At 45.8% G+C, this 112,730-nt stretch carries 101 protein-coding genes, 3 pseudogenes and 1 riboswitch; of the genes and pseudogenes, 58 read left to right on the top strand and 46 right to left on the bottom strand.

The window, feature by feature from the left end; all coding sequences use genetic code 11:
- Positions 1 to 36: 36 nt before the first annotated feature.
- Positions 37 to 513, bottom strand: a pseudogene (locus tag T525_RS14725) (transposase); the annotation flags it as partial.
- Positions 514 to 933: 420 nt separating this feature from the next.
- Here T525_RS14725 and T525_RS0107800 point away from each other — a divergent pair.
- The 3 genes and pseudogenes from T525_RS0107800 to T525_RS16805 form a co-directional block, all read left to right on the top strand.
- On the top strand, positions 934 to 1,719 hold the full coding sequence (locus T525_RS0107800; protein ID WP_198022654.1) for a viroplasmin family protein: 786 nt from the start codon (positions 934 to 936) through the stop codon (positions 1,717 to 1,719).
- Positions 1,720 to 1,884: 165 nt separating this feature from the next.
- The gene (locus T525_RS0107795) at positions 1,885 to 2,178 is read left to right on the top strand and encodes a type II toxin-antitoxin system RelB/DinJ family antitoxin (RefSeq protein ID WP_027406748.1); all 294 of its coding nucleotides are present in this window, start codon (positions 1,885 to 1,887) and stop codon (positions 2,176 to 2,178) included.
- A 253-nt stretch (positions 2,179 to 2,431) separates the two neighbouring features.
- Positions 2,432 to 2,563 (top strand): annotated as a pseudogene (locus T525_RS16805) (PH domain-containing protein); the annotation flags it as partial.
- Here T525_RS16805 and T525_RS14720 read toward each other — a convergent pair.
- Together T525_RS14720 and T525_RS0107785 are read right to left on the bottom strand one after the other, a co-directional pair.
- Complete coding sequence (locus T525_RS14720; RefSeq protein WP_051533491.1) at positions 2,519 to 2,782, bottom strand: DUF4405 domain-containing protein; 264 nt, start codon at positions 2,780 to 2,782, stop codon at positions 2,519 to 2,521. The pseudogene T525_RS16805 and the gene T525_RS14720 sit on opposite strands and share 45 nt — an antisense overlap.
- Positions 2,783 to 2,993: 211 nt before the next feature.
- Complete coding sequence (locus T525_RS0107785) at positions 2,994 to 3,251, bottom strand: hypothetical protein (protein ID WP_027406747.1); 258 nt, start codon at positions 3,249 to 3,251, stop codon at positions 2,994 to 2,996.
- A gap of 237 nt (positions 3,252 to 3,488) precedes the next feature.
- On the opposite strand from T525_RS0107785, the gene T525_RS0107780 reads away from it, so the two are divergent.
- The 11 genes from T525_RS0107780 to T525_RS14710 all read left to right on the top strand — a co-directional run bounded on the left by T525_RS0107780 (position 3,489) and on the right by T525_RS14710 (position 15,571).
- Positions 3,489 to 3,866, top strand: a complete 378-nt coding sequence (locus T525_RS0107780; RefSeq protein ID WP_027406746.1) for a hypothetical protein — start codon at positions 3,489 to 3,491, stop codon at positions 3,864 to 3,866.
- Positions 3,867 to 4,031: 165 nt separating this feature from the next.
- Complete coding sequence (locus T525_RS0107775) at positions 4,032 to 5,360, top strand: ATP-binding protein (protein ID WP_027406745.1); 1,329 nt, start codon at positions 4,032 to 4,034, stop codon at positions 5,358 to 5,360.
- An 80-nt stretch (positions 5,361 to 5,440) separates the two neighbouring features.
- A complete protein-coding gene (locus T525_RS15650) occupies positions 5,441 to 5,905 on the top strand; it encodes a hypothetical protein (protein WP_051533490.1) in 465 nt (154 codons plus the stop codon).
- Positions 5,906 to 6,233: 328 nt separating this feature from the next.
- Positions 6,234 to 7,847, top strand: a complete 1,614-nt coding sequence (locus T525_RS0107765) for a peptide chain release factor 3 (protein WP_027406744.1) — start codon at positions 6,234 to 6,236, stop codon at positions 7,845 to 7,847.
- Positions 7,848 to 8,023: 176 nt separating this feature from the next.
- A complete protein-coding gene (locus tag T525_RS0107760; RefSeq protein WP_027406743.1) occupies positions 8,024 to 9,358 on the top strand; it encodes a PIN domain-containing protein in 1,335 nt (444 codons plus the stop codon).
- Positions 9,359 to 9,500: 142 nt separating this feature from the next.
- Positions 9,501 to 10,370 (top strand): NAD(P)-dependent oxidoreductase, encoded by an 870-nt coding sequence (locus T525_RS0107755; RefSeq protein ID WP_027406742.1) that lies wholly within the window; start codon positions 9,501 to 9,503, stop codon positions 10,368 to 10,370.
- 23 nt (positions 10,371 to 10,393) lie between these two features.
- Positions 10,394 to 12,268: an EAL domain-containing protein gene (locus tag T525_RS0107750; protein WP_027406741.1), complete on the top strand. Its 1,875-nt coding sequence runs from the start codon at positions 10,394 to 10,396 to the stop codon at positions 12,266 to 12,268.
- A 164-nt stretch (positions 12,269 to 12,432) separates the two neighbouring features.
- Positions 12,433 to 12,708 (top strand): HU family DNA-binding protein, encoded by a 276-nt coding sequence (locus T525_RS0107745; RefSeq protein ID WP_027396493.1) that lies wholly within the window; start codon positions 12,433 to 12,435, stop codon positions 12,706 to 12,708.
- A 153-nt stretch (positions 12,709 to 12,861) separates the two neighbouring features.
- Positions 12,862 to 14,112: a response regulator gene (locus T525_RS0107740; RefSeq protein ID WP_027406740.1), complete on the top strand. Its 1,251-nt coding sequence runs from the start codon at positions 12,862 to 12,864 to the stop codon at positions 14,110 to 14,112.
- A 14-nt stretch (positions 14,113 to 14,126) separates the two neighbouring features.
- Complete coding sequence (locus tag T525_RS0107735; protein ID WP_027406739.1) at positions 14,127 to 14,942, top strand: hypothetical protein; 816 nt, start codon at positions 14,127 to 14,129, stop codon at positions 14,940 to 14,942.
- Positions 14,943 to 15,094: 152 nt separating this feature from the next.
- Positions 15,095 to 15,571, top strand: coding sequence for a hypothetical protein (locus T525_RS14710; RefSeq protein ID WP_084276981.1), 477 nt, complete (start codon positions 15,095 to 15,097; stop codon positions 15,569 to 15,571).
- A gap of 63 nt (positions 15,572 to 15,634) precedes the next feature.
- Here the strand turns inward: T525_RS14710 and T525_RS14705 are convergent, their stop codons facing one another.
- The 6 genes and pseudogenes from T525_RS14705 to ybaK form a co-directional block, all read right to left on the bottom strand.
- Positions 15,635 to 17,116 carry an FAD-dependent oxidoreductase gene (locus T525_RS14705; protein ID WP_051533489.1) on the bottom strand — a complete coding sequence of 494 codons (1,482 nt, stop codon included), beginning with the start codon at positions 17,114 to 17,116 and terminating at the stop codon, positions 15,635 to 15,637.
- A gap of 156 nt (positions 17,117 to 17,272) precedes the next feature.
- Positions 17,273 to 17,704 (bottom strand): annotated as a pseudogene (locus T525_RS14700) (flavodoxin).
- Positions 17,705 to 17,732: 28 nt separating this feature from the next.
- Positions 17,733 to 18,323 carry a DUF3793 family protein gene (locus T525_RS0107715; RefSeq protein WP_027406738.1) on the bottom strand — a complete coding sequence of 197 codons (591 nt, stop codon included), beginning with the start codon at positions 18,321 to 18,323 and terminating at the stop codon, positions 17,733 to 17,735.
- Positions 18,324 to 18,542: 219 nt separating this feature from the next.
- The gene (locus tag T525_RS0107710) at positions 18,543 to 18,737 is read right to left on the bottom strand and encodes a (2Fe-2S)-binding protein (RefSeq protein ID WP_027406737.1); all 195 of its coding nucleotides are present in this window, start codon (positions 18,735 to 18,737) and stop codon (positions 18,543 to 18,545) included.
- A 31-nt stretch (positions 18,738 to 18,768) separates the two neighbouring features.
- Positions 18,769 to 19,326 carry a M48 family metallopeptidase gene (locus T525_RS14695; protein ID WP_072031641.1) on the bottom strand — a complete coding sequence of 186 codons (558 nt, stop codon included), beginning with the start codon at positions 19,324 to 19,326 and terminating at the stop codon, positions 18,769 to 18,771.
- A gap of 34 nt (positions 19,327 to 19,360) precedes the next feature.
- Positions 19,361 to 19,837: a Cys-tRNA(Pro) deacylase gene (ybaK, locus tag T525_RS0107700; RefSeq protein WP_037325455.1), complete on the bottom strand. Its 477-nt coding sequence runs from the start codon at positions 19,835 to 19,837 to the stop codon at positions 19,361 to 19,363.
- Between the two features lie 140 nt (positions 19,838 to 19,977).
- Here ybaK and T525_RS0107695 point away from each other — a divergent pair, with 140 nt between their 5' ends.
- On the top strand, positions 19,978 to 20,259 hold the full coding sequence (locus T525_RS0107695) for a hypothetical protein (protein WP_027406735.1): 282 nt from the start codon (positions 19,978 to 19,980) through the stop codon (positions 20,257 to 20,259).
- Between the two features lie 87 nt (positions 20,260 to 20,346).
- Here the strand turns inward: T525_RS0107695 and T525_RS0107690 are convergent, their stop codons facing one another.
- The 4 genes from T525_RS0107690 to T525_RS0107675 all read right to left on the bottom strand — a co-directional run bounded on the left by T525_RS0107690 (position 20,347) and on the right by T525_RS0107675 (position 22,364).
- The gene (locus T525_RS0107690) at positions 20,347 to 20,730 is read right to left on the bottom strand and encodes a VOC family protein (protein ID WP_027406734.1); all 384 of its coding nucleotides are present in this window, start codon (positions 20,728 to 20,730) and stop codon (positions 20,347 to 20,349) included.
- Between the two features lie 23 nt (positions 20,731 to 20,753).
- On the bottom strand, positions 20,754 to 21,188 hold the full coding sequence (locus T525_RS0107685; protein WP_027406733.1) for a MarR family winged helix-turn-helix transcriptional regulator: 435 nt from the start codon (positions 21,186 to 21,188) through the stop codon (positions 20,754 to 20,756).
- A gap of 40 nt (positions 21,189 to 21,228) precedes the next feature.
- A complete protein-coding gene (locus T525_RS14690; RefSeq protein ID WP_037325452.1) occupies positions 21,229 to 21,645 on the bottom strand; it encodes a ferritin family protein in 417 nt (138 codons plus the stop codon).
- A gap of 533 nt (positions 21,646 to 22,178) precedes the next feature.
- Positions 22,179 to 22,364: a hypothetical protein gene (locus T525_RS0107675; RefSeq protein WP_027406732.1), complete on the bottom strand. Its 186-nt coding sequence runs from the start codon at positions 22,362 to 22,364 to the stop codon at positions 22,179 to 22,181.
- A gap of 100 nt (positions 22,365 to 22,464) precedes the next feature.
- On the opposite strand from T525_RS0107675, the gene T525_RS0107670 reads away from it, so the two are divergent.
- The 7 genes from T525_RS0107670 to T525_RS0107640 all read left to right on the top strand — a co-directional run bounded on the left by T525_RS0107670 (position 22,465) and on the right by T525_RS0107640 (position 31,542).
- Positions 22,465 to 23,628: an efflux RND transporter periplasmic adaptor subunit gene (locus tag T525_RS0107670; RefSeq protein WP_027406731.1), complete on the top strand. Its 1,164-nt coding sequence runs from the start codon at positions 22,465 to 22,467 to the stop codon at positions 23,626 to 23,628.
- 2 nt (positions 23,629 to 23,630) lie between these two features.
- Positions 23,631 to 24,590: an NHLP bacteriocin system secretion protein gene (locus T525_RS0107665; RefSeq protein WP_027406730.1), complete on the top strand. Its 960-nt coding sequence runs from the start codon at positions 23,631 to 23,633 to the stop codon at positions 24,588 to 24,590.
- A gap of 5 nt (positions 24,591 to 24,595) precedes the next feature.
- A complete protein-coding gene (locus T525_RS0107660; protein ID WP_051533487.1) occupies positions 24,596 to 26,845 on the top strand; it encodes an NHLP family bacteriocin export ABC transporter peptidase/permease/ATPase subunit in 2,250 nt (749 codons plus the stop codon).
- A gap of 23 nt (positions 26,846 to 26,868) precedes the next feature.
- On the top strand, positions 26,869 to 29,574 hold the full coding sequence (locus T525_RS14685) for an NHLP bacteriocin export ABC transporter permease/ATPase subunit (protein ID WP_084276973.1): 2,706 nt from the start codon (positions 26,869 to 26,871) through the stop codon (positions 29,572 to 29,574).
- 12 nt (positions 29,575 to 29,586) lie between these two features.
- A complete protein-coding gene (locus tag T525_RS14680) occupies positions 29,587 to 30,132 on the top strand; it encodes an RNA polymerase sigma factor (protein WP_037325451.1) in 546 nt (181 codons plus the stop codon).
- 154 nt (positions 30,133 to 30,286) lie between these two features.
- Positions 30,287 to 30,658 (top strand): hypothetical protein, encoded by a 372-nt coding sequence (locus tag T525_RS14675; RefSeq protein ID WP_051533485.1) that lies wholly within the window; start codon positions 30,287 to 30,289, stop codon positions 30,656 to 30,658.
- Positions 30,659 to 30,819: 161 nt separating this feature from the next.
- On the top strand, positions 30,820 to 31,542 hold the full coding sequence (locus tag T525_RS0107640) for a DUF169 domain-containing protein (protein ID WP_027406728.1): 723 nt from the start codon (positions 30,820 to 30,822) through the stop codon (positions 31,540 to 31,542).
- A 70-nt stretch (positions 31,543 to 31,612) separates the two neighbouring features.
- Here T525_RS0107640 and hcp read toward each other — a convergent pair whose 3' ends face one another.
- Together hcp and T525_RS0107630 are read right to left on the bottom strand one after the other, a co-directional pair.
- Positions 31,613 to 33,211, bottom strand: coding sequence for a hydroxylamine reductase (gene hcp / locus T525_RS0107635; RefSeq protein WP_027406727.1), 1,599 nt, complete (start codon positions 33,209 to 33,211; stop codon positions 31,613 to 31,615).
- 179 nt (positions 33,212 to 33,390) lie between these two features.
- The gene (locus T525_RS0107630; protein ID WP_027406726.1) at positions 33,391 to 33,735 is read right to left on the bottom strand and encodes a helix-turn-helix domain-containing protein; all 345 of its coding nucleotides are present in this window, start codon (positions 33,733 to 33,735) and stop codon (positions 33,391 to 33,393) included.
- A gap of 122 nt (positions 33,736 to 33,857) precedes the next feature.
- On the opposite strand from T525_RS0107630, the gene trxA reads away from it, so the two are divergent.
- A complete protein-coding gene (gene trxA, locus T525_RS0107625) occupies positions 33,858 to 34,217 on the top strand; it encodes a thioredoxin (protein ID WP_198022652.1) in 360 nt (119 codons plus the stop codon).
- Between the two features lie 80 nt (positions 34,218 to 34,297).
- The gene (locus T525_RS0107620) at positions 34,298 to 35,173 is read left to right on the top strand and encodes an NAD(P)/FAD-dependent oxidoreductase (RefSeq protein WP_037325450.1); all 876 of its coding nucleotides are present in this window, start codon (positions 34,298 to 34,300) and stop codon (positions 35,171 to 35,173) included.
- On the opposite strand, the gene T525_RS0107615 is transcribed toward T525_RS0107620, so the two are convergent.
- Positions 35,145 to 36,011 (bottom strand): LysR family transcriptional regulator, encoded by an 867-nt coding sequence (locus T525_RS0107615; RefSeq protein WP_027406723.1) that lies wholly within the window; start codon positions 36,009 to 36,011, stop codon positions 35,145 to 35,147. The genes T525_RS0107620 and T525_RS0107615 overlap by 29 nt on opposite strands.
- A 105-nt stretch (positions 36,012 to 36,116) precedes the next feature.
- A riboswitch (cobalamin riboswitch) is annotated at positions 36,117 to 36,296 on the top strand.
- Positions 36,297 to 36,469: 173 nt separating this feature from the next.
- On the opposite strand from T525_RS0107615, the gene T525_RS0107605 reads away from it, so the two are divergent.
- The 5 genes from T525_RS0107605 (at position 36,470) to T525_RS0107585 (ending at position 42,229) form a co-directional block, all read left to right on the top strand.
- Positions 36,470 to 37,591: an ABC transporter substrate-binding protein gene (locus T525_RS0107605; protein ID WP_027406721.1), complete on the top strand. Its 1,122-nt coding sequence runs from the start codon at positions 36,470 to 36,472 to the stop codon at positions 37,589 to 37,591.
- A gap of 44 nt (positions 37,592 to 37,635) precedes the next feature.
- A complete protein-coding gene (locus T525_RS0107600) occupies positions 37,636 to 38,622 on the top strand; it encodes an iron ABC transporter permease (protein WP_198022650.1) in 987 nt (328 codons plus the stop codon).
- Positions 38,622 to 39,416 (top strand): ABC transporter ATP-binding protein, encoded by a 795-nt coding sequence (locus tag T525_RS0107595; RefSeq protein WP_027406719.1) that lies wholly within the window; start codon positions 38,622 to 38,624, stop codon positions 39,414 to 39,416. The genes T525_RS0107600 and T525_RS0107595 overlap by 1 nt, the downstream gene beginning before the upstream one ends.
- A gap of 30 nt (positions 39,417 to 39,446) precedes the next feature.
- Positions 39,447 to 41,156: a nitrogenase component 1 gene (locus tag T525_RS0107590; protein ID WP_027406718.1), complete on the top strand. Its 1,710-nt coding sequence runs from the start codon at positions 39,447 to 39,449 to the stop codon at positions 41,154 to 41,156.
- A gap of 89 nt (positions 41,157 to 41,245) precedes the next feature.
- Positions 41,246 to 42,229, top strand: a complete 984-nt coding sequence (locus tag T525_RS0107585; RefSeq protein WP_027406717.1) for a YeiH family protein — start codon at positions 41,246 to 41,248, stop codon at positions 42,227 to 42,229.
- Between the two features lie 122 nt (positions 42,230 to 42,351).
- Here the strand turns inward: T525_RS0107585 and T525_RS0107580 are convergent, their stop codons facing one another.
- Positions 42,352 to 43,218, bottom strand: a complete 867-nt coding sequence (locus T525_RS0107580) for a metal ABC transporter substrate-binding protein (protein ID WP_051533493.1) — start codon at positions 43,216 to 43,218, stop codon at positions 42,352 to 42,354.
- A gap of 425 nt (positions 43,219 to 43,643) precedes the next feature.
- On the opposite strand from T525_RS0107580, the gene T525_RS0107575 reads away from it, so the two are divergent.
- Positions 43,644 to 44,480, top strand: a complete 837-nt coding sequence (locus T525_RS0107575; RefSeq protein WP_027406715.1) for an Mrp/NBP35 family ATP-binding protein — start codon at positions 43,644 to 43,646, stop codon at positions 44,478 to 44,480.
- A gap of 71 nt (positions 44,481 to 44,551) precedes the next feature.
- Here the strand turns inward: T525_RS0107575 and T525_RS15645 are convergent, their stop codons facing one another.
- Positions 44,552 to 44,941 (bottom strand): CGGC domain-containing protein, encoded by a 390-nt coding sequence (locus tag T525_RS15645; RefSeq protein ID WP_051533484.1) that lies wholly within the window; start codon positions 44,939 to 44,941, stop codon positions 44,552 to 44,554.
- A gap of 325 nt (positions 44,942 to 45,266) precedes the next feature.
- On the opposite strand from T525_RS15645, the gene T525_RS0107565 reads away from it, so the two are divergent.
- A complete protein-coding gene (locus tag T525_RS0107565) occupies positions 45,267 to 45,953 on the top strand; it encodes a Crp/Fnr family transcriptional regulator (protein WP_037325448.1) in 687 nt (228 codons plus the stop codon).
- 61 nt (positions 45,954 to 46,014) lie between these two features.
- Here T525_RS0107565 and T525_RS0107560 read toward each other — a convergent pair whose 3' ends face one another.
- The 4 genes from T525_RS0107560 to T525_RS0107545 all read right to left on the bottom strand — a co-directional run bounded on the left by T525_RS0107560 (position 46,015) and on the right by T525_RS0107545 (position 48,697).
- On the bottom strand, positions 46,015 to 46,512 hold the full coding sequence (locus tag T525_RS0107560; protein ID WP_027406713.1) for a nitroreductase family protein: 498 nt from the start codon (positions 46,510 to 46,512) through the stop codon (positions 46,015 to 46,017).
- A gap of 61 nt (positions 46,513 to 46,573) precedes the next feature.
- Entirely contained in the window at positions 46,574 to 46,948 is a 375-nt protein-coding gene (locus T525_RS14665) for a DNA polymerase beta superfamily protein (RefSeq protein WP_051533483.1), read from the bottom strand.
- Positions 46,923 to 47,969, bottom strand: coding sequence for a DNA polymerase beta superfamily protein (locus T525_RS14660; protein ID WP_051533482.1), 1,047 nt, complete (start codon positions 47,967 to 47,969; stop codon positions 46,923 to 46,925). The genes T525_RS14665 and T525_RS14660 overlap by 26 nt, the downstream gene beginning before the upstream one ends.
- Before the next feature lie 71 nt (positions 47,970 to 48,040).
- Entirely contained in the window at positions 48,041 to 48,697 is a 657-nt protein-coding gene (locus T525_RS0107545) for a hypothetical protein (RefSeq protein WP_027406712.1), read from the bottom strand.
- Positions 48,698 to 49,204: 507 nt separating this feature from the next.
- Between T525_RS0107545 and T525_RS0107540 the strand changes: the two genes are divergently transcribed.
- Entirely contained in the window at positions 49,205 to 50,143 is a 939-nt protein-coding gene (locus tag T525_RS0107540; RefSeq protein ID WP_027406711.1) for an Rpn family recombination-promoting nuclease/putative transposase, read from the top strand.
- 89 nt (positions 50,144 to 50,232) lie between these two features.
- Here T525_RS0107540 and T525_RS0107535 read toward each other — a convergent pair whose 3' ends face one another.
- Entirely contained in the window at positions 50,233 to 51,381 is a 1,149-nt protein-coding gene (locus tag T525_RS0107535; RefSeq protein ID WP_027406710.1) for an MFS transporter, read from the bottom strand.
- A 122-nt stretch (positions 51,382 to 51,503) separates the two neighbouring features.
- Complete coding sequence (locus tag T525_RS15640) at positions 51,504 to 51,902, bottom strand: Panacea domain-containing protein (protein ID WP_051533480.1); 399 nt, start codon at positions 51,900 to 51,902, stop codon at positions 51,504 to 51,506.
- Between the two features lie 489 nt (positions 51,903 to 52,391).
- Between T525_RS15640 and T525_RS0107525 the strand changes: the two genes are divergently transcribed.
- Positions 52,392 to 53,090: a flagellar brake protein gene (locus T525_RS0107525; RefSeq protein ID WP_027406709.1), complete on the top strand. Its 699-nt coding sequence runs from the start codon at positions 52,392 to 52,394 to the stop codon at positions 53,088 to 53,090.
- 77 nt (positions 53,091 to 53,167) lie between these two features.
- Here T525_RS0107525 and T525_RS0107520 read toward each other — a convergent pair whose 3' ends face one another.
- The gene (locus T525_RS0107520; protein WP_027406708.1) at positions 53,168 to 54,130 is read right to left on the bottom strand and encodes an asparaginase; all 963 of its coding nucleotides are present in this window, start codon (positions 54,128 to 54,130) and stop codon (positions 53,168 to 53,170) included.
- A 221-nt stretch (positions 54,131 to 54,351) separates the two neighbouring features.
- Here T525_RS0107520 and T525_RS0107515 point away from each other — a divergent pair, with 221 nt between their 5' ends.
- The 17 genes from T525_RS0107515 to T525_RS0107435 all read left to right on the top strand — a co-directional run bounded on the left by T525_RS0107515 (position 54,352) and on the right by T525_RS0107435 (position 76,272).
- Positions 54,352 to 56,508: a chemotaxis protein CheA gene (locus T525_RS0107515; protein WP_027406707.1), complete on the top strand. Its 2,157-nt coding sequence runs from the start codon at positions 54,352 to 54,354 to the stop codon at positions 56,506 to 56,508.
- Positions 56,509 to 56,529: 21 nt separating this feature from the next.
- Positions 56,530 to 57,042, top strand: coding sequence for a chemotaxis protein CheW (locus T525_RS0107510; protein WP_027406706.1), 513 nt, complete (start codon positions 56,530 to 56,532; stop codon positions 57,040 to 57,042).
- Between the two features lies 1 nt (position 57,043).
- Positions 57,044 to 58,789 (top strand): methyl-accepting chemotaxis protein, encoded by a 1,746-nt coding sequence (locus tag T525_RS0107505; RefSeq protein ID WP_027406705.1) that lies wholly within the window; start codon positions 57,044 to 57,046, stop codon positions 58,787 to 58,789.
- 38 nt (positions 58,790 to 58,827) lie between these two features.
- Positions 58,828 to 59,655 carry a protein-glutamate O-methyltransferase CheR gene (locus T525_RS0107500; RefSeq protein ID WP_027406704.1) on the top strand — a complete coding sequence of 276 codons (828 nt, stop codon included), beginning with the start codon at positions 58,828 to 58,830 and terminating at the stop codon, positions 59,653 to 59,655.
- On the top strand, positions 59,652 to 60,992 hold the full coding sequence (gene cheB / locus T525_RS15635; protein WP_051533478.1) for a chemotaxis-specific protein-glutamate methyltransferase CheB: 1,341 nt from the start codon (positions 59,652 to 59,654) through the stop codon (positions 60,990 to 60,992). Before T525_RS0107500 ends, cheB begins: the two co-directional genes overlap by 4 nt.
- A gap of 13 nt (positions 60,993 to 61,005) precedes the next feature.
- Complete coding sequence (locus T525_RS0107490) at positions 61,006 to 62,730, top strand: PAS domain-containing sensor histidine kinase (RefSeq protein ID WP_027406703.1); 1,725 nt, start codon at positions 61,006 to 61,008, stop codon at positions 62,728 to 62,730.
- A 12-nt stretch (positions 62,731 to 62,742) separates the two neighbouring features.
- The gene (locus T525_RS0107485; protein ID WP_027406702.1) at positions 62,743 to 63,153 is read left to right on the top strand and encodes a response regulator; all 411 of its coding nucleotides are present in this window, start codon (positions 62,743 to 62,745) and stop codon (positions 63,151 to 63,153) included.
- Between the two features lie 62 nt (positions 63,154 to 63,215).
- On the top strand, positions 63,216 to 64,304 hold the full coding sequence (aroB, locus tag T525_RS0107480) for a 3-dehydroquinate synthase (protein WP_027406701.1): 1,089 nt from the start codon (positions 63,216 to 63,218) through the stop codon (positions 64,302 to 64,304).
- Positions 64,305 to 64,471: 167 nt separating this feature from the next.
- Positions 64,472 to 64,813, top strand: coding sequence for a 50S ribosomal protein L19 (gene rplS, locus T525_RS0107475; RefSeq protein ID WP_027406700.1), 342 nt, complete (start codon positions 64,472 to 64,474; stop codon positions 64,811 to 64,813).
- Between the two features lie 85 nt (positions 64,814 to 64,898).
- On the top strand, positions 64,899 to 65,420 hold the full coding sequence (gene lepB / locus T525_RS0107470; RefSeq protein ID WP_027406699.1) for a signal peptidase I: 522 nt from the start codon (positions 64,899 to 64,901) through the stop codon (positions 65,418 to 65,420).
- Between the two features lie 206 nt (positions 65,421 to 65,626).
- A complete protein-coding gene (locus tag T525_RS14640) occupies positions 65,627 to 67,387 on the top strand; it encodes a bifunctional diguanylate cyclase/phosphodiesterase (protein ID WP_051533477.1) in 1,761 nt (586 codons plus the stop codon).
- 162 nt (positions 67,388 to 67,549) lie between these two features.
- Positions 67,550 to 68,284, top strand: coding sequence for an SIMPL domain-containing protein (locus T525_RS0107460; RefSeq protein ID WP_051533476.1), 735 nt, complete (start codon positions 67,550 to 67,552; stop codon positions 68,282 to 68,284).
- Positions 68,285 to 68,306: 22 nt separating this feature from the next.
- Positions 68,307 to 69,443: an acyltransferase gene (locus T525_RS0107455; RefSeq protein ID WP_027406697.1), complete on the top strand. Its 1,137-nt coding sequence runs from the start codon at positions 68,307 to 68,309 to the stop codon at positions 69,441 to 69,443.
- A gap of 52 nt (positions 69,444 to 69,495) precedes the next feature.
- A complete protein-coding gene (locus T525_RS14635) occupies positions 69,496 to 70,659 on the top strand; it encodes a DNA recombination protein RmuC (RefSeq protein ID WP_037325445.1) in 1,164 nt (387 codons plus the stop codon).
- A 3-nt stretch (positions 70,660 to 70,662) separates the two neighbouring features.
- Positions 70,663 to 71,361, top strand: coding sequence for a PrsW family intramembrane metalloprotease (locus T525_RS14630; protein WP_051533475.1), 699 nt, complete (start codon positions 70,663 to 70,665; stop codon positions 71,359 to 71,361).
- Between the two features lie 311 nt (positions 71,362 to 71,672).
- Positions 71,673 to 72,623 (top strand): tyrosine-type recombinase/integrase, encoded by a 951-nt coding sequence (locus T525_RS14625; protein ID WP_051533474.1) that lies wholly within the window; start codon positions 71,673 to 71,675, stop codon positions 72,621 to 72,623.
- A 379-nt stretch (positions 72,624 to 73,002) separates the two neighbouring features.
- A complete protein-coding gene (locus T525_RS0107435; RefSeq protein WP_027406696.1) occupies positions 73,003 to 76,272 on the top strand; it encodes a transporter substrate-binding domain-containing protein in 3,270 nt (1,089 codons plus the stop codon).
- 135 nt (positions 76,273 to 76,407) lie between these two features.
- Here T525_RS0107435 and T525_RS15630 read toward each other — a convergent pair whose 3' ends face one another.
- Positions 76,408 to 79,803, bottom strand: a complete 3,396-nt coding sequence (locus T525_RS15630; RefSeq protein ID WP_232219200.1) for a transporter substrate-binding domain-containing protein — start codon at positions 79,801 to 79,803, stop codon at positions 76,408 to 76,410.
- Positions 79,787 to 80,170: a hypothetical protein gene (locus tag T525_RS0107425; RefSeq protein WP_027406695.1), complete on the bottom strand. Its 384-nt coding sequence runs from the start codon at positions 80,168 to 80,170 to the stop codon at positions 79,787 to 79,789. The genes T525_RS15630 and T525_RS0107425 overlap by 17 nt, the downstream gene beginning before the upstream one ends.
- Before the next feature lie 181 nt (positions 80,171 to 80,351).
- Between T525_RS0107425 and T525_RS0107420 the strand changes: the two genes are divergently transcribed.
- Together T525_RS0107420 and rsmH are read left to right on the top strand one after the other, a co-directional pair.
- A complete protein-coding gene (locus T525_RS0107420; protein WP_027406694.1) occupies positions 80,352 to 81,710 on the top strand; it encodes a sodium-dependent transporter in 1,359 nt (452 codons plus the stop codon).
- 356 nt (positions 81,711 to 82,066) lie between these two features.
- Complete coding sequence (gene rsmH, locus T525_RS0107415) at positions 82,067 to 83,167, top strand: 16S rRNA (cytosine(1402)-N(4))-methyltransferase RsmH (RefSeq protein ID WP_255346623.1); 1,101 nt, start codon at positions 82,067 to 82,069, stop codon at positions 83,165 to 83,167.
- Positions 83,168 to 83,260: 93 nt separating this feature from the next.
- On the opposite strand, the gene T525_RS0107410 is transcribed toward rsmH, so the two are convergent.
- The 10 genes from T525_RS0107410 to T525_RS14610 all read right to left on the bottom strand — a co-directional run bounded on the left by T525_RS0107410 (position 83,261) and on the right by T525_RS14610 (position 96,277).
- The gene (locus T525_RS0107410) at positions 83,261 to 84,283 is read right to left on the bottom strand and encodes an alpha-hydroxy-acid oxidizing protein (protein ID WP_027406692.1); all 1,023 of its coding nucleotides are present in this window, start codon (positions 84,281 to 84,283) and stop codon (positions 83,261 to 83,263) included.
- A gap of 39 nt (positions 84,284 to 84,322) precedes the next feature.
- A complete protein-coding gene (locus T525_RS0107405; protein ID WP_027406691.1) occupies positions 84,323 to 85,102 on the bottom strand; it encodes a vWA domain-containing protein in 780 nt (259 codons plus the stop codon).
- 377 nt (positions 85,103 to 85,479) lie between these two features.
- Positions 85,480 to 86,283 (bottom strand): transporter substrate-binding domain-containing protein, encoded by an 804-nt coding sequence (locus T525_RS0107400; RefSeq protein WP_037325443.1) that lies wholly within the window; start codon positions 86,281 to 86,283, stop codon positions 85,480 to 85,482.
- A gap of 334 nt (positions 86,284 to 86,617) precedes the next feature.
- Positions 86,618 to 87,622, bottom strand: coding sequence for a helix-turn-helix domain-containing protein (locus T525_RS15625; protein WP_051533472.1), 1,005 nt, complete (start codon positions 87,620 to 87,622; stop codon positions 86,618 to 86,620).
- 491 nt (positions 87,623 to 88,113) lie between these two features.
- Complete coding sequence (locus T525_RS0107390; protein ID WP_027406689.1) at positions 88,114 to 88,893, bottom strand: enoyl-CoA hydratase/isomerase family protein; 780 nt, start codon at positions 88,891 to 88,893, stop codon at positions 88,114 to 88,116.
- A gap of 92 nt (positions 88,894 to 88,985) precedes the next feature.
- The gene (locus T525_RS0107385) at positions 88,986 to 89,972 is read right to left on the bottom strand and encodes a TIGR01212 family radical SAM protein (protein ID WP_027406688.1); all 987 of its coding nucleotides are present in this window, start codon (positions 89,970 to 89,972) and stop codon (positions 88,986 to 88,988) included.
- A complete protein-coding gene (locus tag T525_RS0107380; RefSeq protein ID WP_037325442.1) occupies positions 89,965 to 91,635 on the bottom strand; it encodes a LytS/YhcK type 5TM receptor domain-containing protein in 1,671 nt (556 codons plus the stop codon). The genes T525_RS0107385 and T525_RS0107380 overlap by 8 nt, the downstream gene beginning before the upstream one ends.
- Before the next feature lie 55 nt (positions 91,636 to 91,690).
- On the bottom strand, positions 91,691 to 92,464 hold the full coding sequence (locus T525_RS0107375; protein WP_027406686.1) for a LytTR family DNA-binding domain-containing protein: 774 nt from the start codon (positions 92,462 to 92,464) through the stop codon (positions 91,691 to 91,693).
- A 300-nt stretch (positions 92,465 to 92,764) separates the two neighbouring features.
- On the bottom strand, positions 92,765 to 94,255 hold the full coding sequence (locus T525_RS0107370) for a DASS family sodium-coupled anion symporter (RefSeq protein ID WP_156945659.1): 1,491 nt from the start codon (positions 94,253 to 94,255) through the stop codon (positions 92,765 to 92,767).
- Positions 94,256 to 94,468: 213 nt separating this feature from the next.
- Positions 94,469 to 96,277: a B12-binding domain-containing radical SAM protein gene (locus T525_RS14610; protein ID WP_037325441.1), complete on the bottom strand. Its 1,809-nt coding sequence runs from the start codon at positions 96,275 to 96,277 to the stop codon at positions 94,469 to 94,471.
- Between the two features lie 139 nt (positions 96,278 to 96,416).
- On the opposite strand from T525_RS14610, the gene T525_RS0107360 reads away from it, so the two are divergent.
- A complete protein-coding gene (locus T525_RS0107360; protein WP_027406684.1) occupies positions 96,417 to 96,689 on the top strand; it encodes a hypothetical protein in 273 nt (90 codons plus the stop codon).
- 61 nt (positions 96,690 to 96,750) lie between these two features.
- Here T525_RS0107360 and T525_RS0107355 read toward each other — a convergent pair whose 3' ends face one another.
- Positions 96,751 to 97,620 carry a diacylglycerol kinase family protein gene (locus T525_RS0107355; RefSeq protein ID WP_027406683.1) on the bottom strand — a complete coding sequence of 290 codons (870 nt, stop codon included), beginning with the start codon at positions 97,618 to 97,620 and terminating at the stop codon, positions 96,751 to 96,753.
- 58 nt (positions 97,621 to 97,678) lie between these two features.
- Entirely contained in the window at positions 97,679 to 99,352 is a 1,674-nt protein-coding gene (locus tag T525_RS0107350; protein WP_027406682.1) for a polysaccharide biosynthesis protein, read from the bottom strand.
- Positions 99,353 to 99,518: 166 nt separating this feature from the next.
- Between T525_RS0107350 and T525_RS0107345 the strand changes: the two genes are divergently transcribed.
- On the top strand, positions 99,519 to 100,379 hold the full coding sequence (locus T525_RS0107345; RefSeq protein ID WP_027406681.1) for a DUF4931 domain-containing protein: 861 nt from the start codon (positions 99,519 to 99,521) through the stop codon (positions 100,377 to 100,379).
- 267 nt (positions 100,380 to 100,646) lie between these two features.
- The gene (locus T525_RS0107340; protein WP_037325439.1) at positions 100,647 to 102,041 is read left to right on the top strand and encodes a sodium-dependent transporter; all 1,395 of its coding nucleotides are present in this window, start codon (positions 100,647 to 100,649) and stop codon (positions 102,039 to 102,041) included.
- A 76-nt stretch (positions 102,042 to 102,117) separates the two neighbouring features.
- Here the strand turns inward: T525_RS0107340 and T525_RS0107335 are convergent, their stop codons facing one another.
- The 4 genes from T525_RS0107335 to T525_RS0107315 all read right to left on the bottom strand — a co-directional run bounded on the left by T525_RS0107335 (position 102,118) and on the right by T525_RS0107315 (position 107,274).
- A complete protein-coding gene (locus tag T525_RS0107335; protein ID WP_027406679.1) occupies positions 102,118 to 104,154 on the bottom strand; it encodes an Hpt domain-containing protein in 2,037 nt (678 codons plus the stop codon).
- A 70-nt stretch (positions 104,155 to 104,224) separates the two neighbouring features.
- Positions 104,225 to 105,937: an ATP-binding protein gene (locus tag T525_RS14605; RefSeq protein WP_051533471.1), complete on the bottom strand. Its 1,713-nt coding sequence runs from the start codon at positions 105,935 to 105,937 to the stop codon at positions 104,225 to 104,227.
- A gap of 16 nt (positions 105,938 to 105,953) precedes the next feature.
- Positions 105,954 to 106,748 carry a PleD family two-component system response regulator gene (locus T525_RS15620; RefSeq protein WP_051533470.1) on the bottom strand — a complete coding sequence of 265 codons (795 nt, stop codon included), beginning with the start codon at positions 106,746 to 106,748 and terminating at the stop codon, positions 105,954 to 105,956.
- A 325-nt stretch (positions 106,749 to 107,073) separates the two neighbouring features.
- Entirely contained in the window at positions 107,074 to 107,274 is a 201-nt protein-coding gene (locus T525_RS0107315) for a hypothetical protein (RefSeq protein ID WP_027406677.1), read from the bottom strand.
- Positions 107,275 to 107,439: 165 nt separating this feature from the next.
- On the opposite strand from T525_RS0107315, the gene T525_RS0107310 reads away from it, so the two are divergent.
- The gene (locus tag T525_RS0107310) at positions 107,440 to 108,576 is read left to right on the top strand and encodes an acyltransferase family protein (protein WP_027406676.1); all 1,137 of its coding nucleotides are present in this window, start codon (positions 107,440 to 107,442) and stop codon (positions 108,574 to 108,576) included.
- Positions 108,577 to 108,713: 137 nt separating this feature from the next.
- On the opposite strand, the gene T525_RS0107305 is transcribed toward T525_RS0107310, so the two are convergent.
- The 3 genes from T525_RS0107305 to T525_RS0107290 form a co-directional block, all read right to left on the bottom strand.
- The gene (locus T525_RS0107305) at positions 108,714 to 109,568 is read right to left on the bottom strand and encodes an FKBP-type peptidyl-prolyl cis-trans isomerase (protein WP_027406675.1); all 855 of its coding nucleotides are present in this window, start codon (positions 109,566 to 109,568) and stop codon (positions 108,714 to 108,716) included.
- Positions 109,569 to 109,651: 83 nt separating this feature from the next.
- Positions 109,652 to 110,068 (bottom strand): PaaI family thioesterase, encoded by a 417-nt coding sequence (locus T525_RS0107300; RefSeq protein ID WP_037325438.1) that lies wholly within the window; start codon positions 110,066 to 110,068, stop codon positions 109,652 to 109,654.
- Positions 110,069 to 110,280: 212 nt separating this feature from the next.
- A complete protein-coding gene (locus T525_RS0107290; protein ID WP_027406673.1) occupies positions 110,281 to 111,561 on the bottom strand; it encodes an O-acetylhomoserine aminocarboxypropyltransferase/cysteine synthase family protein in 1,281 nt (426 codons plus the stop codon).
- 408 nt (positions 111,562 to 111,969) lie between these two features.
- On the opposite strand from T525_RS0107290, the gene T525_RS0107285 reads away from it, so the two are divergent.
- Both T525_RS0107285 and T525_RS0107280 read left to right on the top strand, forming a co-directional pair.
- Complete coding sequence (locus tag T525_RS0107285; RefSeq protein WP_027406672.1) at positions 111,970 to 112,377, top strand: Rrf2 family transcriptional regulator; 408 nt, start codon at positions 111,970 to 111,972, stop codon at positions 112,375 to 112,377.
- A 95-nt stretch (positions 112,378 to 112,472) separates the two neighbouring features.
- On the top strand, positions 112,473 to 112,730 hold a 258-nt coding region (locus T525_RS0107280), incomplete at its 3' end, for a helix-turn-helix domain-containing protein (protein ID WP_027406671.1).

Here is a 112,730-nt window from a genome sequence, read left to right as displayed (position 1 = left end):
TTTCTTTGGTCGACAGAGATTGTTCTGTCGACCTTTTTATGCGGCAAAATACATATCGTGTTTTTCTCTCGGCGTCAAAATGCCAAGGTTGCGTTGAACACGGTTATCGTTGTAGTAAGCAATGTAGAATTTTATTGTATGTACGAGGCTAAGTCTATCTGTAAAGCGTTTGCCGTAATAACATTCCCTTTTCAATATGCCCCAAAAACCTTCCATTGGCCCATTGTCAATGCAATGAGCAACACGAGACATACTATGAAGCATACCGTATTCTTCCAATTTTTTATGAAATATCCGATTTGTATACTGAAAACCACGGTCACTATGAAACAGTGGATGCGCATTTGGATTGTTTTTCACAGCTTCATCTAAAGTTTTGAATACCAACGAATTGTTATTGTGAGTTCCTAAGACAAAAGCAACTATTCTTCTATCATACAGATCTAGAATTGCACTTAGGTAAATCTTGCGTGCTTCCAATCCTTCATACCATTTAAACTCAGTAACATCGGTAAGCCATTTCTCATACCGGGGCCCAGCGAAAAGCTAAGGCCTCTTTTATTGAGATGAATAGTATTTCGATTTATACTCAAAATAAATGAATAAGCCCACTAAAATCGTTGCTTGATACAGCTTTGTAGAAAAATATAGACTTTTATACAAACATATGTTACTATTAGCACAACAAACTATTGTTTGGTTTTATCCGTTGACACGCCCTTCTGTTGCCAGATTGCTATGTTATACTGTCTTTGTCTGGCTACGGAATGTGTCACTCCATTTTGTGTTTTCAAATAAGCAGGTGAACACATGGCCAAAAAATACTATGCCATACGTTATAAGAATGGCAGCCATATTGTTGTTAAATCTCTCAGCAAATATAAAAAACTGATTAACCAAAAGAAATTTAAGGCTGCCAAGGGGTTTGATTCGTTGGCAGATGCCGAGGTCTGGTGCAGGGAACCGGCAGATTTTCCAGCCCAAAAATGTGTTTACGCAGTGAAGGTTGGCAAGGCTCCCGGTATTTATTATTCTGAAGAGGAATTCAAGGATAATATCATTGGAGTTCCAAAATCTAGGGGGAAGATGTTCTATACTGAGGAAGGTGCCAGGGAATGGCTGGGCTTGAGACGTTTCAGCATTAATTCCATAATTCATGTTGACAGGGTTATACCAGGAAAATTTTATGAAAAATGGTGGAGCAATCTGCAACCGAAACTTTCCCAGATCAGCGTTATAAGAAAACTTCAACAAGCGATTCAGCGGTTTGCAATATCTTCAAGGCCTTGGATTTATTGCAAGATTAAATCTCCAAATCCGTTAATCATATATACTGATGCCTCTTATAAGGCCATGGGAACAGGATATGCCGCTATTATTATAGATTCAGTCACTGGCACAGAAATATGTGTAGGCGGCAAGTCATCTGCAATAATGAATTCCAGCAACGCTGAATTGCATGCTATTGTATCAGCCTTAAGAGCTATCGATAGCAGCCAGAAAGCTGATATAGAAATTCGTACAGATTGTCTTTCTATTATTGAAACAGTGTACTCTTTCAAGTTTCATAATCAGCAGGCTAAATTCCGGACTGGTATATGGAAAGAATTTTACGACCTGTTTATAAAGCATAATATAAAGATGACATGGGTCAAGGGACATAATGGTGAAGCATATAATACCCAATGTGACAAAATCGCCCGACGCTGTTCTGAATAAACGGAACATTTTACAGATACTCAATTTCTAGGCGTAATGTCTTGGGCGCCCCCTTTTTGATTGGCCGATAGCATCAAAAGATAACACAGGAACTTATTCTAATTACGAAAATGTATTGCAGATTGCGTCACTTTTGTATATTATTGTGTAAAGGGGTGATGTGATATGGCAGTTAAAACAGCAAATGTTAATTTAAGAATGAAAGCGGATATAAAAGAGCAGGCTGAAATCATCCTTGCCAATCTTGGTATTCCGCGTTCTGTGGCAATTGATATGTTCTATAGACAAATTATAGCCCATAATGGTATTCCTTTTAGCTTGACGCTCCCTAATCGGGTATTGGCACGTGACGAAATGACTAATGAGCAGTTTAATAAATTCATGGAAACTGGATTAAAGCAAGCCAAACAGGACGAATCCGTTGAAGTGGATGAAGGATTTGCTGATTTGGGAGTTTGATTGATGAAAAGTACATAGGTGTTATATATGTCGCTCGTGACCAAGCTGCGCAGTTGGATTTAATGGAGTTACAATAACATTTGATATACTAGGGACAAGTTGTTTCCCATAGCATTTGTAGGTTTTGTGCCGAATAAAGCATCAATTTTTTAAATCCAAAATATTTGGGGCCGTGAGGCCCCTTTTTGATGGCCTAAAATATTCAAATTGACCATTAAATGCTATAGCGATATGAAGATGGACATCCTACAAGGTTATCAGAGATATGTTTCTCTTTACCAATAAAAGGCTGATACTGGTGGGTATTCAAGGAATTTTTCATTACAATCCAGCCCCTGTTTTAGACTATTTCCGAGTCCTGAGCAGGGGCGTTTTTACGGCCTAAAATCTTCTTTGTGGCCATGGAAATCCAGCCCTTATGCCAGATTAAATGAAACAGCAGCCCAATTCCCATAATATAACCGCTGTAAATATGGATGTGTCTGTATAATAGCCTGGCTTCCCTGCCACCTGAAATAAGATGGAAATCCAGCATTAATCCAGTAACAATGCAAATCAAACCACTGATAAAAAGCAACCAGTCAAGCCAATAATTCTTTTTCATGATAATCTCCTTTCGTAAGCAAGATGAAAGCATACGGGCTTTCATCAGCCCTTACACGAAATCTAAAATTCATCTTCATCTTACAGATTCGATTCACTAAGATTTCGTAGTAAAAAAAATCGACGCACTTATTCTGATAAGATTGTCGATTTTTCTGCTTAAAGCATGGCTCCATACACAGCCTTATTAAATTATAACTTATAACTGACAATTAGCCACGGTGTTTATCTTCTTTTGGAGGTATTGGCTTCTTGTCCTTATGGGTATCTATCTTTGGAGGCTCAGGGGCAGGTGCCGGTTTTACGTCCTTGTGGGGCTTGATTTCCTTGTCGTATTTGATGTCTGTGGAATGGTGTACAGAATGATGAGGGGCGGTAATTTCATCATGGTGCGGTGTGGCCGCAAATGCTGGAACAGCGCTCAAAATCATAATGCTCATAACCCCGGCTGCTATAGTTTTCTTGTTCATAAAATCCCTTCTTTCTTTTGATGGGTTTATTATATGGGCTGAATATAAACAAAATCTAAACTGCATCTAAAAAGAGTATAAAAAAGGGGGACAAAGGAGGTCGGCCCAACGGCACTAGCTTCGCGTCGCCCTATTCAATTGCATAGGAATATTAAGATGGTGCAGGAAAAATTATACTGGCGTAGAAAATCATTCCATATAAATATATTTGGTTAATTATATGCGAGGTGTCTGGTTATGAAAAAACTATTGTCTGTGCTGGTAATAGCGGTGGTGATGGCTTGCATGCTGCCAAGCTGCGAGGCTGAAGATGTGTGGGTTGATCACTGGGGAGATTCGAATATAGATGTTTACGTGATGGATGACACTATTAGCAGCGGAATATCCAGTAATGGCAGATATTTTGATGTGACAGTCAAGACGGTGAAGGACGGACAACAGCTGGATGTGATAGCCTGGGAGTTTAGCAAGCATAAGGATGATATGTGGCGGTATGAGACAAGCATCATGGATGGCGGCCACACTACTGTGGTCATCCCCAGAAATGGTATCTTTGAGTTCTGTATGAATAAGCTAGGCTGGGAATACAGAATAGAAGACTCTTGGTATTACTGAGGCAATGAAATTATAACAAAAAGTGCAATTTTTGACTAATATTCATAGTAAATAAGTGTAGATTTTGAATAAATCATACAATAATAAGTTGCAGATTTTGATTAGTTTTATTAAAATTAAGTTGTAGATTTTGAATAATATAGTTTCTGCACGAGGAGAATAGCCGTGTTCAAGCGTAAGATTTATAACGAATTGATTTCTTGGAAAAAAGAATCAGATGGCAGAACGGCTTTGTTGATTGAAGGGCAACGCCGTGTTGGTAAATCAACAGTTGTAGAGGAATTTGCAAAAAATGAATATGAAAGCTATATACTCATAGATTTTTCAATATGTTCTCAGGAAATACGTGATTTATTCCGTGATATATCTGATTTAAATTATTTTTTCCTGCAATTACAGCTTCAAACAGGAGTAAAGCTAATAGAGAGAAAATCCTTGATAATCTTCGATGAGGTTCAGCTGTATCCTTTGGCCCGCCAAGCAATAAAGCATCTGGTAGCAGACCATCGTTATGACTACATGGAAACAGGCTCTCTTATATCTATAAAGAAAAATGTAAAAGACATTCTCATTCCCAGTGAAGAGCGTCACATACACATGTATCCAATGGATTTTGAGGAGTTTTTATGGGCTACGGGTGATACGGTAACTATCCCCTTATTAAAACAATTATTCCAAAAACAAAAAGGTGTAGGTGATGGAGCTCATAGAAAAATTATGCGTGACATGCGTCTGTATATGCTTGTTGGTGGCATGCCACAGGCTGTGGAGGCTTATCTTAATTCAAATAATTTTGAAATAGTCGATAATGTCAAGCGGGACATTCTTAAACTTTATGAAGATGATTTTTACAAAATAGATTCAACAGGAAAACTGTCACGCCTTTTTGATGCCATACCTGCTCAGCTCAATAAAAATGCTGCACGCTATACAATATCAAGTGTTATTCCTCATTTAAGACCTGCCAATTCACTGGATCTTATTGCGGAATTAATTGATTCCCGAACTGTTATGCCAGCTTATCATACCAGTCATCCATCAGCAGAAATGGCATCTTATATGGATTTGACCCGTTATAAGCTGTTTTTGTCAGATACAGGGCTTTTCACCACCCTTATGTTCAAAAATAAATCATTTACAGAAAATGATTTATACCGGAAGCTTCTCTCTGACAAGCATTCTGCTAATCTTGGTTACTTATATGAAAATCTCGTTGCCCAAATGCTGGCAACAAAAGGGTATAAGCTCTTTTACCACACTTTCAAAAATACGGATAAAGGTAGAAACTATGAAATTGATTTTCTGATTTCACACAACAATAAAATGTGTCCTATTGAGGTAAAATCATCTACCCATAAGACTCATACGTCCTTTGATATTTTTTGTAAAAAATATTCCTCACAAATTTTGAATAAGTACATTCTTTATACTAAAGACTTGCAAAAGGAAGAAGATATACTGCTGCTTCCAGTATATATGACAGTATTCTTATAGTATTATTTTGAATTATAGAGTCTGAAGGAATGAGGTTAAGTATTTAGCCTAAAAATAACTATTTAGGGGGATAGGGTATTATGACAAAACGGCTTTATAATATTCTTTTCCCCGTGTGGTTATTTTATCTTCTGCCCACAGGTGTATGGCTGATTATCCTGCCGGGGAATTTTCTGATAGACAGCCTGGTACTGTATTTGGCCGGGAGATATTTGCAGATCCGTGATTTTGCAAAATTATGGAAGAGCTGCATTTTTAGGGTCTGGATTATTGGATTTATAAGCGATATTTTGGGGGCATTGCTGATTCTGGCGGTGGCCCTGCTGGCAGATAAATTCTGCCCTGAATGGAATACCTTTAATTTTCCCGGTGCAACGATTCTGGCCATTCCTGGGGTGCTGCTGTCGGCAGTAAGCATTTTCTATATGGACAGGCGGTTTGCTTTCGTAAAAACTGGATTAGATGAAGGGGTTATAAATAAATTGTGCTGGATACTGGCAATGTTTACCGCACCTTATGCAATGCTGATACCATTATACGGATAAAAGCATTCTGGCCTCACATTTGTCCGGAAAAGTTGGGTAGCTGGGGATAGTGGCCTTTCTGGTTGCGATTTTGACTGTGGCCCTGGTGACGAGCTTCAAATTGGTGAAGGGGAAAGGGACAAATATAAAGGAACAGATGAATTAGGAATGCTGAGGCCAGCAGGTTCAGGAGCTTGTCCGGCAAATTCAATAAAGACATTCTTATAGACTGGCATCTGCCAGTCTATTTTTGTATAAAACATAATTGTGTTTTACTTGTGTTTCTTATATAATATACGGGTGTATTTTTAATGACGAGAATTAGATTACGACAATGGAGGAATAGACTTTGTCACAGTTGACTGATGAAATAAAGAGACGGCGGACCTTCGCCATAATTTCCCACCCGGATGCGGGTAAGACTACCCTTACAGAGAAGCTGCTTTTGTACGGCGGTGCCATTCATCTGGCAGGCTCCGTAAAGTCCAGAAAGACTGCACATCATGCGGTTTCTGACTGGATGGAGATCGAAAAGCAGCGCGGTATTTCCGTAACTTCTTCTGTACTGCAGTTCAATTATGGCGATTATTGCATCAATATCCTTGATACTCCGGGGCATCAGGACTTTTCCGAGGATACATACCGTACCCTTATGGCTGTGGACAGCGCCGTAATGATTATCGACGTGGCAAAGGGCGTGGAGGCACAGACCAAGAAGCTCTTTAAGGTCTGCAAGCAGCGCGGTATTCCAATTTTTACCTTTGTAAATAAGCTGGACCGTTTCGGCAAGGCCCCTATTGATCTGATGGACGAGCTGGAGAACGTGCTGGGTATCCGTTCCTATCCTATGAACTGGCCAATCGGCACTGACGGCAAGTATTTTGGGGTTTATGACCGCCAGAAGAAGCAGATTGAGCTCTTTGAGGACGATACCTCCCATGGTCAGAATACCCGTGCCTCCGTTACCGGTTCCCTGGACGACCCTGAATTTGCCCAGATGCTGGGGCAGGAAGCCCATCAGACACTGATGGACGATATTGAGCTTTTGGATATGGCTGGTGAGGACTTCGATCTGGAGAAGGTGGCCCGTGGTGAGCTGACTCCAATGTTCTTTGGTTCCGCCATGACCAACTTTGGCGTGCAGAATTTTCTGGAGGAATATCTGAAGCTGGCTCCTGAGCCACAGGCAAGACAGTCCTCCGAGGGACTTATTTCCCCGGAGGATGACAAATTCTCCGCCTTCGTGTTCAAGATTCAGGCCAATATGAATCCTGCCCACCGCGACCGCCTGGCATTTATCCGCATCTGCTCCGGCAAGTTTGAGCGTGGCATGAGCGTTTATCATAAGCGCAGTGGCAAGGCCATTAAGCTGGCCCAGCCTCAGCAGTTTATGGCCCAGGACCGTCAGATTGTGGAGGAGGCATATCCAGGGGATATTGTGGGTCTCTTTGATCCGGGTATTTTCGGCATTGGCGATACTCTCTGCGATAATTCCAAGAAGTTTGAGTACGAGGCCTTCCCTGTATTCCCGCCAGAGAAGTTTGCCCGTGTAACAGCCAAGGATACCATGAAGCGCAAGCAGTTTGTGAAGGGTATCGAGCAGCTGACCCAGGAGGGTGCCATTCAGCTCTTTACTCAGGTCGGTGCGGGAATGGATTCCTTTATTGTGGGAACAGTGGGCACACTGCAGTTTGAGGTGCTGGAATATCGTCTGAAGAATGAGTACGGCGTGGACATTGAGATGAACATGCAGCCTTATGAAGTGGCACGCTGGCTGACCTATGAGGACGGCCGTGAGGTGACTCCTGCCAGCCTTCGTGGTGCGGACCGTGGCATGTTCGTATATGACCGTCGGGAAAATCCTGTACTTTTGGTAAACAACGAGTGGGCTTTGGGCTGGATTACCGACAACAATCCTGATCTGGAGCTCCATACTGTGCCCGTTGACAGAAAAGAAGTATAACGAGCTTTAAGATGTCCCCTTCCTCTTTAGGTGGGGGAAAACAAACTACAACAGCTGGTGAGAATATCTCCCAGCTCGTTGAAACGCTAATTGGAAGATTTTTCTTCTAAAGAAGAAAAATTTGAACAATGGCGTTATAATCCGTATTACCGATTAGGTAGATAGGTAGGTAAAACGTGGCAAATTTTTATATTGATTATGAAAATGTCCATAATGAAGGACTGAAGGGCGTGGAACGACTCACTCCTGATGACACTATGTATCTGTTTTACAGCGACAAGGCAGATACCTTGAAAATCGATGTGGTGCAAAAATTGCTGGCCACCCAGGGCAATATCCGTTTTATGAAGATTGAGAACGGGGTGGAGAATGCTCTGGATTTTCAGCTTATTACAGCCCTTATGTGCGACTATTCCGCTGACAACAATTATTACATTATATCCCGTGACAAGGGATATGATGCGGCCATCAACATGGCCCAGCAGCGTGACCGCAAGGAGATTTTCCGCTGCAAGGACATTAACTGGGCCCTGAAGCACATGAACAATGAGGCCATTGACGAAAGCGATCCTGAGGTGATTACGGAAATCACCGATGAAATTGAGATTATCCAGACTGTGGAGGAGCTGCTTTCGGACAGCGATTACGGCGAGAATGTAAATGTGGAGAAAGCTGCTGAGGCTGAGGTGGAGACCACAGAGAATAATCAGACGGACATTTCTGCGGTGGAAAGGGACAAGCGTTCCTATCAGTCCATCTGCACCAAGATTTTAAATACCATTAAAATCAATCACAAGGTGCCTCTGAATTACCATCAGGCAGAGCAGGTCTACAAGGCCTTGAAGCAGACCAACACCAAGATGGAATTTTATCGCCGCCTTAACAGCATTATGGGCCGTAAGGAGGGCAGCGATCTTTATCAGAAGATAAAGTCCATCTACAAGACCCTGCGGGGAATTTACAAGGCATCTGTGGCTGCGGCGGAGATGGTGGAGGCCACTCCTGAGGCCATGGCGGCTGCCATTGAGAAGGAACCGGCAGTTCGTGAGATTAATCTGGAGGGGGTTGATTCCCAGCAGTCCATGATGGAAATCGTTATGGCGGCCCTTTCCGAGGAGGCTTTGGCCGGCGAGGACGTGGAGGCAGAGGCAGCGGCTATTGTGGCGGCTGTGACACTGGCTTCCAAGGACCAGCAGAACCAGGCTGGGGAACAGCCAGCTGAGACTATGGAGAAAAAAGAGGAGCCATCCGCCAAACCAAAACGGGTATACCGCCGTCCACGGTTACAGAGAAAAGCTGCAACCAGACGGACAGCCAAGTCCGATAAGGAACAGTCTGAGGCAAAGACATCGTCCAAAATCGGTGCCAAGCTTGAAGCTAAAAATGAGGCCAAGGCTGAGGACAAATCCGAGAGCAAGACCAATGGCAAGGCCGGGGAGAAAACAGCCCGTCCCCGTCGCACCTATCAACGCCGCGGTACCCGTCGTAAAACCAACACTTCAAACATATAACTTTGAATAATGGCCTTTTAACCCGATGGAGGGATTTTTCTGTCGGGTTTTTCATTTTTATACATAAAAATGCAGGAATAAGGGCCTGATGTAGAGAAGATAAAAAAAGCGTTATTTTTGTGTTTGGATTGGGGGCTTATTTATGGAAATAAAAAATATTGGTTTTGTGGGCACAGGTGTAATGGGCAGCAGTATGGCCCGTCATCTGAAGAATGCCGGTTTTAATGTGTCAGTATATAACAGAACCAAATCAAAGGCCCAGCCCCTCATTGATGAGGGCATGAGGTGGTGCGATACTCCTGCTGAGGCCGCAAAGGATGCTGATGTGGTTATTTCCATAGTGGGCTATCCAAAGGACGTGGAAGAAGTATACCTTGGGGATAAGGGGATTCTTTCCACCAAGGCGGGGGGCATTGTCATCGACATGACTACCTCCAGCCCGACTTTGGCCAAGAAGATATATGAGGCGGCCAAGGCCAAGGGTGTCAGCTCCCTTGATGCACCTGTATCAGGAGGTGACCTTGGGGCGAAAAACGGAACTCTTGCCATTATGGTGGGAGGCGATGAGGCGGCCTTTAATGACGCCAGACCTGTTTTTGAGGCTATGGGCAAGACCATTAATTTCTTTGGCCCCGCAGGCTCCGGCCAATATACCAAGATGGCCAACCAGATTGCCATTGCCGCAGGAATGCTGGGAGTGGCCGAGGCCCTTTTCTATGCCAAAAGGATGGGACTTGATCCTCAGAAGGTGCTGGAGACCATTGAGACTGGTGCTGCTGGCTCCTGGTCACTGTCCAATCTCGGGCGGCGCATGCTGAAGGAGGACTACGCTCCTGGCTTTTATATCAAGCATTTTATCAAGGATATGCGTATTGCCATTGAGTCGGCTGAGGAAGCAGGCCTTGAGCTGCCCGGCCTTTTGAAGACAAAGGAGCTTTACGACATTCTTTCTGACAAGGGAATGGACGATAATGGCACCCAGGCCATTATCAAGTGGTATCTTAACCAATAAAATTAGGAAGGAACCTAAACACATTGAATGTAGAAATTCAGATATGCAGTCTTATTGTGGTGGTGCTGCTTTCAGCACTTTACTTCAAGAACAGGCGGCTGAAGCTGTATAAGGGGCAGATGTTTGTGGGTATTTTGATAATGTCCATTGTGAATCTGTCCTTGGATATCGGGTCCCTGGTGTGTATACATTACAGGGATAATTTTGGCATGCCCGTTACGGAGCTGGTGTGCAAGCTGTATCTTGTGGTGCTGATGCTGGAAATGTGGATGGCCATGTGCTACACCACCTGTGATTTAATGACGGAAAAGTGCCACAGGAGGTTTTGCCGGGATCTTTGCGGGCTGACCCTGATTTTTGGCGCAGTGGCCATGTTTCAGAGCATTGGAATACACGATGCTGAGGGCGTGGTATACACCTTTGGCCCTGCGGTCTATGTTACGTATTTTTACGCCTTTCTCATGCTGCCGGCCATTATTATTTGCACCGTTGTCTATAAAAAGAAAATGAACAGGCATCGCAGCACGGGCCTGCGTTATTGGCTGGGAGCCCTGCTGGTGGCGGCACTTATTCAGTTTGTGTACAACGATTTGCTGCTGGTGGGATTTGCCACATCCCTTGGTATTATCGTACTGTTTGTCAGTCTGGAAAATCCGGAGCTTCAGCTGGACCGCCAGTATGGCTGTTTTAACGGCACGGCCTTGGCTGAATACTTGAATCAGTCCCTGGAGCGGGAGGAGAAATTTGCCCTCTGCGATATTGCCCTGGACAATGTGAGCATTATAAAAAACAAAACCGTGGATATTGTCCAAATACGCAAGATGGCCAATAAGCTCATGTCCAAAAATCCTAATGTGCTGGTATTCAACAATCTGGATATGAATATTATCCTCATTGCAAAGGATATTAATGACATAAGAAGGATTTTGCAGGATTATGTTAAATATTTCGGTGACATGTCCCCTGGAGGGATGGAATCCATGATCAGCATTATGCCACGGGGCAATCTGATTAATTCCGTGGACGACCTGCTGAAGCTCTTTTCCTATTGCCGCAAAGAGAAGAGTGCCTCCATAAGCAATAATGTGCTCTTCGTTACGGACAAGGATGTGAAGGAGTTCCATCTCATTGACAGCATGCGCTCCGAGATAACTGCGGCCCTTAATGAGGACAGGGTGGAGATATTCCTGCAGCCTATTTATGAAATTAAGACGGGGAAATACACCGCCGCTGAGTCCCTTGTGCGCATCAGAAAACCGGATGGGGAATATCTTATGCCAAACCTGTTTATACCAGTGGCTGAAGCCAACGGTATGATTATAGATCTGGGCAAGCGGGTGGTGGACAAGACCTGTTCCTTCCTGGCTGACGGCAAGGCTGTGGCCCTAGGTCTGGATACCATTGAAATTAATCTTTCCATTTTGCAGTGCGAAAAGCCGGATCTTTTGGAGGATGTGCTGGCGGTTATTGCCCGTCATGGCATAGAACCTGGCCTTATCTGTATGGAGGTTACGGAGACGGCTTCCATTCACTCCAAGAAGCTGATTCTCAGTAATATGGAGAATTTCAAAAATATAGGCATCAGATTTGCCCTGGACGATTTTGGCAGCGGCCAGTCCAATTTCACCTATCTGGCTGATATGCCCTTTGATATTTTAAAGCTTGATATGAATCTTATTAAGTCATATCAGGTCAGCGAGAGGGCCCACCACGTAATCCAGGCTGTGGAGCGCATGGCCCATGAACTGGGGCTCAGCGTGGTGGCAGAAGGGGTAGAAACCGAGGAAGAATTTGACAACATGCGTAAATGTGGTGTAGACTCCATTCAGGGCTTCTATTTTTCCAAGCCTTTGCCTGTTTCCGAATTTATGGCGTTTATTCGGAAACATAACGGGTGATAACGGTGTATAACACCGCTAACAACGTATCATAAAGTGGGAAAGTGAATATATTAGACATTTTTTCCCATTTTTTGGATAAATTTTAAGTCATTATTGGACAAAAGACTTTCACTATGCTATTATACAAGCAGTGTAAGTAACTGAGAGGAGAAATGAACACTATGACAAAAGCAGAATTAGTTGCAAAGATTGCAGAAAAGGCAGAGTTAACTCAGAAGGATGCAGGCGCTGCATTAAAGGCTACCATGGAAGCTATCCAGGAAGCTCTCGTTGCTGGCGACGCTGTACAGATGGTAGGCTTCGGTACCTTCAAGGTAAATGAGCGCGCAGCTCGTACTGGCCGCAATCCTCAGACTGGTGAGGAGATCAAGATTGCAGCTGCAAAGGTACCTGCTTTCAAGGCTGGTAAGGCTCTGAAGGATGCAGTTAACAAGTAATCTTTATTACTAAACTGTAAATGTGGCATTAGCCATTAAACCCCTGATGTGTATACATCGGGGGTTTTGTTTTGCCATTTTGCAGGATTTTTCCCTTTGCTGTCGAAGTAAAAGAAGATGGAGAGATAATGTTCTTTAAGGACGGTGGTATTAGTGGAGAGTAAGCCTACTCTTCTGGTAGTGGAGGACAATATTGTCAATCGCGAGATATTGTGCAATATTTTGGAGGAACAATTTAATATTATTACGGCCTCCAATGGTCTGGAGGGCCTTAATTTTCTGCGGGAGCATTACAAGGAAATTTCCGTTGTAATTTTGGATATTAATATGCCGGTTATGAACGGCTATGAATTTATTGAGGCAGTGAAGGGTGATATAAAGCTTGCCAAGATACCAATTGTGGTAACGACGGTTCACAGCTCCATCAACGAGGAAATCCATTGTCTGGATATGGGTGTCTTTGATTTTATTGCCAAGCCTTATATACCGAAGCTGATTCTCACTCGCATCAATAATATTATCCGACTGCTGGAAAGCGAAAAATCCGTAGTGGATTCCACCACAGATGTCCTTACAGGGGTGAAGAACCGCAAGGGCTATTATGAGGATATTGAACGCTTTGCCGCATGGCCGGATGCTGCCGACAGAAATATTGGCGTAGTGTACATGGATATTAACGGACTGAAGGCCGTAAATGACGAGGAGGACCACAATGCGGGGGACCTTCTTATCAAGAATGTGGTGGATACAGCCAAGCAGGTTTTTTACGATGCTGAGATTTACCGCCTGGGTGGCGATGAGTTTGTTATTCTTTCCTTTGATGAAAGTGAAAGCTCCCTGGGGAAAAAGGTGATGAAGCTGAGCACCTGCTGGACGGAGAATATTTCCGCCTCCATGGGTATGGTGCTGGTACATGGTCTGGAAAATATTGAGACTGGCGTTGCCGAAGCAGACAGAAATATGTACGAGGCAAAGAACAAGTATTATGAGGATAGGGCGGACCATAATAAATTCTTCAAAAGAATCCTCAACAATGATATGCTGCGGCTGGCTGGGGCCATGACGGAATTTTTGCCCGGAGGATTTTTGGCATTCCGCCTGGACACCGGTGAGCTGATTCACTACAACCGGGATATAGTCAGTATGTTGGGCTACAATTCCTCCAAGGAGATGCGTCAGATGGTGCAGAACAATATAAAGAATATTGTTCACGCTGATGACTACAATCTCCTCAGGGCAGGGGTAAATGTGGTAAAACATAGAGCCAGCGGCATTAACAGGGTAGAGCTGAGGCTTACCATGAAAAATGGCAATATGAGGCTGGTGACAATGGGAATAAGGGCAGTAAATACCGTTACTTTCGGTGAAATGGCCTATGTATTTCTTATAAACGACAGATATTGAAGGAGGTACATTTTATGAAGCGTATTTGTTCACTTTTGGCAGCAGCTGCATTGATGACCAGCGGGGCAATGGCCTTTGCCCAGGAAGCTCTTCCTTCCGGGGAGAGAGGGGCAACCCCTGTGGAGAGAATAGAGGCTGCGGCAGCTGTTATTGAAGATGCAACCACCAAGAACCTTAATCGTCTTCATGAATGCGTAGGGGGCGAATGGTGCGATGAAAATGGCCACAGAGCCGTTGATATGGGGGAAAATACCATAAACGGTATCCGTATTTCTGATGTTATGAATTTTACGGGCAATCCATACAGCGGCAGTGCAACCATGATGATTTTGGGCAACAGCGGTACCACCTACTCCAATATTTACTGGGAAAATGTGGCCGGGCAGCGTTCCATAACCCTGGGGAACCTCCGCATGGTACCAAAGACCGTTAATTTAAGACCTGCCGAAACAGTAGGCGGACTTTATCTGGACATGACTTTGAAGGAGCTGGAGGATAAATACGGGGCAGGACGCCTTATGACAGCCTCCGAGACCCAGGCTATCTGCGGCCCTGCTGTGGAATCCAGATATTTTGCCAATGTGGGCATGGCTGTAAGCTTTGATCCACGCACCTATACCATTGACCGTATTATGCTGGTAAAGGGCGGCTCTGCAGCCTTTGATATCAGTGTGCTTAACGCCGATTCCCCACTTTACAGATATGCGGAGGTTTATAACTGGGGCAGTGCACCTCAGCAGGGGGATATCGTCAATATAGGTACCGGGGAAGCCATGAATTTCAAGTATTATCCTCAGTCGGTGATTTTGCAGCTCAGTGATCTTAACTAAGGAAGATTGAGGCGTAGGGGCTTCACTAAGATTTCGTAGTAAACTATTTGAACTGGGGACCTAAATCCTATATAATTAGTAGTATAAAAAGTATGCGTTCAGATTGATGGCACATATATGATGCCCATGCAGATGAAATGGAGGTGCTGAAGGTGGAAGTTGGCGGAATTGGCGGTTATATGTCCAACCCTTATGCTGCCCAGGGACCTCAGGTGACTGATGGCAAGGGGGTAGGCCCCGAGCATCAGATAAAGCCTGGCAAGAAGTCATCTCCGGCAGAGTGTCAGACATGTAAAAACCGCAAATATACTGATGGTTCCGATGAAATGGTGTCCTTCAAGGCCCCTGGCCATATTGACCCCAACAATGCGGCGGCAGTGGTGCTGGGCCACGAGCAGGAGCACGTTGCAAATGCCTACAACAAGGCCAGAAATAACAATGGCCACGTGGAGCGGGCTACGGTTCGCCTGAAGACGGATATTTGTCCGGAATGCGGGCGTTCCTATATTTCAGGCGGGGAGACCAATACCCAGATCAAGTATTATAACGAGGACAATCCTTATCAGAAGGATTTGAGGCAGACCGATGCAGTGAAGTATCGGGGGGCAAATGTGGATATTGCCGCTTAAGATGAAAAGAAAAATTACAATATAAATGGCCGGTTGCAGATTACTGCAACCGACCATTTTTTTTTATTTGCTTACATAGCTGCGCTGGCTGGCAGGAATTTTATCCCACTCAATGTCATTGGCGGCTATATTATTTTCCAGTCCCCATGCTGCGGCAATGCCGGCTGCTTCACCAATACTCATGCAGGTGAGCTGTATCCGCATGGAGGCCTGCAATATGAAGCTGGCACTGATACAGCGTCCTGCCACGATGAGATTTGGGATTTCATTGGTAATAAGGGAGCGGTATGGGATTTCATAATATGCCCCCTTTGGCAGCTTTTCGCTGACCTTTTCCCCGTGGGCATCGATAAACCAGGCGGTGCGGGCCACAGCGTCCTTGAAGCGGCTCTGGTTGTGGTAATCGTCTTCTACCAGATAGTATTTGCCCCTGATGCGCCAGGATTCCCTTGCCCCCAGCATGGAGGCCTCCTTGGCCAGATAGGCATTTTCAAAGCCCGGCATGTGCTTTATGAAATACTGGCTGATGCGGTGGATCATTTGTCTGCCTGCCATGACACCCCGGCTGTAGGACAGGGGATCTGAGGCGCTGTATTCAAGAGGCAGCTCCGGACAATTCATGGAAATGGTGCCAGGCTTTCCTACAATGGCAAAGGCCTGCATGTATTCCGCGTCTTCCTCGGTGAGCTCCCCGGAATTAATGCCGTCAACCATAAATTTTTCCAGCACGTACTGTCTGGTGCGGTGGCGGGCTTCGGCAAATTCATAGTGGGGCGGTTTGGTGGGACAGAAATCCTCACCCAATTCCACAGTCACATACTGATAAACCTTCTCCAGATCAATGCCCCCCATTTCAAAGCGGAAGCTCATAGGCTGGTTCTTGCCGGTTTTTTCAAAGCCATGCTCACTTGGCACCCCTGCAGTGCGGGCAAGGATTGCGTCCCCGGAGCAGTCAATGAAGGTTTTTGCCTTTATGGCCTTCAGCCCGTCAATGGTCTGGGCAATTACGTGGGTAATGGTGCTGCCCTTTTTCACAACGTCCACAAATATGGTGTTGTATAATACCTCCACATTGGCGGCAAGGCACATTTCATCATATATGAGGCTCAGGGCCTCAGGATTTGTCCATATTCCTACTTCGCTTTTTTCGTTGTGGTCATCGTAGTCGATGCCGTATTTTTCCAGACGGTCCTTTAAATCCGTTACGAAGGAGGTATCGCTGTCCGGGGCCCAGGTGGTCATGCACGGAATTACGTTGCCCATGGTCTGCAGGCCTCCCAGGGTGATTCCCTTTTCCACGATTACAGCTTTTTTCCCCCGTTTTCCTGCACTTACGGCAGCTGCCACTCCTGATGCGCCGCCTCCCAATACGCATATATCTGCCTCGTAAAGGAGGGGAATATCCTGCCCCTTATAGTAGCATTTGCCCTTTGGGGCAGAGCTTGCATGGCCCGTGGCCTTATCTGCCAGCTGGGACAGCATAATACCAGTGGTGGCGGCACCTGCCATTTTGATAAAATTTCGCCGTGAGATTTTAAATTGCATAAGGCTACCTCCCGTTCCCGTTTATTGCGTAGGATTATGGTTTTAAATTATTATAGTTGTGGTGAAAAGTCAATTACTTCAAAATAAAAAGAGGACAGCTGCCTCAAGGGAGTGAAATTCTCCACTTATGAGACAGCTGTCCTTTTCATTTGTGTTTTAGAAATTTTCCTGTACGAAACTCTGGGCGAAATCTGCACATTCCTTCAGACCCACCTCATCAGGGGTGTTGTTGATCATTACCCCTTCCTTGTAGACCTTGGCACCGTGATCCTTGCAGCGCTGATGCCAGTCCTGGAGCCATTCCCCGGAGCCCCAGCCGTAGGAGCCAAAGAGCCCCACCGGAATGCCGCTTATTTTGTTCTATGCCTCCTGAAAGAAAGGCTCAAATTCAGCTTCCTCAAGTACCTCGCAACCCATGGCAGAGCAACCAAAGAGGAATCCGTCATAGCCGGCCATCTGGTCGGCACTGAATTGGTCTACGGAATAAAGGTCCGTTTCTGCCCCCGCAGCCTTGGCTCCATCCAGCATGGACTCAGCCATGGCCTTGGTATTTCCTGTTCCGGACCAGTATACAACAGCGATTTTCATAAGTAATTACCTCCTGCTATATGTCTTATTATGCGGCGCTGATAAGGGACTGGAGGCTTTCTCCGGCCCTCAGGCGGTCGCACATATTGTTGATACATTTGTTGTAGCATTCAAAAAGGTGTTTTTGGGCGGCTTCATTGGAATAAACCTTCCAAAAACCACTGTAGAGAAAATTTTGCCCCTTGTTTTTGATGAACCCCTGAACGTCTGTCGGGGGATATCCCAGGAAAATGCCTATTTCGTGGGGGAATCCGTCACACTGGGCAATACGTTTTTTTAGGTAATCCAGCAAAGTCGGCAGGATTTCCTCATCAGGTCCAATTTCAATTGGATACCCATAATTTTTAAGAATATCTATAGCCAGGGGGCGACGAAGGAGGCGGGTCAGGAGTTGCGGCCTGTAAAAATACATCAGGGCGTGATTCTTCTGCCGTGACAGCATCAGATACTTTATCCCGTGACATTCAAAGCATATTTTGTGGTTTTGCAAAAAATTCTGGAAGGAGTTGTCAGAATCAATCTTAAATGCCACCATGCTGCCACATTTAATACTCTTAATGGTAGGAGCACAGTGATACGCCATCTGATGCTCATAATCGTCAGATACATTGTTATTCATGGAAATCACCCCCTTAGCTATTTGATATCCTTTCTCAATTACAAAGACAGTATAACATACATGAAAATGATTATCAATAGCATAAGGCGATTTTTTGAATGAGGTGATTTTTGAATTGGCACTCCTCTGAAATAATTATTGGTCGTACAAAAAAGGCCCATCAGTGACAGGCCTTAGTGTAGTTCAATGGTTTCGGACCAGCTGGTGCAGTCCAACTTTTTAAAAGGACTTTTCCCTGCTTTCCTTTATATCCCTGAGCAAGTAATGTATAAAATCCTGGCATTTTCCACAGGAGGTGCCGAAGCGGAGCTTCTCCTTAAGCTCCTCATAGCTGGTGCAGCCGGCATTTACCGCGTCTTCAATCATGCCATAGGTTATATTTTTGCAATGACAGGCTTCCTTGTTTCTGTTCATGGTACACCTCTTTAAAAATCTGGATAAGTTTCTAATCCACATGGAAAAATACGGAGTCCAATAAAGCTACAGGCAGCTTTGGCAGCAGCAGGAAAATGGCTTTGCCGTTGTCCTTAAGCCATTGGCGGTGCAGCTTGTATTCAGGATCGTATTGGGCCACCAGCTTCCAAAAGGCGGTGGAGTGGTTCATTTCCTTCAGGTGGGCCAGCTCGTGAATAAGTAGATAATCTATAATTTCATCAGGGGCCATAATTATGCGCCAGTTAAAGTTAAGATTTTTAAGTGATGAACAGCTGCCCCAGCGGGAATCCTGGTCCTTGATAAATATTTTATTGAAGGATAATCCCATTTCCTCGGACCAATATGCGGTGCGGCTTATGATGTAATGCTGGGCCATGCGGCGATACCACTTCACCAAGGGCACCTGTACGGGCACTTCCGGGTGGGGCTTGTAATAATTTACTGTAAGTTTGTCCCCATCTATTTTCACCTGGGGCTTGTCCAGTGTTTTCCGTATTTCCAGGGGATAATTCTTGCCCCGGTATGGCATGGGGTGGCCTGGGTTAAGATTTCGGATTGCTTTTCTCATTTTTTTAATTTTTTGACTTTAAATATTAATGGCATTAGCGGATAAGCTTTGCCACGGTGGCATCTACTGCCTTTACCAGATCATTTGGGGAAAGGATAAGCTGTTGGCCCCGGATGCCGGCACTTATGGCGATGGCTTCAAAATTATTGGCTGACTCGTCCAGATAAACAGGATAATTTTTCTTGGCTCCCAATGGGGAACAGCCCCCACGGACATATCCCGTCAGACCCAATACTTCCTTCAGGGCCACCATTTCCACGCTTTTGTTGCCGGATACCTTGGCAAGGGCCTTAAAATCCAGTTCCCCGTCTCCGGGAATGCAGGCCATAAGAATGCCATTCTTGTCACCACGGCATACCAGGGTTTTAAATACCATTTTTACATCCATTCCCGTGGAAGCAGCCACATGAATGGCACTAAGGTCATCCAAATCCACCTCATAGGTCTTTATATCATAAGAAATTTTTAAATTATCCAGAATGCGTGCCGCATTGGTCTTTTTTATCTTCATATTCTATTGCTCCTATTTTTGATACTAAAGATATTATAACGCCACTGTTCAAATATTTCTTTCCATAAAGAAAAGAATATATTGATATATTACTGCACAACCCACATACACTGCAATTTGTAAAGCATAAACTGGCCTTGATGCATCTCCTGCGGGGATGTGACAAGACCTGGGCCGCAGCCAGCTGGGAATCTGTAGTTGCCGGGGATCCTGAATACATTATCATTTGCGATTACAGCAATGGTGTCCGCAATGAGGATGATTTCAAAGAGAAAGTGGCAACTATCCGCAATAATCCACAGCTGAAGGATGTTAAGGCTGTTAAGGAAAATCACTTTATCAAGGTCCGCCTGTCCGAGATTACTCCGGGCGTGCGCACAGTAGATGCTTTGAAGCGTTTGGCTACTGAAATGAACAAGTAATTTAATATTTTGCCAATATAAACGGCCCGTCAGTGGAATTTGCTTCCATTGGCGGGCCTTGGTGTTTGTAATACAAATTTTTTATGTTTATTTCACTTCTATGGCCAATACTTTCTCAATGGCCCCCGGCTTTTCCTGGAAAAGCTCAAGCACCAGACCGTCGGGGAGCTGAATCCATTTTTCCGGTTTTCCTTCTATATGGGTAACGCCGTCATAGGAGAGCATTTCCTGGATAGTAGCCTTAAAATCCTGCACAACAATGCCCAGATGATGTCCCTGGCCTGCTTTTGGATTATCCGGGGAAGCAACCAGCTGCAAGCCGCCTTTTAGCCATATCTGCTGCAGCTTGCCGTCTTTTTCCTTGCGTCTGGTTTCCGTCATTCCCAGAACATTTTTGAAAAAATCAATGCTCCAGTCAATATCTGCCACTGTCACAGCGGCATGTTCCAGATAAGATTGCTTATTTCCCATGGGGGACTCCTCCTTTGCTTTTCTCATTTTATGGACGTATCCATGAATTTGTGAAGGAGTCTGTGAAGTGTCTGCAGATCCTCCAAATCCATATCAATGCACTTGCCCATGGCCTCCGGAATGGAAGCAGCTCTGTCCTGCAAAGCTTTTCCATCTTGTGTGAGGGAAATTATGAGACTACGTTCATCGTCCTTGGAACGCTGGCGCTCTACGAAGCCCTTTTTTTCAAGGGTTTTCAGCACAGGGGTCAGGGTACCGGAATCCAGATAGAGGATGGTGCCCAATTCCTTGGCTGAAAGCTGCTCATGCTCCCACATGGCCATCATGGTAATGTACTGGGTGTAGGTGAGGTCCAGTTCATCTAAAAGGGGCTTGTACTTGCGCACTACCTCCTTGGAGCATACATATAATGGAAAGCACAGCTGATTGCTGAGTCTAAGCTGTTCGTAGTTTGCCACGTGATTATCTCCTTTGGGTGATTGATATTCCCGGCAAATTTTATTTGCAAAGCTCCGGGGCATGCTCCTTTAAAAGCTCTGCCAAAATTTTGCCATGATTTACTTCCTGGGCCATAAAGGTATCCAATTCGTCGGCTGCTTCATGAACGCCAAGCTTGCGAAGGCCCTCGATCATTTCAGGCATCTTCTCATCTGCAGAGGCCTCAAGCTTCTGGATTTCAGCCACTAATGGCCAGAAATTCTGGTCATACTTTGCGTTTAAGGCTGAGAAGAAACCGGAGTGAATGGACTCCTGCATAGCAATATTGTAAAACTTTTTGGCCACATCAGGCAAGCCCTGTTCTCTGGCCATACGGGCCAGAAACTGATACATCATTGCCCCGTCGCTCTCTGCCTTTGCCATATATTCAATAACCTGTTCCATGTCAGTACCCTTAGTTTTTCCGAAAATACTCATAATACGCATCTCCTTGTTTTAAATTAAATTGTGTACAATTGATTTGATGTATTTATCATAATCGAAGCTGGGAATAATGTCAAGCATAAAATTAAATTTTGTGCAATTTATTTTTGAATGACGTGCTTACTTATAACGAGCTTTAAGATGTCCCCCACCTCTTTAGGTGGGGGAAAACAAACTACAACAGCTGGCGAACATATCTCCCAGCTCGTTGAAACGCTAATTGGAAGATTTTTCTTCTAAAGAAGAAAAATTTGAACAATGGCGTTATAATTCAAGGCGTAATTCCAAGAAGTATGGTGACAAGCTTGTGCCATTTTAATTATTTTTGTTGACGATTAGCGTAAGGTTTCCTGTGGGGAATGGTGAAAGTGCTCAATTTGAAGGAAAAAAAGGGGGGAATATTTTAAAAAATTTGGAAAATATGATTATTTTTTCTATAATATTAAATAAGGTGTTTAAATAGAAAGACTGCAGACAATTAAGATTGTCCACAGTCTTTCAATATAACCAATATACTCAAAAATTCATTACAGAGTTTTTTTCGGAACAGGATTTGCCGGATTCTGACCGCCGGCAGCAGCCAGTTCGTCCAGTTCTTCCCAGGAGAGCTCTCTCTTCTGCTTGCGCATTTCGTGGAGATGGGCCTTGAGACTGGTCTTTACCTTGCTGAGGTGTGAGAAATCTGTATTCATTAATTCATTCTGGATGCTCATAATATTCACTCCGATCTTTTTAACAGTTCTTATTTTACCATAACATACGGACTAGGGGCAGGAGTATTACAAAAATTTTAAAAAATTGTGGGGATTTAATATGAAATTATACTTCTATTTAGGGGTAGGTATTATTATAACGTTGATTGTGACATTGTTTGGCTACAGTGTTTATCTGAATAATCGCGGGGAAAATGAGATTGCTGAGCGGATGGCTACCCGACATTTACCATTAACCGGTGTGAAAATACAGGAACGAAATATTATGCCTATTGCGGAGCTGGATCTGGTTAATCTGTACTCCAATGATATGACTGACGTGGTGGCCCTGGAGAATGGCCGTATTGTGCAGACCTTTGTGGAGAAAAACAGCCATGTTGCCATGGGTACTCCTATTATGGAGCTGCTGGACGAGGATATTCCCCTTAAAATTCGGCAGGCTGACAGTGATATTTATGAGGCGGAAGCCCAGCTGGTCAAGGCGAGAAATACCTATAACCGCTATCGTCAGCTTATTGAAAGCAATGCCATTTCCTATGAGCGATTCGATGAGGCGGAGGCCTCATATAAGGCTGCCCAGGCCCGTCTGGCCAATTTTGAGGCCCAAAAGGAGCAGCTTTTGATAAGGCAGTCCAGGGAAATTGTGAATTCTCCTATTGAAGGGGAGGTATTAAGCCTTTATCAGGCGGTGGGAGCCTATGTGAAGGCCGGCACCCCGGTTGCCCTGGTGGGTGATTTTTCTTGTCTTAATTTTACAGTTGCCATGAATGACGTATATACCAAGCGTCTTTTTGTTGGACGGGAATTTGATCTGACCATCAGCGAAGGGGGAGGACTCCAGAAATCCTATGGAGCCAATTTTTCCACGGGTAATTTAGGTGATGAGCAGATTTTCCGTGCCAAGGTGGAGAAGATTACCCCTGATTTAAGTGAACCCGCCACCATACGTCAGGTGGTATGGCAGATAGATAACAGGGTGGGGCTGCTGGAGCCGGGAGCGTACAGCAAGCTGCGCCTGCACTCAAATTTACCACATAAATGCCTTGCTGTACCAGTTGGTGCATTTATAAATGAAAACAAAAATCAGGTGGCTGTGATGGACGAAGATGGTCGGCTGGCTGTGCGCCAGGTGGAAATTGGTGTAACCGATGGAAAATATGCTGAAGTGAAAAATGGACTTCAGGCCGGTGATATAGTTATTACCTCAGATACAGAGGGAATAGAAGAAGGTACACAGATCGACATTGTCTTGGAGGATAACTGATCATGACAGATGGTAGCAAGCTTTTTAGCCGAGCGGCTTTGGATAAACTTCGTTCTCCCGACAGATTGGACGCCCTTTTGCCCATAACCACCCCCATCGGCTGGATGGGGTTATTGGCTGTTGGATTATTGTTGTTGTCCGTTGTTATATGGTCAATTTTTGGTTCCCTTACTGTCAGGGCCGATGGCATGGGCATGATTCTGGATTATGGGGGTGTGGCCAACATTACCCATGTTGCGGGGGGCAAGGTGGCCCATGTTTACGTTCGGGAGGGCTCCCAGGTGAAGAAGGGTGATCTGGTTGCCCGTCTGGAACAGCCAGACCAGTCCGCTGATACCAATATAGCCAAATATGAATCGGAGCTGGCAGGCAGTATGCGGGATACTTCAAGCCAGGTATATCAATATCGGGCCAAGCTGTACAAGCAGCAAATGTCCCGCGATGTAATCAGTGATTACGATGGCATCGTGGATGAGATGATGGTACGCAAGGGCAGCATTATCGATAGCGGCAGTCCTTTATGCAGTATCCGTCTGACCCAAAAAAATTCTGATTTAATGGGAGTGCTCTATGTTCCAGTGGACAAGGGCAAGCGTATAGAGACAGGCCAGACTATCCAGATAGTGCCAAGCGGCGTTGATGCACAGGAATCAGGAAGTTTGGTGGGGGTAGTTCGCACTGTATCAAATTACCCCGTATCATTAAAGTCCATTGAACATCAGGTGGGGAATCCTGATTTATCTCAGCGTCTGCTGGCCAGTGGGCAGGGGGCGGTAATGGAAGTGCGCTTCATACTGGTAAGGGATGAAAATTCTCCTTCAGGATATCTCTGGACCTCCGCTGTGGGACCACATAAACCAATTTCTGCGGGAAGCTTTTGCACGGGTTCCATTATTATTGAGCGTCGTCCACCTATCGAAAAGGTATTTTATAGACTCAGCCAGTGGCTGCGGAATCGGTGAGATAAATGGCCTTTGAATTTTTAGAGAAACTTCATATAGGAGGGGGAAACCGGGTTAAGGTGCCAACGGTGCTGCAGATGGAGGCCACTGAGTGCGGAGCTGCATGTCTGGCCATGGTTCTGGCCCATTATGGTATGTGGGTTCCCCTTGAAAAGCTACGGGCTGAATGTGGTGTAAACCGCGACGGCAGTAAGGCCAGCAATGTGCTTCGGGCGGCAAGGAGCCGTAACTGCGAGGTTCACGGCTACAGCTGGGAGGCGGAAAATCTCCGGGATGAGCCTGATTATCCCTTGATTATTCATTGGGAATTCAATCATTTTGTGGTTCTGGAAGGAATCATAAAGGACAAGGTATATCTCAATGACCCGGGCATGGGCCGTCGTACTGTAACCTGGGAGGAATTTCTATACTCATATACGGGTATTGCCCTTTCCGTTAAGCCCGGCCCGGGCTTTAAGCCCGAGGGCCATCGCTACAACGTATTTAAGGCCGTGGGGGAAAAGCTGTGGCAGGATAAATGGGGCATGTGCTTCCTCATTTTGCTGGGGCTTTTTATGATTATTCCCGGACTGGCATCCCCGGTGTTCAGTCAGATGTTTTTGGATGACATTTTGACTGGCAAGCACCCTGACTGGATGCCAAATCTGTGCCTGGCCATGACTGTATCCTTTGTTGTGTCGGCGGTGCTTACATGGCTTCGCTCTGTTTTGCTGACCCATTGGCAGCGGAAGCTGACTCTGGCAGATTCATCAAGTTTTTTCTGGCATTTATTGAGGCTGCCCATGCAGTTTTTCCATCAGCGTTATGCGGCTGAGGTGGCGGGGCGCATCAGTATGAATGAGTCTGTGGCCGGTGTTTTGTCCGGCAGTGCAGCCACTGCTGTGCTGGATGGATTTGTAGCCATATTCTTTTTGATATTGCTGTTGCAGTACAATGTAATACTTACCCTGATTGGTATAGCCTTTTTGCTGATGAATGTGGGAGTTCTGTTTTTGACCCGCCGCCATTTGACGGATTTGGCCATGCGCATACAGCAGGACGCGGGCAAGGAATATGGTGTCAGCATAAATGGTCTTACTATGATTGACAGCATCAAGGCCAATGGCAATGAAGGAGATTTCTTCATGAAATGGGCGGGCTACAGGGCAAAGGTGTTAAATGGCATGCAGGAGAGCCAGCTTTGGATGCTGTCTGTGACCATGCTGCCAACCCTGTTATCCGGGCTGAATGGTGCTCTTATAATGACCTTCGGAGGCTTTTCCATTATGGACGGGGCCATGACGGCAGGTATGTTTGTGGCCTTCCAGCATTTGATGACAAATTTTCAGGCCCCTGTTAATAATCTCACGACCCTTTATACCAGTCTGCAGACCACTGAAATGCAGATGCAGCGACTGAATGATGTGCGGTGCTATGGCATTGATACCCTTAATTACCCTGAGGGTGAGGAATATAGGGGCGGTGCCGACACATCGTCGGGCACATCAAAAAAAGATGGTACATCAAAAAAAGAAGGGAAAAAGCGGTTGTCCGGTGCGCTGACCATGGAGCATGTATCCTTTGGTTACAGCCCATTGGAGCCACCTTTATTACAGGATTTTAACCTTCATTTAAAGCCTGGCCACTGGGTGGCCATAGTAGGCTCCTCCGGCAGCGGCAAATCCACCGTGGCCAAGATTATTACGGGGCTGTATGAAGAATGGGACGGGCAGGTTATGTTTGACGGCATTCCCCGTCGGAAGCTTCCACGCAGTGTAATAACCTCATCCTTGGCTGCAGTGGATCAGGATATTTTCCAGATTACGGGCACTGTAGCCCAGAATATATCCCTCTTTGACGATTCACTGAGGCAAAGCGACATTATTCGTGGGGCCATGGACGCCTGTATTCACGATGATATTCTCCAGCTGGACGGGGGCTATGAAGCCAAGGTGGCAGAGAGCGGACTGAATTTCAGCGGGGGACAGCGTCAGCGTCTGGAAATAGCCCGGGCCCTTGCAGTGAATCCTTCACTGTTGATTTTGGACGAAGCCACAAGTGCTCTTGATCCCGTTGTGGAGGAGCAGGTGCTTACAAATATCCGTCATCGGGGCTGTGCCTGTGTTATTATAGCCCATCGATTGTCCACCATTCGGGATGCAGATGAAATCATTGTTCTGGAAAATGGCCAGGTGGTGGAGCGGGGACGTCATCGTGATATGATGAGTCATGATGGTCCTTACCGCAGGCTGATTGAAGAGCGGGACAGCAAATAATTTTTTTAGTGAGTTGTGATGGTATGGAACTACAAGCGGGAAAACGCTGGCGATTGAAAAATGCAGATGAATACTTGCTGGTGCAGCATGGCATAATAGAGGTCTATGCCGTTACAGCAGGCCAGGAATCCTATCGCCAGGAATACCTTTTTTCATTGAAGGCGGGACAGGCAGTTTTCCCCGCATTTGATGAATTTGGTGAAATAGATATACTCATATATGGTCTGGAGGACTGTCAGCTTAAAGAAGAAACCATAGCCAATGTTTCCAAGGAAGAGCTGCACCGCCAAATGCAGGACTGGTTCAGGCAGCTTTCACATATTAAATGGATAAAGCGCTTGGCTGATATGGGTGATAACAGTCTGGACCAGGAGGGCTTGAAGCTGGACGGGAATATTGCCTCCACCAGTGATTTATTAAAGTGCTTTGAGGAAAAACAGCGTATTTTTTCCATGCTTCAGGGCATTCGCTTTTTGTCTGCGGACAAACGTCTGGAACGGCGTCAGGCTATTATTAATCACCAGAAAAAGCGGTTGGTGGATGATGCCATTGATAATCTGCTGGGTGAAGAAGAAATATTCTATGAGGAGCGCAGTACAGAGCAGCGCACCAAGAGTCTGGAGGAAGCCAGCTTTATTATGCGTCTGGTGCAAAAATCCCTGCGTATGGGCCAGTCGGATATAAGTCTGCCTCCGGAAACGGTGAAGAAGCTGGACAATATCGGTCTCATTCGGCGGGTGGCCCAGAAGGCCAATGTGCAGCTAAGGCTCATAAAGCTGGAAAGAGACTGGTATGCCAAGGATTGTGGCACCATGATAGGATATTATGGTGAAAAAAAGGAAATGGCGGCCATAATACCCCAGGCCCCTGGCAAATATAAACTTATTACCAGATCTATTCCCGAGGGGGTTGAAATAACTGCAGAGGAAGCGGATAATCTGGATATGGATGCTTTTCTGTGCTATGCCGGTTTTCCAAGGCGCAGACTTAATCTTAAGGATTTGCTGAGATTTATGTTCCGCCAGTGCTGGAGGATAGATTATCGGACTATTTTGGTGGTAAGCTTTTTTGCGGGCATTATCCCACTGATAACTCCTGTTATTACTGAAACAGTTTTCCAAAATATTATCCCTATATTGGACAGGGAGGGGCTGGTATCCGTTACCCAGGTCCTTATGGTAACAAGTTTTACCATGGCTGCCCTCAGTATGATACGGGCCGTGTCGGTGATACGTATTGGTTCATGTCTGGATATGTCCGTGGAAGCGGCTTTGTGGGGACGTCTCCTGAATATGCCGGAGAAATTTTTCCGCAGATTTACCACTGGTGAGCTGGCCAGCCGTATGCGGGGCTTTGAAGCACTAAAGGAAGTATTAAGCGGAAATTTTGTGTCCACTGTGTTCAATACGGTGTTTTCCTTCTGGAGCCTGCTGTTAATGTGCTGGTACAGTATAAAGCTGACGGCTGTGGCCATTGCCATTTGGGCTATTTGGTGTATCATTACTGTGGCGATTTACTGGCGGGTACTGTATTATCAGCGGAAGCTCATTGCCGCCAATAATGCTGAGGCGGGCCTGGTTCAGCAGTTATTTGCCGGGCTTGGGAAATTCCGGGTTCATGGGGCAGAGGAGCAGGCCTACAATCTCTGGAGCAAAGTTTTTGGCGAAACATGGCGCTGGAATCTGGCATTAAGGTGGCAGAACAACTATAATAGTATTATAGGTGCCGCCCAGCCATTTATTCTTACCATGGTTCTGTATTATTTCGCAGTTTATGGCCTGCAGGATTCGTCAAATGCGGCTGCAGAAACGGGAAAAGTGGTCATTGGTATCGGCTATGCCCAGTTTTTGGCCTTTGAGGCTGCTTTTACCGCCTTTAATGGCACATTGAATTCAGTGATTCCGTTGATTGGAACATTTTTCTCAATACAGCCTCATATAGAGAATTTGCGTCCTATATTGGAGGAAGTACCGGAGAATACCACTGACAAGGTGGAGGCTGATCCATTATCCGGAAATATTGAGGTGAGCCATTTGTCCTTTGCTTATGGTGAGGATAAAAAGGACGTGCTCCATGACATCAGCTTCCAGATTTCAGCTGGTGAAAATGTGGCCATAGTGGGTCATTCCGGCTGTGGCAAATCAACCCTGGTCCGTTTGCTCCTTGGCTTTGAGAAGCCGAGAAGCGGAGCTATTTATTACGACGGGCAGTCTTTGGCAGAGCTGTCATTACCTTCTGTCCGTTCCCAAATGGGGGTGGTATTGCAAAATGGCCAGCTTATGTCGGGAGATATATTCACCAATATTGTGGGCCAGACGGCCCTTACCCAGGACGATGCCTGGGCAGCTGCGGAAGCGGCGGGCATTGCTGATGATATCCGTGCCATGCCTATGGGAATGCAGACAGTAATCAGTGAAGGCTCCGATAATATTTCCGGGGGACAGCGGCAGCGTATTATGATTGCCAGAGCCCTGGCGGCCAAGCCTGCCATATTAATATTTGATGAAGCCACCAGTGCCTTGGACAATCGCACCCAGTCCATTGTTACTGACAGTTTGAATAAGCTTAAAACAACACGTCTTGTAATTGCCCATCGCCTGTCCACCATTAAGGAATGTGACAGGATTCTGGTAATGGACAAGGGCGCTTTGGCGGAATGTGGCACTTATGAGGAATTGGTTGCCAAGAATGGAATTTTTGCCCAGCTAGTAAGACGGCAAGTGGCGTAGGAGAAGGAAAGTATGGAAGAAAAAGATTGGAATATAATAGCCAAAGAAGCTGTAAACGATGATGCGGCTTTTGATGAGCTATATGAACATTTTTTTCCAAGGATATATAATTTAATATATGCCCGGGTAAAAAATGCTGCCACTGCCGATGATATTGTCAGTGATGTTTTTGAAAAGATGGTTACCCATCTGGATACCTTTGACAGTACCAAGGCATCATTTGCCACCTGGCTGAGCCGCATTGCAACCCGTACCCTGACGGATTATTACCGCTGGCAGAGCCATCGGCAAAATGTGGAATGGGATGATGTGTTCTCGCCTAAGTCGGAAGAAAAGGACGGGCCCGACGGTCAGCTGTTGGAGCAGGAAGGAAAAAAAGAGCTGCTGCTTGCCCTGGGGAAGCTTTCTGAAAGGGAGCAGCAAATTATTGAGCTTAAGTTCTGGGGGGACATGAACAATAAGGAAATAGCTGAAACTCTGGGAATATCTTCGGCTAATGTGGGTGTCATTCTCTTCAGGGCCATGGGCACCCTGCGGCAGATTTTGGGCCGTGACTGACCATTAAAGAAAATTTAAAGAAAACTGTAATAGATACAATACCCAATCGTATGTACAGGTGTAGTAAAAAAATCCATGTAAAAGGTTCATGGTAAATGTACTATGAGTTAATTTTGTTATCCGTATTTTTTTAATATAAAAGGAGGAAAAAATTATGAAGGTATTAAAAGTGTTGAAGGTTTTCTTGGTGGCAGTAGTTATGGCAGTTGGCATTCAGGGGACAGCCTTTGCAGGAAGCCAGGATTTTAGCCTGATTAATGGTACTGGCAGGCCGATCACCTACATTTATTTAAGCCCAACCCATGAATCTGAATGGATTTATCAGGATGAGTTGGGACCTAACAGTGTTCTCTATCCAGGCCAGGACATCTTTATTGGCTTCAGCCCAAGAGACGGTGTACAGTATTGGGATGTTAAGGTAGTATATGACAATAATGATGAGGATTACTGGTTTGGTTTAGACCTCTTTAGAGTATACTCATTAACAATTCGCCCTGGCGGAGCTTCAAGTATTGAAATGATCTAATAGTATTGAAATGCAACTTAAAGAGGACAGCAATCTCAGATTTGAGACGGCTGTCCTTGTTTTTATTTAAACAATATATCAAGAAAAGCTGGCTTGTTTCGGGGTAATTTGATATAAAATAGTTAGGGATGCATAGGAATGTGTGTAAGGAGGGTTTTCCTATGAAAAGTAAGATTGCCGAAGCTATTAAGCTGAAAAATCACCCTGTTGCAGTGATTCGCACTGACGAAAAACCAGAAGGTGCCCTGATGTTCAAGGAAGGGAAATGGGGCTGTGTGGTGGCCATGATTAATGCTGCTTCCAAAGGGAAAACTGTGGCCCTTAGCAATGCAACGGTTGTGTGCCAGGGAGGGCACGCCGGCTGTGGATTTGGACCCTATGAGGAAGGCTTCGTGGACAAGTTTCTGGCGGATGGTGAAGGATTAAAGGTGGAAGGTGAGCGCTATAAGGCCTCCCAGGAGCTGGCTTTGAAGTTCATGCGCTGGCAGGTGGTTCCGGAGGGCCAGAAGGAATATGTAGTAATGAAGCCTCTTTCAGAGGTAACAGAAGCTGATGATCCCGAGGCGGTAATATTTCTGGTAAATGCAGACAGACTATCCGGATTGGCAACTTTGGCCAATTTTGATACGGAAAATCAGGATAATGTGAAGCATTATTTCGGTGCTGGCTGTGGCCAGTCCATAGGCAATGTGCTGGATGCCTCTGTGCGTGGCAGCAGGGAATGCTTTATCGGTATGACGGATCCCTCAGCCAGAAAGATTCTTCCGGCGGATGTTATGTCCTTCAGTATTCCATTTAAGCGCTTTTTGGAAATGGAGGAGAACGCCGATAAGAGCTTCTTCCATACCAAGACCTGGGAAACCATCTGCAAGCGGCTGGAGTAAAAAGAATGAGGTTGGATTAAATAAATAAAGAGGACAGCAATCTCAAAATTGAGATTGCTGTCCTTGTTTGTTATTCACTTAACAGTTCTGCCAAATCCTTTTCCGGGGTGGTAATTGGTGCAATACCATAATTTTCCACAAGGAAATTAAGAATATTAGGTGAAACAAAGGCTGGAAGGGATGGACCCAGCTTGATATTCCTGATACCAAGGTGGAGCAGGGTAAGGAGAATGCATACAGCCTTCTGCTCGTACCAGGAGAGGACGAAGGAGAGAGGCAATTCATTTACGCCGCAATCGAAGGCTTTGGCAAGGGTAACAGCCACCTGAATGGCTCCGTAGGCATCATTGCACTGGCCCATATCCATAAGGCGTGGCAGGCCCCCGATTTCACCAAGGTCAAGATCATTAAAGCGATATTTGCCGCAGGCCAAGGTCAATACAATGCTGTCCTTTGGAGTCTGCTTAACAAATTCCGTATAGTAATTTCTGCCAGGCTTTGCACCGTCACAGCCCGCCACAAGGAAGAAATGCTTAAGGGCACCGGATTTTACAGCTTCTACCACAGTGCCCGCATGGGAAAGGATTGCAGCATGGCCAAAGCCAGTGGTTACCTTATTGCCGCCGTTAATACCAGTGAATTCAGTATTTTGTGCAAAGCCCCCTAAGGCCAGGGCCTTTTCAATTACAGGAGTGAAATCCTTGTTGTCATCAATATGAACTGCCCCCGTGAATGCGACTACCTCAGTGGTAAATACCCTGTCCTCATAGCTCTTTCTAGGTGGCATAAGACAGTTGGTGGTGTAAAGAATAGGCGCTGGGAGGTTATCAAATTCCTTTTGCTGGTTCTGCCATGCAGTGCCAAAGTTTCCCTTCAGATGAGGGAACTTCTTAAGCTGAGGATAGGCGTGGGCTGGCAGCATTTCACCGTGGGTGTAAATATTGATGCCCTTGCCCTCAGTCTGCTCTAATAAAAGCTGTAAATCCTTCAAATCATGGCCAGTAACTACGATGAAAGGTCCTTTTTCTACTGTGAGGGAAACGGTTGTAGGTTCCGGTGAACCGTAGGTTTCGGTGTTGGCCTTATCGAGGAGGGCCATGCACTTAAGATTAATCTCCCCAACCTTTAAAACAATCGGAAGCAGAGTATCCTGATCTTCGCCATAGCCAATCATAAAGAGGGCCTCGCAGAAGAACTGATTTACTTCTTCATCAGTGTAGCCCAGCACATTGGCGTGATAAGCGTAAGCCGCCATGCCACGGATACCAAAGAGAATCAGGGACTTCAGAGAGCGGATATCCTCGTTGGCTGCCCACAGATCATTCATGTTGAATTCGCTGTTTTTCCCACATGGGGATGCGCAGCTGCCACAGTCAGGGGCAAGAGTTTGCTGAAGTCGGCGAACCTTGGCAATCATCTTTTCAAGTGATTCATTGTCGAAGCTTACATTGGTAATGGTAGTAAAAAGCCCCTCAATTATAGTATTGTAAACCTCTGCAGTGCCCACTCCATTGCTGTCAACGGCTCTGGCCAGTCCAATCAGGGCACCGGTCAGCTCGTCCTGCAGCTTTGCAGTATCAGATTTCTTGCCGCATACACCAGCCTTGCCAGTGCAACCTGTACAGCCTGCGGTCTGCTCACACTGGAAACAAAACATTTCGTTGCTCATAATTAAAATCCCCCTTGTTAATACACACATTAAGAGTTTTCATATTGTCTTATTGGTTTTTGCAAGTTTAATATAATATATTAAATCAAACTTGTATGTTGTAATTACAACAAAAATATAAAAGGGGGATAATTGTATAATCAAGATTATAATAATCGTGATTATATAAACTGGATATTTTACAAATTACCCTCGCCCCATTTTTTCAATTCAAGAAGAATGGGGATGAGGGTTTTCGTTTTTTCTGTAAGATTATATTCAACCCTTACAGGCATTTCATCGTACTGCTTTCTTTCCACCAGACCGTCGGCCTCCAGCTCCTTTAATGAATTTGCAAGCATGGTGTTGGTAATGCCGTGAATGGCACGTCTAAGTTCTCCGTATCGCACGATTTCATTTCGGTCAATGACGCAAAGTATCATTATTTTCCACTTACCCCCAACGGTATCAATAACTCGCTTCAGACCGCAATCCTTTCCTGCAATGTCGTCACATAATGGTTCTCTTGTTTCGTTTTTCTTCATGGTATCATTTTCCTTACTAGATAAATAAAAACTGCGTACTTGATATATTTTTTATACCACATATAATATAACTATCAGCTGATAAATGCAACTTAATTAGACTTAAAAAATTCGGAAATATTATGATGATGAAAGGCATCCGGCAGGATGAAGTGGTGAATATTATGGAATACAAGTTTACAACAGATAATTTTGATGCAGAAGTAATGAACAGTGATATACCAGTGCTTATTGATTTTTATGCAGACTGGTGCGGCCCGTGTCAGATGATGGGGCCTGTGGTGAAGGAGCTGGCCTCAGAGTATGACGGCAAGATAAAGATTGGCAAGGTCAATGTGGATCAGCAGCCGGAGCTTGCCAGCAAGTATGGCGTAAGGAGTATTCCTTATTTCGCATTTATTAAAGACGGCATTCTCTGTGATGATATAACTGGTTCAGTTCCAAAATCCAGACTTGTCAGTAAGCTGGAAGCAATGGTATAAATAGAAGCAAAGAAACTATAAAAGCCATATAAATGATGGGAAGTATAAAAGGATTAGCAGTTTAAAGGAGGTCCGGGGATATGATATACGATGCTGCAATTGTTGGCACAGGGCCGGCGGGGCTGTCGGCGGCTACGGTGCTAAAGGCCAGGGGAAAGAATATAATTTGGTTTGGCCCTGAAGAAATGAGCTCTAAAATTGAAAAGGCTGAGAAAATCTCCAATTATCCCGGGCTGGGTATTATCACCGGGCATGAGCTGAATGAGCATTTTCGTGAACATATTAAGGAACTGGATCTTGAGATCACCAATAAATTCGTGTCCAAGATTTCAGATTTCGGCGGTAAGTTTACCCTGTTGGCGGATAATGAGATGTTCGAGGCAAAGACCGTACTGCTGACCACTGGAATAGCCGTTGCCAAGGGCTTTGAGGGGGAAAAGGAGCATCTGGGGAGAGGCGTAAGCTATTGCGCCACCTGTGATGGCATGTTTTACAAGGGAAAGACTCTGGCGGTGTATTGTGGTGATAAAAGCTTTATTTCTGAGGTTTCCTACCTTGCCAATATAGCGGAAAAGGTGTATCTGTTTTCTCCTGATGGCAAATTGACAGTGCCGGAGAATAATGTGGAACTTGTTGATGGAAGACTGGCGAAAATATTGGGAGATAAGCGGGTGGAGGCTGTAGAATTACGTAATGGCGATAAAATAGCCCTTGATGGTGTGTTTATTTTGCGAAATGCCATTCCGCCCGAGGAACTCCTGCCAGGGCTGGAGCTGGATGGCCCCCATGTTGCCGTGAACCGTCAGTTTCACACCAATATTGAGGGCTGCTTTGCGGCCGGGGACAACACGGGAAGACCATATCAGATTGCCAAGGCCGTGGGTGAGGGCAATGTGGCCGCTCATGAAATATTGGAGTATCTGGCAATTAGCTGTACATCTCGTGACAGGTGTTAATAAAAAGCTCCAAAGTAGATGTAATATATTTATTTACATGATGGACAATACGGAATTTTCGGCGAAAATTAATATGGGGGACGGATATTTCAATAAGAGATCCGTCAATTATTTCCTTTTCCACAATTTTTTTGGAAAGAACGGTTATACCAAGACCAGCCATAACTGCTTGCTTGATGGTGGAAGAATTGTTATAAACACCGGAGATACGCGGGGTTATATTATGTTCTCTCATAATCTGTTCAAAAAGATTGCGGGTACCGCTGCCCTCCTCCCGTACAATAAAGGAGCATTTCGCTATTTCTTTCTTGGACATAGTTTGCTTGCTGTCAGGTGAAGCTACGAATACCAGCTCATCTTCCATGAAGGGGATTTCACGCAGGTATTCTGATTCAAGGTTTCCCTCAACCAGCGCAATATCCAGTTTATCTTGAAGTAGGTATTGCTCCAAAGTGGTGGTATTGTGAATACGGGAAAAAATCACCTGCTCCGGCATTTTTGCTTTAAAATGGCACAGCAGGGGAACGAAAACACTTTCGCCAACTGACAAGGTGGCACCAATGCGGAGCGGGGAGTGACTGGAAAAACCGCGTAGTGTTGATTCTGCCTTATTAGTCAGACTAAGTACATGGCGGGCATAGTGCATAAGCTCCTGTCCGGCTGGAGTAATAAACAATCTTTTTCCCAGTCTTTCAAACAATTTAACTTGGTAATGTTCCTCAAGTTCTTTGATGGCCTGGCTCACAGAAGGTTGTGAAATATGTAGCTTTTCAGCAGCTTTGGTCATTCCTTCCTCATCACAAACATTTAGAAATATAAGAAAATGTCTAAGCGTCATGGAAAAATCCTCCATTTATAGGTATATGCCTATACAAAACATTAAATAATAGTATTTTACATCTTTTAATTTAGTGATTAGAATTTTGGTTGTCAATCAAAAATACAATTACATATGTTTTTGGGTGCTCGCGAGAGCCTAACAGAGAAAACGGTGAAAAGCCGTTGCGATCCCGTCACTGTAATGTGGAGTTCCTTTCATGATGTCACTGGCTACTGGTAGCTGGGAAGGCGAATCGAACGATGAAACAGAGCCAGGAGAACTGCCCAAAAATGGATTTTACTTGCATCTTGCGAGCGACAGGAGAGCAGGCGACTACAGTGCGTTGTTTTTGTGCCGTTTCGTATATTGCGAAGCGGTTTTTTTATTGCCAAGGTTTTCGGTTTGTGGGGAGATGATGGATAGCAGCCTAAAGTAAAGATTTTTAGATGTATGATTGTTGAAAGGATGGAACGATTATGAAGCAAAGAAGTTTGTTTGTGGTATTATTGGTACTATGTATGGCTTGCTTTACATTGTTAACGGGTTGTGGAAGTGAGAAAAATAATGCAGCCAAAGATGATAATGGAAAGATAACTATAGAAGATGTAAAGGGCAATGTTGTCGAGGTCCCAAAGGATATTAAGAAAATTGCCGTGGTACCATTGCCTTGGGCTTCAGTGGTTACCGCACTGGATGGCAATTCTGAGCGTATTGTTGCAATTCATCCGGGTGCTATGTCTGCGTATAAAGGCCATTTTTTGGCAACCAAGGATAGCCATTTTGGTACCCTGAATACTGAGCTTATCGGTCAGGATTTTTCCGTAAATGTTGAAGGAATGCTGCAACAGGGGGTTGAAGCTGCAATTATTTGGCAGCATCAGGAGGACGATGCCGCCAAGTTGAAGCAGGTTGGCATTGTTCCTATTATGATTAACAATACTACTGTTGAGGAGTTGCAGAAAAGCTTCCTTATTGTGGGCAAGCTGCTGGGCAAGGAGGACCGTGCTAAAAAGATAAATGACTACTATCAGAAGACTTATGACCAGATAAAGAGTAAGTCCAATGATGTGGCTAAGGCAGACAAGCCAAAGATTCTCTTCCTGCGTACCCAGAAGCTGCGTCTTCAGGGCAATGATAATTTCATGCGTGAAGCTATTGAGATTGCCGGCGGAGATAACCCTACGGAAAAAACTGATTTGAAGAGCAATCAGAACCAGAATCAGACCATTACCATGGAAGAGGTATTGAAGATTGATCCGGATATTATTTTGCTCAGCAACTTTGACAAATTTGTTCCGGATGATCTGTATGAGAACCGTATACCTGGACAGGACTGGAGTACTGTTAAGGCTGTTAGGGAACATAGGGTTTATAAGGTACCTCTCGGTATTTATCGTTGGGATGCCCCAGGCGTAGAAACTCCTTTGATGATGCGTTGGCTGGCCCATCTTTTACAGCCAGGGATTTTCAAGGATATCAATATTCGTCAGGATACAAGAGATTTCATGAAAGATTTTATGAATTATGATTTAAGTGATGAGGATTTGGCGGTTATATTTGCGGATGAGGCAAATAAAAACAGCGTAAAGGTGCAGTAATGAAGGTGCTGAAGCGATTTACATCAGGGGGATATGCAGCTATAATGCTGCTATTCCTTTTTCTGCTGGCTGCCATGACGGTTTTTAGCATAGGTTCGGGGCGGTTTGATATTGGTCCGGGCGATGTAGTAAAGATATTGTGTCACCCACTTTTGGGGATTGAGAGAACTTGGAGCGAGCAGGCAGAGAATGTAATTTTTTCTCTTCGCCTGCCCCGGGTTTTGGCTGCTGTTATGATTGGTGCTGCGCTGTCTCTTTCCGGCGCAGCCTATCAGAGTGTGTTCAAAAATCCTTTGGTGGCCCCGGATATGCTTGGGGTGTCATCAGGAGCCTGTGTGGGTGCATCTGTATGCATATTGCTTGGTTTGTCCCAACTTGGAATTCAGGTTGGGGCTTTTTGTGGTGGTTTACTGGCTGTATCTGTGGCGGTAATGATTCCCCGTATAGTGGGTAGAAATACAGTAGTCATGCTGGTTCTAGCCGGCATTATAGTAGGGGGCTTTATGAGCTCATTACTGGGCATCATAAAGTATGTTGCTGATACAGAGACGGAATTACCAATTATTACATATTGGCAGCTTGGTTCCCTGACAAGCGTTATGTGGGGAAATCTATTGTATAATGGTCTGCCGATAATTGCCTGTGCAATGATAATGCTTTTTTTGCGCTGGCGCATGAATATCTTGATGTTGAGTGACGAAGAGGCTCATATGCTGGGACATAATGCTGTCCTAATTCGTTACGCAGTTATATTCTGTGCAACTGTACTTACGGCCAGTTCGGTATGTATAAGTGGCACCGTTGGATGGATTGGGCTTGTGGTTCCTCATTTTGCCAGAATGCTTGTTGGTCCGAACAATCAAAGACTGTTACCGCTGGCAGTGGTAATGGGTGCTCTGTTCCTGCTGGTAGTGGATACACTTTCCCGCACAACAATGAATGCTGAGATTCCTTTAAGTATACTTACCGGTCTTATTGGTGCTCCGTTCTACTTTTATCTGCTTATACGACAAAGAATGGCGGTGGTATAGTGAAGCTTGTGGTCGAAAAATTGTCGTTTTCTTATGATGAAGACACTCCATTGTGGAAGGATGTTTCTTTGACCGTGGAAACTGGCGGTATTTGCTCTATACTTGGTGCCAATGGTGCCGGAAAATCCACCCTTTTGCGTTGTATAATTGGTTTTCAGCAACCATGGTCGGGTAAGGTATGGATTGAGGAGCAGGGAAAAAGGTATGATTCCTATACTGATGCAAAAAAGTTTACGCAGCTTATAGGTTATGTTCCGCAATTACAACAGACACCCTATTCTTTTACTGTTCGTGATTATGTTGTTATGGGCAGGGCTCCGCATTTGGGGCTGTTCCAGAAGCCTGGTAAAGAGGACTATGAATTGACGGATGATATCCTTCAGGAGATGGGTATTTATGATTTAAAAAATCGTCCCATAAATAGTTTGTCAGGTGGTCAGCAGAGACAGGCGACTATTGCCAGGGCCATTGTTCAGGAGCCTCGTATCATTGTTATGGACGAGCCTACCAATCATCTGGATTATGGCAATCAGCAACGGGTTATGGACATTATCAGAAAACTTTCCGCCAAGGGGATTGCTGTATTGCTGACAACCCACATGCCTAATCAGGCAATTTACCTTGGGCAGCAAACAGGGATTTTACACAACGGAACATTAGCATCGGGAGCCGCCGAAAAAATTATTACTGAAGAAGCACTGCGAAATTTATACCAGATGAGTGTGCACATGGTGTATGTCCCAGAAGCAGGAAGAAAGATATGTATTCCGGGAAAATTAATGGAACATGATTAGCAGGTGCTATGAATTGATAGGGGAGTGTGTATGACTGCAAAAGAAACATTGGCAGAGTGCAGAATAGAGCCAGGGGTTACAAATAATAAGAATGGCAATATTATGGTCCTTCCAGGGCGTATTTGGAAAAGGGACGATCTGATGTTAATCGCCACCGGCTCTCCGGCTTGTGTCCGTGGCGTATATAATACTGCTGTAAAGCTGAATAAGCTGCATCAATATCGGTACTGTTTGATGGAGGCCATTGATCTGGAAAATTATGAAAAGTGGCTGACAAAGCTGGATGATGTATTACATAATGCATTGGGAGAACCGTGGCTGGGAGGCGTTGTTATTTACGCTTCCTGCCTTGATTTTTTGCATAAAGCTATATTGAACAGATTTGTGGAAGATGCGGAGAAAAAAGCCACTGTACCTATAAAGATTCTTTACAGGGGTGCAGTAGTACCACAGAAAAAACCGCTGGAAGAATTTTTGGCAGAGCTTTTGGATGAAATACCCGAAGGAAAAGGAAAACTCAGTACAGAGGAAAAATCTCTTCCCGCCATGCAGACTGATTTTGCTGGGTTGGCAGATATGCTGCAGGAGTGGGATACATACAACTTGATGGTAGATGCTGGCGGTTGTACTGAATGTTTTTCTTTACCAAAATCCTGGCGACAGAATTATCACTTGAAAAAATCCAGATTTTCTTCATTTGGGGCATTAAAGAGTTGTCAGCTTACATTCCCGGATATTATAAAGGAAGACTGGAATACTTCTGGAAATGAGAAGCCTTGCTGCCTTTTTCAGTCACCAATACCAAAAATCTCCAAGTTTGATATGGATTTGTTGAGGAAGAACCTTCACCGCAGTGGCATTGATGAGGTATATTGCTTCAAGACGGATGGATTTCATAGCCATATTGAAGGTATTTCCAACGCCATGCTGCAATTATATAATGGTTCCCATTCGGAAAAAGTGCCTGTGAAGCAACCTTTAATTGGAATATTGGGCTCTTCAAGGATGCAAAGTGCCTCTTTGGATAAGATTGGACATGGAATCGAGCATATAGAATGGGATGGATACGGAGCCATGTTCCCGAAAGACAACCTCTTAAACAGTTGGGGCAATTTAAATAGTGTAAAAATGAATTGGGTGGTTTCTGCCCAGGGAGTCTTTTTGGCACAAAAAATTCAGGAAACGCAGGGAATTCCTTATATTGCCGCTATTCCTGTAGGCGCCCGTTCCATGAAATTGTGGCTGAATAAGATCAATGGATATATGAACAGCAATAAAGCATTGGCGGAAGTGCCGGATAAGACTTCTCTTCGCCGTGAAGAGAAGGTGCTGCTTTTAGGAGATCCGGTGCTCACTCTTGGAATATATCGTTTCCTACGGGAAATGCTGGGTTTTCACCAGATTGAACTTGCTTTATATGCGCCTTTCCACTCATTACGGGAATGGTACAACCAGGCTGTGCCGTTGATTATGGCCAATGGACTTGGAGATTGTCAGAGGCCGGAGATACATTTATTTTCTGACCGTGAACAGTGGCTGGAATTAGCATCGGGGTGTGACATCATTATCGGTGACAACACATTTAATATTTTCGGAGCACTGTCATATAAAATTTGGATAAATATTACAGATCCTTCGCTGTATGCCGGTGAAGAGGAAATGAATGACAAATATTTGTTTTTCGGCAAGAAGGGTGCTGCCTGGCTGGAAAACAAAATACATAGGCAAAAACCTATATAAATAATAAGACAATAGTATTTTACATATAATGCCCTTAATGATAATATATTTCTTGTCAATTAAGAACTTATTCTGTGGAGGATAGTTGCATGAAACAAGAACACATTAAGGGTATTTTATTTGCGTTGATTTTCGCTATACCAGCTTGGTTTTTGGGGCAGGCGTTTCCCATAGTGGGGGGACCGGTGTTTGGAATACTATTGGGAATGATGTTTGCATCATTAAGGCGGCCTAAATCGATGGAAGTGGGCATAGCCTTTACCGGGAAGAAAATCCTTCAATATTCCATAATACTTCTTGGCTTTGAAATGAATCTTTTTCATGTACTTAATGTGGGCTCCAGGTCTTTATCTGTTATGATTTTTACACTGCTTACCGCCTTTGTTGTGGCTTGGGGGACAGGAAAAATGCTGAAGCTGGAGAAAAATACCACTACCCTTATTGGTGCCGGTACAGCTATTTGCGGGGGATCAGCTATTGCAGCGGTGGCCCCGGTCATTGGTGCCAAGGATAAGGATATTGCTTTTTCTATTTCTACAATTTTTCTTTTCAATGTTTTGGCAGTATTCATTTTTCCATTTTTGGGTCATGTTATGAATATGTCGGATTTTGGTTTTGGAATGTGGGCCGGAACGGCAGTTAATGATACTTCTTCTGTGGTGGCGGCTGGGTATTCCTATAGTGAAGAGGCGGGGGCATTTGCCACTATCGTTAAACTCACAAGAGCATTAATGATAGTACCGGTGTGCCTCATTTTTGCGTGGCTCACTGCCCGTGAAAGAAACAGTCAGGGACAAGAATTTAAATTTGCTAAAATTTTTCCTTTTTTCATTATGTGGTTTGTGGTTGCTTCCATAGTAAATACCACCGGCATATTGCCCGAAGTTCTCTCCCACGCCTTGGGGACTATGGGAAAATTCTGTATTGTGCTGGCTATGTGTGCCATAGGCCTCAATACAAAAATAATGAAACTTTTGCGTAACGGCGTGCGTCCAATTTTCCTAGGATTTTGCTGCTGGGTGGCTGTGGCCTGTATGTCTCTTGCCGTCCAATATGTAGTGGGGATCTTGTAATCCGTTTGTTGATTTTAAAAAGTTTAGACAAATAAAAATAACACCTGCCATCATATTAGTGTGATGATAGGTGTTATTTTAATGTTATTATAATATTAAATATTACGAAATATTACGAAATATTACTGAAGGGCTTCCTTCAATGTATTCATGTTTTTGCGCATGGTTACCAGATAAGCATCCATGGCATCTGCATTGGCCTCGCCAGTTACAACCGGGTCAAGGGTGTATATTTTTGCCCCTGTTTCACGGGCAATGGTCTGGGCCGCACTTGGGGAATACTGTGGCTCTGTGAATAAAACCTTGGTGGAGAGAGGCTTTATCTGTTGGATTACCTCCTGCAGCTCACTTGGAGTAGGCTCGCTGCCTGGTTCACGCTCAACAACGGCAATAATCTTAAGGCCGAATTCCTTGGCAAAATATGGGAAGGCCTCATGGAAGGTAACAATATCCTTGTGTGGAACTTTATCAAGAGTATCGTGCATTTCCTTTTTCAGGGCCTCCAGCTTCTGAATATAGGCATCAGCATTGGCCTGATAAGCATCGGCATGCTTAGGATCAGCTTTTTTCAGTTGCTCGGTGATGTTTTTTACCTGCTGAATGTCGGCAGTGACACTAAGCCAAAGGTGTGGATTCTTTTCACCGTCAGTTTCCAGCAACTCCATGTCTTTGGAAGCATCAATTACTGTGAGCTTTTTCTGCTCCTTGATAACCTTGTCTAAAAAGCTCTCCATGCCGGCGCCGTTGGCGATTAAAATATCAGCCTTTTCCAGAGTCTTCATATCTTCTGTAGTCAGCTGATAGTCGTGAAGACAACCGGTTTGCGGCTTGGTCATATTCGTTACGGTGACACCATCGATTCCCTTGGCAATGTTGATGGCATCTATATACATAGGATAAAAGGTGGTAACAATCCGTACAGAGCCATCCTTGTTGTCGGATTTATCTGATGAGGTGCTGGCAGTGTCGGAGCCGCAGCCTGTAAGCATTAGACACAGGGCCGCAATAATACATAATAAAATAGATTTGATTTTCAAAATGAGTACCTCCTTACATACATGGACTAATCGTAAGTTATACTATTACAATACTTTTTTTATGTCAATAATGATGTGAATTCATTTATTATCTTTGTTTATTCCTTTACTTTTACGGATAGTGGGGCGTATAATAAAACATATTGCTAAAATAATTTAAAAATAATAGTAATGCAAAAATGTGAGGTATTATAACGCCATTGTTCAAATTTTTCTTCTTTAGAAGAAAAATCTTCCAATTAGCGTTTCCCTTTCAGGACTAGCTTCGCGTCGCAACGAGCTGGGAGATATGCTCGCCAGCTGTTGTAGTTTGTTTTCCCCCACCTAAAGAGGAAGGGGACATCTTAAAGCTCGTTATAAATTTAGGAGGATTTTTTATGTCAGAATCATGTAATCACGACTGCAGCTCATGCGGCACGACCTGCGGTGAGGATACCCGTAAGGCTGGGGATATGTTTGAAAAGCCAAATGATCTTAGTACCATCCGCCATACCATTGCGGTGGTCAGCGGCAAGGGGGGCGTTGGCAAATCCATGGTAACTGGTCTGCTTTCCGTAGCCATGGCCAGAAAAGGCCGTCATGTAGGCATTATGGACGCAGATATTACCGGACCATCCATTCCTAAAATGTTTGGCGTAACAGGTGAAGTCCGTGGCAGTCAGGCGGGAGCTTTTCCAGTGGCTTCTGCCGGGGGAATTGATGTGGTCAGCATGAACCTTTTCCTGGAAAGCACTACAGATCCTGTAGTATGGCGTGGCCCGGTTATCAGCGGTGTGGTAAAGCAGTTCTGGTCTGATATTATCTGGAATGACGTGGATTACCTCTTTATTGATATGCCACCGGGAACCGGTGATGTTCCTTTGACCGTAATGCAGTCCATAAAGCTGGACGGTATTATTATCGTTACCAGTCCTCAGGAGCTGGTTTCCATGATTGTGTCCAAGGCTGTAAAGATGGCCTCCACCATGAAAGTGCCTATTCTGGGACTTGTGGAAAACATGAGCTATTTTGAATGTCCTGATTGTGGCAAGCACCACCATATTTTTGGCGAAAGCCATCTGGACAACATTGCCAAGGAGTACAACCTTGATATTTTAGGGCGTATTCCAATGAAACCGGAGCTGGCCGCAAAATGTGATGCAGGACAGATTGAAACAGTGGAAGATATATATTTGCATGATGCTGCAGACAAGCTGCTGGCTTTGGAAAAATAAGAAGTAACGCAAAAACACCTATTGAGGAAAAGATAATCCTTAATAGGTGCTTTTTACATTTATTGCAGAACTTAATCGAAGGAAATAATATCACCTGTTGCGTTGGAACCGTGGGTGCCGTCTGCCACCTTTACCCCCAGATCATTGAGCTTTTTGCAAATATTAATAATGGTGGGGCAGCGCACTGGGATGCCATCGGCATTTTTCTTGGCAGTGCAATGGGAAATGTGTACAGCATCCACACCCTTGTCGGCCATACGGGCAATCTTCTTTTCAATGCCCTCCTGATTTTCCAGCATGCTTTTGCCACAGCCGTTGCAGGTCCACATACCCATGAGCTGAATATCCTCACCTTCATATTTGCGGAAGCCCTCGCTTTTTTCGTTGAAGGCCCGCAGACAACCGGTGCCGGCACAGGAGGCAGAGGTCTTAAGACAGCGTAAAATAGCAATTTTCTTCATGATAAATCTCTCCTAAATATATGTTACATAATATTATAACGCCATTGTTCAAATTTTTCTTCTTTAGAAGAAAAATCTTCCAATTAGCGTTTCAACGAGCTGGGAGATATGCTCGCCAGCTGTTGTAGTTTGTTTTCCCCCACCTAAAGAGGTGGGGGACATCTTAAAGCTCGTTATAACGCCTTTGCTAAAATTTTTCTCTTTCCTGAGAAAAAGAAAAATTCTTCTTATTTGCTTTTGCAAAATAAATATACTACAATAAATCAAACTTGTATGTTGTAATTGCAACAATAAAAGGAACGAAAGCAGAAGGGGAGCCAAAACAATGAATATTGGAAAGGAAATAGAAAAATATCTGCCAATTCTGGGAAATTGCGCATTTTTGAGGGGCATGAACGACGGGGAAATAAAGTCTGTTTTGGGCTGTGTGGGGGCCTACACCGAAAAAGCCCCCAAGGGGAAGTATATCTTTCGGGCAGGGGACAGTACAGATGTAATGGGAATGGTGCTGTCCGGCTCGGCGCTGATTATTCAGGAGGATGTGTGGGGCCACAGGAATATTATGGCCAAATGCCGCCCTGGGGAATTTTTTGGTGAAATTTACGCTGCTACCCCTGGCTCCATATTGAATATTAGTGTGGTGGCGGAGGAGGACGCCCTTATTCTTATGATGAACGTAAAAAGATTGATGGCCACCTGCTCCTCGGCCTGTGACCATCATCAAAGACTTGTACGTAATTTAGTTGGTGTTCTGGCTAACAAGGTTATGGCTTTTAATGAGAAAATAACCCATATCAGCAAGCGTTCCACCAGGGAGAAGATTCTTTCTTATCTATCTCATGAATCCCAGCGTCAGGGCAGTCTCAGCTTTGATATTCCCTTTAATCGGCAGGATATGGCGGATTACCTCTGTGTTGACAGGGCCGCCATGACGGTGGAAATTTCCAAGCTGCAAAGGGAAGGCCTGCTAAAAACCAACCGAAACCACTTTGAACTTGCAATAGAAGAATGATTGAAATTAAAGAGGACAGCAATCTCAAATCTGAGAGGGCTGTCCTTTGTTATCTGTGAGCTTATTTTATATAATGAACCCGCTGTTCATCGTAGCGGTCCTGCTGAGGATTTTTCTTGGCAGGATAGCCAAATGGAACCACGGTGAATGCCTCCAGATTTTCAGGCAAATCAAGGATTCGGGCCACCCGTTCCATTCTGTCGGCAAAGGGAGCAATGCCCAGCATGACGCCACCCAGCCCCTGAGCCTCGATTTCCAGCAGGATATTTTCCGTGGCCAAGGACAAATCCACCTGCACTAAGTCAGGAACTGGCAAATTCTCAGTTCGACCGCAAACCGCTATTGCCACTGGGGCACCGGCCACCATGCCCGTATAAGGGCTGGCCTGGGACAGCTCCTGCAGTGCATTCTTGTCAGTCACCACATAAAACTCCCAAGGCTGCTGATTCATGGCAGAAGGCGCAGCCATGGCTGCCCGCAAAATCTTTTGGATTTTTTCCGCCTCAACAGGCTTATCCTCATAGCTTCTCACACTGGTACGGGTAAAAATTGCATCCATAATCTTGCCTCACTTTCTCTTTCCTGTCTCATTTATTGATTATACGATTGTTGAAACTATTTTACATCAATGGGCAACAGCATTTCAAATTTGAGTTTCTAATCCACGTGGAAAATATGGCATAGTTAGATGACAGCCACTCGAATACCACAGCATTTGATTTGAATAAATGCTGCAAAAACTTTTTCACATCCCACCCATTTATGTCATAGACTTCATCCAATTGCCAGTCAATAATATCCTTGATATTGTCAAGGCGAAGATAATCTTTTTCGGGTCTGACATATATAAACCTTACGTCAAAATCACTGTCTCTTGAGGTCATTTTCCAGGCCCGACTGCCAGATTCAACAGCAAGAATTATTTTTACGCCATTTTCTTTTTCTATTTCCTGTAGCTTTAGCATAATATTATTCTGAATATCCTGAACCTGCATTAGTATCAACTCCCAGATAATCACAATATATTTCCTGGACCAATTTATCTATCCGTTGAATGTCCACGGTTTCCGGCAAACTGGAATTATTATATGCAGTCTGCATTCTTTCATCAAGTTCCCGTTGTAATTTGAACACATCGGACAGATCCATATCTCCCATACGAATACCCATTAATAAATCATGTTCATCTCTGCGATATGTTATAATTTCGCCTTTATCAAGAATATCTATACCCATGTAATATAGGCGTATCAAGTGCATCGCATGTTTCCTCAAGTGAGGCAGATCTTTCTTGTGGTTTCTTTTATTAAGCTTTCCATAATTTTTTAACATATTGGAAAATTCGCTGTTGATCATCAGATAATCCCGCAAACTGATGTGTTTTAAATCAGCATCAAGGAATATTTCTGTATCCAAATCTTCCCTTGTACTATCATCAATGTATAGTTTTAATTTATTTTCAGGCCCAAATACATTATGTGCTTTTAGCATTTCGGCCTGCAAGGAACCAAGAATGTGTTTTTCTTTTTCAGATTGGGGATAGCTGTCTCTGGCCAGGGCGTTTTCAAGTCTTCTTAACTGGGCGTTGGCATACCCGGCAAATGTGATATATGCCTGCTTTGAAAGGAATAATGATCTGTTTTCCCTAATATAGCTGCCATATTTGTCCATTTTCCAGATATGATCATTATCTGTTCCTAACATTTCTATTACGTTAGGATTGCATTTTGCAGCGAGTTTAACAAATTTTTTAAGGCTGTAAATCACGGTATCTGTGACTCTGTCCTCAAAATAATCAATTGGTTCGGTTACACACAACAAAGACCCTCTGGGCTCCATAAAAAAGCCCCGCAAATCCGTATCAGATGTAGAAATATTCGTTCCATAGGCCTTGGAACCGCTGATTGTCATGTATGAGATGTTCTTAAGCTCTGGATTATTATTCAAAAAACTATATTCCGGCAGTTTAACAATATCTTCATATTCTTTTTTGGTAATGGATATTGACTTGATCATGACGCTCAACTCCTGTAATATTCTATAATATGTTAATCCATCTACAAACATTTATAACATAAAAATTTACATCATGGTCCATAGAATGTTATGTGCGTAAATTCCGGATTATCGTTTATCATTTTTTTGAATCGCATCATTAATCGCCAGTAAAAAATTATCAGCAGAGTCCGGTAACTAGAAATATCTTCCAGTTGTTTTTCCATTGTAACAAGTTCGTTAATTGGTTTTGGAGGATTCGATTTTCCGTATTCTGCCCATTTTTTTAACAGTTCTTCAAAATATGGCGTATTTTCATCAATTAAAAAGAACCACAGATGTTGTAAAGATTTTATAATATCCCAATAACGCTTGGAATCGTTCTCATTTTTTAATACAGCCACTCTTTCATCAAGGTCTTTTATTAAACCATTTATTGAGGAGTAGGAAAATACATTATGAGTAAGATATTTTTCAAATCTTCCAGAATTATTATTAAGCTCATTTAATTCATAATTGGGTATTTCCCTATAGTATTCTTTAAGCGCTGTTTTCCTAAATAAATAATTATCATCAGTAGCAAAATATTTATGTAATAAATCTCCCAAAAACCACATAGCGTTTTCTGTAATGGAATAAGTTGCATCTGTACAAGAAATGATTTGTTCATCTACAATTTTTATAGGTAGTATTTTAAAAGCATCTCCGCGACTTCCTTTAACAATGGATCTTGACATCCAATGTCTCATAATAAACACCTCATCGTTTGAGTTGGAATAACGTGCCTTAATTTGATTTCACTCTATAATATTAATGATTTTTTTGCAATATCGTATTGGGTAAAAAAATATCCTCCCCACAGAACAAACATTCCTTGCTTAAATTTTTCGTGGCAGTAATGCAATAGGTGGGCAAAAAAGGAAAATATTAGTTGGGAAAAGTTAAAAGATATATACAAAAAAGAGGGCAGCAATCTCAAATTTGAGAGGGCTGTCCTTTTTTAGTGCGAGTGGTATATTGCACAGAACACCAACTTTTAGAAAACGGAAAAGATATGACAATAAAGGGAAAATCAAACAAAAACCAACGTTGAACAAAATATATATAATAATATTGATAGAATTACATAAATGTATTAAAATGATTACAGAACTGAACAAGAATTATATAAGGAAGGGCGGATGATTTTAGGGGATTTATTTAGGCGAGCATACTGAAATGTTATGTGGAAAAATGAGAAGAAATGGGGTATCATTTTGGGTAAGAAAGATTCTATCACAAAGGATTACATGGGAAATCCGGACAGATTTGCAGATTTGTTTAATGGATATTGTTTTCATGGCTCTGAGGTAGTGTTACCAAGTGAACTGCGGGATATGGATTCCACAAGTGTCGTTGTTCCCTATGGTTCTGATGGGGCGACGGTGCCGACTCAAAAGAATAGGGACGTGCTGAAGGTTCTTACTAAAACGGATGGCAAAGCGGCGTATTGTATTTTGGGCGTGGAAAACCAGTCAGAGGTTCATACAGCTATGCCAGTGAAAAATATGCTATATGATGCCATGACCTTTGCTAATCAGATATCTGCGGCTGCCAACTCCCATAAAAATAACCATGACAAGGCCAGTGATGATGCGGAGTTTCTCAGTGGTTTTTTTCGCAGTGATAAACTGCTTCCAGTAGTTACTATTGTAGTTCATTGGGGTGCTGATGAATGGGATGCCCCCGTATCATTGCAGGAAATGTATCAAGACGATATTAATGATAGTTTATTGCAATATTCCCCGGATTATCACATTAACTTAGTGTCTCCGGCCATGATGAGCGATGGGGAACTTGATATTTTTAAATCTGATTTGCGGGAAGTGCTAAAGTTTATTAAACATTCCAAGGATAAGAAAAGTATACAGGATTTAGTGGATAAAGATCCCAAATATAAGTCCCTGAACCGTGAAGCTGCACAAACCATAAGTGTGTGTGCCAATGTTGATTTTAAGATTCCTGAGGGAGAGGAGCAGATAGATATGTGCAAGGCGATTGAAGATATGAAGGAAGATGCTCGTAATGAAGGGCGTATGGAGACCAAATCTCAAATAGCAATGAGTATGCTTCGGAAAAATGAGCCTGTTGAGATAATTATAGAATATACTGGTTTGTCCGATCAGCAAATTCAGAAGCTGGCGCAGCAAATTTAATGGTAATAATTACAGCAAAATGGCGTATCCTTCGGATACGCCATTTTTTATCATAGTACGCTGTCTTGAGTTGGTCTCTTATAATTACTTTATTTCCCTTCCTTTAAAGCAAAGGTGGCCAGGAGGCCGGTGAGGGCGAAGAGGGGCAGGATATAGAAAACGTATTCCAGTCCGTGGTTATCTGCCACCCAGCCCAGCATCGGGGCGATGATGCCGCCGGCGCTGAAGCCTATGCCCAGGGTTACGCCCGAGGCCATGCCGATATTTTTCTTCAAATATGTCTGTCCCAGTACAACCATTGGGCCAACACAGGCGTAAAGGGCGAAGCCGGCGCAGCCTACAATAACGTAGAGCAGGGCCAGATTGTGGTTGAAATTAAAGGCCACCAGTGCCAGCCCCATAATAATCATGCCGATTCGCAGTACGAAGCTGTTGCCCCATCTGTCAGCAGCATAGCCCCCCATCCAGTTGGTGAAGATACCCACCATGGCCAAAACGGTAATGGTAACACTGCCCACTGCCTCGGTTTGGTTCAATATGTGAACGCAGTAGAGTGGCAGGAAGGTAGTGAGGGAGGTGTAGAGGGCAGCCCGGACAACCACAAAAATTGTGAGCCGTCCAAAGGCGTTCCAGTCATTTTCTTTAACCTCATTATTGTCAGCGGACTGCTTTTGGGCAATATGCTTTATCATGCGTCCCATTTTTGGCATGAGGAAAGCTATTAGGGAGCTCATAATAATGCAGAAGCCGCCGAAGAAAATAAGGGCATCCATTCCCCATACAGTTGCCAGTGAGGCCCCCAATATTGGGCCGATGCAAAAGCCGGCGCTGCCTCCCGTGGAGAAAATGCTCATACTCAGGGCCTTGTTTCCCTCTGACAGGCCATTTACCATTTTTGCAGCCTCCGGGTGGAAAATGGCATTTCCTATTCCCATCAGGGTAACGGCCACAAAAATAAGGGTATAATCGTGAATAAAGGCCACGGAGGCTAAAGATATGCCACTGAGGAGAATTCCCAGGGGCATAAGGTAGGCGTAGGATTTCTTGTCGGAGATATAGCCTATAAGGGGCTGGATTATGCTGGAAAGAAAGCTGGAGGCAAACATAAGGCCAGCGGCCAGCTTGTAATCCATGCCGTAGATTGTGACGAAGAATGGCAATAACCCCGGCAGGGCACCTGTATTTATATCGCAGCTGAAATGGCCGGCGGACAATACATAAAGGTATTTTTTGTTCACAAATTTCACCTCGATTATAACCAGTAGTGTGGAACTGTATCTCTATTATACAGCCGCACAGAAACAACTTAAATGTGAAAACAGCACCTTGCTTTCGCAAAGTGCCGTGATTTATTGATATATTAATTTACGAAGTATGCTTTCATGGATTCCAGACTGATTTCAGACTCGTAATTGTTGTTGGCCTGCTTCCAAGGATCCTGTCTGGTAATAATATCCCTTAACTGTGACAGGGATTTTCTGTTGCACTGCTTTACAACTTCATCGATCAACGAACTGTCACCAATGTCAGGAATCTCCTCTCCATCATGTGGGATAAGTCCGCTTTCATGCTCTTTATATTCATTGTAGACATCTGAAACCATTACGCCGGAGCTGGCCACCTCCAAGGCCTGCTCAAAGCATGGCTTTTTCAGCTCCAACAGGTATTTGGCCTGAATGAAATAGAGAACATTTTGAAGTTTAGGGTTATTTATATAGTACTTATTTACGATGTAATCCGCGACTTTCCTTGCATCCATGAGAGAATACTCGATCCTTTCAAATATTGATGTTGAATAAGTTTTGCCAACAATTTGGACAACTTACGCACAATATGATATCCAATTCGTCTGATAATGTCAATATGATTAATAATGTTAATTAAAATTTTTCTAAATGCCCAATTTACCAGTAAATATGCGGTAAATCCTTGATTCTTGTAACTAAATTTTTGCAGCAGGATTTATGATAACATAATCAAAGTATGTAAAAGAGGAACTTGCTTGGGACCTTCTACCTACAAAATGCACGCGAAATAGTTATACAATTCAACCAAGTATAAACTTTGGGGATCAATATTATTCTGAATTTCCTTAATCATTTTTGGTAATTTAACGGATTTACTCAAAATTCATTATATAATGTGGATTTATTTAATGATAAAGGGAGACTATTGATTATTTTTCAAATATATGGCATTATGGATACGAGAGATTTTTGTATAGGAAAAAAGGGGGGGTAATGAATAGATGAGTACTACTACACCACAGGGAATATTTGTCAGGACTGAGACTGTTTTAAAGATGGGGCAGCAGCTGAATATTTCATTACCTGATGATGAAAGAGCATTTACCAGCAAGCTGGAGGAAATCGCCGATGGCGGCCTGGTTTTGACTGTTCCCTGCGATGAGGATAAATGTCCTATAAGAGTCCCTCAGGGCACGAGCCTCACATGTGACTTTTTCGATGGAACCAGCTATTACAGGTTTGCAGTTGATTTTCTCCGCCGGGTTAATGAAAACATTCCCCTGTGGCATACTGACAAGCCCATTAAGGTTCAGAAGATACAGCACAGAGCCTTTGTACGCATGAAAACTGAGATGCCTATGGTGCTCCGTCTCTTTGATGATGCGGGGAAGGAGAAGAAAATGATATTCACCACCACAGTGGATATAAGTGGTGGCGGTATTTGTTTCCGGCTGAACCGGCATTTGGTGGTTGGCAGAAAGGTGTCCGTGGAATTGGGGGAAATCCCGGGGATAGGATTCCTCAATCAAATGGCCATCGTAAGAAGATGTGCTGAGTCTGATGAGGGTAACAGCAACGAGAAAACGGAATATTATATTGGGGCAGAATTTGCAGGTATGGATTCAAAAGTGCGGGACAAGCTGATCAATTATATTTTTGATTTACTGCGGAAGGCCTGCAAGCACACTCTGAGACATTAAATTAATTTATAAAGGCAACGATTTACATTTGATCGTTGCCTTTTTTGTACGCTTATAATTTTAATATGTGTCAGAATTTATGCTTCCCCAAGCTCCAGCATCATTTTTGCCACCATGGCCTCCACTGTGAGGAGACCACCGGAAATTACACCGTGTTTTAGGGCAGTTACGCCCACCTCGTAGCGGTCCATAATTACACCGTCATTGATGCACTGGGAGGCGCAGATGATTTTTACTCCCTTGGAAATGGCATAGTCAATGGCTGGCAGAAGGTTCCCCGGGGAGTTTTCTCCCGGAATACCGCCGGAGCCAAAGACATTCAGGACAATGCCGCGGCAGCCTGCGTCCACAATGGCCCTTAAATATTCCTGTTTGTAGCCGGGAACCAGATCTACCACAGCCACTCTGGTATCAATTTTGTCCCGCACCTTCAGTTTATCGCCGCTGGAAGGAAGAGAATTGACCTTCAGATATTTTTCGTATTCTGCAGTATATTCAAGCTTGCCATTTTTTAGAACAGCAACTTCAGGGACATTTATGCTCTTAAAGGCGTAGAATTGCTCCGTGTGGAGCTTTTTGGCGGCGTTTCCCTGTATAAGCCGCCCATAAAATGCCAGATATACTCCGGGACGATCATTGGTGGCAGCAGTAAAGGCTGTAATGAGATTATCCGGGGCGTCTGAGCCTTCCTCTGTCAGTGAAAGCTGTGAACCGGTCAGTATGACCGGCTTTTTTAAATTCTCCAGCATATAGTGGAGGGCCGAAGCTGTATAGGCCATGGTGTCCGTGCCATGACTGATGACGAAGCCGTCGTATTTATCGTAATTGTCTTCCACGGCATGGGCCATTTTTGCCCAATGCTCCGGCTGGATGTTGGTGCTGTCCAGCTGCATCAGCTCCAATGTATCGATTTCACAGATTTCTTTAAGGGCTGGTACCCGCTCAATAAGGGCTTTGCCGTCAAGGCCCGGCATCATGCCGTCTTCTGTCTCCACTGAGGCTATTGTTCCACCGGTGGCAATGAGCAAAATTTTCTTCATTTGGCTATACTCTCCTTCTTCTCCCGCAACGGATTTTTTATTTCTAAAAAAATTATACAGCTATCGCCCAAATTTTCCAAAAAATATATCTGCAGGCAGGAATTATAGGGGTTCGTAGTGAATAATAGAAACATGCTAAAAGTTTGTCCCGTCGGATTATTATATGGAATTTTGATATGAAATATGTGAAGGTCAATAATCTATAGATAGGAGTGATGTGTATGGCAGAGCCTATGGTTGAGGTCTTCATATTTGAGACCAGGCAGTTCCTGGAACAGCTGGAACAGATTGCTCTCGGCAGTGAGGAGCAGGGCGGTTTCAGTGAGGAAGACGTCAACGAAATCTTCCGTGCCATGCATACTATTAAGGGCTCAGCGGCCATGATGATGTTCGACCAGGTTTCGACATTGGCCCATTCTGTAGAGGATATTTTCTTCTACATTAGAGAGCTTAAACCCCAAAAGGTGGACGCCACTGCCATTACCGACATTGTGCTGAATGCCGTTGATTTCATGCGCATTGAAATGGAAAAGCTGGATGCGGGCGGTACTCCTGATATGAGCAGCGAGGAGCTGCGTAATTACACCAAGGATTTCCTCAGGAATATGAAGCTGGACAACGGCCATGATCCGGATATTGATTTGCGGAAGGTGAAAAATGCCAAGAAAGCCGATGGGGCCGGGGGAGATGCCCCAGCTCCGGAGCCTGAAAAGAAACAGCAATATTATATCGGTGCCGCCAAGCCTTCCAAGCCTGCTCCCGTGGAGGAGGGCACGCCTAAGGGGGCCAAGCACGTTTTTGAGGCCACAGTTTTCTTCCAGCCGGGCTGTGAAATGGAGGAAGTACGAGCCTTTGGCGTAGTAAACAATCTGAAGGAAAAGGTGACGGAGCTTCACTATCTGCCGGAAAAGATATTGGAGGACGAGTCCGCCACTGATACTATCCGCAATATGGGCTTCCGCCTGTTCTTCGTAACGGATATGGAGAAGGACGCTGTAAAGGCGGAGCTGGACCAGACTATTTTCCTTGAAAAATTGGAAATAAAGGAAGTGGCCAATGTCGGCGAGCTGGAATATTGGCCATCCCAGGAAACCATAGCCATTACGGCCCTGGAAAATTCTGAGCCTATTAAGCCGGAGATGCCGCCTGTTCAGCGGGATCTGACACCTGCAGCCAGACCTGTTCCGGCCAAGGGCGGCGAAGGGGCACAGATGATTACGGTGCGGGTTGACAAGCTGGACAAGCTCATGGATCTGGTGGGTGAAATGGTAATTGCTGAGGCCATGGTGACCCAGAATCCTGATTTAAAGGGCATGGAGCTGGACAATTTCTCAAAGGCTGCCCGTCAGCTTCACAAGATTAACGGGGAGCTCCAGGACAGCGTTATGGCCCTTCGTATGGTTCCGTTGGAGGGAACCTTCAAGAAGATGAACCGCATTGTCCGTGATATGACCAAGAAGCTGGGGAAGAAGGCCCGTCTGGTGCTGGTTGGTGAGTCCACCGAGGTGGACAAGAACATCAACGAGCATATTTCCGACCCATTGATGCATATAGTCAGAAACTCCGTTGACCACGGTATTGAAATGCCGGATGTACGTGTTGATGCGGGGAAGGAGGAAACGGGCACAGTTATTCTCTCTGCTGAAAATGCCGGCGGTGAGGTAGTTATTAAGATAAAGGACGACGGCGGCGGCCTCAACAAGGAAAAAATCCTTGAAAGAGCCCGTAAAAATGGCATTCTTACCAAGCCGGAGTCGGAGCTTACAGATCGGGAAATCTACTCCTTTATCTTCGCCCCGGGCTTTTCCACCAAGGAAGCGGTTACTGAATTTTCCGGCCGCGGCGTGGGCATGGACGTGGTGGTTTCCAATATTAAGTCACTTGGGGGCAAGGTCATTGTTGATAGCGAGCCTGGTCTTGGCAGTACCACCACCATCAAGATTCCTCTAACGCTGGCCATTATTGAGGGCATGTCTGTATCCGTTGGCGGGTCCCGCTTTACGGTTCCGATAAATTATATTAGCCGTTCCTTCCGCCCGGAGGAGGGGGCCATTTTCAAGGACCCGGACGGCTCCGAAATGATTATGGTCCAGGGCAATTGCTGTCCTGTGGTGAGACTTTACGATATGTATGATATTCCTGATGCAATTCACGAGCCTACAGATGGTATATTGCTGCTTCTGGAGGCCGGGGAGGCACGGTTTGGGGTGCTGGCAGATGAACTTCTTGGAGTACAGGAGATCGTGGTTAAGCCTGTTCCAAAATACATCAGCCGCATGATGAAAACCACCGGCATCAGTGGTTGTACCTTGCTTGGAGATGGCAGCATCAGCCTGATTATTGATCCGCAGCAGGTGCATAATATTATATTTGACTAGTGCACTAAGGGAGGAATAATCGTGGAAGATGACAAGCTGTTAATGGAAGACGAGGACACCCAAAAGGACAAATATCTCACTTTTACTTTGGGCAATGAAGTTTATGGCATAGATATTAAGGTTGTAATTGAAATTATCGGTATTCAGAAGATTACTGTGGTGCCCGAGGTGCCGGAATACGTCAAGGGCATTATCAATCTCAGGGGAAAGATTATTCCCGTGGTGGATATGCATCTCAGATTCAGGAGACCAGGGAAGGAGTATTCCGACAGGACCTGTGTTATTGTAATTGATGTGAACGATGTGTTAATCGGACTTATTGTGGATGGTGTATCTGAGGTACTTACCATTCCTGAGAAGAACGTGGTGCCGCCACCGGATCTGAAGGCCTCCCAGAACAAGTACATTCGCAGTATTGGCAAGATCGGTGAGGGAGTTGTATTACTCCTTGACTGGATGAAGCTTTTCAGCGAGGATGACCAGAGTCTGTTTGACGACATGAGCGCAGAGGAAACCAGCGAGGAGGCAACTTGATATGATGTTTTTCAAAAATCTTACTATAGGTGCCAAGCTAATAACATTGGTGGTTGTTCTTGAATTGATGATTGTGGCGGTTTCGTGGCACGGCATTTCCAACACCGTGGATACTGCTGCAAAATACGACAACCTCATTAAGATGGATACCAGGGCGGCAGTTTGCGCCAATTCCATGGGCATGCATCTCAATGCGGCCCGCATCAATTACCTTGTGGCAATGGACAAAACCGATAATAGCGCCATTCAGGCCTCCTATGCTAAAATGAAGCAGGCCCTTGGGGAATGCGACAAGGATATGGGAGAACTGAATTCCATGGCCCAGAGCCAGGAAGCAAAGCAGATGATGGCAGCTATCCAGAAGGATTATGAGGCCTATAAGACCAGCACCGCTGCCACAGTAAAGAAAATGCTGGACGACACAGTATTTGTTGATATGGAGATCATTAACAGCGATATGGCCAAGCAGGAGAAGCTTGCGGAAAAGCTTTATGCCGATGTGAAGGGCATCGCTGATATGGGTGAGGAAGCCGCTTCCCAGAAAGTGGTAAAAATCGCTGATGAAAACAGAAGCAGCATTTTTGCCAATATTGTGGTGGCTGCTGTTCTTATTCTCATTTCACTGGCAGCAGGGGTATATTTTTCCAGAGATCTGTCCTCCCGTTTAAAGGAGCTGGGAAATGCTGCTGCCCGTATTGCTGATGGTGATCTGGTTACTGAGGTTCAGACCAGCACTGGGGATGAGCTGGGTGATGCAGCGGCCAATTTCGAGATTATGCGTCAGCGGGTTCACGAAGCAGTTTCTGATATTCACAATGTGGCAGACCAGGTGGCAGCGGGAGCCAAGAATGTATCCGATGCCAGCATGGGCCTTTCCCAGGGTGCCACTGAGCAGGCGGCCTCTGTGGAGGAGCTGTCCGCTTCCATCAGCGAAATAGCCTCCCAGACTGCCAGCAATGCAGAAAACGCCGAGCGGGCCAATAATCTTACCATTAATTGCCGCACCCATGCGGAGCAGGGCAATGAGGATATGAAGTCCATGCTCAACGCCATGGAGGATATCAATAATTCTTCCAATAATATTTCCAAGATAATTAAGGTTATTGACGAAATAGCCTTCCAGACCAACATACTGGCCCTTAATGCAGCCGTTGAGGCTGCCCGGGCCGGCCAGCACGGCAAGGGCTTTGCCGTAGTGGCTGAGGAGGTCCGTAATCTGGCTGCCAGAAGTGCCAAGGCCGCCAAGGAAACCACAGATATGATTGAGGGCTCCATTGAGAAGGTGAATGTGGGCCGCACAATTGCCAACAAGACTGCCGAAGTCCTTGGCACCATTGTGGAGAACGTGGCTGATGTGGCGGATATTGTAGAGGGCATTGCCAAGGCATCCAATGAGCAGAAGCTGGCCATTGACCAGATAAATCAGGGGGTTAATCAGGTTTCCCAGGTGGTTCAGTCCAATTCTGCCACCTCTGAGGAATCTGCCTCTGCCAGCCAGCAGCTCAGTGCCCAGGCTGACCGCATGAGAGAGCGGGTAAGACATTTCAAATTAAGCTCCTCCGTGGTGAACTACAGAAATACTGATATGCCAAAGGCTGTGCCAGTATATCCTGAGAAGCCTGCGGAATCAGAGGTGCGTTTCAGTGCCGTAAAACAGGATGTAAAGCCTATGGTTACCCCGGCAGCCCCGGGGGTAAAGCCAAAGACTATTGCCCTTACTGATGATGAGGGTTTCGGTAAATACTGATTAACCAAAACATACGAGACTTTGGAGAGAACCCAGATATGAACCAGTCCTTGTTCCAGCAGTTTGCTGCTTTGGTGACACAGAATTTTGGTATTCAGCTGCCACCGGAGAAGAAGGCCCTTCTGGAGAGCCGTTTATTTAAACTGAAAAACGATAATATTGGCAGACCAGAGCTGGCCAGTGACGAGGCCTTTCTGAAATATATCAGGGAGGATAAATCCGGCAAGGGTCTGGCCATGCTGGCTGAGGCGATAACCACCCATCATACCTTCTTCATGCGGGAGCCGGATCATTTTTCCTTCTATGAAAAAGAGGTTTTGCCCTATCTGGAGAGCTCTATCCGTGATGGGGATGTAAGGACTTGGTGTGCCGCTTCCTCCACTGGGGAGGAGGCATATACTCTGGCCATGATGCTGGAGGACCATTTCGGCTCCATGCCGGGCTGGGAAACCACCCTTCTGGCCACTGATCTCTCCAAAGATGTGCTGGCAAAGGGGAAAGAGGGCATTTATGCGGCGGAATCTGTAAAGACTCTTCCCGCATTGTGGCAGAACAGCTATTTTCACCGCACCCTTGACGGAAATTATCAGGTGGTGGACAAGCTGCGCCAAAAGGTGCTGTTCCGTCGTTTTAATCTCATGACCCCTGTTTTTCCATTTAAAAGACCTTTTCATGTAATTTTTTGCAGAAATGTTATGATATACTTTGATGGTCCCACAAGGGACAGCCTGGTTCAGAAATTCTCCGATTTTCTGGAGCCGGGTGGTTACCTCTTTATTGGTCATTCCGAGGTTATTGACAGGCATAAAAGCGGTTTTGAGTATGTTATGCCGTCCATTTACAGAAAGAAGGGAGCGTTCACATGAGTGACCTGAAAATTCTTATTGTGGATGATTCTCTGTTTTTTAGGGAAGCCCTGGCCAGAGGCCTGGCATCCAATATTACAGGCGATATTGAAGTGGAGCGGGCTGAAAATCCATTTGAGGCAAGGGACAAGATTTTGTCCTTTGACCCGGATGTTATGATTTTGGACGTGGAAATGCCAAAGATGAACGGCATTGAGTTTCTGCGCCGCCTTATTGTTCAGTATGCTTTGCCTACGGTGGTTCTCAGCTCACGCCCTGCTTACAAGAACCTTGCCCTGGAGGCGGGAGCCTTTTCCTTTATTGAAAAGCCTTCTATGACACTGGGCAGCGGGGACTTTATGAAAAAAGTGGCAGAGCAGGTGCTTTTGGCCAAGAAGCATGAGGATATGCGTATTGCGGAAAGCCAGGGGGCTGTGGCTTCATCTGATACACCTCCTGAACCGAAGGCTGAACCAAAGAGTGAGCCAGTACAGCCGCAAAGTCAGACAGATAGGCCGTCACAGACAGCCCAGCCGCCACAGTCGGCCTCATCGTCACCATCGGCTTCAGCTGCTGACCCACTGCACCCATCTCAGCCAGCTGCCAGATCAGTGGTGAAGCCACTGTTCAGCAATTATGGCAGTCATGAGCAGGTTTCCCAGCATCTTAACAAGGTGGTTTCCAACATGAATGCCATGAAGGAAATTGCCAAGCAGCTGAAAAGCGACAAGCCGGAGCCCCAGTCGGTGCCACTCAGTTCTCTGAGAGCGCCCATGCCGCCAAGGAGGGTGGAGCTTATTGCCATAGGCGCCTCCACAGGTGGTACAGAGGCCCTGTCCAAGATTTTGCGGGAGCTTAAGCCCAATTTGCCGCCCATTGTCATTGTGCAGCATATACCGCCAATGTTTTCCAAGCTGTTTTCCGACCGCCTTAACAATGAGTGCGTCATTAATGTTAAGGAGGCGGAGGACGGGGACCGTCTGGAGCCCAACTGGGTGTATGTGGCCCCGGGTAACAAGCAGATGCGGGTGAAAAACGTCGGGGGCATCATGTCCCTTGACGTTAATCCGGGCCCTAAATATGGCGGCCACTGTCCGGCAGTTAACGTGCTGTTTAAGTCAGTGGCAGAGAACGTGGGGGATCGGGCCATGGGCGTTATCCTTACGGGTATGGGAGAGGACGGCGCCGAATATATGATAAAAATGCGCGAGGCGGGCTGTGTCACCCTGGGACAGGATGAGGCCAGCAGCGTGGTATACGGCATGCCAAGGGTTGCCTATGAAAAGGGCGCTGTTATGCAGCAGGTTCCCCTTAACGGCATGGCCATGATGATTACAGCAGTAGTTAATGCAAAGTAAGGAGGGAGCAATTATGGAACAATCAGATATGGTAATTGATTACGGCTCTCTCCAGAATTTGCTGGGTGGCCTTGGGGACAGCGTGATTATGACTGATGTTAAGGGCATGGTCATATTTATGAACAAGGCCGCTGAGGAGCTTTTTGAGTACCATTATGACAACAGTGTTCCCGTCAGTGTCAGCGATGTTATGAGGCTGGAAAATGTTGATACACGGGAAAGAATAATCAGCCCGGTTATTCGGGCCATGCGCACCAAAAGGACCATGGGCCTTTCCAAGAATATTGGCTTTGCCCGTTCTGACGGGGCGGTTTATCTGTCCGCCACCTGTTCTCCTATTACTGACAGCAGTGGTGCTGTCAAGGGCTGCACCGCCATTGTCCGTGATGTAACCAGAATCCGTACCTTGGAACGGAAGGTGGAAACAGACCATTATTATATGCGGTCCGTATTTGAGGCGGCCAAAATCGGTATTATAACCCTCAATATCCGTGGGGAGATAATGGATATTAACGATCCGGCCCTGGAAACCATTAATGAAGACTATATAGATATTATGGGGAAGCAGTTCGGGGATGCAATTCACTGTGTCAACAGCCTCAGTCAGGGCTGCGGCAAGTCGGAGAACTGCAAATTCTGCGTGGTTCGCAACAATATAGAGTCTGCCATTCTGGACGATGCCTTTACAGTGGATTTCGTTGTGGCTGTACAGATAAAGGGCCTTAAGGAGCCTATCTGGCTTCAGATGTTTATTACCCAGCTTTGGGATGGCAAACAGAAGCAGATTGTCCTTACCATGCTGAATATTTCCAAGCGTAAGCAGAAGGAACATGAGCTGCAGGAGGCCCGTCGCCACGCGGAGGTGGCCAGCACTACCAAAACTCAGTTCCTGGCCAACATGAGTCACGAAATCCGTACGCCGATTAATGGCATGTCCGGCATGATAGATCTTACATTGAAGACCTCTCTCACAGATGAACAGCGGGAGAATCTTACTGCGGCCAAGCAATGCTCTGAGGACCTTTTGCGTATAATCAATGATATACTGGACTATGCCAAGCTGGAGAATGGCAAGATGCGTCTGGAAAACATTGATCTGGACCTTCACGAGCTCATTACCCGGGTAAGCAATCTCCACGGCCAGACTGCGGAGAACAAGGGACTGACCTTTACCAAACCAAATATTGAGGCATTGCCGAGATTTGTCCGGGGGGATCCTCTCCGCATAAGGCAGATTCTCCACAATCTGCTCACAAACGCTCTAAAATTTACCATGGAGGGCGGCATAACCCTGGGGGCTTATGTCCACGATCGGGGGCAGCAGCCATATCTGGAATTCTATGTGGAGGATACGGGTATAGGCATGACCATGGAGGAGCAGGCCAAGCTGTTTAAGCCTTTCAGTCAGGTGGACGGATCCACCACCCGTCGCTTTGGGGGCACGGGACTGGGGCTGATGATAGTCAAGGAGCTGGTATCCAGCATGGGCGGAGAAATCGGCGTAAGCTCGAAGCAAAACAGTGGAAGCCGATTTACGGTGCTTCTGCCGCTGGTTCTGGCCAACAAGGCGGATCTGGAGCTGAAAGACCAAACGGTATTTATGAATCCTTATTCACCACCAGACAGCAAGGGAGAAAAGGCCGATGAGGATGAACCTGTGCTGCCGGGCCTTGGGGATGACAGCGATGATGATATCAGCGATTTGCTTAAATACTGTGAAGAGAAATTGAATGACTAGGGGGTTATATATATGAGGATATTAATTGCAGAAGACGACAGAATCAGTCGCACATTTTTGCAGAAGTTCATGGTCACCTACGGAGAGGTAGAGGTGGCTGTGGACGGCATGGATGCCATCGACATTTACATGGACGCCATCAAGGAGGGGAAGCCCTTTGACCTGCTTTGTCTGGACATTATGATGCCAAAGGTTGACGGCCTGAAGGTACTGAAGGTAATCCGTCAGCTGGAGAACCAGAATGACAAGGCCTCTGACAAAAAGATCAAGATTATTATGATGACTGCCCTTGCGGATATCGGCTATGTGGATGAAGCCTTCCGCCTTGGCTGTGATGCCTATGCCTCCAAGCCTGTTGATACGGAAAAGGTGGAGGAAGCCATGAGAAATCTGGGGCTGATTCCGGACGGGAAAGATAAATAAGTAAGTTTTGGCAAGCTTATGTAAGCTTGCGGCAAGTTTTTAGTTGGGAGTTTTGCAAGTTGATGCGTATTGTAAAGGTTGATTTGGGAGAAAATAGCTACAATATTTATATAGGAAAGGATTTACATTCAGAGATTATTGATTTTTGCCAAAAGAGACCATTTTCCAAACGGGGTCTGATAATTACCGACACCAATGTGGGGCCCATTTATGGTGAAAGGCTGAAGGCTATGATAAAAGAAGGGGGACTGGAGGCCGAAATATACCAGATTCCTGCAGGGGAAAGCTCCAAGTCATTGAAGTCCTTTGAGGACATTATGACTCGCTGCATTGAGCTGGGCCTTGACAGAAAATCCCCTGTATTTGCCCTGGGGGGCGGTGTGGTTGGCGATTTGGCAGGCTTTGTGGCAGCCTCCTACATGCGGGGGGTGCCATTTGTGCAGGTTCCCACCAGCCTTTTGGCGCAGGTGGATTCCAGCGTTGGGGGGAAGGTTGCGGTCAATCACCCTTTGGGGAAGAATCTCATCGGTGCCTTTTATCAGCCCAAGGCAGTATTTATGGACCTTGACTGGCTTAAGACCCTGCCAAAGCGGGAGATTTACACCGGTCTGGGTGAAATAATAAAATATGGAATTATATATGATAAGGATTTCTTCCAGTTTCTGGAGGAAAATGTGCAGGAGGTTCTGGATCTGAAGGAGGATGTGGCGGCTCACATGACGGCCCGCTCATGTGAAATAAAGGCTGCTGTGGTAAGCCAGGACGAAAAGGAGTCCGGCCTCCGTGCCATTTTGAATTTCGGCCACACCATGGCCCATGCCATTGAGAAGAACACGGGATATACCCGTTATAACCACGGGGAGGCTGTGGCCGTTGGCATGGTTTGCGCTGCCCATATCAGCAGGGCAATGGGGCTTATAGACGGTGCTTCCTTTGACAGAGTGGAGAATTTAATTAGAATAATGCAGCTTCCAACCAAGGCTGAAGGCTGTGATATAGATACACTGTATGAGGCAATTTTCCATGACAAGAAGACTGTAAACGGTCAGGTGAAGTGGGTTCTGATGGATGGGGAAATCGGCAAAGTCAGGATTTCCAAGGAGATTGGCCAGGAAATGGTGAAGGATGCCATGAGGTATTGCCTGCAGTAATTGGGAATGGGGAATTGCTGGTGCAGAATTAAAAAAATAATTAAAAAAAATCTTGCCAACCCCCAAATCTCGTGGTACAATGTCGGAGTATGTGAGTGGTCCTCTGGACAAGGCTATATTTAGAATTCAAAACTTGCCAAGAACACTTGAATAGAGGAGGATATACAATGAACATTATTCAGGAATTAGAGAAAGAACAGCTCAGAAACGACATTCCAAAGTTTCAGCAGGGTGACACTGTACGTTGCCATGTAAAGGTAGTAGAGGGTACCCGTGAGCGTATCCAGGTATTCGAGGGCGTTGTTATTGCACGTTCCGGTGCTGGCGTTCGTGAGACTTTCACCGTTCGTCGTATTGCCAGCGGTGTTGGCGTAGAGCGTACTTTCCCAGTACACTCCCCAAGACTTGATAAGATTGAAGTTAAGCGTCGCGGTGTTGTTCGTCGCGCTAAGCTGTACTATCTCCGTAACCTCACTGGTAAGGCTGCTCGTATCCGCGAGAAGCGCTAATGCAAGAATTGAAAAAGGGACTGTCCTTCAGTCCCTTTTTTTCTTCTGCTTCTCCAGCCAGAGAACTAATAAGAGGTGATTTAGCATGGGTCAGTTGGGTACTGAAATTAGAGATTGGGTTATTTCCATAGCCGTTGCTGTGGCATTGGCTATGTTTATACGTACATTTGTGGTGGAATTGTATCTGGTGGATGGTCCTTCCATGATGCCTACCCTGGAGCATCAGCAGCGTCTGGTGGTAAACAAGTTTGTTTACAAGATGCGGGCTCCTGAGCGGGGTGAGATACTGATTTTCCAATATCCAAGGGATAAGAGCCGTGATTTTATCAAGCGTGTTATTGCCGTTCCGGGGGATACCATTGAGATCAAGGATCACAATGTTTATGTAAACGGTGAACTGCAGAATGAGGATTACATCCTGGCCAAGAGCCGTATGGATTATCCAAAGACTACCATCCCTGAGGGGCACGTTTTCGTAATGGGTGATAATCGCAACAATTCAGAGGACAGCCGCTTCCCTGATGTGGGCTTCGTGCCATACGAGCTGCTGAAGGGCAAGGCAATGCTGGTATTCTGGCCATTATCTGCCTGGAAAACCCTGCCTTAATGGTTAATTTTATTTTTACTACAAGTACAAATTGCTTATGTAAATCGGGCTGGTATTTCGGCCCGATTTTTTCTTGGCGATAATTAGGACTATGTATCTATAATTATCTATATTAATTAACAATTATTTTTGATAAAATGTCATTGTTAAGAATTAAAATTTGATTAATAGCAATATATCCGACAAACTATGGAGGGATAACATTTATGCATGATGCGCAGGAAATGCGTCAACTCTTTATGAAACGGCTTATGGGAAGCTATTATCATAAGGTGGTACATGTAAATTTGCGTAAGGACAGCTTTCATATTTTGAAGCTGGACGACTTTGAGCGCGAATATATGACTATTAACCTAAAAAATGCTACGTTAAGTGAATGGTTCGATGCTTTCGTCAACAGTGGAATGTGCCACGAAAGCGTGCGCCAGAGATTTGAGGATTTTGCCAATCCTGCCAATTTAAAAAGACTTTGCAAGAAATGTGCTGATGGCTCCATTCAGCTGGTCTACCTTCGCCGTATGGACAAGGAGGGGGGCTTCCAGCCTGCAGTTATGGAATTTTTTCCTGATGTGGCGGATCTCTTTTCAGGATTTGTTACCGTGCGTCCTTATGTCACCAGCACTGCTATCAACAAGAGAAATCTCCTGGAGGAAGTGGAGGCGCGCCTGAGGGATGACGGCTCAAAGTTTGACCGACTTACAGGACTTCTCAACCGGCGGGCCTTCTGTGAGGAGGCTGACCGGATTATGGCCGCCAATCCTGACAAAAAATACGATATTGTTGTTTCCGACGTGGTGGACTTTAAGCTGGTGAATGAGCATTACGGCTATGAGTACGGGGACAAGATTATTACGGAAATCAGCGAGTGGCTCCAGTGCAGCAGCGGCAGCAATTTCCTGCTGGGACGCTATGGCGGGGACCAGTTCGTAACCTTTATGGAGCATACGGGAATTCTTACAGATGAGTTTATCCGTTATATCCACCAGTCCGCCAAGGAAGTTATTTCCATGAAGGACCTGGTTTTCCGTCTGGGCATCTATGAAAATATCGACAGCTCCATTTCCACTGCCATTGCCTGTGACCGTGCCATGATGGCCCTGCAGCCTACCAAGCACCAGTACGGCAAGCTCTATGCCTTTTTCGAGGATAAGATGCTGGAGGATTTGGAGCGTTATCGCCGTATTGAAAATGATATGCGTGATTCTCTCAGCAACAGGGAATTGTATCTGGTGTTCCAGCCTAAGCACAATGCCTTTTCCGGCGAGCTGGAGGGGGCAGAGACCCTTATCCGCTGGCGCCATCCGGAGCTGGGGGATCTGTATCCAAATGAGTTTATTCCAATTATGGAAGACAGCGGCTTTATTGTGGAAGTGGACATGTTTGTGTGGGAGGAAACCTGCAAGTGCATTAAGCGCTGGGAAAAGCTGGGTATTGAGCCCTTCCCTGTGTCTGTAAACTTCTCCCGCCTGAATTTCCGCCAGCCGGATTTTGTCAACAAGCTTATGATAATCACTGATAAATATGGGGTGGATCCTTCCCTGCTTCATCTGGAGGTTACGGAAAACATCTTTGAGGCACGCCTCAGCGATTTGCAGAGAACACTGCAGAGATGCAAGGACTGCGGCTTCAAGATCGAGCTGGATGACTTTGGCTCTGGCTATTCTTCCCTTAATGTCTTAGGTGATTTGCCACTTGATATTATTAAGCTGGACAAGTCCTTTATGAATGAAATCGGGGACAAGAAGCGCAGCAGCATTCTTCACGGCTGCATTAATCTGGCCAACAGCCTGGAGCTGAACACTGTGGTTGAGGGCGTGGAGTCCCAGGAGCAGCTGGATGTTCTCAGGGATTATGGCGCAGATATGATCCAGGGATATTACTTCTCCAAGCCTATGGTGGAGGAGGCCTTCCTGAAATACGTCTTTGAGTGTTGCGGTATCGTGGGCAATATTGAAAGCGCCGGTTAATGAAATGAATCCTAGGAAATGAATCTTTAGACATATTAAGTGCCCTGTGCTGTATTTTCGGTTGAAGATGCGGCACGGGGTTTTCTTATATTTAATGAAGTGCAGGACCATATATGGTATAATGGTTACCGTGTTAAAATGTTTTTCAGGGGAGGTATTATTATGCTGAACAAGAAATTTTACACGTTAATGATATGTTTTATGCTTTGTCTGGGCATTGGGGCTGTGGCCAGTGCCGGGCCAAACAGCCAGTATGCCGAGCCTTCGGTTATTTCCGTCAGCGGCTATGGCAAGATTGTGGCCAGTCCTGATGTGGCGGATATCCGCATTGGCATTGAAACCACCGCCGGGGATGCCAGGGCAGCCCAGCAGGAAAATGCCAACAAAATGTCCTCTGTGCTGGCAGCCATAAAGAATTTGGGGGTTAAGGACAGTAATATCAAAACTGCCTTTTTCGATTTAAACCCTATATATAATTATCCTGAAGGGAAACCTGCCGAGATGGTAGGCTGTACTGCTACCAACTATATAGCTGTAAGGGTGGAGGATGTGGCCAAGGCAGGCAATGTGATTGATGTTGCCTTAAATAACGGTGCTAACCGCATTGACAGCCTCAGCTATGATGTGAAGGAGCCAGAAGCCCTGCGCCGGGCAGCCCTGAAGGATGCTGTGAGGGACGCCAGAAACAAGGCGGATATCCTTGCGGGAGCCCTTGGGGTGCGCATTACCGGTATTAAGCTGGTAACGGAAAACGTTGGCTCCGTAACCTCCGGAGACAATATGAGACTGGGGAAGAACGCCAGGGATATGGTGGCAGCCAGTGCTATTACCACCCCTTTGGAGGCTGGTACCATTGATGTCAGCGCCACTGTTCATATAGACTATATTATTGAATAAATAACAATTTGGGAGTTTTTTGATGAAAAAGCCACGTTTGGAGGCAATAGAATTTATACGGGGTATTTCCATGCTGGGAGTTATCGGCATTCATATCGGTTCTGCCTATCTGGGGCAGCACCTGACGCCGGAGGCCCCGGGCAATGCCCATCTGGTGGCATTGCTTGAGATTTTTACCAGATTCAGTGTACCGATTTTCTTCTTTATTTCTGCCTTTGGGCTCTTTTACAACATGGACATGACAAAGCCCTTTGTATATAAGGACTTTTTAAAGCGCCGCTACAAGGCAGTGGTGGTGCCATACGTGGTGTGGTCCCTGTTCTATATTCTTCACTACTGTGTTTTGTGGAAGGATTACAGCCCTCTTAGACCAATTACAATCCTGTATGACCTGTTTTTTGGCCTTGCCAATTACCAGCTGTACTTTATGGTGCTGCTGATCTGGTTCTACCTTTTGATGCCCCTCTGGGTTTGGGCGGTGAGAAGGCTTAATATTACAAGACTTGCCCTGCTGCTGGTGTTCCAGATTGCCGTTAACTACTATCTGTGCTTTATGTGGAATTCCTGGGCCGTGGAGAATGTTTATCTCAGGCCATTTGCCATGTACCACCTGAATTATTGGGTAATCCATTATGTATTTATCTTCCTTTTAGGTGGGTATTTGGCCGTATATATGGATAATTTCATGACCTTTATGGAAAAATACCGCAGCTATGTGGTGGCATTTTTCTGGCTGTCTTTGGCAGCCCATCTGGGCTACTATTATTACCTCCTGTACAGCAAAAATTACACACCGTTGGAGGGGGTAAATACTGCCCATCAGCTTTGCCCTACGGGAATAATTTATACCCTGGCAGCCTGTCTGTTTTTCTTTACCATCTTCACCATCTGGAGATTGCCGGATAAGCTGAAGCCGGTGCTTTCCCTTTTGGGCAAGCATTCATATTTCATGTATCTGGCCCATCCGGTGGCTATTACCTATATTTCTCTGTTTTATGAGAAAATAAATCTTAAGATTAATGCCCTGCCGGCTGTCATTATGTATTTTGAAGTGGTTTTGGTGACCCTGGCTGCGGCAGTTATCATGCGCCGTATGGGGGAAAAATTCCCATTTATCAACAAGGGAACCATTGGGGTGTACCCAAAGAAAGCGGCATGAAAATTGGCTCCCTTCGGGGAGCCATTTCTATGGAGTTTTGAGGTAGAATTTTATGGAAATTTCATATATTATAATAGTGCTTTTGGTAGTTATTATTGCCATGCTGGCTGTTCTTATTATGAAGAAGCCGGATAATACCAGGGCTGAACAGGTATTGTGGAATATGCAGAAGGCCCTGGGAGAGGGCCAGCAGATGACCAAGGAGGACATTTGCCGCAATATTATGCAAATGGACAATGCCAACAGCCAGAGCCTGAAGGAAATAAAGGACAGTGTAAATCAGGGACTGGTATCTGTACGCCATGAGACGGAAAAGGGCATTGCTGACCTGCGTGGAGAGCTGGACAAAAATCTAAAGGAAATAAAAGGGGTAGTGGACGAACAGCTTCAGACAGCTCTGGAAAAGCGCATCACCGCCTCCTTTAAGACCGTCAGCACCCAGCTGGAGCAGGTTTATAAGGGACTTGGGGAAATGCAGGCCCTGGCCAGCGATGTGGGGAGCCTGAAGCAGGTCCTCAGCGGGGTAAAAACCAGGGGCGTGCTGGGAGAATACCAGCTCAAGGCCATTCTTACGGAGGTTTTGACTGCCGATCAGTTTGAGGAAAATGTGGAGACTGTGCCACATAGCGGCAAGCGGGTGGAATTTGCCATTAAGCTGCCGGGCATGGAGGGAGATTCTGTATACCTTCCGATTGACGCCAAATTCCCCATGGATTCCTATAATCATTTGCTGGAAGCCCAGTCTGCCGGGGACAGGGCCCTCATTGACCAGGCCCAGCGGGAGCTGGAGAACCGCCTGGACAGTGAGGCCAGGGATATTGCCACCAAATATGTGGAGCCACCGTATACCACCAGTTTTGCCATTATGTTCCTGCCAATTGAGGGGCTGTATGCCCATGCAGTGGACAGCGGCATGGTGGAAAGGCTTCAGCATAAATACAAGGTTAATATTGCAGGGCCAAGTACCATGGCGGCCATGCTTAACAGCCTGCAGATGGGCTTTCGTACCCTGGCCATCCAGAAGCGTTCCAACGAGGTGTGGAAGACCCTTGGGGAGGTCAAGAGCGAATTTATCAAGTACAACGCGGCCATGGATGCCCTTTACAAGCAGTTTGGCCAGGTGAGCAATAAATTTGATGCCCTTGTTAATACCCGCACCAACGTGCTTATGCGAAAATTCCGTGATGTGGAGGCATTGCCGGAGCAGGAGGATTAATGTATGGAGGAAACACTGGTAAATCTGGCCATAGTGCCGGGGCTGGCATTTTTGTATTATATATATACCCTTGATAAAATAGAAAAGGAGCCGCCGGCTCTATTGTGGAAGCTTGTTGCCTTCGGTGCCCTGTGCTGTTTTCCCGCAGTTTTTCTGGAGATGGTAGCCGGGTATATATTGGATAAGCTCCTTTATCCGGGAACGGTGGAGTACATTTTTTTCGAGGCACTGCTGGGGGTGGCTCTCATGGAGGAGGGCTGCAAGCTCTTTGTGCTGAAGAAGGTCACCTGGACCCATCCAAGCTTCAATTACCGCTTCGATGCCATTTTATATGCGGTGTGCGTCAGCATGGGCTTTGCCATATTTGAGAATATTTTGTACGTGTTGGACGGGGGAATTGGTACAGCCATTGGCCGTGCCTTCACCTCGATTCCGGGGCACGGGGTATTTGCCATCTTTATGGGTATTTACTACGGCCAGGCCAAGGAGTATCTCCATCGCATGGACCGTAAGGTGAAGGACAGAAGCCTGAAGCTGGCCCTGTTTATTCCAACGGTGCTGCACGGGTTCTACGATTTCTGCCTCCTTACTGAGGATGATATGATGGTGGGGGTATTCATTATCTTTATCCTGATACTGTACGCCCACGCCTTCTTTAAGGTGAGAAAGATGTCACGGGAAGACCACCGGATATATTATTGAGTTAAAAAAGAGAAATAGAGTTACAATATGAAAATCAGGAGAATCATTACTGGCAACCCAGTTGATGATTCTCTTTTTTTATGTCCGTTTTTAAAATACCGCAATATCGGTAGGTAATAGTCCCTGAATGTCCTTGATTTTTATTTGATATTTTTAGAAGATGTTAATATGTGAAATTGGTTGTGTTTATATAGGTAGGGGTGTTATACTATTACTGTAGGTAATTACAATTACCTACAGTAATAGTATAAACTGCCAACTCTAAATTTAAATCCCACTATTTCATTAGATATATTTTAGGAGAACCTGCCATGATAACAGAAGGGGATTTCATCCACAATCTGAAACAATATATTATTCCCTGTATTGCCAAGGGAAATCCCAGTGCCGATACCCTGGAAGCCTATATTAAACACATAGGTCTTTTTCTGAAATGGTGTCAGAAAAATAACCGCCAGCCTTTGAAGATGACGGAGCAGCAAATCAGGATTTATTATCAGGAACTGATGGATAAGGGCTACAAGCCTTTGACCATTCATATAAAAATATCTGCCCTGAAGGCCCTTTATCGGGCCGCTGTTTCACAGGGGCTCATATTTGATAATCCCTGCAATAACCTCCGGACCCAGGGGGGAAATCCTCCAACCCTGCGGTACTATCTGGATATGGAGCAGCTTCAGGTGGTGTGCAACGCCTATAATGACGAGGCTGATGAATTTGTACGGAACCGCAACACCTTGATATTATACCTTTTCAGCGTGGAAGGACTCCGTCCCGTTGATATATTCAGGCTTAATATACAGGATATTGACTGGCAGAAATATACCATAGTATTAAATTCCCCCGGTTCAGGTGATACTGCCGAACCACAGGAGATTTACCCATGCCAGGAAACCATTAATGTACTGATGGATTATATTAACAGTATCCCGCCATCCATCATTGATGAGCTCATGGGAAAGCTGGCTCCCCTGATTATTTCCAATTCAAAGAACAATTTTGCCGGAAGGCTGTCCCGAAATGGCATGAGACTTATTATAAACAATGCCCTTAATAAGACGGGCCTGAAAATTTCCGGATCTTCAGCCAATCTTTTAAGAAACAGCTGCGGAACCAACCTTTTCAAGGCTACCAATGATATTAAGCTGGTGCAGAAAACCCTGAGACAGCAAAGCCTTGTTTCCGCCATGAAATATATGGAAGACAATCCGACCCTTAGCAGGCGGGCCACAAATATCATCGCCCCAAAGCGGGAAAAATAGCTGGGGAAATCATTGGGTTATGGGCCCAGATGCCGAAAATTCCTCTTTTTTAGTTTACTTCCGATAAATTATCATTATCGGAAGTAAAAATACAAAATATCCATTTCACAATTCTCCCCCTATCCAATTCTCCCTTTAAAGCCATAAAATAATTAAAATTCAGCACTTTCCCAAAAAGCGAGATGACAGCATACGGTTCTTCATCAGCCCTTACACGAATCTAAAGCTCATCTTCATCCTTCGGATTTGATTCACTAAGATTTCTTGGTCAAACGCCTCATGGTATCGCAGGAAAAACATATATCAAGGTCGAAATACAATAGAAGAGTTATTTTTCCTTGTATAAATCTTTCTGGTATTTCACAGGGAGCGGAGATATATGAAGAATTCTGGCTTTACTGGCATAAAAAAATCATTCCTGATGATGACAGGGCTCCTTCTGGTGGCTGTGCAGCTTCTTTCCTATTGGATAGTTCCTCCCCATGCCACTGAAGGAAAAGATAATCATCAGCGCAAGGTGGTCAGGGTTGCCTCCTACGATGCTGATGAGATTTTTGTGCTGAATGACGGTACCAACAGAAAAAACGGCTATGCCTATGAATATATCGAAACCATTGCCAGATACGCAGGCTGGGATTTGGAGTATGTGATTTATCCGGGCTTCAACGAATGTATAAACGCAGTTAAAAAAGGCGAGGCTGATCTGGCCTACGATGTAAGCTATACTGAGGAACGGGCCAAGTATGTGGATTTCCCTAATGAAGCTATGGGAGTGGAAAATTACTACCTCTATTTCCTTGACCACAACAAGGATATTGTTTCCGGAAATCTGAATACCCTCCAGCACAAGAAGATCGGTGTTTCCAAGGGCACAAAGCAGATTGGCATTTTAAGGGAATGGCTGGCCAAGAACAATGTGGATGCAGAAATCGTGGAATACACCAACAGTGCGGCCCGCCGGGCAGCCCTCTGGGAGGGGGAGGTGGACCTTAATCTTATCGCCAACCGATACAACAAGCCTCACTTTGTAGCCTTCGGCAGCATCGGTTCGGACAATTTCTATCTTGTAGTAAATAAAGCCCGCCCTGATATCCTGAAGGAGCTTAACGATGCCCATCGCCTTATGATGTCCGTCAATCCTTATTTCCTTACGGACATAAGCAAGCGACATTTTGCCTACGCTTCCATCAGAAAGAGCCTTACTGGGCCTGAGCTGAAGTGGCTGGCTAATCACCCTGTTATCCGGGTGGGTTGCCTGAACGATGATCCCCCATTCGCCTATATGGACCCTAAAACTAACGAAGTAAAGGGGGCCTCCATTGACACCCTCAAACGCATCTTTAACGTCCTTAATGTGGAAGATGTTCAATTTGAATTTATGATTTATTATTCCCAGGAGGATATTCTCAGTGCCCTGAGGAATAATCAGATTGATTTGATTTCTCAGTATTACTTTGATTACGACCGGGCTGCCATGGATAATGTAATTATATCCTCAGACATCTACGATGCCCAGATAGGTATTGTACGCAAGGCAGGAACATCATACAATGATGCCTTTTTAAGCCTGGCTTATGAAAAAAAGCGCAATCGCGGCTATACCCATTACAAATATCCCGAGGCTTCCTTTATTCCATGCAAAAGCCTTCTTGATTGCATGGATGAGGTTAACAGTGGTAAGGCCAGTGGAGTCATTGGTCTCAGCTCCATTCTGGCAATATATGCCCAGGCATATCCTAATCTGGAATACACCCCATTGATGGAAACGGTTCCCCTGTGCTTTGCTACCTCCAAGGAAAACGTGGCCCTCATATCCATGCTGGACAAGGGACGCGGCCTTATAAACAGCGGTGAAATCGATGCCATGATAGCGGGCCACCTGCCTGCGGCCCCATTCTCCATCAATAAATTTATTTCCAACAACCTTCTGGCCTGCATTTTGGGCTTCATTGCCCTTATGTCAGTGATAATGGTATTCTTCTTTATGACCGTTACCAACCGCCGCCTGAAGGCGAAAAATCAGCTTATTGATGAACAAAATACTGCCCTGAAGGAATATCAGGCTAAGCTGACCCAATCCCTGGAGGACGTAAAGAAGGCAGACAAGGCAAAGACCTCCTTCCTCTTTAATATGTCCCACGACATACGGACACCGATGAATGCCATTATAGGCTTTACGGGCCTTCTGGAAAAAAATATCGACAATAAGGAGCTTTGCCAAAGCTACATTGAAAAAATCCAGTCCTCCAATAAATTCCTGCTTTCACTGATAAACAACGTGCTGGAAATGGCCCGTATTGAAAGTGGCAAGGCAACGGTGGATGAATCCTACGTGGATTTGGAAAAAATGGTACCTGAAATCGGTGCAATTTTTGAATCACAAATGAAGGAAAAGGGATTGGTATTCACCTACTCACTTAATGTGGAACACAACCACATTATGATGGATGCCACCAAGGTCAGGGAAATTATCCTGAATCTTCTCAGCAATTCCCTGAAATACACTCCATCCGGAGGCAGCGTCACCTTTGATGTTACCGAACAGCCTTCAGACCAGCCGGGCACAACCTTCTTCAAGGTTGTGGTGGCTGACACTGGTATCGGTATGCCAAAGGATTTTCTGGATACCATATTTGAGGCCTTTACCCGTGAAAAGAATACCACCCAAAGCGGTATTATCGGCACCGGCCTTGGCATGCATATAGTGAAAAAGCTGGTGGATCTTCTGGGAGGCAACATTGAAGTAGAAAGCGAGCTGGGCAAGGGAACCACCTTCACCCTCCTTATGCCAAACAGAATTGCCCCTGAACACCTGCATCACAGTACTGAAAATGAGGAAGCGGTTATTGATGCCTCCAAATTCCATGGTATGCGTATACTGTTGGCTGAGGACAACGAGCTCAATGCGGAAATTGCCCAGACCATTTTGGAGGACCAGGGCTTTAAGGTGGAGCATGCCCATAATGGCGTTGAAGCCGTGGATATGCTGGCCAATTCAGAGCCGGACTATTATGATCTGGTACTTATGGACGTACAGATGCCACAAATGGACGGCTACAAGGCCACCATTACCATCCGCGGTATGCAGGAACCTGCCCATTCCGGCATTCCTATTATAGCCATGACCGCCAATGCCTTTGACGAGGACAAGCGCACTGCCCTGCTGGCTGGTATGAATGCCCATATCCCGAAACCTTTCGATGTTCACAAGCTCTTTGGTACCATTGAGATGGTTATGGAACACAAGGATTATTTTATCCGCAGTAATGTAATGGACAGCTTCAAGGAAAAATACGAAAACATGGGGCTGAAATGCGGCTACTTTATCTTCCGCCCGAGCACCAAGGCAGAAACCCTGTATGCTGACGAAACTGTACTGGATATTCTTGGCTGTGACACCTTTGAGGATTTCGCAACCTTCGCCGACGGTTCAGTGAAAAATATCGTTATCGTAAAGGAACGGGAGGATGTGAAGGCCAAGATGGAGCAAATCAACGCCAACACCTCCTATATTGGAAGCTTTAAATTCAGTATTACCCGCCAGGATGGTGAAACCCGTCATCTGGATTCCGTTGGCTACAGGGCCTATAACGGCGAAGAGGTTGTGTGCTTCGTTTATGTAGTTGATATTACTGACGTAACACTTTAAACAGCTGACTGATTTAATAATCGGATAATTACAAACCAAACTAATAGGCATATATCCTACGCTATAAAGCGCAGGATATATGCCTATTTTCATGCTTTAAATTACTTTACCATAATTCACTGGGCTGGCAGTTACTTAACCAAGGATGGATTTTAATGTGGTAAACATCTCATGGGTATCTATAGGCTTGGCTATATGGCCGTTCATGCCTACATTCATGGCCTTGACCTTATCCTCTGCAAATACATTTGCCGTCATGGCTATAATCGGCACCTTCCTGCAATAATCACTGTCAAGCTTTCGTATTGCCATGGTGGCCTCATAACCGTCCATTACCGGCATCTGAATATCCATGAGAATCACATCATATTGGCCGTCCTTGGCGGCCTTCATCTTCTCCACTGCCTCGGAGCCATCGCCCGCCACATCTACCTTGAGGTGTACACCTTCCAGCAGGGCCTTGGCGATCTCCTGATTAATAGCGTTGTCCTCTGTCAGCAGCACAGACTTGCCGATAAAGTCGTAGTGTTCCTTGGCCCGTATGGTAACATCCGCATCCTGGTGCATAATGGTCTTAAATGGAATGGAAACCAGGAATTTGGTGCCCTTATCAAGCTCACTTTCAATGGTAATGGTACCACCCATCATATCCACAATGCTCTTGGTGATGGACATGCCCAGACCTGTCCCCTGAATGCCGCTTACAGTGGTGTTGCGGGCCCGCTCAAATGGAACAAAGATCTTGTCGATAAATTCCTTGTCAATACCAATACCCGTATCCTCCACATGGAACTCAAAGATGGAACGGTTGGCATCACTGGCAGGCTTCTGCACCAGCTTAATGGAAACCCGGCCCCCTGCTGGGGTAAATTTCACTGCATTACTGAGAAGGTTCAAGAGAACCTGCTTCAGGCGGAGACGGTCACAGAGCACCGTATCGTCCATGATGCCGTTAGTATCCACTATGAACTGCTGCTTGTGGGCCTCCACGTCGGACTGGAGAATGGACTTCAGCTCATCCACCAGGGAAATAAGATTGACAGGCTGAGGATCCAGCTCAATGCGGCCGCTCTCGATGCGGCTCATATCCAGCACATCGTTGATAAGACTAAGCAGATGCTTGCTTACCAGCTTGATCTTTTCCAAATACTCCTTCACTACAGTGGCATTGTTGACATTTTCCTCTGCCAGGGCGGTGTAGCCCATTATGCCGTTCATTGGGGTACGAATATCATGGGACATATTATTAAGGAAGATACTCTTGGCCGTGTTTGCCTTCTGGGCCTCCATCAGGGCATCCACCGTCTTATTTAACAAATTCCTGTATTCGCTGATATCCTGCAGCACGCCATAAAGTCTCAGCGGAGTACCGTCATTTCTTCTGTACAGGCGGGCATAAACACGGAACCACACAAAATCCCGGTCCTTGGTCTTCAGCCGCACCTCCCGGTCAACAATATTGGCTTCATCGTCATCGCTGTTAAGGATTTCCCAAATGTATTTGCCCCCCTCCATCCTGTCTTCAGGGTGAAGCAGTGCCACCAGGGCTTCCAGTGTATTAGGAAAATCGTTGATATCGGTGTAGCCCAGAATATGACGCATGCCGTCACTCCAATTGACATTATCCACATTGCCCACAGGATCAAACTCAACAATCCAGTTGGCGGATTTCAGGGCCTCATGGTTATTTTCAATAACGGCAATGGCCTTCCGCTGTTTCTCCAGCAGCTCCTTTACCTCGTCATTTCTGGAATGAAGCTCCTCATTGGCATAAACCTGATGCTCGTTGGCCAGCACCAGCTCATCATTGGCCACCTTCAGCTGATCCGTCTGAACCCGCAGCATCTGGTTAACCTTGGCAATGCGTCTGCGGCCTCTGTGGAGAATATACATATTGATTAAAATCAGCAGGAGAATAATTCCTATTATAACGAAGATCCACCAATAATCCCTCAGTAAATCATATTCATTGGAGCGGATTGTGGAGAAAACATTGGTGGAAAGGGCCTTGCCTATTTCCCTCTGATTAAGGCTGACTATGCCCCGCTCAAAGATGGACAGCATGTGTATGTTGCTGCGGTTTACAGACAAGCATACCCCCGCATCAGAGAAGGTATCCACCTCTTTAAGACCGCTAAATACGTGGTTTTTTTGGAGGAATTTGCGAATCACAAATTCATTGGCAACAGTTGCATCCACCTGTCCCCGCTTAACCGCCTCAAAGCAGTCCTCCACGGTCTCATAGTACACGTACTCATAATCCCCGTTGAAAACTCCTGCCAGCATAATGGAGGTTGGACTTGGGTTGTTGATGGCAATGGCTATGCGCTTGGCATCGTTTACGTCAAAGTCCTCACGTACCACCAGTCTGAGACCCACTGTGAAAATGTCATTGGTCTGGGAAAGACCTACCTTTTCTGCCCACCATAAATCCTTATAGAAGCCAAAGGCAGCATCCACATCCCCCCAAATTACGGCGTTCTTCAGGCTTTCGCTGTCCTTGTAAGGCACATAGGTAATAACGGAAGGGTCCACCTCAATATTTTGGCAGATGGCATTCATTACAGTGGTGATAACCCCCTCCGGAGCTTCACCAGAGGTCCCCTCTGCACAGAATGGCAAATGATCGGCAAAATATCCTATGCGGAGGTACTTTCTGTTGTTCAGCCATGCCCTGTCGTCAGGGGAAAGTCTTGGATCCACCATGGCATCCTTGAAATATTTGAGTTCCATATCATTTCTGAAGGATGGATGGGAGGCATCCACCTTCGGCTGGGCAGTATTAAGCTCCTCCAAGAGGTCTGTACGATTTTGGGCGGTGGCAATATAATAGTCGGAATCCCCCAAATACACCACGTTGGAAATTCCGTTTACCTTACCTCTGAAATGGGTTCTCACCAGTGCGTCTATCTCACCGTCCATAAGGGCCTTGATTTTCTTGTCCGTGCCGCTGCCCATCTCCACTATTTCGCAGTCAACACCGTTATTATTGGCCCATTCCTCCAGATACTGGACCTGAATGGAATTTGCTTCCACGCCAATTTTCTTTCCATTAAATGTACTTGGGTTTGTGCCATCTATCTCGCTATTGTCTGTTCTTATGGCAATATAATAAATTTCACGGCCCATGCCCTCCTTGGGATAATTTATCTGGGCAGCCCGCTCCGGGGTGTAGGAAATGTCCGTCATAATGTCAATTTCCCCGGCCAGAAGCTTTTTGTAAAGCTGGGACCAGCTGCCGTAAACGTACTCGTAGCGCCAGCCCGTATAATTGGCCACAGCCTGAAGATATTCGTAGCCGTAGCCGGATTTTACCGCACCCTCGGCAGCACCGCTCATAAAATTGCCATCATTAAAGTAACCCACCCTCACCACCTTACCGGCTGGGGGTGCGCTACTGTCCGTGTCTGCTGGAGAAACCTCCACTGGCTGCGGACCGCAGCCGGAGAATAAGCTCATCAGCAGCAACATACATATCATAATCAGGCGTTTGCTCATCTTCATCACCTTTAAATCACTGCAGCATTCCATCTGGCTTTGCATTCATGAGGATTTCACGTACCAGCTCCTCCTCCAGCTTGTTCTGGAATTCTGCCATGGCCTTTTCCTCTTCTGCCTTGAATTCCTTGCGGCCAATTGCATTGCCATCCTTCAGGCCCACGGAATAACCGCTGTTGTAGCCCACGGAAAAACAATCCTCCGCCACGGAACGAATAATATCCTTCAGACTCGCACGAAAGACCTGCTGAAGCTCAGCATCCACCTTGTTGCGCACAAACATACTGGACAGCATCTTGGCCACCAGCTCCTGCTTGCCCAGAGTATCCTCTGACAAAAGTTCCTTCAAAGGAACCTTCTTCACATTTCGAATCTCTGTCGTCTTTGATTTAGCAACCATAATAATCCCTCAATTCTGTGTGTCCGGGTTGCCTTTCATTATTCTTCGACTACCTTCCTTAATATCCTATACCTTCGACACGTCCCCCCTTTTTTCCTGCAAAAATTGTATTTGTAAACTTGTATACCTATGTGTTAAAATATTCGAGTATGATTGAATTTTTCTAGGGGGTCTTTGACTAATGGAGAGAGAATCCTTCCAGTCCCGGCTGGGATTCCTGCTGGTAAGCGCGGGCTGCGCTATCGGCATCGGTAATGTATGGCGTTTTCCGTACATCTGTGGTGAGTACGGCGGTGGATTGTTTGTACTTATCTATTTACTTTTCTTATTAATTATGGGTGTGCCTGTTCTGGCCATGGAGCTGTCCGTGGGACGTGCAAGCCAGAAATCCGCATATCTGGGCTTTAAAAAGCTGGAGCCTGAGGGCACCAAGTGGCATATTCACGGTCTTACCAGTATTGTGGGCAACTACATTCTGATGATGTTCTACACCGTGGTTTCCGGCTGGATGCTGGACTACTTCTTTAAGTTCATCCGTGGCGAATTTGTGCCTGGCATGACCACTGAGCAAATCGGCGGTGTATTCGGCAATATGCTGGCTGACCCTGTGGAGCTGGTTTTCTGGATGCTCCTTGAGGTTATCCTCTGCTTTATTATCTTAAGTGCCGGAATTCAGAGCGGTCTGGAGAAGGTTACCAAAATTATGATGGGTGCCCTTTTGGTGCTGATTATCATTTTGGGCCTCCACAGCCTTGTGCTTCCAGGGGGCATGGAGGGGCTCTCCTTCCTGCTGCTGCCAAGCCTTGACGGGGTAAATCAGCATGGCTGGTGGACCGTTATCTCCGCTGCCATGAATCAGGCATTCTTCACCCTCAGTGTTGGTATGGGTTCCATGGAAATCTTCGGCAGCTACATTGACAAGCACCATTCACTGCCAGGTGAATCCGTGCGCATTGCTGCCCTTGATACTATAGTGGCCATTATGGCAGGCCTTATTATCTTCCCTGCCTGCTTTGCTTACGGTCTGAGACCGGATGCGGGGCCTTCCCTTCTGTTTATTACCCTGCCTAACGTATTTATGGATATGACCGGTGGTCTCATCTGGGGAGCACTGTTCTTCCTCTTTATGACCTTCGCCAGCTTCTCCACTGTGCTGGCAGTTTGCGAAAATATTATTTCCTTCTGCATGGATACCTTCAGATGGACCCGCAAGAAGTCCGCAATCATCAACGGCTTCATGGTGGGACTTCTGAGCATTCCTTGTGCACTGGGCTTCAACGTATGGGAAAGTGTGACCATTATCGGCAACCGCGGCGTACTGGATACTGAGGACTTCCTGGTAAGTAATCTGATCCTGCCAATCGGTTCCCTTATTTTCCTGCTGTTCTGCGTAAGCAAGTACGGCTGGGGCTTCAAGAACTTCTTTGAAGAGGTGAACACCGGCGACGGCATGAAATTCCCTACCTGGGTAAAGGGTTATTTCCAGTGGATTTTGCCTATTATGCTCTTCGTGATTATCGTACAGGGCTTGATACAGTAATTAATGTAAAAGTGGCAATTAGCCAATCACACCCCGAATTTTGGGAGTATGCCAAAATTCGGGGTTTTTCATGTTTTTTTGCAAAAACAATACAATTTCCCACCAAAAAATACTAAGTATACCTCCAAGGAATAGGAAGTAATACACAGCTGTTGATAGTTGTGTGGATAAACAATATTAATTATTAATAAAGACCTTTTAGATAACAAAAATTTATACAAAAAAAGGGAAAGTATGAATTATATGAGTATTTTTCTTATGGAAAATTTTTAACAACAGGGTTATAATGTGTGGGATTGAATAATCTGAGGCAAAGCTAACGATTTTAAATAATCGAGGCAAATTAAGGAGCAGCTATGGATACAGACATTACTAAAAATAATACCCCCAATGGGGCCGCAGCATCGGGGGAAGCCGCCATGCCCCATAAGCGGCGGGTACGCTACAGCGGCAAATACCCCAAAAAGTTCAGCGAAAAATACAAGGAGCTTAATCCTGAAAAATACGGGGACCAAATAAAGCACGTAATATCCAAGGGCAATACCCCCGCCGGCATGCACATTCCCATTATGGTAAAGGAAATATTGGAGGTATTGGACATAAAGCCCGGCGAGCAGGGCTTTGACGGCACATTGGGATACGGTGGCCACACCAGGGCCATGCTGAAGGAGCTCCAGGGCAAGGGCCACCTCTACAGCGGTGATGTGGACAGCATTGAGGAGGCCAAGACAGAGGCCCGCCTCCGCAAGGAGGGCTTTGGAGAAGATATATGGACCCCACGGCTTATGAATTTCTGTGAAATTGACAAGCTGGCCCAGGAGGTGGGGGGCTTCGATTTCGTTCTGGCAGATTTGGGGGTTTCCTCCATGCAGATAGATAATCCGGAGCGGGGATTTACCTACAAGGCTGACGGTCCATTGGATCTGCGTCTTGATTCCAAATCAGGCATTTCTGCGGCGGACCGTCTCAAGGAAGTGGATCGTGATGAGCTGGTTGGAATGCTTGTGGAAAACTCCGACGAGCCATTCGCAGAGGAAATTGCCCGTCAGATTTGCAACGATTTAAAACGGGGCATCAAAATTGAGACCACCCGGGCCCTCCATGAGGAAATCATTAAAGCCCTGCAAAAAGTAAAGCTTTCCAAGGATGAGCGGGATATGGCCATCAAGAAATCCTCCGCCAGAGTTTTTCAGGCCCTCCGCATTGACGTAAACCATGAATTTGAGGTTCTTTATGAATTTATGGAAAAGCTGCCCCATGCCCTGCGGGAGGGGGGCCGTGCAGCCATTCTTACCTTCCATTCCGGGGAGGACCGCATTGTTAAGAAGGCCTTTCAGGCCCTGAAGCGGGCCGGCGTTTACCGCGACATTGCCACTGAGGTAATCCGCCCCAGCAAGGAAGAATGCTACAACAACTCCCGTGCCCACTCCACCAAGCTCCGCTGGGCCATAAAATAAAATCTGATAAGAAAGCTGGTTGCCCCAGCAAAAAAGCACTGACAGCTGAATTTTCAGCCATCAGTGCTTTTATTTTGCCATATTGCGTTCGGCTTATGGTCTTCTGACCATGGTTTCATCAATTTCTGCCAATGAGAAGGCACCGCACATGCTCATGGTATCCTCCAGTTCAGCAGTAATCTTGCTGATATAGGCAGCTACCCCTTCCTCGCCGCCACCGTATACTGCAGTAACGAAAGGACGGGCAATAATTACAGCATCTGCCCCCAGAGCCAGGGCCTTAAACACGTCAGTACCCGTGCGAATACCACCGTCAACCAGTATCTTTACCCCGGAGTCCTTCAGTGCTTCCACTATTTCCGGCAGCACCTCCGCCGTAGCCGGGCACTGGTCAAGAACTCTGCCCCCGTGATTGGAAACCACAATGGCCGCTGCTCCGGCCTCCTTGGCCTTTAATGCCCCTTTGACAGTCATAATGCCCTTTACAATGAAAGGACGGTCCGTAAGCTTCACAATTTCCTTTAATTCGCTGATGCTCTTGGAGCCCGCTGGCGGGGTCATGCCCTTCAGGAAAGGCAGTCCGGCCGCATCCACATCCATGGCCACTGCAAAAGCATTTGACTCCTTCACCAGAGCCATCTTTTCCTTTATGGTGTCAATATTCCATGGCTTCACCGTAGGTACCGCCATACCCTTGTTGGCGGCTATGGCCTTGGTGGCTGCCTGCATTACCCCTGCATCCACACCGTCTCCAGTGAAGGCAGCTATGCCATTTTCCGCACAGGCCTTGACCAGCACATCATTGTAGCTTACATCATTGTATTTATCGCTGTAATGAAGCGTAACAGCACCCACAGGGCCGGCAAAGAAGGGCGCCTTAAATTTCTTTCCGAAAATCGTAAGGCTGGTATCCACTGGTCTGCCCTCACAAAGGGTGTCCATATTTACGCGGATTTCCTGCCATTTATCGTAATTTCGGATAGCCGTATCCCCTACTCCCTTGGAGCCGGGACCGGGCATAACATTTCTGCAGGCGCGGCCATTACACACGGGACAGGCGTGGCACTTGTCACCTATACATTCCTTGGCCTTGGCAATAACCTCTGAATAATTCATAGCAAATCTCCTTCACACTACACAAAACACAGTACCAACTCAATTGGCCTTTTTCCAGTTTTCGCCAACAGTGCCTTCTTCCCTCAGCTCCTTGGCTGCCGCATCCATATAGGCGAAGGATTGTCTTACGCCCTCTGCATCATGTGCAAAATCTACTGCATGGTCGGCTTTGATGCCAATAGAAGCAGCCTCAGACACAGAATCGATATTTGCACCCATGAAAATAAAGTTCCAATTGTACTCCTCTGTGGCCTTTTCAATCATGGCCTTTACATCTGCCTTGGTATATTCCTTGCTGTTATTTTCCTTGCCATCAGTCATAATGAGGAACAGCACCCGCCGCTTGGCCGGGCAAATGCCTTCCTTATTCATTCTGTCAAAGGTGTCTGTAACAGTTCTGCCCACAGCATCAAGAAGGGCTGTCATCCCCCTGGCATAGTATTCCTTGTTGGTCAGCTCAGGAACCGACTTGATATCCTTGGCCTCTACCAGCTTTTCATACTTGTCGTCAAAGAGAACCGTGGTAACCTCAGCGCTTCCCTTTTCCTTACGCTGTTTTTCCAGGAAGGAGTTATAGCCCCCTATGGTATCCCCCACCACAGGTCGCATGGAGCCTGAGCGATCAAGGATACAAATAATCTGCACTGGCTCAGGGGAAGTGAGCTCACATTGGGAAGTGTGCTCATGGGTCAGCCAATTTGGCTGAACTACTTCAATTGGCTGTTTTTCCGGCACTCTCTCCGTTGTCACCACCTGGGCAAAGCATATACCTGTACCCAAAACCAGCATGGACACCAGCATTAATAAAAATCTGTTCATTACATCATCTCCTCGCTTAAATTATACGTCACCACGTTTTTATCCGTTATGATAATATTTTCATTGTGAATCTGTATACCCTCTTTCATAGCTCAATAATCATTTTATAGCAAAATAATTAAAAATGGATAAAAATAATGAAAGAAAGCCGCCCCTTATTTGGAACGGCTTCGTGATTATCCTTTAGATTATAACGCCATTGTTCAAATTTTTCTTCTTTAGAAGAAAAATCTTCCAATTAGCGTTTCCCTAAAGGACTAACTCACTTCGTTCGTGTCGCAACGAGCTGGGAGATATGCTCGCCAGCTGTTGTAGTTTGTTTTCCCCCACCTAAAGAGATGGGGGGACATCTTAAAGCTCGTTATATTGATCATCAGCTACTTTGAGGGCCTGAGGCGCAAATATTCAGCTTCCAATCTGGGCAGCGTTCCATCCATGCGCAGTTCCGCCAAAACAAAATTAATGTAATTCAAAAATTCCTGATCGCCCTTGGCCATAAGTATACCGCAGGAATGCTTTGTAAAGGGCTCACTAATCAGGGGAGCTGCCAGTCTGGCATCCATTTCCACATAGCGAGCCGCTTCCACAGGCTCCGTTATCATCACATCCGCATTCCCCTCAGCAATCTGCCGTGGTATATCCGCATTCTCCTTATGTACAATAAGCTGTGCCTTCTTGAAGCTGGCATTGGCAAATTTCTCATTGGTTCCCCCCGGGTTGATCATTACCCTTATGTCAGGCTTATCGATGTCGGCGAGGCTGCGGAATTTTCCGGCATCAGCCTTGCGGCAAAGTATGGTCTTGCCAAAGGCACCTTCCCCATAGGCATCAGACATGGCCATAGTTCTGGCTCTGGCATAATTTCGGGAAATACCGCAAATGGCTACATCGAACTTCCCTGCCTGGGTATCCTCTGCCAGGGTTGGCCAGGTGGTTGGCACATATTCCAGCTCCACCCCCAGTGAATCTGCAATAATACGGGACAGCTCTGCATCTATCCCCTCATATTCCCCGGTTTGCGGATTTAAATAGGACATGGGGATGTAATCCCCCGTAGTGCCTACGCGTATTGTCCCCCTTGCGGAAATATCCTCAAGATGCCCTGCCTCTGCAGGATTGAGCTGGATAAGCAGCATGGCAATAACAAAGCTTAACATCATCAGACTCTTAAGTTTATTCATCACGGCAATTCCTCCATACCTTTTTATAACGCCATTGTTCAAATTTTTCTTCTTTAGAAGAAAAATCTTCCAATTAGCGTTTCAACGAGCTGGGAGATATGCTCGCCAGCTGTTGTAGTTTGTTTTCCCCCACCTAAAGAGGTTGGGGACATCTTAAAGCTCGTTATAAGCTGTTAACCGCCAGCACAAATATTTTATATTAAAAATTATAACATTGTGCGCGAAAAAGCCAAAATGAAAATATCCTTATTACATTAACACTTATTAATATTATTTTAACATTAATATAATGTTAAAATCACAGTTTTTCAGCTATATTCTACATAAAATGCTCCTAGAAAAAATATTCCCCTTTAATTAATCCATCAAGCAATTCCTTCATATCCTTAATTCCATGTTGTCCAAGCTGCCTCAGGTGAATGTTCAGAAATGCCCTTCTCAGCAGCTTGAATGGCTCCTCATATTCATCCAGACTCACCATTTTCCCCTGAGTTGCTCCCCAATGCTTCATCAGATACATTTCCGCAATGTGATTTCTTTCGCCTGTACTGGAGGTCATATCTTCAAAAATTTCCAGAGCCTTAAAGTATTCCTCATCAAATTTATAATTCTCATCAATTACATCAGGAATATCCTTCAGCCTAAGTATAGCCCAGTCAATATTACTTATCTTCTCTTTGAGGCTTTCTATATTCTCATTGCCATCCAGGCAATAAAAATATAAAGAATATATCAGGTCCAGTATTTTCTTAGGATATTTATAGTTAATAAGATTATTTTTTAATTCCAGTACATGGGAATAATCGTAATGCAGTGCTTCACAAAGGATTTTGGCTTCAAATGTTATTTGCTCGGCCTCTGACATATTTTCAACCCTGATTCGCTGGCTGACTACTTCATCATGGATTTCCTCACGGATAAATCCTGACAATTTATGATCAATTTTGGCTACAGTTTTTCTGTACCAATCCATGGTCAGTGTTATGACGCCGTATGAAGTTGTAACCTTGCAAAAATTCCCATTTTCAAAAAAACCATGTATTTGTTCTGTATCGTATACAGCAACATCAAGCAAACGCCGTATTTTCCTTTCATAGAAATCATGCTCTCGCCCCGTGAGCAAATAATCCACTGTTGTGTCCAGCTTCTCAGCAATTTCAACCAGGGTCCTATAATCCGGCTGTCTTTTGTTATTTTCGTATTGGCTGTATGTTGTATTGTTTAACCCAAGCACATCCGCAAAGTCCTTTTGGGTAGTGTACTTTTTGTGCCTGACTTCTTTTAAATTCTTGCCAAAATTGAATCTGTCTTTATTGATTTCGGGAATATTATCCGTCATGTCCACTCACCCCCAATGCTTACTTCTATTATATATCTTCAAAATGTGAATTTCTATAAATAAATCGTTTATTAAATTCACATTTTGTTAATTATACAAGCAATGTGCTTCTACTACAGTCCGGTTTCCTTATCCAAAAAATAATAGGTCAGCCAAAACTGGCTGACCTATTGGAATCGAACTCAGAACAAATATTTGGTATAATTGGTATGAGAGGCATTGATGTCATCGGTTTCCTCCCATCCTGTATGGGGAGGTGATGCTATGAGCAAATATGAAAAGCTATCCTTGTTGGTAGCCCTACTAAACTTCTTAGTATCATTTCTGAATTTTATCAGGAGCTAATCTTCTGTAAATGAAAAGGGAACCGGCACACAACCGGTTCCTGTCCACTTTAACGGAGGGAGCTGATGGTGCAAAACATCAACTGCCTCTTCTCTTATGCTTATTATAACGCATTTGTTCAATTTTTTCCATAGGCAAAATACTCTTTATTTCCCCTTAAACACCGGGGCACGTTTTTCCGAGAAGGCCTTTATGCCCTCCTGGAAATCCTCTGTGCCCAGCAGCATGGCCATGGCCATGGCTTCGTAGGTCAGGGTTTCGTCAAGGGTTGCTCCGTAGTTGTTTATTTCCTTTTTCATCATTGCCAGGGCCAACGGAGCCGCCCCGGCAATCTGTTTGGCCACAGCCATGGTTTTCTCCTTCAGTTCCTCAGGAGGGAATACATCATTTACCAGTCCCAGTGAACGGGCTTCCTCAGCAACCAATGGACGGGCGGTGAACATCAATTCCTTTGCCTTTGCCAGCCCCACAGTCTTGGCCAGAAAATAATAGCCGCCGCAGTCCGGTGCCAGTCCTATGTTGGCAAAGCTCTGGATAAATTTTACACCCTGAGCCGCATAACAGAGATCGCAGGCAATGGCTATATTAAATCCAGCCCCTGCTGCCACCCCGTTCACCATGGCAATAACGGGCTTGGACATACTGCTGATAAGCTTGACCACCATTCCCGCCTGGGCCACAAAATTCCGCCGCTCCTCGGTGGTTTTCAAATTATCCAGTGAAGGCAAATCGCCCCCGGCGCAGAAGCCCCGGCCCTCACCTGTAATTACCACCACCCGCACATCAGGATCATGCTCGGCAAAATGCAGCTTCGCCAGCCACCCGTTAATCAGCTCCAAACTCATGGAGTTCAGGCTTTTCGGGCGGTTTAAGGTCAAAAGGGCCACCCCATCGCTCTTTTCATACTTTACCACTTCATCTGACACAGATACCCCTCCCATCAATAAATAACCAATCAATACGTTTCCAAAAAAATACTCGGTACCAGAAAAACAGTAATTTACAGTTATTTTAACACTTAAAAATTCCTCAATGCAGCGCCATTCAGATAATCGCAGCAATCCCCCTGCTTAAAGCCCTGCTCCTCCATTTGGCGGATAATGCCGTCACGGATTTTGAACCAGCCCGTGGACCAGTTGCTGAACAGGGTATTTTCCGCCGGGGCACGGCCAATTACCCGCTGCAATACAATATTTGGGGACAGATGGCGCAAAAAGAGAATTACCCGTTTTTGGTATTCGTCCCTGCCAATAAGCTCCAGCTCGCCTTTTTCGTACTGCTCCGCCATTACGGTGCCCTTTACGATATACAGGGCATGGAGCTTCACCTGATCCAGCTGAAGGGCTGACATTATATGGGCCGCCTCAATGGCATCCCTGTCCGTATCCCAGGGGAGATTGAGAATAAGATGGGCACAGGTTTGCAGCCCATATTTTTTTACCCTTAAAATAGCGTCAATAAATTCTGCCAGACTATGGCCCCGATTAATCTTATCCAAGGTGTGATAATTCACTGTCTGAAGTCCCAGCTCCACGCAAATTTCTATGTTGTACTTTTGGGCCATATCCCTCATTATCTGCAAATAGTCCTCCCGCACACAATCAGGCCTTGTGGCAATATATACCGCCACCACCCCTTCGGCACTGGCCGCTTCCTCCAGAAACGCCCTGAAGGTATCAAGGGGCATGTAGGTGTTGGTGAAATTCTGAAGATAGGGAATAAACTTTGTGGCCTTGTATTTTGGAACAATATGGGCCTTGTTGGCCGCAATTTGCTCCGTAATGCTCATCTCCGCCGGGAGATTTTCATAGCCCGTGCCGATTTCCCCGCAAAATGTACAGCCCGCCACACCGCAGGTTCCGTCCCTGTTTGGGCAGGTGTAGCTTCTCGTAACACCATTTTCATCAATATATAAAGGATTCAGGGCTATTGGCAATTTATAGGTCTTTTCCCCATAACGGTTTATCAGATATTCAGAAAATGTATTATATACGGAATCAGTCATATTTTCTCTCCAATGGAATTTTGTAGATAACCTCTGTGCCTTCCCCCTTTTGGGAATGAAGCTCCAATGTGCCCCGACCGGAATAAAGGCTGTCAATACGATGACGGACGTTGGAAAGGCCAATGCCCCCAGTTTTGTCCTCCATCAGCTTCTTACACTCCTCCTCCGTCATACCAATGCCGTTATCGGATACACTGACCACCAGCCGCTCTTTTTCCTCCTTAATGCTTATGGCCAGGCGGCAATCCGCCGGCTTGGAAAAAAGGCCATGCAAAAGGGCATTTTCCACAATAGGCTGCAAGGAAAATGTAGGTAGGAGACAATTATTCACCTTCGGGTCCACCTCCAGCTCCACTGATAAGCGGGAGCCAAAGCGCACCTTCAATATTTCAATATAGGAGGCCACACTGGAAAATTCCTCCTCCACCGTCACCTTGTCCTCATGCTTGGCAAAGCTGAAATGAAGCATTTCCGACAGCTCCTCCAAAAGCATTCGGGCCGTATCCGGCGCCGTACGGCAAAAGGACATAATATTTGATAAGGTATTAAACAAAAAATGAGGATTTATCTGGGCCCGCAAGGCCTTTAATTCCGCCCGCTCAGCCAAAAGCTGCTGCTGATCCAGCTCATGAATGGCCAGCTGACGGGACAAAAGCTGGGCCAAATCCTGTACCAGCTGAATTTCTGCCACTGATAAGCTGTTCTTGTGGGTTCTGTAGAGCTTTAGGGTCCCCACCGCCTTATCCCGTGGCATCAATGGGGCTACTACACCGCAAACCAGGGGACACCCCGGCTCCGGGCACTGGGCCCCGTCCTGGAATACCACAATTCTGCCTTCATTCATGGCTTCCATGGTGGCAGGAGATAATATATCTCCCCCCGGCAAATGATGATCGCTGCCCACACCTATGAAGGCAAGAATTTTATTTTCATTAGTTATTGAAACTGCATCTACTTTGGTAAGGCGGTAAATCAGCTCCACCACCCTTTGGGCACTGGCCCTTGAAAGGCCCTCCCGCAGCCATTTCAGGGTCTGTCCCGCAATGGACAGGGCCAGATGGGCAAATCTTGCCCCGCTGAGCTCTGTCTGGAGCTGCATGTCCTTTAAAATCATTACAAAAAGAGTGGTTCCCACTATTGTAACCAAAGTTGTAGGTATTGCTGCAGCCTTCTCGAAGGCCAAGGCCGCCTCAAAGGGCTTGGCAAAAGCCAAAGTAAGACCCTTTTGAATGAGCTCAGCGGTCAGAGCCATGGCTGCTGCCATTCGCCAGTCAAGACGATGAAAGCCCACCTTCTGGCGCAGTATCCCCGCCAAAATGCCTACTAAAAAGGTAGCAACTGCACATGAGGAAGCGGTGAAGCCTCCCAAACTGTACCGATGCAGGGCCCCGATAAGCCCTACACTGGCCCCCACCCAGGGACCACCTATAATTCCACCCATCAGGGTACCCACAATTCTGGTGCTAGCCAAAGCCCCCTCCAGACGGGTGCCATAATAGGAGGATATAATGGATAATAAGGAAAATACTGCCGTAAATACAGCCCATGACTTCCACGTCACAGGCGCCATGGCCATGGTCATTGCCTTGCGGTTGCGTCCCAAAAGATAGGCTATTACCGTGGAGAAACACACATCTCCCAGCAGATCAAACAATAATGCCATGATGTCACTTCCATTCCTTCAGGCCTAAATATATCCAAGCTAACAGTTTTTAATCTCATTTTATCCCCAGCACCTGGCGAACCTCGGGAATATGCTTGCGGCTCACAGGGATTTCCGTGGCCTCCTTGTCCTTCATGCCCAGCATATAGGAGCCGTGGAACCAGGGAATCACCTTGGCTATGGCCTCAGTATTGACAATGTATTGGCGGTGTACCCTTAGGAAAAGCTCCGGATCCAGCAGCTCCTCCAGCTCCGCAAGAGTCATGGACAGCTGAAAATCCCCCTCGTTGGTGCGGAGAAACACCAGCTTTTCCTTCACGTAGGCCAGAATAATATCCCGTTGCTGCACAGGAACCAGGGCACTGCCCTTTTGAACGCTGATGGGACGATAATGAGTAGTCCCCTGGGAATGTGGAGTCCCCGGAAGGGAACCCGATTGAGCCGCCGCCTCCTCCTTGTCCACCATGGAAAACAGTGAACGCACTTTTCTGAGGGCCTTGGTGAGCCTGGCCTGCCCAAGGGGCTTGGTCAAATAGGCCACCGCATTTGTTTCAAAAGCAGGCAACGCATATTCCTCGTATGCGGTCACAAAAATAATCATGGGAGTTAGCTTCAGTGTGGCCAGACATTCGGCAAATTCCAGACCGCTCATACCCGGCATTTTTATATCCAAAAACAGAAGATCACAGGGATTTTGCTGAAGATAGGCCAGGGCCTGCTGACTTTGCTGGAACTTGGCCACCACCGATATATCCGGGTGGGCCTCCAACAAATATTCAATATCATCACAAATAGGCTGCTCGTCATCAACTATCACTGCCCGTAGCATCTATCCTCACCCTTTCATGTACAAAAAAATTGCCTTTGCACTCGCCTTAATTCTATCATTTACCACAGTACAATTCAATTAACTAAAGGGAGAAAGCCAAGCTTCCTCCCTTTAATAATTTAACCAATATTATAACGCCATTGTTCAAATTTTTCTTCTTTAGAAGAAAAATCTTCCAATTAGCGTTTCAACGAGCTGGGAGATATGCTCGCCAGCTGTTGTAGTTTGTTTTCCTCCACCTAAAGAGGTGGGGGACATCTTAAAGCTCGTTATACTTTAATATTTTTGTCGCTCCATCTGTCAGAAAATTCCCAGGAACTTCCAATAGGTCTGTGAGAATACCAGCAGCAGGAGATAACCGATAATGGTAATCGGCAAACCTACCTTAATACAATCCTTGGCGGTAAATGTCTCAGTGGCAAAGGCCAGAATTCCCTGTGGGGAATTAACCGGCAGAATAAAGCCGAAGCTTACTACAAACTGCAGTACCATGGTGATTCCCACGATGTTCAGCAGAGGATTGTCCAAGCCCTGCAGCACTGCAATCATAATCGGAATCATTGATGATGCAACAGCTGTGGCACTGGCAAAGCCAATGTGTACAACGATGAGGAACAGTGCCAGAATGGCAAATACCATAAACACGCTCATGCCTGCAAGGCCAAAGCCTACTGAAAGCTGATTGGCCAGCCATGAAGCTGCCTGAGTGGACAGCAGGGCCGACCCCATGCTGATGCCGATACCAAAGAGTACCAGTGTGCCCCAGGAAATACGGGACTGGGCTTCCTTCCAGGTCATAATACCGATTCCCGGCATAAACATTAATGTGATGGCGATTACAGTGGAAGTGGTGGTGTCCAACGGGTGAAGAATTTTTTCAGTAACCCAGAGGAACAGCAGACCCACGGATATCAGCAAAAGCTTCTTTTCTGAGGACTTCATTGGTCCCAATTCCTTCCGTGCTTCCTTTACTGTGGCATCCCCGCCTGCCACCTCATTCATTTCAGGTGGTAATATCTTCCAGCAAAGGAAATACAGAACTACTGACATAATAGCTGCATAAGGAGCTGCTGCAATAAACCACTCAGTCCAGGTTATATTGGCACCCAGCTGCTTGTCGATAAACCCAAGGGCCACCATGTTCTGGGCCGCCGCGGTCTTGATACCAATATTCCAGATACTGGCTGCGTGAACTGTTGCGATCATCAGCAGTGCGGCGAAGCGGCTGTTCCGCTCCATTTTGAAAGCGGCTATTATACCGAGGACGATTGGAACTATGCAGCCTACACGGGCTGTGGTACTGGGAACGAAGAATGCCAGTACAAAGCCTACAAAAATCATGCCTGCCAAAATCCTGTTGGTTTTTGCACCTACCTTGGACAGAACAAACAGGGCTATCCGCTTGTCAAGTCCCGTGTGCATCATGCCGGCTGCCAAAAACAGGGCCGCGCCTACCAAAACCGTTCCGCTGGCGCTGATTCCCGTAAAGGCTGTTTTAATTGCACCGGAGGTCCCCATAAGAGCTGTTGGGTCCTGCGGGTTCGGGGCCAGGCCCAGACACAGGATCATTAAAGTGGCGATAATTGTGGCACTGACCGGGTAGGATACAGTTTCTGTAATCCAGATTATAACTGCAAATACCAGTATACCCAGCATGCGATGGCCAGCTGTGGTAAGATCCGCCGGGGTTGGCATCATAAAAATTGCCCCCATTGCCAAAAAACCAAGCAGCAAACCATATTTTTTGAAAACCAATGATAACGTAATGGGCTCAATTGCCATACCCTTCATTTCATGGGATAATTCCATACTACACACCTCCTAAATATAATTTCATTGCTCGTTTCGTAAATCAGTGCACTTTTTCTTATGGTTAGTATAATATTTCGTTATAGCAGAAACGATAAAAATCTTCCCAATGGTGCAAATTGACCCCTGAATGACAAAAAAGAGGTGCTGAATTTTCAGCAACCTCTTTAAAGATTAATTATGTAGATTAATATCCTAATATGATTCCCGGACTGGTGCCTTAATATTTACCTCTATTACCCTGTCAAATACCCTGTTCTCGTATATAAACAGCAATGTCTGAGGATGGGGGGCATCAAAAACCTCAATGTGATATTTCTTGTTCAGCTCCCGCCAGTTGGTGAATTTAAACCCGCCAATAAGATCAGAGGCATTCTGCCCCTTAGGGAGCTTGTCACGCCAAAAGGCCGCGGTCTGCTCCTGATATTTTTCCCTGTTCCAATTGAGAAATTCAGGCCTGTTCTGGCCGCTGTCAGCAGTAAGAGCATCAAAACGCATGAGATTGTCCATTATAAGGCGACAATTGTCCATGTCGTCATGCTGGTCATCAGCACCTGCCACTATTTCAAAGAAATCCCACAGATAGCCGTAAAGGCTCTTTGCACTGATGGCCCGCCTGTGGTTTCCCAGCTTTTCCCAATAATCCGTAAAGCGGGAATAAAACCCGAAGGCATTGCCCCCAAAGAAATTATCTATCATATATTCCATGGATTTCAGGCATCGCCCGGCATTATGATACAGCTCGAAAACCTCCTCGAAAATATGGAGCCAGCGAATCTCACCATAATCCATAACATCATTGGACAAAACCTCGTATGGACCAATATCCATATACTGATACTGGTATTTCTCCACCAGCTCCATCATGGCGGAGCCCTTCAAAAACTTCAAAAATCCCAGCTGCAGCATGTCCGTATGGAGGCTGTACAAATCGTTAAAGGACTGGCCGAAGGAGGCCAGATCCTCCCCGGGGAGGCCGATAATAAGATCCGTATGAATGTGCATATTGCGGTTTTTCTGCAAAGCCCTGATGTTTCGGCAAATATCCTCCCAGTGGTTTACCCGGGAAATGCGCTTCAGCACCTCCTTGTTGGTGGTCTGAACCCCGATTTCCAGCTGGACCCTGCCCTTTGGCATTGACTGAAGCACCTCAATGGTTTCCCCGTCAAGATAGTCCACCGCCACCTCAAAATGGAAATTGGTGCGGCAATCCGGGGGCAAATCCCTGATAAACTGAATAATCGGTAAGAAATGAGCTTTTTTGGCATTAAATGTACGATCCACGAATTTCACCTGCCGCACATCATGGGCCACAAAGAAGCCCAGCTCCTTAAATACTTCCTCCAAGGAGCGGTAACGGACCCCGGCGGTGGCACAGGAGAGGCAATAGGCGCAGGAGAAGGGACAGCCCCGGGAGGTCTCGTAGTAGAGAATCTTCTCCTTGATTTCCTCCATTTCCCCATCAATATATGGAAATGGCAGCTTCAACAGAGCCGGATTATCCATGGCCGCCACAGTTACAGCCTGCCCCTCGTGAATTATTTTATCCCGCCAGGCAATCCCGGGATTTTGGGGAGGCACAGTGAGCTTTCTTTCATTATTAATAGCCCCCTGATTAATGACAAGGTCCAGAAGCTCCATAACAGCTTCCTCCCCTTCCCCCCGAACCACGAAATCCACGGCAGGATTATTCTTCATAAAGTCAGCCACTTCGTAGGAAACCTCGGGACCACCACAAATAATAAGGGAATCTGGCAATACCTTCCTAACCAGTGGGAGGGTATGTTTTATCAGCTCAATGTTCCAGATATAGCAGGAAATGCCAATAATATCCGGCTTATGCTCATAAATTTCACTGAGAATATCCGGCACGTAATTATTAATGGTAAGCTCCAAAATCTCCGACTCAATATTAAGCTTGGCCGCCGCCTGACGAAGATAGCGGACCGTCAGGGAGGTGTGGGAAAATTTGGCATTAAATGCCAGCCAAAGAACTTTCTTCATAATCTGACTCCATGGAAAGGCCCATCAAAAAATTTTGCCTATAGCAAATTTTTACCAGTTGGGTTATAATGTGAAAGGATGTGTACCGTTCTGAACGAATACATAGGACGGAATATGATAAAAAGGAATGTGATTAATAATGATACCTGAAAAGTTTATGCAGATTGGCGCTGCAATTATGCAGAATCCTGAAATGCTCCAGAAGCTCAGCGAAGCAAAGAGCCCTCAGGAGGCTTATGAAATCGTAAAGGGCCTTTTGGATGGCATGACCATGGAGGAATTCATGGCTACCGCCGCCACCCTGGCTCCACTTATCCCAGCTGACCTCACTGATGAGCAGCTGGCTGCCATGCCTGCCGGCAACATCATCAAGGCCTTCAAGGGCTGGGTTAAGGATCTGCCAAAGGCTTAATCCATCTGCAATTTAATATGATTACACTAAAGGGACTGCATAAGCAGTCCCTTTTCATTTCCTAGTAAAAAATATCCAAACTCTTAGGTACAGTTTCGATTTTCAGAGGCAGCTTAGGGCCCACCTCGCCGTCAATATCACTGGTAAGGTCCTCAGAGCATTCCACCTCAAATGTGGAGGCCTGACGGTAGATAACCTCCTTGCGCTGGGAAATGTCCTTTCCCGCCAGAAGCTCCGTGGTGACAATCATCAAATCCGCCACATTGCACTGCTTCATAATAATAAGGTCCAGCACACCGTCCTGAACACTGGCCTGAACCGCCACTTTTTTGAAGCTGGCCACCACGCTGGAATTAACCACCAAAAAGAGAAATGCCTTCTCCTTGATTTCTTCCTTTTCCGTGCGCACAGTAAGGTCAAAAGCCCGGAACTGGGGCAGTGTCTTTAACCCATGAACATAGTAGGCCATTTTTCCGAAGGCGTTTTTCAGGCGGGTATCCACCTCATGGGCAATGGAAGTAACCATGCCCGCGCTGGCCACGTTGATAAAATATGTATCCCCCACCTTGCCCAGATCGATTTTCATGGTTTTCCCCGAAGCAATGCGGTCAAAATATTCATCTGTATCAAGGTTCAGGAAGGTGGCAAAATCGTTGGAGGTACCGGTGCCGATAATGCCCATGGGGATATTCAGCTTTTCCCTCATAATGAGGTTCACAATCTCGTGAACAGTGCCGTCACCACCGGCGGCAATAATACCGTCGGGAGCAGCCAGCTTTATAAAATCCACCAGATCCGCGTTTTCAGGGGTGGTTCTGTAGGGAATCACCATGCAGCCACGGCTCTGGAGCTTGTAAATTATTTCATCAAGGCGCGTTTTGAAAACCGCCTTGCCGGAAACCGGATTATATACCAAAACCAGTTTTTTCATTCTAAAAAATCGGCCTTTCTATGCAAAATGTAGAATACTAAACTCAATGGGCCTTAAATCAGCCCTTGTATACGCCCAGCTTGTGCATGGCCTTGATGCCAAAGCGGCCAATCATAGGAATACGGGCCATATCCTCCTCCATCATGCCGCCGATAAGGAGCAATACTGCCAGATAAACCACACAGCCCAGGAGGCAGGCCCCAAAGGTGGAAATTACATTGCTGCCCCAGGCCGCCAGGGTATAATCGTAGAAATACCACACGGAACCCGCCATAAACGCAGCAGCCACAATGGTCTTTAAAAGCTGTGGGATTTCCATGCGATAGCCTATATATTTGTAGATAAAGAACAGATTTATTACAGCCGCCACACCCATGTCAGCAGCAGTTGCCCAGGCCGCACCCATAATTCCCAGCCAAGGCTTGGCAACCAGTGTCCAGTTGAGAATAACCTTGGCCACAGCCGCCACAATCATATTCACCATAGGAATGGACGGGTGACCCAAGCCCTGAAGCACGGCGGTGGACACCTGATGGAGTCCCAGAAGCACGATGCTGACGGCGGAAACCATAATGGCAGGCCCCGCATTTGGCGCATTATATATTAATGAAGCAATAGGGGTAGCCAAAACAAAAACCACCACGAAGGCTGGGAAACAAACGGCGTTGGAAATACGTATACCAGATGCAGTCTGGCTGAATACCGCCTTGGCATCCTGCAGGGCACGGGCCTTAGAAATGGCCGGCACAAGGCTTACAGCCAAAGATGCAGTAAGAATTGTGGCCAAATTTACCAGAGGCACCGCCATACCAGTGAGATAACCGAAGAGCTCCGTGGCCTCATTTACGCTGTAGCCCGCCACCTCCAGACGCTGTGGCACAATGGCCAGGTCCAGATTGGACACCACTGGCAGCATAATGCTGGCAGCAGACACTGGCAGGGACAGTGCGAAAATACGCTTGATAATGCCCCAATTGGAGGTTTTTTCCGCATCGGGAAGTGGCTTCAGCTCATGGCCAAATTCACTGACAATATCCTTTTCCAGCTTCCAGTGGAAATATACCAGCACGATAAGTCCCGTCACAGCACCGGCAAAGGCACCAAGGCTGGCACCAGCCGCTGCATAATCAAGACCATAAGGCAAAAACAGGCTGGCAAACATTATCATGGTTACTACACGGAAAATCTGCTCCACAATCTGGGAAACAGCCGTTGGGGTCATACGCTGCCAACCCTGCAAATAGCCACGGGAGCTGGCCAGCAAGGTTACGAAGAAAATCGCCGGAGCCAGGGCAACTACTGACATATAGGCACGGGCATCACGGATAAAATGGAAATCTATGAGCCACTGGGCGCCGAAATAAGTCAGCAGTGAAAATACAATACCAGTCACAAACATCAGTGACATGGAAACCTTAAATACCCGCTTGGCCCCCAGAATATCCTTCAGAGCCACCCGCTCAGCAGTAATAATGGAAATGGCCACCGGCACACCGGCTGTGGATACACTCAGGGCGAAAAAATAAATTGGGAAGGCCATCTGATAAAGACCGATACCTTCACCGCCCAAAATTCGGGAAACGAAAATCCAGTTAAGGGAGCCAATGACCTTTACCACGATGCCGGCAACAGTCAGAATCAGGGTACCCTTAAGCAAAGATTCGCCCTTGCTGTCCTTATTGTTATCTTTATTGTTATCCTTATTGTTTTCAGAAACTTCCTCAGTACTAATCTTGCTCACACCCTCACAGGTTATAATAAATAGTTGTACGCCACCCTAAAATTGTGTTTTAATAATAGATGTAGCTGTTTAATTCTTAAGTGATGGCATAATAAGCCATGCTAAAAAATTATATCACTTACAGTCATAGACTGCAAGCACGCGAGGAGTCTATAACATGGATATCAATATCATCGATTTTAATACCACCATAGGGGGGAAAAAGCCCCGTACCATCCAGGGCATGGCCAACACCAGCAACTGCCCTTTTTGTGATGTGGAGCATCTGGTGGGTATTATCGAAACAGATGACAATATTATATTATTGAAGAACAAATATAATGTGATGGAGCCATCGGATCAGCTGGTGCTTATTGAAACGGACCAGTGCAAATCAGATATCCCCGATTACTCCAAAGAGCAGATACGCCGGGTAATCCACATGGGAGTAAAGCACTGGATCAAAATGCTGAACTGCGGCAAATACCGCTCCGTTATTTTCTTTAAAAATTTCGGTCCCATGTCGGGCGGCACCATCCAGCACCCACACATGCAGCTGGTGGGCTATCCGGAGCTGGACCCGGACCTGATGTTTGACCCGGTGGAATTTGAGGGACTTAAAATATTTGAGGACAAGGGGGTGGAGCTGAACACCTCCACCAACCCCCGTATAGGTTTTTCCGAGTACAATCTGGTGCTCCATGAGGAAGCATATTCCTCCAATGGCTCCAAGGACTCCGGGGCTTCCGGGGAATCCTCCGAAGTAATGGCCCTTATGCCAAATGAGGACAGCCTTAATATGTTAGCCGACCTTATAAAAGAAACCGTAACCTTTATGAAGGGATATTTTAAACGGCCGAATTTCAGCTATAATCTTTTCTTTTATAATGTTGAAAAAAAGATGCGGGTAAAAATCATGCCAAGATTTGCCACCCCGCCAATGTACGTGGGCTACAATATACACCTGAGGCCTACCTCCATTCCTGATTTCGCTGACAATCTGAAGGCACATCTGAAGGACCAGGGATATATAAAATAATTTAAGGCCAAATGTCTACCCATATTATCCTAATGTCCACAAACAACAGTATATCACAAGATGGAACATATACATTTTTGTTCCATCTTTTTTGTTTTTGCCCTTTTTATATTAGCAAAAACCCGATAATTACAAGGTTTTTATAAATTGTTTGCTGTTTTGGTTCATGTTACAAGTTTACACATTTTTATATTAAATTGTCTTTCCTTTTTATTTTTTATGTGTTATAATTACGCTCGTATACTAAATAGAAAAGAGGTTTTGATTATGGAATCAAGAAAATCCTTTGGCGGATCCTTTGGATTTGTCCTGGCTGCTGCCGGATCTGCTGTAGGCCTTGGAAATATCTGGAGATTCCCTTACCTTGCTGCCAAGGACGGCGGCGGACTTTTTTTGCTTATTTATCTTATTTTGCTGCTGACCTTCGGTTTTGCACTGCTGACCACTGAAATTGCCATTGGCCGCAAGACAAAGCAGGGTCCTCTCACAGCGTACTCCCGTATCTGCAAGCAATGGCGCTGGCTTGGTCTTCTGGCCTGCTTAATTCCTGCAATTATTATGCCGTACTACAGTGCCATCGGCGGCTGGGTAATCAAGTATTTCCTTGCATTTACCACCGGAAGCTACGTGGAGGCAGCTCAGGATGGTTACTTCGTGGGCTTTATTACCGCCCAACATGAGCCTTTGGTTTACATGTTCCTGTTTTTGATGGCTTGTACAGCAATTATTCTTTTAGGCGTAAACAAGGGTATTGAGGCATCCTCAAAGATTATCATGCCAGCCCTGATTATACTTATTATTGCCATCGCAATTTATTCTCTGACCATTACCCACACTGACGCCAACGGCGTTACCAGAAGCGGTATGGATGGTCTGGCCATTTATCTCATTCCGAACTTTGAGGGTCTTACATTCAGCCACTTTATGAGCGTTCTTGTAGATGCCATGGGCCAGCTGTTCTTCTCCCTGTCTGTTGCCATGGGTATTATGGTTGCCTACGGCTCCTACGTAAGTGATAAGGCCGATGCCGTTTCCTCCGTAAACCGCATCGAATTCTTCGATACTCTGGTATCCTTCCTTGCTGGTCTCCTTATTATCCCAGCTGTATTCACCTTCATGGGCAGCGAGGGTCTTTCCGCCTCCGGCCCGGGCCTCATGTTCATTTCCCTGCCAAAGGTATTTGAAAGCATGGGTACCGCCGGCATCATCGTGGGCATTATGTTCTTCCTGATGGTTCTTTTCGCAGCCCTTACTTCCGCTGTATCCATCATGGAGGCAGTTGTTGCCAGCTTTATGGATTACTTCCATATCACCCGCGTGAAGGCAGCTCTGGCTGAGTTTGCCATCGCCCTGATATTTGGTACCATCGTATGTCTGGGCTACAACGTATTCTACTTCGAACTGCCACTGCCAACTGGCAGCACCGGCCAGGTTCTGGACGTTATGGACTACATTTCCAACAGCATCTTCATGCCAGTTATTTCCATCGGTACCTGTATCATGATTGGTTGGGTTGTGGGTCCAAAGGTTGTTATTGATGAAATGGAAAAGAACGGTGAAACCTTCACCCGTAAGTACATTTACATTGCAATGATCAAATACATTGCCCCTGTACTTCTCTTTATCCTGTTCCTGAAGTCTTCCGGCATGGTAAGCTTCTGATTAACAAATTAAAACGCCGTCAGTCCTTGGGGGTATCCCCTATTGGGCTGGCGGCATTTTTGCGTTTACAGCGCATTCATTCTTCCTTCAATATTTCCGAAACCTTCTCAAAATCGAAGTTGTCTATGGCCTGGGCCAGGGCCGTTATTTTTTCCTGCTGATCCTCCGACAATTGATAGTTATGAAGCCCCTCCAATACCTCTTCAATGCCAAAGCTGTCAAAGGCGGCAGCACATTCACGCAATTTTTCATATGTCTCTGCCAGCTTTTCTTCTTTTATGGAGGGCTTGTCAGTGCTTACGGCTTCTTCCCCGGAGGTGGAAGCTGCCAACAGCGGCCGAAGCTGCTGCCCCAAGCGTCTGCACCGCTCCAAAAGGCCTCCCACTTCATTTTCCACCTTTTCCTTATCCCCTGCCTTCCCGGCATTTTCCAGTGCCAGGGCCAGTTCGCCGATGCTTTCTGCACCAATAATGCGGGAGGTGCTCTTAAGGGCATGAATTTTTATGGTGGCATTTTCCAGATCATCAGCCTTCAGATATTCGGTTATTTCTTCAATGTATTTGTTTACGCTGGAGGCATATACCTTAAGGGCCTCCAGATATGATTCCTCATCACCGTTATTTTTTATGCCCGCTTCCACATTTACCTCTGCCAGATTATAGATGAAATCCGGGAGATGTTCTTCACCCTCTTCTATGGTAGGTATAACTACATCACCTATATTTCCTATAGGAGTCCAGTCCACCACCTGCTGCTCAAGAGCAAAATAGAAATTGGAGCCCAGCTTGTAGACGCTTTCCACCTCCAGGGTTGAATCCATGAGCCCCAGCAAACGCTGTGTAATGGTTACCCCCAGGCCGGTGCCTCCCACTGTCGGACCTCTGCCCTCCTCAATACGCTCAAATTCCACAAAGAGCCTGGACTTGTCCTCCTCTTTTATGCCCTGGCCCGTGTCCTTCACTGACACGTGGAGACCGATGTGCTCCTCACCCATTTTCTCGGCGTGCACGGACAGTATCACCCGCCCCTTTGTGGTGTATTTCACCGCATTGGTCAGGAGGTTCATGAAAATCTGCTTAATGTGGACATCATCCCCGTAGAGGATTTTCGGCATATTGGCGTCAATATCCAGAACAAATGACAGCTTCTTGGCCTCTGTCTGGGGCTTTATTACCGTCACCAGCTCATTGAGCAGCTCCCGGAAATCGTATTCCCGTGGCGCAATTTCCATTTTTCCCGCTTCAATAATGGAAAAATCCAGAATATCGTTTATCATTCCCAGCAAATCCACGCTGGCATCCCGAATGCTTTCCGAGTAGCGTATAGTCTGTGGCTCCCGGCTTTCCTCCAGAATCATGGAATTTATACCCAGCACCGCGTCAATAGGCGCCCGAAGCTCATTGGAAATGGTGGACAAAAAGGCAGTTTTGGCATTATTGGCCGCGGCCACCCTGTTGGAAACGTCAATGAGGGCATCCCTTTGCTGTCTTTCCTCGGAAATATCCTCCAATATCCACAGGAAGGTGGCCACCTTCCCCGCTGGGGTATGCTGACAGCGCACCACCCGGGCACGGAGCCATTTCCCCTGTTTTGTCATAAAGGTGGTGGTGGCTGACACCCTGTATTCCAGAAGCAGCCCCAGTATGGAAAAATCCACGAACTCCTTCATCTGGAGCTTAAAGTGTTCCTCCACCTCTTCATTTACATAATCCAAAAAAATCTGCTGAGCATTCTCCCCATCCGTCTTAAGGGCCTCATCCTCCCGGGCAATGACAGGCCTGATGGTATTGTTGATAATATCAACCTCTTTAAATTCATAATATATCTGGGCCGCTGCGGCCATGCGCTCATTGAGATCACGGGATTTCATTTCATTGGCAGCATATTTGTCCAGCAATTTTAGCATCATAAAAAATATGCCCATTATAACCAAAAAACACAGGGCAAGATTAAGGACAATCACCTTGATATTGTCAGTAAGGCTGGCATTCAGGCACCACACAGAAACCAGGGCAATCAACACAATACAAAGCATAACCCCGGTAAATGATGTTTTATCAGTTTTCTCGGGGCCCTTAAGGGCGCCCTTGGTCATCTTGTCCATGAAATGCATAGTCATCCCCCTATCCCTTCGCCCTTATTTTTTTAGGCGGATAGTTCCCATAGCGGGGCTGCATAATCACCTACTTAATAGGTGTAACTTTCTCTGGCGGCAGGTATTTCATTGCCATTTGCTCCAGCTTTATAAAGTCTATAGGCTTGGTGAGATAGTCGTCAAAGCCCTCGTTTTTATATAATTCCCAGGCCCCGGACACGGCATTGGCGGTAAAGCAGATCACAGGGGTTTCCACGTTAATGGCAGATTTCTGCTCCTTTATTTCATGGAGGGTCTCAATGCCGTTTTTCCCCGGCATCATGTGGTCAAGGAAAATCAGATCGTATTTTTTCTTCTCCGTCAAGGCCAAAGCTTCATTACCGCTCTCAGCAGTATCAATCTTCACCATGGTTTTCTTAAGAAGATTCTTAAATACTACCAAATTCATAGGTGTATCATCCACCACCAGCAATTCTGCCTCCGGGGCTGTAAACTGCTGATGATACTGGTGCCCAGCTGAGGTAGGGGCCACCAGCACCTCATCCATGTTCCCAAGAGGCGCCCAATCCATCACTTCCTGCTCCAGAGTGAAATAGAAACGGGAGCCAACCCCATAAATACTGCCCACCTCCAGCTTTGAACCCATCATGGACAGAAGGCGGGTGGTAATGGAAAGCCCAAGGCCCGTTCCCTCAATATGGCGGTTCTTCACCTCGCCAATTCTGTCAAATTTGGAAAAGAGCTTGTCCATATCCTCTTTCTTGATGCCGCTTCCCGTATCCTTTACAGCCACATTAAGCAGTACATGGTTTTCGTCCTTTTTCTCAAAATCGATACTAAAAACAACGCTGCCCTCGGCGGTATATTTCACTGCATTGGTGAGCAAATTTGTAATAATCTGCTTAAGACGGATATCGTCGCCCCTAAGGTGCTTCGGTGTCTCCGGGTCTATTTCCAGGGAAAATTCCAGCCCCTTCCCCTCTGCCCGGTATGAAATCATATGCACCAAATCATTTATCACTGCGGACAAATCGTATTCGGCGGAAATAATTTCCATTTTCCCCGCCTCAATCTTGGAAAAATCCAGAATATCATTTACCAGGGCCAGCAGGGTATGTCCCGCCGCATCAATATTTTCCGCATAGGAAAGAATGGGACTGTCCTTGCTGCACTCCCGCAAAATCATTTCATTCATGCCCAACATGGCATTTATCGGTGTCCTTATTTCATGGGACATATTGGACAAAAAGGCGGACTTGGCCTCACTGGCAGCCATGGCCCGATCGGAAATGTCCCGCAGGGCCTCTCTTTCCTTTCTTTCCTCCTCAATTTCCTCCACCAGCCACAGAACCCTGGATATCTGTCCCAATGGTGTATGCTGGGAAACGATAAAGCGGCAGCGGCACCAGATTCCTTCACTGTTTTGAAATTCCATGGTAATGGCGTTGCGGTCCCCCAGACGGTCGGGCAGGGTGGAAAAATCCAAAAAATCCATCACCTGATTTTCCCATGAGGGGTCCAGATGCTCCTTCATGCGGAAAATAAGAGCTGCCTGGGCGCCGCTGTGCTCAGTGACCTTGGTGCCCACAGCATTTTCCTCATCCATTTCAATATCGATATAGGTATCGTTGATAATGTCAAATTCCTGCACAAAAACGTACAGCTTGGTAGTGGCACTTAGCTGATGGTATAGCTGTCTCGACACCTGATCCTTGCGCTTGCCATGTTTTATAACCACATAGGATACCCCTATTATGGCCACAAGGGCCAGCACTAACACTGCAATGTTCAGAACTGGCATAATATCTCACCCCCCATTACGCCTGTGCATAATGAGCCCTTAAAATATCGTCAATTTTCCCTATCAGTTCTTCCTTGGTGGCAGACTTGAGAATATAGCCCTGAGGCTTTAAGGCCAGCACCTGGGCTATGGATTCCCTGTTATCGATGCCCGTGAGAAAGGCCACGGGGATTCCCTTTGTTGCCCCATTGGAGCGGAGCCTTTGCAGCACCTCAGGCCCGGACATTTCCGGCATATTGTAGTCCAGCAGCACCAGATCCACATTGTTCTGACTAAGGAAGGTAAGGGCCTGGGCTCCTGAGGTAACGGCATTCACCTGGAACAGGGAGGACAAATGCCCCCGCATCATCTTGCAAAAGGCCGGGTCGTCGTCCACCACCAGAATTTTTTCCTTCAGCTTCCTCTGCTCCTCAAAGGCATCTACCACCCGTTCAAATTTATCCATATTAACGGGCTTGTCAAACCAAGGATAGGCCCCCAGCTCCGGCAAAAATTCCACCACATCATGATGGAAGGTTATTTCACCAACAGTAATAATCTTGCGGCGCTTGGCCCGCAGATTTTTTACAAAGTTGACCAGCTCCTCCTGCTTCTTTTCGTTGGTGAGGACGCTGCCCCCCAAATGGAGCACAATCACAGAATCATCATTTAAGTACTGATACATATTCCAGGAACCGGCCACCGCCGTATGAACAGTGTAGCCCATATTATCCAGCCCCTGAATAATGGCCTGTACTGTAATGGTCTGGCCAAAATCTATTAATACTATATCCTTTTTAACTGCCGGTTTCTGTTGCTTTTTGTTCTCCATGCTATCCCCTCCTGACGGAATTACTGGCCTATGAGCCCAAATCCCACAGCCGAAGCCGATTATTCACATAATATTTTGTGTATAATATTCCACGCCAGATGGGGCATTCCTGCCTTTTGGGAAAATTTCTGTGCAATAAAACTTCAATAAAACCTTCAATATATACACAGAATGATCCATCATAATTCAAAAGAGCCGCCCCATGAAAATTCATCAAAGGACAGCTCTATGATTACCTCCATTACGTCCTCCTTGGTGGAAAAATGGTAAAAGAAGGTGCTTTTGGCAACAAAAAACTGCCGACCCTTCGGCCGACAGTCTCAAATTACGCATCATTACCCGCTTCAAAAACATCTATACAATCATGATAATCACAGGCTGCTCCCTTAACGGACACGCGGTTTCCATCCTCAAAAAACTGCTCCAGCCACACATAAAACATTTCAGTGGACCCAAATTCCCAGGATTTTGACTCCAGCCACTCACGAAGCCTATGATTGCTGGTAAAACTCTTTTCTATGCGCATCCTAATCACCTCCAGATGTACTGCTTGATATATTTTCTACTATTTTACCAAAAATCCTGCATAAAATGCAAAAATTAATGTCTTTGGGATTATTCTTATTCTTGCGCTAAGGTCCTTCACTTGTTAATATTAATTTGTTACATAGAATACAAGGAGTCAAAGCTTATGAAGAACGAACGGATTATTTCCATAGATATTTTTCGGGGACTGACGATTTTTATAATGATACTGGGGAACCTGTCCCCTGATTGGAGCTTTACATACCCTACCCTCCTTCATAGCAGTTGGGTGGGTATTAATCTTATAGACCTTGCCTTTCCTTCCTTTATCTTCATCATGGGGGTATCCACGGTTTTCGCCAATTCATTAAAATACACCGACTGGCTGGGAAAGGTGGTAAAGCGCACCTTTATTCTGTTTGTATTGGGGCTGCTGGTGAATCATCTGCCGTTGGTGTTCACTGCTCTTTTTTCCTCTGATTATACCTTTGCCCAGGCGGACAATGATTTTCTGACCTACTTCCACCCCTTTGGGGTGCTGCAGCGCATTGCCCTGGTATATTTCTTTGGAACAATTATTTTTCAGGGCGTATCCCGTCCATGGCCCCTGTTTACAGTTTCTTTGCTTTTAATGAGCATATCATCCCTTGGTTATTATCTATATAACCCTGGAGAGCCCTTCAGCGAGGCAAATAACATCAGCCTTTATATTGACCAGCATGTACAGGGAACTGCCCACAATTACATGGGGGCCCTCTATGACCCGGAGGGGCTTTATGGCACCATCAACGCCACTGCCACCATGCTGCTGGGCTGCTGCGGGGGACTGATGCTGAAATCCCCTCAGGAGTTCACCATGGCCAAAAAGAGCAACAACATAAAAAGCCTTTTTTCCCTTGGCATAGTTCTGATTCTTGCCGCCTGGGGCTGGTCCCAGTGGGAAATTATTTGCAAGCCCCTTTGGACCGCTCCATACGTGCTGTCCACCGCCGGCCTTGCCATGATTATGCTGTCACTTATGGAAGGGCTGAGCCATAGTGCCTTTTTCCGATTCTTCCTACACCCTTTAAAAGCCCTGGGCCGAAACCCGATTTTCATTTACCTGCTGTCTGAGTGGGGTCTGGCCCTGCTCTTTGCTATTCCTCAAAATGGGGAGCCCCTATACTTATGGCTCTACCACACCCATTTCTTTTCCGCCGAATCCCCTTTCTCTTCCACCTTCGCCTACACACTGATGTGGGACCTGGCCTTTGTGGTACTGGCTGAGATTATGTATTGGAAAAATATTATTGTGAAGGTATAGCGGATATTTTTTGGCGAGTTGGACGAAAATTTTATGGCGAGTTGGCCAAATATTTTCCGGCGAGTTGGCAGAGCTTTTGTTCTGTTGTACTACAAAAATAGCCTCATCCCTGGAAAGAGATGAGGCTATTATAATATTTACAGTATTTCCACCAGTTCGATACGGAAATTCAGCTCCTTCCCTGCCAGCTCGTGGTTGGCATCGAAGGTAATTTTAGTATCAGTCTTTTCCGTAACAGTTACAGGGAAAGGCTGTCCCATTGGGTTTGTAAGGTAAACCCGCTGGCCCTTTTCCAGATTCTCTGCTCCTGGAACCTGGTCAATTTCCACAGTCATAATGGCATTAGGATCTGCCTCACCATAGGCATCCTTTGGATCCATGTGGGCATCCTTAATTTCGCCCACCTTCATATCAGCCACAGCCACATCAAAGCCCCGGATCATCATACCGGCGCCGCATACAAATTCCAGTGGCTCACCACGGTCATAGGAGGAATCAAACTGGGTACCGTCGTTAAGGGTTCCCTTGTAGTGAACACGAACCTTCTTGCCTACATTAGGGCCCTCAATGCCCGGAACGGTATGGGAACCACAGCCGCCGCAACCCTCGTGACCGCCACAGCCACCTTCCTCATGGTGACCGCAGTCATGGTCCTCGCCATGATGGTGGTCACAGTTCACACCGGAATTTACCAGCTCTCCGGCCAGATATGCCTCCACAGCTGCGTCCACATCCCCGGAAGCACCGGAACACAGCTCAATACCTGCATTGGCCAATGCCTGCTGGGCACCGCCGCCAATTCCGCCACAGATAAGCACATCAATGGACTTATCTGCCAGAAGGCCTGCCAAAGCACCGTGACCGCTGCCGTTGGAGCCCACAATCTCTGAAGATACTACCTTGTTGTCCTGAACCTCAAAAACCTTGAAGCTCTCAGTATGCCCAAAATGCTGGAAAACATTGCCATTATCATAGGTTACCGCGATTCTCATCTATTAAAGCACCTCTTTTTTATACTATTCAAGAAATCACATCTTTTCATATGATAATATAGGTGCTTATAAAAGTCAATAAGTCAAGCTTTCACAACCACCATTTTGGCATATCCCTCGGCGCTGATGGTGCCATCCTCCAGAATAATCTCCGACTTCATTTCCACCACGTTGCGCTTGCGGTTTTCCACCCAGCCACGTATAGTAATAGGCATTCCCACAGGAGTAGGCTTTCTATAGCGGATTTCCAGCTTCCCCGTAAAGGCAGGCTCGCCGATTTTAAAGAGATAGCCTCCCATGGCCTCGTCCAGCATGGTGGAAATAATCCCCCCGTGAACCACCCCGCCAAAGCTCTGATAGTTCTTGTCCACCACAGTCTTGGCAATATACTGGTTTGAAATAATCTTAAAATCCAGCTTCATTCCAATAGGATTATTCTGACCACAGGCAAAGCAGTTTCCTGTGTCCTCCATTTTTCTCAATTCTTCAGCCGTTGGCATCACATTACCTCCATAAAATTCCAAATCATTATCTTATCATTTATCTTAGCATTTATCTTGTCATTTATCTTATCATACGCGGACATACAAAGAAACCGCCGGGCAAATGAGACCCGGCGGTTATCCTTTGTGCGTGTGTATTATTGGGGAGTATTATCTTAAGGAGATAGATTTACAGATGGGTAAACCTTGGAGAACGTATTAAATATGACTTACACTGCCTTGAAGGCCTGATCAAGGTCAGCAATAATGTCATCAATATGCTCAGTACCAATGGAGAGGCGGATGGTGCTGCGGCTGATACCCACATCAGCCAGTTCCTCATCAGTAAGCTGGGAATGGGTGGTGGTGGCAGGGTGAATTACCAGAGACTTCACGTCAGCCACATTGGCAAGGAGAGAGAAAATCTTCAGATTATCAATGAACCTGAAGGCCTCCTCCTGGCCCCCCTTAATCTCAAAGGTGAAGATGGAGCCGCCCCCATTAGGGAAATACTTCTGATAAAGGGCATGGTCTGGGTGATCGGAAAGGCTTGGGTGGTTAACCTTGGTTACCTTAGGATTCTTTACGAGATAATCAATAACCTTCTTGGTGTTTTCCGCATGGCGCTCCAGACGGAGAGACAGGGTCTCAGTGCCCTGGAGAAGCAGGAATGCAGCAAATGGGGAAATTGTTGCACCCTGATCACGGAGGAGAATAGCACGGATATAGATGGCAAATGCAGCCTTACCGGCAGCCTCAGTGAACTTTACACCATGGTAGCTTGGATTTGCCTCGGAAATCCAAGGATACTTGCCGCTCTTGGCCCAGTCAAAGTTACCGCTGTCAACGATAACACCACCAAGAGTAGTACCATGACCGCCGATAAATTTGGTGGCGGAATGAACAACAATATCTGCACCATGCTCAATTGGACGGATAAGATATGGAGTACCAAAGGTGTTATCAATTACCAGTGGCAGACCATGCTTGTGAGCCAGCTTGGCAACAGCGTCAATATCCGGAATATCAGAGTTCGGATTGCCCAAAGTCTCAATGTAGATGGCCTTGGTGTTCTCCTGAATAGCACCCTCGATTTCCTTTAAATTATGGGCATCCACAAATGTGGTCTCTATGCCGTACAGAGGCAGGGTGTGTGCCAGAAGGTTGGCAGAGCCGCCATAAATGGTTTTCTGGGCCACAATGTGCTCACCGGCCTTTGCCAGAGCCTGAATGGTATATGTAATGGCTGCAGCACCGGAAGCCAGTGCCAGTCCTGCCACACCACCCTCCAAAGCGGCGATTCTTTCCTCAAAAACCCCCTGGGTTGAGTTGGTGAGACGGCCATATATATTGCCTGCATCAGCCAGACCAAAGCGGTCAGCTGCGTGCTGGGAATTGCGGAATACATAAGAGGTAGTTGCGTAAATTGGCACTGCTCTTGCATCAGATGCCGGATCTGGGTTCTCCTGACCTACGTGAAGCTGAAGGGTTTCAAATTTGTAGTTGCTCATAATAATTTCTCCTTTTCCTATAACATATATTGATATAATTTCTTAAACTAATTTTATGAAGCGAAATTTGAGCTATAAAAAAACCGGGGCTTTATCCAAGCTCCCGGGCAAATGGCAACACAATCAGCCGCAACTCAAAGAAGACGAATGCAACTGGCCATAATCACATGCCCGGGAGTTACACATTCGACATACCCATGCTGCTGTCTTACAGGTGTTGTTTACTCCATACATAACATTCATCTCCTTTCTCAAATCTTTAATCTTGTTTGCTCAATTTCCATGTCTATATACTAAACCTATATGCCTACTATGTCAATAGGTAAAATAAAAATTTTTGATATTTTTTAGAATTATTTGAAAAGACTATTCACCATAGGGTAAAATAGGTAAAAAGGAGGTTATCGTATGATATCTACTAAAGGAAGATATGCCGTCCGCTTTATGATAGACCTGGCCCAGCAGCCAAATGACAAGCCCGTAACCCTTGATGACGTAGCCCAGCGTCAGGAGGTTTCCAAAAAATACATGGAACGCGTGGTAAAGATGCTGGTCAGTGCGGGACTTGTAAAGGGAACCAGCGGCAAGGGCGGTGGCTACCGTCTCCTGAGAAAGCCAGAGGAATACAACGTAATGGAGATTCTTCAGGTCACCGAGGGCCGTCTCACCTCTGTAGCATGTCTCCAGGAGGGGGCCGAGACCTGTCCGCGGGAGGCCAAGTGCCTTACCCTGCCTATGTGGAGGCTCTTCGATGAAATGGTGAGTGATTTCTTCACAAATATAACCATTGCTGACCTCATCAGAGGACACGAATAAACACCCGAAAACAAAAAGCAGAAACCGCTTTTTGATATGCTCCCCCTATAAGAGACAGTGAAAAACAAAAACTGTCATTATAGGGGGATTTTTCTATGCCACATAAAAAGAAAGCGACTACTGAAGAAATAATTAGAGTCATTCATGCATACTTATCTGAAGAAATTGAATTAAAAGATGCTGCCCAGCAACTTCAAGTTCATACTTCCACGATACGTAGATGGATAAGACATTATAAGGCCGAAGGGATCCAATTTTTTATGCCTCACGAACATAATCGTGTGTACTCAGCAGAGCTAAAGATGAAGGCTGTTCTTAGTTATTTAAACGGTGAAGGCGGCTATATGTTCATC

Origin of the sequence: Anaerovibrio sp. RM50 (assembly GCF_000622005.1) — a bacterium.
In the GTDB taxonomy this organism is placed as follows: domain Bacteria; phylum Bacillota; class Negativicutes; order Selenomonadales; family Selenomonadaceae; genus Anaerovibrio.
The sequence above is the reverse complement of the archived record's forward strand: the minus strand, read 5'-3'. Positions and strand labels throughout refer to the sequence as shown.

What these genes read in the sequence shown, in the direction of transcription:
- T525_RS14690 (WP_037325452.1), bottom strand. Translation starts at nt 21,645, where the DNA reads ATGAGTATTTTCGGAAAAACTAAGGGTACTGACATGGAACAGGTTATT.
- T525_RS0107420 (WP_027406694.1), top strand. Translation starts at nt 80,352, where the DNA reads ATGGAGAGAGAATCCTTCCAGTCCCGGCTGGGATTCCTGCTGGTAAGC.
- T525_RS14605 (WP_051533471.1), bottom strand. Translation starts at nt 105,937, where the DNA reads ATGCCAGTTCTGAACATTGCAGTGTTAGTGCTGGCCCTTGTGGCCATA.
- T525_RS15630 (WP_232219200.1), bottom strand. Translation starts at nt 79,803, where the DNA reads ATGGAATGCTGCAGTGATTTAAAGGTGATGAAGATGAGCAAACGCCTG.
- T525_RS0107375 (WP_027406686.1), bottom strand. Translation starts at nt 92,464, where the DNA reads ATGCTACGGGCAGTGATAGTTGATGACGAGCAGCCTATTTGTGATGAT.
- T525_RS0107520 (WP_027406708.1), bottom strand. Translation starts at nt 54,130, where the DNA reads ATGAAGAAAATTTTGCTCATTGCCACCGGTGGAACAATAGCCTCAGTG.
- T525_RS0107575 (WP_027406715.1), top strand. Translation starts at nt 43,644, where the DNA reads ATGTCAGAATCATGTAATCACGACTGCAGCTCATGCGGCACGACCTGC.
- rsmH (WP_255346623.1), top strand. Translation starts at nt 82,067, where the DNA reads ATGGATACAGACATTACTAAAAATAATACCCCCAATGGGGCCGCAGCA.
- T525_RS0107665 (WP_027406730.1), top strand. Translation starts at nt 23,631, where the DNA reads ATGACAGATGGTAGCAAGCTTTTTAGCCGAGCGGCTTTGGATAAACTT.
- rplS (WP_027406700.1), top strand. Translation starts at nt 64,472, where the DNA reads ATGAACATTATTCAGGAATTAGAGAAAGAACAGCTCAGAAACGACATT.
- aroB (WP_027406701.1), top strand. Translation starts at nt 63,216, where the DNA reads ATGCGTATTGTAAAGGTTGATTTGGGAGAAAATAGCTACAATATTTAT.
- T525_RS0107310 (WP_027406676.1), top strand. Translation starts at nt 107,440, where the DNA reads ATGAAGAACGAACGGATTATTTCCATAGATATTTTTCGGGGACTGACG.
- T525_RS0107565 (WP_037325448.1), top strand. Translation starts at nt 45,267, where the DNA reads ATGAATATTGGAAAGGAAATAGAAAAATATCTGCCAATTCTGGGAAAT.
- T525_RS0107300 (WP_037325438.1), bottom strand. Translation starts at nt 110,068, where the DNA reads ATGCCAACGGCTGAAGAATTGAGAAAAATGGAGGACACAGGAAACTGC.
- T525_RS0107360 (WP_027406684.1), top strand. Translation starts at nt 96,417, where the DNA reads ATGATACCTGAAAAGTTTATGCAGATTGGCGCTGCAATTATGCAGAAT.
- T525_RS0107620 (WP_037325450.1), top strand. Translation starts at nt 34,298, where the DNA reads ATGATATACGATGCTGCAATTGTTGGCACAGGGCCGGCGGGGCTGTCG.
- T525_RS0107560 (WP_027406713.1), bottom strand. Translation starts at nt 46,512, where the DNA reads ATGGATGCAATTTTTACCCGTACCAGTGTGAGAAGCTATGAGGATAAG.
- T525_RS0107285 (WP_027406672.1), top strand. Translation starts at nt 111,970, where the DNA reads ATGATATCTACTAAAGGAAGATATGCCGTCCGCTTTATGATAGACCTG.
- hcp (WP_027406727.1), bottom strand. Translation starts at nt 33,211, where the DNA reads ATGAGCAACGAAATGTTTTGTTTCCAGTGTGAGCAGACCGCAGGCTGT.
- T525_RS14685 (WP_084276973.1), top strand. Translation starts at nt 26,869, where the DNA reads ATGGAACTACAAGCGGGAAAACGCTGGCGATTGAAAAATGCAGATGAA.
- T525_RS15650 (WP_051533490.1), top strand. Translation starts at nt 5,441, where the DNA reads ATGACAAAACGGCTTTATAATATTCTTTTCCCCGTGTGGTTATTTTAT.
- lepB (WP_027406699.1), top strand. Translation starts at nt 64,899, where the DNA reads ATGGGTCAGTTGGGTACTGAAATTAGAGATTGGGTTATTTCCATAGCC.
- T525_RS14630 (WP_051533475.1), top strand. Translation starts at nt 70,663, where the DNA reads ATGGAGGAAACACTGGTAAATCTGGCCATAGTGCCGGGGCTGGCATTT.
- T525_RS14635 (WP_037325445.1), top strand. Translation starts at nt 69,496, where the DNA reads ATGGAAATTTCATATATTATAATAGTGCTTTTGGTAGTTATTATTGCC.
- ybaK (WP_037325455.1), bottom strand. Translation starts at nt 19,837, where the DNA reads ATGAAGATAAAAAAGACCAATGCGGCACGCATTCTGGATAATTTAAAA.
- T525_RS0107305 (WP_027406675.1), bottom strand. Translation starts at nt 109,568, where the DNA reads ATGAGAATCGCGGTAACCTATGATAATGGCAATGTTTTCCAGCATTTT.
- T525_RS0107715 (WP_027406738.1), bottom strand. Translation starts at nt 18,323, where the DNA reads ATGAATAACAATGTATCTGACGATTATGAGCATCAGATGGCGTATCAC.
- T525_RS0107660 (WP_051533487.1), top strand. Translation starts at nt 24,596, where the DNA reads ATGGCCTTTGAATTTTTAGAGAAACTTCATATAGGAGGGGGAAACCGG.
- T525_RS0107315 (WP_027406677.1), bottom strand. Translation starts at nt 107,274, where the DNA reads ATGCGCATAGAAAAGAGTTTTACCAGCAATCATAGGCTTCGTGAGTGG.
- T525_RS0107615 (WP_027406723.1), bottom strand. Translation starts at nt 36,011, where the DNA reads ATGACGCTTAGACATTTTCTTATATTTCTAAATGTTTGTGATGAGGAA.
- T525_RS14660 (WP_051533482.1), bottom strand. Translation starts at nt 47,969, where the DNA reads ATGATCAAGTCAATATCCATTACCAAAAAAGAATATGAAGATATTGTT.
- T525_RS0107795 (WP_027406748.1), top strand. Translation starts at nt 1,885, where the DNA reads ATGGCAGTTAAAACAGCAAATGTTAATTTAAGAATGAAAGCGGATATA.
- T525_RS0107405 (WP_027406691.1), bottom strand. Translation starts at nt 85,102, where the DNA reads ATGAACAGATTTTTATTAATGCTGGTGTCCATGCTGGTTTTGGGTACA.
- T525_RS0107690 (WP_027406734.1), bottom strand. Translation starts at nt 20,730, where the DNA reads ATGGGAAATAAGCAATCTTATCTGGAACATGCCGCTGTGACAGTGGCA.
- T525_RS0107490 (WP_027406703.1), top strand. Translation starts at nt 61,006, where the DNA reads ATGGAACAATCAGATATGGTAATTGATTACGGCTCTCTCCAGAATTTG.
- T525_RS0107460 (WP_051533476.1), top strand. Translation starts at nt 67,550, where the DNA reads ATGCTGAACAAGAAATTTTACACGTTAATGATATGTTTTATGCTTTGT.
- T525_RS14675 (WP_051533485.1), top strand. Translation starts at nt 30,287, where the DNA reads ATGAAGGTATTAAAAGTGTTGAAGGTTTTCTTGGTGGCAGTAGTTATG.
- T525_RS0107385 (WP_027406688.1), bottom strand. Translation starts at nt 89,972, where the DNA reads ATGACTGATTCCGTATATAATACATTTTCTGAATATCTGATAAACCGT.
- T525_RS15640 (WP_051533480.1), bottom strand. Translation starts at nt 51,902, where the DNA reads ATGGATGCAAGGAAAGTCGCGGATTACATCGTAAATAAGTACTATATA.
- T525_RS15620 (WP_051533470.1), bottom strand. Translation starts at nt 106,748, where the DNA reads ATGGAGAACAAAAAGCAACAGAAACCGGCAGTTAAAAAGGATATAGTA.
- T525_RS0107590 (WP_027406718.1), top strand. Translation starts at nt 39,447, where the DNA reads ATGACTGCAAAAGAAACATTGGCAGAGTGCAGAATAGAGCCAGGGGTT.
- T525_RS0107735 (WP_027406739.1), top strand. Translation starts at nt 14,127, where the DNA reads ATGAAGCGTATTTGTTCACTTTTGGCAGCAGCTGCATTGATGACCAGC.
- T525_RS0107670 (WP_027406731.1), top strand. Translation starts at nt 22,465, where the DNA reads ATGAAATTATACTTCTATTTAGGGGTAGGTATTATTATAACGTTGATT.
- T525_RS0107400 (WP_037325443.1), bottom strand. Translation starts at nt 86,283, where the DNA reads ATGAATAAACTTAAGAGTCTGATGATGTTAAGCTTTGTTATTGCCATG.
- T525_RS0107580 (WP_051533493.1), bottom strand. Translation starts at nt 43,218, where the DNA reads ATGCTTACAGGCTGCGGCTCCGACACTGCCAGCACCTCATCAGATAAA.
- T525_RS0107340 (WP_037325439.1), top strand. Translation starts at nt 100,647, where the DNA reads ATGGAATCAAGAAAATCCTTTGGCGGATCCTTTGGATTTGTCCTGGCT.
- T525_RS0107525 (WP_027406709.1), top strand. Translation starts at nt 52,392, where the DNA reads ATGAGTACTACTACACCACAGGGAATATTTGTCAGGACTGAGACTGTT.
- T525_RS14640 (WP_051533477.1), top strand. Translation starts at nt 65,627, where the DNA reads ATGCATGATGCGCAGGAAATGCGTCAACTCTTTATGAAACGGCTTATG.
- T525_RS0107500 (WP_027406704.1), top strand. Translation starts at nt 58,828, where the DNA reads ATGAACCAGTCCTTGTTCCAGCAGTTTGCTGCTTTGGTGACACAGAAT.
- T525_RS0107290 (WP_027406673.1), bottom strand. Translation starts at nt 111,561, where the DNA reads ATGAGCAACTACAAATTTGAAACCCTTCAGCTTCACGTAGGTCAGGAG.
- T525_RS0107675 (WP_027406732.1), bottom strand. Translation starts at nt 22,364, where the DNA reads ATGAGCATCCAGAATGAATTAATGAATACAGATTTCTCACACCTCAGC.
- T525_RS0107605 (WP_027406721.1), top strand. Translation starts at nt 36,470, where the DNA reads ATGAAGCAAAGAAGTTTGTTTGTGGTATTATTGGTACTATGTATGGCT.
- T525_RS14680 (WP_037325451.1), top strand. Translation starts at nt 29,587, where the DNA reads ATGGAAGAAAAAGATTGGAATATAATAGCCAAAGAAGCTGTAAACGAT.
- T525_RS14665 (WP_051533483.1), bottom strand. Translation starts at nt 46,948, where the DNA reads ATGCAGGTTCAGGATATTCAGAATAATATTATGCTAAAGCTACAGGAA.
- T525_RS0107485 (WP_027406702.1), top strand. Translation starts at nt 62,743, where the DNA reads ATGAGGATATTAATTGCAGAAGACGACAGAATCAGTCGCACATTTTTG.
- T525_RS0107545 (WP_027406712.1), bottom strand. Translation starts at nt 48,697, where the DNA reads ATGAGACATTGGATGTCAAGATCCATTGTTAAAGGAAGTCGCGGAGAT.
- T525_RS0107710 (WP_027406737.1), bottom strand. Translation starts at nt 18,737, where the DNA reads ATGAACAGAAACAAGGAAGCCTGTCATTGCAAAAATATAACCTATGGC.
- T525_RS0107630 (WP_027406726.1), bottom strand. Translation starts at nt 33,735, where the DNA reads ATGAAGAAAAACGAAACAAGAGAACCATTATGTGACGACATTGCAGGA.
- T525_RS0107505 (WP_027406705.1), top strand. Translation starts at nt 57,044, where the DNA reads ATGATGTTTTTCAAAAATCTTACTATAGGTGCCAAGCTAATAACATTG.
- T525_RS14720 (WP_051533491.1), bottom strand. Translation starts at nt 2,782, where the DNA reads ATGAAAAAGAATTATTGGCTTGACTGGTTGCTTTTTATCAGTGGTTTG.
- T525_RS14610 (WP_037325441.1), bottom strand. Translation starts at nt 96,277, where the DNA reads ATGAAGAAAGTTCTTTGGCTGGCATTTAATGCCAAATTTTCCCACACC.
- cheB (WP_051533478.1), top strand. Translation starts at nt 59,652, where the DNA reads ATGAGTGACCTGAAAATTCTTATTGTGGATGATTCTCTGTTTTTTAGG.
- T525_RS0107640 (WP_027406728.1), top strand. Translation starts at nt 30,820, where the DNA reads ATGAAAAGTAAGATTGCCGAAGCTATTAAGCTGAAAAATCACCCTGTT.
- T525_RS14705 (WP_051533489.1), bottom strand. Translation starts at nt 17,116, where the DNA reads ATGCAATTTAAAATCTCACGGCGAAATTTTATCAAAATGGCAGGTGCC.
- T525_RS0107600 (WP_198022650.1), top strand. Translation starts at nt 37,636, where the DNA reads ATGCTGCTATTCCTTTTTCTGCTGGCTGCCATGACGGTTTTTAGCATA.
- T525_RS0107515 (WP_027406707.1), top strand. Translation starts at nt 54,352, where the DNA reads ATGGCAGAGCCTATGGTTGAGGTCTTCATATTTGAGACCAGGCAGTTC.
- T525_RS0107755 (WP_027406742.1), top strand. Translation starts at nt 9,501, where the DNA reads ATGGAAATAAAAAATATTGGTTTTGTGGGCACAGGTGTAATGGGCAGC.
- T525_RS0107780 (WP_027406746.1), top strand. Translation starts at nt 3,489, where the DNA reads ATGAAAAAACTATTGTCTGTGCTGGTAATAGCGGTGGTGATGGCTTGC.
- T525_RS0107455 (WP_027406697.1), top strand. Translation starts at nt 68,307, where the DNA reads ATGAAAAAGCCACGTTTGGAGGCAATAGAATTTATACGGGGTATTTCC.
- T525_RS14695 (WP_072031641.1), bottom strand. Translation starts at nt 19,326, where the DNA reads ATGAGAAAAGCAATCCGAAATCTTAACCCAGGCCACCCCATGCCATAC.
- T525_RS0107745 (WP_027396493.1), top strand. Translation starts at nt 12,433, where the DNA reads ATGACAAAAGCAGAATTAGTTGCAAAGATTGCAGAAAAGGCAGAGTTA.
- T525_RS0107370 (WP_156945659.1), bottom strand. Translation starts at nt 94,255, where the DNA reads ATGAAGGGTATGGCAATTGAGCCCATTACGTTATCATTGGTTTTCAAA.
- T525_RS0107425 (WP_027406695.1), bottom strand. Translation starts at nt 80,170, where the DNA reads ATGGTTGCTAAATCAAAGACGACAGAGATTCGAAATGTGAAGAAGGTT.
- T525_RS0107410 (WP_027406692.1), bottom strand. Translation starts at nt 84,283, where the DNA reads ATGAATTATTCAGAGGTTATTGCCAAGGCCAAGGAATGTATAGGTGAC.
- T525_RS0107785 (WP_027406747.1), bottom strand. Translation starts at nt 3,251, where the DNA reads ATGAACAAGAAAACTATAGCAGCCGGGGTTATGAGCATTATGATTTTG.
- T525_RS0107695 (WP_027406735.1), top strand. Translation starts at nt 19,978, where the DNA reads ATGCATCTCCTGCGGGGATGTGACAAGACCTGGGCCGCAGCCAGCTGG.
- T525_RS0107335 (WP_027406679.1), bottom strand. Translation starts at nt 104,154, where the DNA reads ATGCATTTCATGGACAAGATGACCAAGGGCGCCCTTAAGGGCCCCGAG.
- T525_RS0107435 (WP_027406696.1), top strand. Translation starts at nt 73,003, where the DNA reads ATGAAGAATTCTGGCTTTACTGGCATAAAAAAATCATTCCTGATGATG.
- T525_RS14625 (WP_051533474.1), top strand. Translation starts at nt 71,673, where the DNA reads ATGATAACAGAAGGGGATTTCATCCACAATCTGAAACAATATATTATT.
- T525_RS15625 (WP_051533472.1), bottom strand. Translation starts at nt 87,622, where the DNA reads ATGACGGATAATATTCCCGAAATCAATAAAGACAGATTCAATTTTGGC.
- T525_RS15645 (WP_051533484.1), bottom strand. Translation starts at nt 44,941, where the DNA reads ATGAAGAAAATTGCTATTTTACGCTGTCTTAAGACCTCTGCCTCCTGT.
- trxA (WP_198022652.1), top strand. Translation starts at nt 33,858, where the DNA reads ATGATGATGAAAGGCATCCGGCAGGATGAAGTGGTGAATATTATGGAA.
- T525_RS0107380 (WP_037325442.1), bottom strand. Translation starts at nt 91,635, where the DNA reads ATGGCATTATTGTTTGATCTGCTGGGAGATGTGTGTTTCTCCACGGTA.
- T525_RS0107585 (WP_027406717.1), top strand. Translation starts at nt 41,246, where the DNA reads ATGAAACAAGAACACATTAAGGGTATTTTATTTGCGTTGATTTTCGCT.
- T525_RS0107345 (WP_027406681.1), top strand. Translation starts at nt 99,519, where the DNA reads ATGGATATCAATATCATCGATTTTAATACCACCATAGGGGGGAAAAAG.
- T525_RS0107355 (WP_027406683.1), bottom strand. Translation starts at nt 97,620, where the DNA reads ATGAAAAAACTGGTTTTGGTATATAATCCGGTTTCCGGCAAGGCGGTT.